Annotated in this window: 98 protein-coding genes, 3 tRNA genes and 1 pseudogene; 42 read left to right on the top strand and 60 right to left on the bottom strand. The window is 59.1% G+C overall.

The window, feature by feature from the left end; translation table 11 throughout:
• The first annotated feature begins 90 nt into the window (after window positions 1-90).
• The 4 genes from G5315_RS08915 to G5315_RS08900 all read left to right on the top strand — a co-directional run bounded on the left by G5315_RS08915 (window position 91) and on the right by G5315_RS08900 (window position 6157).
• Window positions 91-948, top strand: a complete 858-nt coding sequence (locus G5315_RS08915; protein WP_005347620.1) for a MurR/RpiR family transcriptional regulator — start codon at window positions 91-93, stop codon at window positions 946-948.
• Window positions 949-1122: 174 nt separating this feature from the next.
• Window positions 1123-2562, top strand: coding sequence for a pyruvate kinase (gene pyk, locus G5315_RS08910; protein ID WP_337072373.1), 1440 nt, complete (start codon window positions 1123-1125; stop codon window positions 2560-2562).
• 203 nt (window positions 2563-2765) lie between these two features.
• Entirely contained in the window at window positions 2766-3542 is a 777-nt protein-coding gene (gene befA, locus G5315_RS08905) for a beta cell expansion factor BefA (protein ID WP_323912847.1), read from the top strand.
• Between the two features lie 224 nt (window positions 3543-3766).
• Window positions 3767-6157, top strand: coding sequence for a YgiQ family radical SAM protein (locus G5315_RS08900; RefSeq protein ID WP_421332913.1), 2391 nt, complete (start codon window positions 3767-3769; stop codon window positions 6155-6157).
• Between the two features lie 83 nt (window positions 6158-6240).
• Here the strand turns inward: G5315_RS08900 and G5315_RS08895 are convergent, their stop codons facing one another.
• The 4 genes from G5315_RS08895 to G5315_RS08880 form a co-directional block, all read right to left on the bottom strand.
• The gene (locus tag G5315_RS08895) at window positions 6241-7893 is read right to left on the bottom strand and encodes an AAA family ATPase (protein ID WP_100646511.1); all 1653 of its coding nucleotides are present in this window, start codon (window positions 7891-7893) and stop codon (window positions 6241-6243) included.
• A complete protein-coding gene (locus tag G5315_RS08890) occupies window positions 7890-8978 on the bottom strand; it encodes a DUF4297 domain-containing protein (RefSeq protein WP_100646510.1) in 1089 nt (362 codons plus the stop codon). Before G5315_RS08890 ends, G5315_RS08895 begins: the two co-directional genes overlap by 4 nt.
• A gap of 398 nt (window positions 8979-9376) precedes the next feature.
• Window positions 9377-10876 carry a histidine-type phosphatase gene (locus G5315_RS08885; protein ID WP_421332912.1) on the bottom strand — a complete coding sequence of 500 codons (1500 nt, stop codon included), beginning with the start codon at window positions 10874-10876 and terminating at the stop codon, window positions 9377-9379.
• 242 nt (window positions 10877-11118) lie between these two features.
• Entirely contained in the window at window positions 11119-11727 is a 609-nt protein-coding gene (locus G5315_RS08880; protein WP_421332911.1) for a short chain dehydrogenase, read from the bottom strand.
• A 105-nt stretch (window positions 11728-11832) separates the two neighbouring features.
• On the opposite strand from G5315_RS08880, the gene G5315_RS08875 reads away from it, so the two are divergent.
• Together G5315_RS08875 and G5315_RS08870 are read left to right on the top strand one after the other, a co-directional pair.
• Complete coding sequence (locus G5315_RS08875) at window positions 11833-12714, top strand: LysR family transcriptional regulator (protein ID WP_421332910.1); 882 nt, start codon at window positions 11833-11835, stop codon at window positions 12712-12714.
• A 128-nt stretch (window positions 12715-12842) separates the two neighbouring features.
• Entirely contained in the window at window positions 12843-13757 is a 915-nt protein-coding gene (locus G5315_RS08870) for a Gfo/Idh/MocA family protein (RefSeq protein WP_421332909.1), read from the top strand.
• Between the two features lie 111 nt (window positions 13758-13868).
• On the opposite strand, the gene G5315_RS08865 is transcribed toward G5315_RS08870, so the two are convergent.
• The 3 genes from G5315_RS08865 to G5315_RS08855 all read right to left on the bottom strand — a co-directional run bounded on the left by G5315_RS08865 (window position 13869) and on the right by G5315_RS08855 (window position 17218).
• The gene (locus G5315_RS08865; protein WP_019446869.1) at window positions 13869-14219 is read right to left on the bottom strand and encodes a TusE/DsrC/DsvC family sulfur relay protein; all 351 of its coding nucleotides are present in this window, start codon (window positions 14217-14219) and stop codon (window positions 13869-13871) included.
• A 24-nt stretch (window positions 14220-14243) separates the two neighbouring features.
• Window positions 14244-16397 (bottom strand): YccS family putative transporter, encoded by a 2154-nt coding sequence (gene yccS, locus G5315_RS08860; protein WP_421332908.1) that lies wholly within the window; start codon window positions 16395-16397, stop codon window positions 14244-14246.
• Window positions 16398-16561: 164 nt separating this feature from the next.
• Window positions 16562-17218: a Bax inhibitor-1/YccA family protein gene (locus tag G5315_RS08855; RefSeq protein WP_227342215.1), complete on the bottom strand. Its 657-nt coding sequence runs from the start codon at window positions 17216-17218 to the stop codon at window positions 16562-16564.
• Window positions 17219-17426: 208 nt separating this feature from the next.
• Here G5315_RS08855 and G5315_RS08850 point away from each other — a divergent pair.
• Window positions 17427-17514, top strand: a tRNA-Ser gene (locus G5315_RS08850).
• 138 nt (window positions 17515-17652) lie between these two features.
• On the opposite strand, the gene exeN is transcribed toward G5315_RS08850, so the two are convergent.
• The 17 genes and pseudogenes from exeN to G5315_RS08765 all read right to left on the bottom strand — a co-directional run bounded on the left by exeN (window position 17653) and on the right by G5315_RS08765 (window position 35150).
• Window positions 17653-18420 (bottom strand): GspN family type II secretion system protein ExeN, encoded by a 768-nt coding sequence (gene exeN / locus G5315_RS08845; protein WP_421332907.1) that lies wholly within the window; start codon window positions 18418-18420, stop codon window positions 17653-17655.
• Window positions 18417-18908, bottom strand: a complete 492-nt coding sequence (exeM, locus tag G5315_RS08840) for a GspM family type II secretion system protein ExeM (RefSeq protein ID WP_421332906.1) — start codon at window positions 18906-18908, stop codon at window positions 18417-18419. Before exeM ends, exeN begins: the two co-directional genes overlap by 4 nt.
• Window positions 18905-20089 carry a GspL family type II secretion system protein ExeL gene (gene exeL / locus G5315_RS08835; protein ID WP_236768760.1) on the bottom strand — a complete coding sequence of 395 codons (1185 nt, stop codon included), beginning with the start codon at window positions 20087-20089 and terminating at the stop codon, window positions 18905-18907. Before exeL ends, exeM begins: the two co-directional genes overlap by 4 nt.
• Before the next feature lie 122 nt (window positions 20090-20211).
• A complete protein-coding gene (gene exeK / locus G5315_RS08830) occupies window positions 20212-21213 on the bottom strand; it encodes a GspK family T2SS minor pseudopilin variant ExeK (protein ID WP_236768759.1) in 1002 nt (333 codons plus the stop codon).
• A 127-nt stretch (window positions 21214-21340) separates the two neighbouring features.
• Window positions 21341-21988 (bottom strand): annotated as a pseudogene (gene gspJ / locus G5315_RS08825) (type II secretion system minor pseudopilin GspJ); the annotation flags it as partial.
• A complete protein-coding gene (exeI, locus tag G5315_RS08820) occupies window positions 21985-22344 on the bottom strand; it encodes a GspI family T2SS minor pseudopilin variant ExeI (protein ID WP_005338301.1) in 360 nt (119 codons plus the stop codon). The gene exeI and the pseudogene gspJ, both read right to left, overlap by 4 nt.
• The gene (exeH, locus tag G5315_RS08815; protein ID WP_335837746.1) at window positions 22341-22913 is read right to left on the bottom strand and encodes a GspH family T2SS minor pseudopilin variant ExeH; all 573 of its coding nucleotides are present in this window, start codon (window positions 22911-22913) and stop codon (window positions 22341-22343) included. Before exeH ends, exeI begins: the two co-directional genes overlap by 4 nt.
• Before the next feature lie 38 nt (window positions 22914-22951).
• Entirely contained in the window at window positions 22952-23383 is a 432-nt protein-coding gene (exeG, locus tag G5315_RS08810) for a GspG family T2SS major pseudopilin variant ExeG (RefSeq protein ID WP_005338297.1), read from the bottom strand.
• Between the two features lie 97 nt (window positions 23384-23480).
• A complete protein-coding gene (gene exeF / locus G5315_RS08805; RefSeq protein WP_421332905.1) occupies window positions 23481-24701 on the bottom strand; it encodes a GspF family T2SS innner membrane protein variant ExeF in 1221 nt (406 codons plus the stop codon).
• A 1-nt stretch (window position 24702) separates the two neighbouring features.
• Window positions 24703-26208, bottom strand: a complete 1506-nt coding sequence (gspE, locus tag G5315_RS08800) for a type II secretion system ATPase GspE (protein WP_421332904.1) — start codon at window positions 26206-26208, stop codon at window positions 24703-24705.
• Window positions 26208-28247, bottom strand: coding sequence for a GspD family T2SS secretin variant ExeD (gene exeD / locus G5315_RS08795; RefSeq protein WP_421332903.1), 2040 nt, complete (start codon window positions 28245-28247; stop codon window positions 26208-26210). The genes gspE and exeD overlap by 1 nt, the downstream gene beginning before the upstream one ends.
• Before the next feature lie 21 nt (window positions 28248-28268).
• On the bottom strand, window positions 28269-29111 hold the full coding sequence (gene exeC, locus G5315_RS08790; protein ID WP_321537286.1) for a GspC family type II secretion system variant ExeC: 843 nt from the start codon (window positions 29109-29111) through the stop codon (window positions 28269-28271).
• A gap of 221 nt (window positions 29112-29332) precedes the next feature.
• A complete protein-coding gene (exeB, locus tag G5315_RS08785; protein ID WP_421332902.1) occupies window positions 29333-30019 on the bottom strand; it encodes a GspB family T2SS assembly factor variant ExeB in 687 nt (228 codons plus the stop codon).
• The gene (locus tag G5315_RS08780) at window positions 30019-31587 is read right to left on the bottom strand and encodes an ExeA family protein (protein ID WP_216953162.1); all 1569 of its coding nucleotides are present in this window, start codon (window positions 31585-31587) and stop codon (window positions 30019-30021) included. The genes exeB and G5315_RS08780 overlap by 1 nt, the downstream gene beginning before the upstream one ends.
• A 377-nt stretch (window positions 31588-31964) precedes the next feature.
• Window positions 31965-33086 carry a beta-ketoacyl-ACP synthase III gene (locus G5315_RS08775; RefSeq protein WP_421257883.1) on the bottom strand — a complete coding sequence of 374 codons (1122 nt, stop codon included), beginning with the start codon at window positions 33084-33086 and terminating at the stop codon, window positions 31965-31967.
• Window positions 33087-33140: 54 nt separating this feature from the next.
• Window positions 33141-34304 carry a vWA domain-containing protein gene (locus tag G5315_RS08770; protein WP_421257884.1) on the bottom strand — a complete coding sequence of 388 codons (1164 nt, stop codon included), beginning with the start codon at window positions 34302-34304 and terminating at the stop codon, window positions 33141-33143.
• A 3-nt stretch (window positions 34305-34307) separates the two neighbouring features.
• Window positions 34308-35150 (bottom strand): AAA family ATPase, encoded by an 843-nt coding sequence (locus G5315_RS08765; protein WP_216978327.1) that lies wholly within the window; start codon window positions 35148-35150, stop codon window positions 34308-34310.
• A gap of 159 nt (window positions 35151-35309) precedes the next feature.
• Between G5315_RS08765 and cysK the strand changes: the two genes are divergently transcribed.
• The 4 genes from cysK (at window position 35310) to crr (ending at window position 39304) form a co-directional block, all read left to right on the top strand.
• Entirely contained in the window at window positions 35310-36278 is a 969-nt protein-coding gene (cysK, locus tag G5315_RS08760) for a cysteine synthase A (RefSeq protein ID WP_421332901.1), read from the top strand.
• A 440-nt stretch (window positions 36279-36718) separates the two neighbouring features.
• Window positions 36719-36976 carry an HPr family phosphocarrier protein gene (locus G5315_RS08755; protein ID WP_005338266.1) on the top strand — a complete coding sequence of 86 codons (258 nt, stop codon included), beginning with the start codon at window positions 36719-36721 and terminating at the stop codon, window positions 36974-36976.
• 46 nt (window positions 36977-37022) lie between these two features.
• On the top strand, window positions 37023-38750 hold the full coding sequence (gene ptsI, locus G5315_RS08750) for a phosphoenolpyruvate-protein phosphotransferase PtsI (RefSeq protein WP_216953166.1): 1728 nt from the start codon (window positions 37023-37025) through the stop codon (window positions 38748-38750).
• Window positions 38751-38794: 44 nt separating this feature from the next.
• Window positions 38795-39304, top strand: coding sequence for a PTS glucose transporter subunit IIA (crr, locus tag G5315_RS08745; RefSeq protein ID WP_216953167.1), 510 nt, complete (start codon window positions 38795-38797; stop codon window positions 39302-39304).
• A 99-nt stretch (window positions 39305-39403) separates the two neighbouring features.
• On the opposite strand, the gene G5315_RS08740 is transcribed toward crr, so the two are convergent.
• The 3 genes from G5315_RS08740 to pykF all read right to left on the bottom strand — a co-directional run bounded on the left by G5315_RS08740 (window position 39404) and on the right by pykF (window position 45411).
• Entirely contained in the window at window positions 39404-40336 is a 933-nt protein-coding gene (locus G5315_RS08740; protein ID WP_421332900.1) for a GGDEF domain-containing protein, read from the bottom strand.
• Window positions 40337-40518: 182 nt separating this feature from the next.
• Complete coding sequence (gene mscK, locus G5315_RS08735) at window positions 40519-43848, bottom strand: mechanosensitive channel MscK (RefSeq protein ID WP_270904641.1); 3330 nt, start codon at window positions 43846-43848, stop codon at window positions 40519-40521.
• Window positions 43849-43998: 150 nt separating this feature from the next.
• Complete coding sequence (pykF, locus tag G5315_RS08730; RefSeq protein WP_031227651.1) at window positions 43999-45411, bottom strand: pyruvate kinase PykF; 1413 nt, start codon at window positions 45409-45411, stop codon at window positions 43999-44001.
• Between the two features lie 308 nt (window positions 45412-45719).
• Here pykF and G5315_RS08725 point away from each other — a divergent pair, with 308 nt between their 5' ends.
• Complete coding sequence (locus tag G5315_RS08725; RefSeq protein WP_420938763.1) at window positions 45720-45962, top strand: hypothetical protein; 243 nt, start codon at window positions 45720-45722, stop codon at window positions 45960-45962.
• A gap of 167 nt (window positions 45963-46129) precedes the next feature.
• Window positions 46130-46894, top strand: a complete 765-nt coding sequence (locus tag G5315_RS08720; protein WP_421332899.1) for a DODA-type extradiol aromatic ring-opening family dioxygenase — start codon at window positions 46130-46132, stop codon at window positions 46892-46894.
• Between the two features lie 93 nt (window positions 46895-46987).
• Here the strand turns inward: G5315_RS08720 and G5315_RS08715 are convergent, their stop codons facing one another.
• From G5315_RS08715 to G5315_RS08705, 3 genes are all read right to left on the bottom strand, one after another.
• A complete protein-coding gene (locus tag G5315_RS08715) occupies window positions 46988-50740 on the bottom strand; it encodes an AAA family ATPase (RefSeq protein WP_421332898.1) in 3753 nt (1250 codons plus the stop codon).
• Window positions 50737-51963, bottom strand: coding sequence for an exonuclease SbcCD subunit D C-terminal domain-containing protein (locus tag G5315_RS08710; protein WP_421171735.1), 1227 nt, complete (start codon window positions 51961-51963; stop codon window positions 50737-50739). The genes G5315_RS08715 and G5315_RS08710 overlap by 4 nt, the downstream gene beginning before the upstream one ends.
• A 103-nt stretch (window positions 51964-52066) precedes the next feature.
• The gene (locus G5315_RS08705) at window positions 52067-52495 is read right to left on the bottom strand and encodes a GNAT family N-acetyltransferase (RefSeq protein ID WP_216978334.1); all 429 of its coding nucleotides are present in this window, start codon (window positions 52493-52495) and stop codon (window positions 52067-52069) included.
• Between the two features lie 179 nt (window positions 52496-52674).
• Here G5315_RS08705 and rdgC point away from each other — a divergent pair, with 179 nt between their 5' ends.
• Both rdgC and ggt read left to right on the top strand, forming a co-directional pair.
• A complete protein-coding gene (gene rdgC / locus G5315_RS08700) occupies window positions 52675-53586 on the top strand; it encodes a recombination-associated protein RdgC (RefSeq protein ID WP_005350107.1) in 912 nt (303 codons plus the stop codon).
• Window positions 53587-53777: 191 nt separating this feature from the next.
• Window positions 53778-55559, top strand: a complete 1782-nt coding sequence (gene ggt, locus G5315_RS08695) for a gamma-glutamyltransferase (RefSeq protein WP_421332897.1) — start codon at window positions 53778-53780, stop codon at window positions 55557-55559.
• 134 nt (window positions 55560-55693) lie between these two features.
• Here ggt and G5315_RS08690 read toward each other — a convergent pair whose 3' ends face one another.
• Together G5315_RS08690 and G5315_RS08685 are read right to left on the bottom strand one after the other, a co-directional pair.
• Window positions 55694-56164 carry an FKBP-type peptidyl-prolyl cis-trans isomerase gene (locus G5315_RS08690; protein WP_421231083.1) on the bottom strand — a complete coding sequence of 157 codons (471 nt, stop codon included), beginning with the start codon at window positions 56162-56164 and terminating at the stop codon, window positions 55694-55696.
• Between the two features lie 174 nt (window positions 56165-56338).
• Window positions 56339-57487 (bottom strand): sodium:phosphate symporter, encoded by a 1149-nt coding sequence (locus tag G5315_RS08685; protein WP_005359054.1) that lies wholly within the window; start codon window positions 57485-57487, stop codon window positions 56339-56341.
• A 248-nt stretch (window positions 57488-57735) separates the two neighbouring features.
• On the opposite strand from G5315_RS08685, the gene G5315_RS08680 reads away from it, so the two are divergent.
• Complete coding sequence (locus G5315_RS08680) at window positions 57736-58110, top strand: hypothetical protein (protein ID WP_362772323.1); 375 nt, start codon at window positions 57736-57738, stop codon at window positions 58108-58110.
• 94 nt (window positions 58111-58204) lie between these two features.
• Here the strand turns inward: G5315_RS08680 and G5315_RS08675 are convergent, their stop codons facing one another.
• From G5315_RS08675 to G5315_RS08655, 5 genes are all read right to left on the bottom strand, one after another.
• On the bottom strand, window positions 58205-59551 hold the full coding sequence (locus G5315_RS08675) for an APC family permease (protein WP_216953175.1): 1347 nt from the start codon (window positions 59549-59551) through the stop codon (window positions 58205-58207).
• The gene (locus G5315_RS08670; protein ID WP_021230505.1) at window positions 59551-59817 is read right to left on the bottom strand and encodes a hypothetical protein; all 267 of its coding nucleotides are present in this window, start codon (window positions 59815-59817) and stop codon (window positions 59551-59553) included. Before G5315_RS08670 ends, G5315_RS08675 begins: the two co-directional genes overlap by 1 nt.
• Window positions 59818-60339: 522 nt before the next feature.
• A complete protein-coding gene (locus tag G5315_RS08665) occupies window positions 60340-61689 on the bottom strand; it encodes an APC family permease (RefSeq protein ID WP_421332936.1) in 1350 nt (449 codons plus the stop codon).
• A 367-nt stretch (window positions 61690-62056) separates the two neighbouring features.
• A complete protein-coding gene (gene gabT / locus G5315_RS08660) occupies window positions 62057-63346 on the bottom strand; it encodes a 4-aminobutyrate--2-oxoglutarate transaminase (RefSeq protein WP_421332896.1) in 1290 nt (429 codons plus the stop codon).
• A gap of 124 nt (window positions 63347-63470) precedes the next feature.
• The gene (locus G5315_RS08655) at window positions 63471-64934 is read right to left on the bottom strand and encodes an NAD-dependent succinate-semialdehyde dehydrogenase (RefSeq protein WP_421332895.1); all 1464 of its coding nucleotides are present in this window, start codon (window positions 64932-64934) and stop codon (window positions 63471-63473) included.
• Window positions 64935-65352: 418 nt separating this feature from the next.
• Between G5315_RS08655 and puuR the strand changes: the two genes are divergently transcribed.
• Together puuR and G5315_RS08645 are read left to right on the top strand one after the other, a co-directional pair.
• On the top strand, window positions 65353-65889 hold the full coding sequence (gene puuR / locus G5315_RS08650; RefSeq protein WP_421332935.1) for an HTH-type transcriptional regulator PuuR: 537 nt from the start codon (window positions 65353-65355) through the stop codon (window positions 65887-65889).
• 45 nt (window positions 65890-65934) lie between these two features.
• Complete coding sequence (locus tag G5315_RS08645; RefSeq protein WP_270656204.1) at window positions 65935-67212, top strand: NAD(P)/FAD-dependent oxidoreductase; 1278 nt, start codon at window positions 65935-65937, stop codon at window positions 67210-67212.
• Between the two features lie 116 nt (window positions 67213-67328).
• On the opposite strand, the gene G5315_RS08640 is transcribed toward G5315_RS08645, so the two are convergent.
• The 6 genes from G5315_RS08640 to tsaA form a co-directional block, all read right to left on the bottom strand.
• Window positions 67329-67577 carry a DUF3297 family protein gene (locus tag G5315_RS08640; protein WP_005347440.1) on the bottom strand — a complete coding sequence of 83 codons (249 nt, stop codon included), beginning with the start codon at window positions 67575-67577 and terminating at the stop codon, window positions 67329-67331.
• Between the two features lie 206 nt (window positions 67578-67783).
• Window positions 67784-68272, bottom strand: a complete 489-nt coding sequence (locus G5315_RS08635; RefSeq protein ID WP_040065876.1) for a TIGR00645 family protein — start codon at window positions 68270-68272, stop codon at window positions 67784-67786.
• Between the two features lie 181 nt (window positions 68273-68453).
• Window positions 68454-69836, bottom strand: coding sequence for an ATP-binding protein (locus tag G5315_RS08630; protein ID WP_216953180.1), 1383 nt, complete (start codon window positions 69834-69836; stop codon window positions 68454-68456).
• Entirely contained in the window at window positions 69836-70510 is a 675-nt protein-coding gene (locus tag G5315_RS08625) for a response regulator (protein ID WP_216953181.1), read from the bottom strand. The genes G5315_RS08630 and G5315_RS08625 overlap by 1 nt, the downstream gene beginning before the upstream one ends.
• A 230-nt stretch (window positions 70511-70740) precedes the next feature.
• On the bottom strand, window positions 70741-71289 hold the full coding sequence (locus G5315_RS08620) for a cytochrome b (RefSeq protein WP_005350133.1): 549 nt from the start codon (window positions 71287-71289) through the stop codon (window positions 70741-70743).
• Between the two features lie 288 nt (window positions 71290-71577).
• Window positions 71578-72282, bottom strand: coding sequence for a tRNA (N6-threonylcarbamoyladenosine(37)-N6)-methyltransferase TrmO (gene tsaA / locus G5315_RS08615; RefSeq protein ID WP_042081000.1), 705 nt, complete (start codon window positions 72280-72282; stop codon window positions 71578-71580).
• A gap of 213 nt (window positions 72283-72495) precedes the next feature.
• On the opposite strand from tsaA, the gene G5315_RS08610 reads away from it, so the two are divergent.
• Window positions 72496-73494 (top strand): NAD-dependent epimerase/dehydratase family protein, encoded by a 999-nt coding sequence (locus G5315_RS08610; protein WP_421332894.1) that lies wholly within the window; start codon window positions 72496-72498, stop codon window positions 73492-73494.
• Window positions 73495-73653: 159 nt separating this feature from the next.
• Here G5315_RS08610 and G5315_RS08605 read toward each other — a convergent pair whose 3' ends face one another.
• The 4 genes from G5315_RS08605 to cydD form a co-directional block, all read right to left on the bottom strand.
• On the bottom strand, window positions 73654-74040 hold the full coding sequence (locus G5315_RS08605) for a DUF488 domain-containing protein (protein ID WP_005338205.1): 387 nt from the start codon (window positions 74038-74040) through the stop codon (window positions 73654-73656).
• A gap of 9 nt (window positions 74041-74049) precedes the next feature.
• Entirely contained in the window at window positions 74050-74421 is a 372-nt protein-coding gene (gene rcsF, locus G5315_RS08600; RefSeq protein ID WP_041235016.1) for an Rcs stress response system protein RcsF, read from the bottom strand.
• A gap of 163 nt (window positions 74422-74584) precedes the next feature.
• Window positions 74585-76315: a heme ABC transporter ATP-binding protein/permease CydC gene (cydC, locus tag G5315_RS08595; RefSeq protein ID WP_216953186.1), complete on the bottom strand. Its 1731-nt coding sequence runs from the start codon at window positions 76313-76315 to the stop codon at window positions 74585-74587.
• Entirely contained in the window at window positions 76308-78077 is a 1770-nt protein-coding gene (gene cydD, locus G5315_RS08590; protein ID WP_266134215.1) for a heme ABC transporter permease/ATP-binding protein CydD, read from the bottom strand. Before cydD ends, cydC begins: the two co-directional genes overlap by 8 nt.
• 201 nt (window positions 78078-78278) lie before the next feature.
• Between cydD and G5315_RS08585 the strand changes: the two genes are divergently transcribed.
• Both G5315_RS08585 and G5315_RS08580 read left to right on the top strand, forming a co-directional pair.
• Window positions 78279-78352: transfer RNA gene (locus G5315_RS08585), tRNA-Gly, on the top strand.
• Window positions 78353-78367: 15 nt separating this feature from the next.
• Window positions 78368-78442: transfer RNA gene (locus G5315_RS08580), tRNA-Gly, on the top strand.
• Between the two features lie 162 nt (window positions 78443-78604).
• Here the strand turns inward: G5315_RS08580 and arcA are convergent.
• Window positions 78605-79324, bottom strand: a complete 720-nt coding sequence (gene arcA, locus G5315_RS08575) for a two-component system response regulator ArcA (RefSeq protein WP_005338193.1) — start codon at window positions 79322-79324, stop codon at window positions 78605-78607.
• Window positions 79325-79720: 396 nt separating this feature from the next.
• Between arcA and G5315_RS08570 the strand changes: the two genes are divergently transcribed.
• On the top strand, window positions 79721-80128 hold the full coding sequence (locus G5315_RS08570) for a DUF3293 domain-containing protein (RefSeq protein WP_337072856.1): 408 nt from the start codon (window positions 79721-79723) through the stop codon (window positions 80126-80128).
• A 42-nt stretch (window positions 80129-80170) separates the two neighbouring features.
• Window positions 80171-80650, top strand: a complete 480-nt coding sequence (locus G5315_RS08565; RefSeq protein WP_337072855.1) for a putative 4-hydroxy-4-methyl-2-oxoglutarate aldolase — start codon at window positions 80171-80173, stop codon at window positions 80648-80650.
• A 3-nt stretch (window positions 80651-80653) separates the two neighbouring features.
• Here G5315_RS08565 and G5315_RS08560 read toward each other — a convergent pair whose 3' ends face one another.
• Window positions 80654-81133 (bottom strand): hypothetical protein, encoded by a 480-nt coding sequence (locus tag G5315_RS08560; protein ID WP_005350173.1) that lies wholly within the window; start codon window positions 81131-81133, stop codon window positions 80654-80656.
• A 157-nt stretch (window positions 81134-81290) separates the two neighbouring features.
• On the opposite strand from G5315_RS08560, the gene G5315_RS08555 reads away from it, so the two are divergent.
• The 8 genes from G5315_RS08555 to G5315_RS08520 all read left to right on the top strand — a co-directional run bounded on the left by G5315_RS08555 (window position 81291) and on the right by G5315_RS08520 (window position 88296).
• Window positions 81291-81689, top strand: coding sequence for an META domain-containing protein (locus G5315_RS08555; protein ID WP_216958634.1), 399 nt, complete (start codon window positions 81291-81293; stop codon window positions 81687-81689).
• 242 nt (window positions 81690-81931) lie between these two features.
• Window positions 81932-82300: an ArsR/SmtB family transcription factor gene (locus G5315_RS08550; protein WP_005338181.1), complete on the top strand. Its 369-nt coding sequence runs from the start codon at window positions 81932-81934 to the stop codon at window positions 82298-82300.
• 4 nt (window positions 82301-82304) lie between these two features.
• Window positions 82305-82673: an arsenite efflux transporter metallochaperone ArsD gene (arsD, locus tag G5315_RS08545; protein ID WP_005347398.1), complete on the top strand. Its 369-nt coding sequence runs from the start codon at window positions 82305-82307 to the stop codon at window positions 82671-82673.
• A 27-nt stretch (window positions 82674-82700) separates the two neighbouring features.
• The gene (arsA, locus tag G5315_RS08540; protein ID WP_421205392.1) at window positions 82701-84464 is read left to right on the top strand and encodes an arsenical pump-driving ATPase; all 1764 of its coding nucleotides are present in this window, start codon (window positions 82701-82703) and stop codon (window positions 84462-84464) included.
• Window positions 84465-84572: 108 nt separating this feature from the next.
• Window positions 84573-85637: an ACR3 family arsenite efflux transporter gene (gene arsB, locus G5315_RS08535; protein ID WP_323912798.1), complete on the top strand. Its 1065-nt coding sequence runs from the start codon at window positions 84573-84575 to the stop codon at window positions 85635-85637.
• A 47-nt stretch (window positions 85638-85684) separates the two neighbouring features.
• On the top strand, window positions 85685-86110 hold the full coding sequence (gene arsC, locus G5315_RS08530) for a glutaredoxin-dependent arsenate reductase (RefSeq protein WP_042054966.1): 426 nt from the start codon (window positions 85685-85687) through the stop codon (window positions 86108-86110).
• Between the two features lie 358 nt (window positions 86111-86468).
• The gene (locus tag G5315_RS08525; protein WP_421332893.1) at window positions 86469-87680 is read left to right on the top strand and encodes a NupC/NupG family nucleoside CNT transporter; all 1212 of its coding nucleotides are present in this window, start codon (window positions 86469-86471) and stop codon (window positions 87678-87680) included.
• Window positions 87681-88146: 466 nt separating this feature from the next.
• Window positions 88147-88296: a hypothetical protein gene (locus G5315_RS08520; RefSeq protein WP_005347375.1), complete on the top strand. Its 150-nt coding sequence runs from the start codon at window positions 88147-88149 to the stop codon at window positions 88294-88296.
• A gap of 182 nt (window positions 88297-88478) precedes the next feature.
• On the opposite strand, the gene G5315_RS08515 is transcribed toward G5315_RS08520, so the two are convergent.
• On the bottom strand, window positions 88479-89255 hold the full coding sequence (locus tag G5315_RS08515; RefSeq protein ID WP_323912796.1) for a BPL-N domain-containing protein: 777 nt from the start codon (window positions 89253-89255) through the stop codon (window positions 88479-88481).
• A 344-nt stretch (window positions 89256-89599) separates the two neighbouring features.
• Here G5315_RS08515 and G5315_RS08510 point away from each other — a divergent pair, with 344 nt between their 5' ends.
• Entirely contained in the window at window positions 89600-90142 is a 543-nt protein-coding gene (locus G5315_RS08510; protein WP_421332892.1) for a metal-dependent hydrolase, read from the top strand.
• Between the two features lie 382 nt (window positions 90143-90524).
• Here G5315_RS08510 and G5315_RS08505 read toward each other — a convergent pair whose 3' ends face one another.
• From G5315_RS08505 to G5315_RS08470, 8 genes are all read right to left on the bottom strand, one after another.
• Window positions 90525-91394 carry a hypothetical protein gene (locus tag G5315_RS08505; protein ID WP_421332891.1) on the bottom strand — a complete coding sequence of 290 codons (870 nt, stop codon included), beginning with the start codon at window positions 91392-91394 and terminating at the stop codon, window positions 90525-90527.
• Window positions 91391-92167, bottom strand: coding sequence for a HipA family kinase (locus G5315_RS08500; protein WP_421318038.1), 777 nt, complete (start codon window positions 92165-92167; stop codon window positions 91391-91393). Before G5315_RS08500 ends, G5315_RS08505 begins: the two co-directional genes overlap by 4 nt.
• Window positions 92168-93259: 1092 nt before the next feature.
• Window positions 93260-94066: a tryptophan synthase subunit alpha gene (gene trpA / locus G5315_RS08495; protein ID WP_421332890.1), complete on the bottom strand. Its 807-nt coding sequence runs from the start codon at window positions 94064-94066 to the stop codon at window positions 93260-93262.
• A complete protein-coding gene (trpB, locus tag G5315_RS08490) occupies window positions 94063-95256 on the bottom strand; it encodes a tryptophan synthase subunit beta (protein WP_005338139.1) in 1194 nt (397 codons plus the stop codon). The genes trpA and trpB overlap by 4 nt, the downstream gene beginning before the upstream one ends.
• Window positions 95257-95303: 47 nt before the next feature.
• Window positions 95304-96800 carry a bifunctional indole-3-glycerol-phosphate synthase TrpC/phosphoribosylanthranilate isomerase TrpF gene (gene trpCF / locus G5315_RS08485; protein WP_421332889.1) on the bottom strand — a complete coding sequence of 499 codons (1497 nt, stop codon included), beginning with the start codon at window positions 96798-96800 and terminating at the stop codon, window positions 95304-95306.
• Window positions 96800-97828 (bottom strand): anthranilate phosphoribosyltransferase, encoded by a 1029-nt coding sequence (gene trpD / locus G5315_RS08480; protein WP_421332888.1) that lies wholly within the window; start codon window positions 97826-97828, stop codon window positions 96800-96802. The genes trpCF and trpD overlap by 1 nt, the downstream gene beginning before the upstream one ends.
• A gap of 15 nt (window positions 97829-97843) precedes the next feature.
• Complete coding sequence (locus G5315_RS08475) at window positions 97844-98443, bottom strand: aminodeoxychorismate/anthranilate synthase component II (protein ID WP_421291800.1); 600 nt, start codon at window positions 98441-98443, stop codon at window positions 97844-97846.
• Window positions 98436-100070: an anthranilate synthase component 1 gene (locus tag G5315_RS08470; RefSeq protein WP_421332887.1), complete on the bottom strand. Its 1635-nt coding sequence runs from the start codon at window positions 100068-100070 to the stop codon at window positions 98436-98438. The genes G5315_RS08475 and G5315_RS08470 overlap by 8 nt, the downstream gene beginning before the upstream one ends.
• Before the next feature lie 436 nt (window positions 100071-100506).
• On the opposite strand from G5315_RS08470, the gene rnm reads away from it, so the two are divergent.
• The 6 genes from rnm to tesB all read left to right on the top strand — a co-directional run bounded on the left by rnm (window position 100507) and on the right by tesB (window position 105687).
• A complete protein-coding gene (rnm, locus tag G5315_RS08465; protein ID WP_019445650.1) occupies window positions 100507-101388 on the top strand; it encodes an RNase RNM in 882 nt (293 codons plus the stop codon).
• 106 nt (window positions 101389-101494) lie between these two features.
• Window positions 101495-102115, top strand: a complete 621-nt coding sequence (locus G5315_RS08460) for an L-threonylcarbamoyladenylate synthase (protein ID WP_069527493.1) — start codon at window positions 101495-101497, stop codon at window positions 102113-102115.
• Window positions 102108-102977, top strand: coding sequence for a segregation and condensation protein A (locus G5315_RS08455; RefSeq protein ID WP_160880718.1), 870 nt, complete (start codon window positions 102108-102110; stop codon window positions 102975-102977). The genes G5315_RS08460 and G5315_RS08455 overlap by 8 nt, the downstream gene beginning before the upstream one ends.
• Window positions 102961-103533 (top strand): SMC-Scp complex subunit ScpB, encoded by a 573-nt coding sequence (scpB, locus tag G5315_RS08450; protein ID WP_005350230.1) that lies wholly within the window; start codon window positions 102961-102963, stop codon window positions 103531-103533. Before G5315_RS08455 ends, scpB begins: the two co-directional genes overlap by 17 nt.
• A gap of 134 nt (window positions 103534-103667) precedes the next feature.
• The gene (gene rluB, locus G5315_RS08445; protein ID WP_005347347.1) at window positions 103668-104591 is read left to right on the top strand and encodes a 23S rRNA pseudouridine(2605) synthase RluB; all 924 of its coding nucleotides are present in this window, start codon (window positions 103668-103670) and stop codon (window positions 104589-104591) included.
• 229 nt (window positions 104592-104820) lie between these two features.
• Window positions 104821-105687, top strand: coding sequence for an acyl-CoA thioesterase II (tesB, locus tag G5315_RS08440; protein WP_005338122.1), 867 nt, complete (start codon window positions 104821-104823; stop codon window positions 105685-105687).
• Window positions 105688-105765: 78 nt separating this feature from the next.
• Here tesB and aceK read toward each other — a convergent pair whose 3' ends face one another.
• A complete protein-coding gene (gene aceK, locus G5315_RS08435) occupies window positions 105766-107493 on the bottom strand; it encodes a bifunctional isocitrate dehydrogenase kinase/phosphatase (protein WP_100646423.1) in 1728 nt (575 codons plus the stop codon).
• A gap of 206 nt (window positions 107494-107699) precedes the next feature.
• Here aceK and G5315_RS08430 point away from each other — a divergent pair, with 206 nt between their 5' ends.
• The 4 genes from G5315_RS08430 (at window position 107700) to thrC (ending at window position 113356) form a co-directional block, all read left to right on the top strand.
• Entirely contained in the window at window positions 107700-108392 is a 693-nt protein-coding gene (locus G5315_RS08430) for a tRNA/rRNA methyltransferase (RefSeq protein ID WP_421332886.1), read from the top strand.
• Between the two features lie 250 nt (window positions 108393-108642).
• Window positions 108643-111102: a bifunctional aspartate kinase/homoserine dehydrogenase I gene (gene thrA / locus G5315_RS08425; RefSeq protein WP_421332885.1), complete on the top strand. Its 2460-nt coding sequence runs from the start codon at window positions 108643-108645 to the stop codon at window positions 111100-111102.
• Window positions 111103-111104: 2 nt separating this feature from the next.
• Window positions 111105-112085, top strand: coding sequence for a homoserine kinase (gene thrB / locus G5315_RS08420; protein WP_421332884.1), 981 nt, complete (start codon window positions 111105-111107; stop codon window positions 112083-112085).
• Window positions 112082-113356 carry a threonine synthase gene (gene thrC, locus G5315_RS08415; RefSeq protein WP_421332883.1) on the top strand — a complete coding sequence of 425 codons (1275 nt, stop codon included), beginning with the start codon at window positions 112082-112084 and terminating at the stop codon, window positions 113354-113356. Before thrB ends, thrC begins: the two co-directional genes overlap by 4 nt.
• 93 nt (window positions 113357-113449) lie before the next feature.
• Here the strand turns inward: thrC and G5315_RS08410 are convergent.
• Window positions 113450-115343: hypothetical protein (locus G5315_RS08410; protein WP_421332882.1), on the bottom strand; the 1894-nt coding region annotated here is incomplete at its 5' end.

Genomic DNA, 115343 nt, shown 5'->3' with positions numbered 1-115343 from the left:
TTGTATAGTCATCAGCTTGATTGGAAACCTGCTTAGCCGTAGATTTAGTGCAAAGACACTGAAGCTAAATTACAAAAACGTCTGGTGGTGATGATGAATACCCTTGATAAAATTACGAACAACCTGGAAAGTTTCAGTAAATCAGAACGCAAGGTTGCCGAGGTGATCCTGGCGTCTCCCCAGACCGCCATCCACTCCAGCATCGCCGCCCTGGCCAAAATGGCCGACGTCAGTGAACCGACCGTCAACCGTTTTTGCCGTCGCCTCGATACCAAAGGCTTCCCCGATTTCAAACTCCATCTGGCCCAGAGCCTGGCCAATGGCACTCCTTACGTCAATCGTCATGTGGAAGCAGAAGACGGCCCCGATACCTACACGGCCAAAATCTTCGAATCCACCATGGCTTGTCTGGATGCCGCCAAAAACAGCCTGGATATCTCGGCCATCAACCGCTGTGTCGATATCCTGACCCAGTCCAAGAAGATCAGCTTCTTTGGTCTTGGCGCCTCCTCAGCCGTTGCCCGCGATGCCCAGAACAAGTTCTTCCGCTTCAATATCCCGGTGGTGAGCTTTGACGATATCGTCATGATGCGCATGAGCTGCATCAACAGCAGCGAAGGGGATGTGGTGGTGCTGATCTCCCATACCGGCCGCACCAAGGCGCTGGTCGAGATCGCCGCGCTGGCGCGCGAGAACGACGCCACAGTGATCGGCATGACCGCCAAGGATTCCCCGCTTGCGCGCGAGTGCAACCTGGTGCTCTCCATGGATGTGCCGGAAGATACCGATGTCTACATGCCGATGGCTTCCCGCATCGCGCAACTGGCGCTGGTGGATGTGCTGGCAACCGGATTTACCCTGCGCCGGGGGATGAAATTTCGTGAAAACCTGAAGAAGGTAAAAGAGGGATTGCGTGAATCCCGCTTTGAAACACCACACTCTTCCTGAATCGTCGGGGGCTTTGGCCCCCGACTGTCTATGCCACCCTCCTTGGTGTAGTCTTGATGTGGTATTGTAACTTAATAACAAAAACCACCCGGATGGTTTGCTAGCGGGTGCATCGAGCCATCGGCTTGATGGGGCAGAATCTCAAGTTATCTCAACTTCATATTGGAGTCTTTCATGCCTAGACGTACAAAGATTGTAACCACACTTGGTCCGGCCACCGACCGCGAAGGGATCCTCGAAGGGATTATCCGCGCCGGCGCCGACATGGTGCGGATGAACTTCTCTCACGGCACTCCTGAAGATCATATCCAGCGCGCCAATCAGGTGCGTGACATTGCTGCCAAGCTCGGCCGCCACGTTGCCATCATGGGTGACCTGCAAGGCCCGAAAATCCGTGTATCCACCTTCAAGGATGGCAAGATCTATCTCGCCATCGGTGACAAGTTCGTGCTGGATGCAGCCCTGGGCAAGGGTGAAGGCTGTCAGGAGCAGGTTGGTATCGACTACAAGAGCCTGCCAAATGATGTGGTGCCGGGTGACATCCTGCTGCTGGACGATGGCCGTGTACAACTGAAAGTCGAGAGCGTGGAAGGCACCCGCATCCATACCACTGTGACCGTGGCGGGCCCTCTCTCCAACAACAAGGGCATCAACAAGAAAGGGGGCGGTCTCTCCGCGCCAGCCCTGACCGAGAAAGACAAGGAAGATATCAAGACAGCCGCGCTGATGAACGTGGATTATCTGGCCGTCTCCTTCCCGCGCTGCGGTGATGATCTGCGTTACGCCCGCGAACTGGCTCGCGAAGCTGGCTCCAATGCCAAGATCGTGGCCAAGGTCGAGCGCGCCGAGACCGTCGCCACTGACGAAGCGATGGAAGATATCATCCTCGGCTCTGATGCCGTTATGGTTGCCCGTGGCGATCTGGGCGTCGAGATCGGTGACCCCGAGCTGGTTGGCGTGCAGAAGAAGCTGATCCGTCACTCCCGTCGTCTCAACCGTGTGGTGATCACCGCTACCCAGATGATGGAATCGATGATCAACGCGCCGCTGCCGACTCGTGCAGAGGTCATGGACGTCGCCAACGCCGTGCTGGATGGTACCGATGCGGTGATGCTCTCTGCCGAAACCGCCGCCGGTCAGTTCCCCATCGAGACTGTGACCTCCATGGCGAGCGTCTGTGTCGGTGCCGAAAAGCACCCGAGCCTGAACGTTTCCAATCACCGCATGAGCTACACCTTCACCTCGGTGGAAGAGGCGGTTGCCATGTCCACCATGTACGCAGCCAACCACCTGGAAGGGGTCAAGGCGATCGTGGCGCTGACCGAATCGGGCACCACTCCGCTGCTGATGTCCCGTATCAGCTCCGGTCTGCCGATCTTCGCCATGTCTCCCCACAACAAGACCCTGGCCTGGACCAACCTCTACCGTGGCGTGACCCCGGTGCTGTTCGACGGTGACGAGACCAAGCCGGTCTACGAAGTGTGTCGCGACGCGCTGGCCGTGCTCAAGGAGAAGGGGCTGCTGCAAAGCGGTGACATGGTACTGCTGACCCACGGTGACAAGATGGAAACCGTCGGCAGTACCAACACCTGCAAGGTGATGATGGTCGAATAAGCCCGTCCGGTTTTACAGTGTTCAACAAGGCTGCTCCTCTCTGATGAGCAGCCTTTTTATTTCGGGCTGTGGCGGGATAAACAGGACTCAATGATTGCTTAACCCGATTCCCCTTCCGATAATGCGGGAGTGGTTTTCACCGGGTAGCCTGTTGTAGGGGATCGCAGGATAACCCAGACACTCGACAATACGGGAGTGAAAAAATGAACAAGCGTAACTGGTTGCTGGCCCTGTCACTGACGTTGGTGGTGTCACCCAGCCATGCCGACTGGGAGAAACTGAAGGCTGCCGCCGCCGATCTCGGCACCGCCGTGAGTGAGACTAGCAAGGAGGTATGGCAGGATGTCAGCGACTTCTCCAAAAAGAGCTGGGCCTCCATCTCTGCCTGGGGTGAAGAGGCGTTCAATACCGCCGGGGTCTGGACCGACAAGAGCATCGCCACTGGCAAGGAGTGGCTGAAGGTAGCCGACAAGAAGCTCGACGAGATGCTGGAGCCCAAAACCCCGCAGGAGGCGCGGGTGGCGCTCAACACCATGGCCGACACGGCACTGGTGCGCCTGTTCAATGAACAGCCTTCAGCCAAGTTGCTGTTTGACAAGGCGTATGGCTACGCAGTATTCGATTCGCGCAAGTTCTCCCTGATGCTGCATACCAATCAGGGCGCCGGGGTGGCCATCAATCGCAAGAGTGGCAAACACACCTATATGAAGATGTTTGGCGCGGGGCTGGCGGCCGGTATCGGTGGCAAGTTCTATCAGCAGGTGATCCTGTTTGAAGACAAAGCCAGATTCGATGCCTTCGTGACCCAGGGTTGGGAGGCCACTTCCGAAGTGGGCGTGGTAGCTGGCAAGGAGAGCGCCGAGCTTACCGCCAAATACAACGGCGGCATGGCCATCTACCAGATCGGCGAGAAGGGATTGCTGTTCGATGCCAACATCTCCGGCTCCAAATACTGGATCGACAAGGATTTGAGTCAGTAACCATTAAGGCGGTGAGCCCTCGGCATTTGCCCTGCTCACCGTGCGGCAGTTGCAGTCAAAGATCGCCCGCACTCATCCTGCGGGCGTGCTTGTTTGTGGTGGCGTGACGGTGGTGTTGGATGGCAAAGCGCCTTTTCCCGTGCGAATGCTGGGGACAAAAAGCCATCGCCCCCCTTGGCTGCAACCGGTATAATGCGCGACCCGAATTTTTCCAGGTGTTCAAAATGCAGCCGGTACCCAACCTTTTCTCCTATCCCCGCTATTGGGCCGAGTGCTACGGCACGGCGCCCTTCCTGCCCATGTCCCGCAAAGAGATGGACAAGCTCGGTTGGGACAGCTGCGACGTCATTCTGGTGACGGGGGATGCCTACGTGGATCACCCGAGTTTCGGCATGGCGGTCATCGGCCGGATGCTGGAGGCGCAGGGCTTTCGGGTCGGCATCATCGCCCAGCCGGACTGGTCATCGAAGGATGACTTTATGCGTCTGGGCAAACCGAACCTCTTCTTCGGGGTGACCGCGGGCAACATGGACTCCATGATCAACCGCTACACCTCCGACAAGAAGCTGCGCCACGATGACGCCTACACCCCGGGGGATGTGGGCGGCAAACGGCCGGATCGCGCCACTCTGGTCTATACCCAGCGCTGCAAAGAGGCCTTCAAGGAGGTGCCGGTCGTTATCGGCGGCATCGAGGCTTCCTTACGCCGCATCGCCCACTACGACTACTGGTCCGAGACCATCCGCCGCTCCATCCTGCTCGATGCCAAGGCCGATATCCTCATCTACGGCAACGCCGAGCGGCCGCTGGTGGAGGTGGCTCACCGCATCGCAGCGGGGGAGACCATCGACACCATGCAGGATATTCGCGGCACCGCCGTTATCCGCAAGGAGCCGCTGCCGGGCTGGAAAGGGGTGGATTCGAGCAAGCTCGACCAGATTGGCCGCATCGACCCCATCATGAACCCCTATATGGAAGGGGCCCCATGCTCGGATGATGCCACCGACGCGGCCCCTGCCGCGCAGGAAGCCCAGCCTGTGCTGGTGCAGCCACCCAAACCCAAGCCGTGGGAAAAAACCTATGTGAAGCTGCCGGCGTTCGAGAGGGTGAAAGAGGACAAGGTGCTCTACGCCCACGCCTCGCGCATTCTGCACCACGAAACCAACCCCGGCTGCGCCCGCGCCCTGTCACAGGCTCACGGCGATCGCATCGTCTGGGTCAACCCGCCCGCCTTCCCGCTTGAAACCGAGGAGATGGACGGCGTATTCGGCCTGCCCTACCAGCGGGTGCCGCACCCGGCCTATGGCAACGAGAAGATCCCCGCCTTCGAGATGATCAAGACCTCGGTCAACATCATGCGCGGCTGCTTTGGCGGCTGCTCCTTCTGCTCCATCACCGAGCACGAAGGGCGCATCATCCAGAGCCGCTCGGAGGAGTCGATCTTGAAAGAAATCGAAGATATCCGCGACAAGGTGCCGGGCTTTACCGGCGTCATCTCGGATCTCGGTGGCCCCACCGCCAACATGTACAAGCTGCGCTGCAAGAGCCCCAAAGCCGAGCAGACCTGCCGTCGCGCCTCCTGTGTCTGGCCCACCATCTGCCCGCACATGGACACCGACCACAGCCCGACCATCAACCTCTATCGCAAGGCGCGCGACCTCAAGGGGATCAAGAAGATCCTCATCGCCTCCGGCGTGCGTTACGACATCGCGGTCGAAGATCCCCGCTATATCAAGGAGCTGGCCAAGTACCACGTTGGCGGCTACCTCAAGATCGCGCCGGAACACACCGAGGAGGGGCCACTCTCCAAGATGATGAAGCCGGGCATGGGCAGCTACTACCAGTTCAAGGAGCTGTTCGACAAATACTCCAAAGAGGCGGGCAAGCAGCAGTACCTGATCCCCTACTTTATCTCTGCCCACCCGGGCACCACGGATGAAGACATGATCAATCTGGCGCTCTGGGTCAAAGAGAACCGCTTCAAGCTCGATCAGGTGCAGAACTTCTACCCGTCGCCGCTCGCCAACGCCACCACCATGTATTACACGGAGAAAAACCCGTTAAACAAGGTGAGCCGTACCGGTGGCGATGTGTTTGTCGCCAAGGGCGAGCGCCGTCGCCGCCTGCACAAGGCGCTGCTGCGCTACCACGATCCCGCTGGCTGGCCGATGATCCGCGAAGCCCTGCTTGCCATGGGCAAGGGTCACCTGATTGGCAACGGCCCGGGTTGTCTGGTGCCTGCGGAAGGGCGCAACGAGCGCGCCGCCACTGGCAAGGGGCTGAAACCGGCCCTGACTCGCCATAGCAACATTGCCCATCAGCGCGGCAACGGCGCAGGCAACAAGGCTGTGGGCCAGAGCAATGGTCAGCACGCTAGCGGCAGCACCAACAAGAGCGGCAAGGGCAATGGCAAGCCGCTGGGCTCCGAGCTCAAGCTGGGGAACGGCAAGCCCGCCGGACAAGGCGCAGGCCAGAATGCTGGTAAGGGCAAACCAACTGGCAAACCCGCCCATAAGGGCAAGGCGCCTACCCGTGCCGGCTCCTCCAAACCTGCCACTCAGCAGGGCGGCAAGCCTGCGGCCAAAGGCAATAGTGCCAAGCGACCGGTACGGTAATATTTCTGATAGGAAAGCGATAGAAAATAAAAAGGCGACCGGATGGTCGCCTTTTTACAGGCTGTGCTGTCTAAGCAATCTGATTAAGACAAAGATGCTTTTTGGTATAACGGCATGATTTGCTGATAAACATCGCTGTATAAATGTGCTTTTAATAAGCTGTATTTTTCAGTCATTGTAAGTGTTTTAAATGCATTAGTTTCTCTTTCGAAAGAAACAGAACCGATAATAAGCTGATTGTTAGTAGATAGGCCATTAATACATAAATCAAATAATTTTTTTGTAGTATGCGGATCAGGATCCTGTTGTTTAGGTGAGTCAATTATAACTGGGAGCATCGGGTTTGTTGATTTAGCTTCTATCGTTTTAAGAAGAGCATAATGATAAGCTAATATTGCTCTTGGCGCACGGCTACCAGTTTCGCTTTTTGATATAGGACCGTATTGGAGAATAGTTCCAACTTTTGGGTCTTTTATACCTAGTTCGGTTTGTGCAAAAATCAATGACTCTTTAAATATTTCATTAATTTCACGGGTGCGTTTTTTATCATCGAACTCTGCTAAACGCTCTGATAATTTAGTTCTGGATTGATCTAGTTCTCCAATTTTTCTTAGTAGTTCATCGATCTGTTCATCGAATGTTGACTCAACCTGTTTACTTGCTTGAGATTTTATAACATCTTGAAGTGTCAGTTGCTCTTTAACTTCTTGAAGCATACATTTAAGTTCTGAGCTTAATTTTTGAGCGTTTCTCAAGTCTTCTTTTATTTTAGAAATTTGATCATCATATAATGATTTTTGATCATACAACTCAGGGATGATTTGCAACAGATTTTCTCTGTTTGCAAGGATGGCATACTTGGCTTCTAAGCTTGCAGACGGGGATAAAAAATCTATATTACTGTCATCAAGCTGTCTTTTGGATGAGTCTATCTCTGCTACTAATTCATCTCGTTGAGATAGAGCTTTTATGAGTTTAATTCTGTACTCTGTTTCTTCCTGATGTAAATGCTGGCACTTACTCAGAAATCGTTCCAATAACATTTCATAATATTCAATATCAATATCAAATAGTACTCTTCCGAATGAATCTTCGAAGCGCTTCTTAGCAGTTTCTAGAGCTTTTAATGTTGCTCGTGTTTCTTTAAGGTCAATATCTATTAAACTAATTTTACCTTGAAGCCTATAATATTCCTTTGGCTTAATCCCAGTATGAAAATTAAGGATGTTTTTCTGCCAGTCTTTGTACATCTTCAAGCTACTAAATGAATCTAATACTGTCGCCCATCCGTCATCCTGATCAATATAGAACGGAAGATAAAGGCTTGCTGGGTGTGCTTGCCCTTGAACCAAGGCATCCTTTAAAACCAGCTCTAAATTAAAGTCAAATATATCTCGTACGGTCAAAGCGATCTCTGTACGAGAATTAGAAGTCACTAGGAGATGTTCATTGTCATCAGTAATATCAAATATGGAAATACGTTTTCCGTGACGAATAAATGCATAGTCTCGATTTTTTACGCAAATGACAACCTTTGAAACAAAGCTATCTTTCTTCCACTTCTGATCTAAGCGAATATCGGCTCCTAATGTATAATATAGATTCTTTATAAAACTGGACTTCCCTGTGTCATTCTCTCCAGTAATAATATTTATATCGGGTGAGAATTCATAAGAGAAGCCTTTTTTATCTCGAAGGGATAATATATGGGCACTTTTAAAGTAGATGTGTCTCATGTCTTATTCCCTTCTAGCAACTTCTGAATTATGGAATAAACAACGATGCATTCTTTTTTTCCTGATGTTAAAGCCAATTTGTAGTCAGGGCAACGTGCATCAATATTGTTTATGGTTGTAAGTATATATTCTTCTAGATTTAAATTGATTTTTGATTCGTCGTAAAATGCAATGGCATACTTTTGATAAGTGCGTGTCGGATTATTCACATCTTGGTTTATTTCTATGCAAATCTGTGAGAAGTTTGCTTGTAATAGAATGAGCTGTATTGAAGTTTTATGAAGGTCATGAAATACCTGCCTTGCCATTTCCCAAGTAGGTATAGTTTTATTAATAGCATTCAACTCTTCTAGAACAGAGTTGAAATCTTGAGATGAAAATCCTTTTCTTGCGATTAAATCTGAAAAGTCAATTATATCTGCTGACTTAACCTTAGATTTTTTTCGACATTCCTGATCCAGTAATGATGCTAGCGCATTAATATTAAGAATAGAGCTATCACCATACTTCCTACTAATGAAGTCACATAGTTTACCTTTGAGATGGATAATGTGATCATCTAGGCTCAATGATGACTGAATAAACTTCATTACTGAAAGGTCAATACATGAATCATCGAGCTTAACCTGGTTCTTTATTGCTTTTTTAAATTTTATCTGGTATTCATTCTTTATTTCATTAGCCCTAAAAGAAGATTTTCCACCATTACTACCACATAAATTTAATGATGCGTTTGTAACAAACAAAAGTTTCGGTGAATACTCAATAAAATTTTTGTAATGAACAAATAGTTTTCCAATAATAGATATAGGTTTTTTGCTGGTGCTATTGCTCAGTGACGATGCTGTCCAGTGATTTTCATTTGTTTTTACTTGTGCAAATGTCAAATTTTGGGGGGTTGAGTGATCATCAAGAATAAGGACATCATCGTGATACTCAAAAATAAAAACATAATTTTTACCATTTAGCTCATATTCCAGCATCTCAGATAAAGCCCAGCAAGCTTGATAATCAAAACCGCGCTGAGCAATTTCTCCGCCTCTTTCAGATTGTGGAATATCAACTAAGGCTTCAGCTAAACCCATAGACTTCCTTATTTATTGTTAATTTGACTTGCTCATCTTGGATTAAAGGCATAAGGAAGAATCAGGGACACTTATGTTTCTTAACAAGGTGTAGTGCAGCCAAATCCCACGCTACCGCCCGTGGATTACAGCTTCCAATATGCTCCCTTGACCCGCGCTGGCAGCAACCCATCGCAGTTCAACAGGTTCTGAATGGCCATGGTAAGCCAAATGAAACTGTCGAGGCGAGTCTTAAAGTAACTTAACTATCAGAAATTAATCGTTTTTTGAGCTTGATCAGCAAATGGAGCCGGAAGGCGGCTTTGTAGCCATATCCCGCTTTGGCAAACAGGGAAGGGGAGTGAATAGGGGCGACCTGCTGGTCGCCCTTGTTATTGCCATATCCGGCGCGCTAGGGGTTAGCCGTTATAGCCGTAGCAGCGTTTGAGCTCCTCGAAGTCGTAGTAGTGGCTGCCGCTTTGGTAGGGCTGGCAGCCGGTCTTAAAGGCGATCTCCTTTTCGTTGTAGAACATCTTGACCAGCACCTGCCGCTGCCCGTTCTGGTAGATATCCCACTGAATATTGGCGGTATAGGGGGAGACCCAGCCGCCGCGCCACTCGTTGTTCTGCTGGCTGAACAGCTGATCCGGGCTGGCCCCCTGACGGCTCCCTTCCAGCTTCATCAGGGCGGCGAGGGGGATAATGGCTTCAGCGTGGGCAAAGCGCAGGGTGGCCTGTCGGCTCTGCTCGCCCTCCACCACCTGACGCTGCACCTCGCCAAACATGCCGTCGAGCAGCGGCTGGGCAATGGCGTAGGGGGCGTTCTGGTTGGCAAAGCTCGGCCCCTTCTCGTAGAAATCTTCCGCATCGGAGAGGTAGGAGAACCAGGCAGACTCCTCCGGGGTCAGGAACTGTTCCAGCGCCCAGGGTTCGCTGCCCTGTGCCTGCGCTTCGCGGATCATGCCGGGGCCGATGATAAAGAGGTTGTAGAGCATCAGGGCGGCATCCACTTCGTCGCGCACATAGGTCATGCCGCCATCCTCCGGGTTGACGGCGACAAACTCGACGCCGCCCGCCAGATAGTCGACAAACCCCTTGCTGTAGATACGCTCCAGCATGCTGCGAGCCATCTCTTTGGTCTTGCTCAGGTTTTTAAGCTGATCCAGCGCCCTGGCCAGCTCGGGGGCCGGGGCGATTCCGGCATCTTCGTCGCCGATAAAGCGCTGGTAGCTCTCATAGGCGGGCAGGTAGCGGGCGTAATCCCCCTCGGGCGTGGTCTTGTGGAAGTAGAGCTCGAACTTGTTGACCAGCTTTTTGTTGATCTTCGAGGGGTCATCCTGCGTGAGGTAGCACTGCGCCGAGTCGCTGACATAGCTCACGTCGCGCTTGAGGCTCTCCATAAAGTAGAAGGCGCTTTCGTTGGCCCTGTCCTTGCCCGAGGTGACCACCTTGATGCAGTGGGGCTCGCTGCTGTTGAGCAGGGTCGGCAGCCGCGCCGCCAGCCGGGTGGCGAGATTGGCGTGTTCCTCCTTGCCCAGCGCCGAGAGCAGGCCGTAGCCCAGTTTCTGGTTGGCGGCCGTCACCAGATCGACCTTGCCTCCCAGCCCCTGTCCGAGAGTGGTGAGCGCCCCCTGACGCTGCGCCTCTTCCCAGACCAGCTTGGTCAGCACGTCATATTTCGGGCTGGAGAGTGAGCGCGAGCCGTGGCGCGCCACCATCTCGGTAAAGACCGGGCTGAACCCCTGAGGCGCTGGCTCGTAGCTCTCCGCCTGCTGCTGCGGGCTGTAGACCGCTTTGGTGCTGTATTGATAGGCGGTTTTGCCCTGGCTGTCGGCAGACGATTCGTTCTCTGACTGGCAGCCGCCAAGCAAGACCAGCGAGACGGCCAAAGCCACATAAGAAGAGCGCGGGAAAGTCATGATGTTCCTTATCTATCCATATGAAAAATAAGTGAAAAACTCTATGGCTTGAAAATGACCGCGGGATGTCAGCCAGATGACAGGCTGATGACTTCTGATAAAGCAGTAAGCAAGGGGAGAGAATCTCTTTTTCGGAACCCCCACCTTGTTGATGCAAAAAGCCCCGAGAGCTGGCGCTTTCGGGGAAGAGGAAAAACATCGACAAGGAATTACAAAGGCGGTGGGGTCAGACCTGAGCAAGATCAGGCATCGACATAGAGCACCTGACCGCTAATAAAGCCATCGACGGAGCGCTCAAACGCCTTGCCGACCAAAGCGCCCGGCACCGGCTGGAAGCCCGGCATCATCTCGCCATATACGTCCCACGCCTCTTCTAATACGGTCGGGTTGACCACATTGATGCGAATGCCGCGGGGCAGCTCGTGGGCCACGCACTGGACAAAGGTATCGATGGCGCCGCTGGTGGTGGCATCGGCAATGGCCAGCGGGATTGGCTTGATATTGAGGATGCCGGAGATCAGGGTGAAGGAGCCCCCCTGATTGATGTAGTTGACGCCGACATTGACCAGATTGATCTGCCCCATCAGCTTGCTCTGGATGGTGGTTTGCCACTGCTCGTCGCTCATCTCGCCAAAGGGGGCGTATTCGCAATAGCCGGCGGTATTGACCACTGCATCGAAGGAACCCACGTTTTGGTAGAGCCGCTTGATGGACTCTCGGCTGGTGATATCCACCTGAAAATCACACCCCTCGCCGGAGCGGCTGGCGGTGATCACCTTGTGCTTGCCCAGACCACTGAGAGCGGCTTGCCCCATTTTCCCCTGAGCACCAATCAGAATGACTGTTTTCATCGTTAACCTCGCTTTGCTGGAAGAGCTGCAAGGTTAGAGAGCCACTGATACAATGTAAATCATTGGTGGTTTGTATGTGATACAACTGAAATTGGTGAGGTGAGGGTGGAGAAGATCGATATCAGACAGATGCGGGTACTGGTGCTGCTGGTCAGATACAAGAGCGTGTCGCGGGTGGCCGAGCTGCTGGAGATCTCCCAGCAGGGGGTGAGCAGCCATCTGAAAAAGCTGCGCGACCTCTTTCCCGCCGAGCTCTTTATCCGCCAAAGCGCCGGGTTGCAGCCGACCGATTACGCCTGCGAGCTGGCTGACAAGTTCGAGCAGATCCTGGCCGATATCGACGGGATCTTTGTGGCAGCCCCCTTCGATCCCGCCAGCAGCCAGCGCACCTTCAGGGTGATGGCGAACGAATATGCCCAGCTCGCCATTATCCCAAGGTTGGCGAGCGCCCTGCGCACTCAGGCGCCCTCCATCCGGCTCGATGTGGTGGACTTTCAGGCCGATCAGCATCTGGACGTGCTGGCCAGCGGCGAGGTCGATCTGGTGATTGGCTTTGATGCCTATCTCGACCTGGGGTTGCTGCGCGCTACTCTGCGCCGGGATCACTACTGCTGCGTGCTGCGCCGCGACTCCCGATATCTTTCGGACCACGCCCCGCAGGATCTGGCGGCCATCCCCTTTGTGCAGTTCGCCAACAGCGTCGGCAATTTCGAAGGGCAGATGAACCCGCAGCAGGTTGCCAGCGCGGCGGTGGCGACGCTCCCCTGTTACACCTCGCTGCAAGCCTTTATGTCGGTCAATGACGTGGCGGCCTGCATTCCGTCGGCCATCGCCACCCTCGGCGATTTTCGCATGCTGGAGCTGGCCGGGGCGCCGCAGCAGTTCGAGGTGGTGGTTGGCAGACACCGCAAAAGTCAGGGTAATTTCGCCATCGAGTGGCTGGCCGAGGTGATCAAGTTGGTCTGCGATCTTGCCATGCCTAAATAACGTCGCCGTTTGCACAGAGCTGCGCACGCCAGTCAGCGCGCTAACGGCAGGCTGGATCTGCGGGACAAATCCTGCGATGGTGCGGGCAGTTATCCGCTTGTCCCGTTATCGAGTGAAAAGGAGTTGAGATGCGCATTGCCATGATTGGTCTGGGGGATATCGCCCAAAAAGCCTATCTGCCGCTGCTGGCGAGCGACGAGCGGGTCACCCCGCTGCTCTGTACCCGCAATCCGGCGGTGCTGGAGAAGCTCGCCCGCCAGTATCGGGTCGCAGAGTGCTTTACCGATGTGGCGGCCATGCTGGCCAGCCGCCCCGATGCCGTGATGATCCACGCCGCCACCGCCGTTCATCGCGAGCTGGCCGAGCAGTGCCTGCGGGCAGGGATCCCCACCTTTGTCGACAAGCCCCTGTGCGACAATCTGGCCGAGGCCGAGGGACTGGCCAACCTCGCCATCGCGCAAGACTGCGCCCTCTTTACCGGTTTCAACCGCCGCTATCTGCCTGCCATGGATGCCGCTCGTGCCCAGCCGCTCACCGAGCTCAACTGGCAGAAACACCGCTTCGCCCTGCCCGGCAAGGCGCGGGATTTTATGTTCGACGACTTTATCCATGTGCTTGACAGCCTCTGTTTCTATGGCGGCGTGCCGGGCGGCGACTTTCATGCGGTATTGCGACCTTATACGAAGGACAACAGCCTGTTGGCCGGGGTAAGCGTTAGCTGGCAGAGCGGTGATCGTGCCATCAGCGGCAGCATGAACCGCAGCGCCGGGATCACCGAGGAGCGCATCGATGCCTACGGCGACAACCTCTCCCTGCACCTTGAGAACTGCACTCGCGGCATTATCGCCCGCGATAAGCAGGCCGAGATGCTTAGCCCCAACGACTGGCAGCCGGTGCTGGCCCAGCGCGGCTTTGCCGCCATGCTGGAGCACTGGTATCAGCAGATTGAAATCGGCAAGGCCGACAGCGAGCTGATCGCCTCCTACCTGCACGGTCATCGGCTGGCGGAGCAGCTGGTGGCGCTGGCTGACAAGCGGGAATAAGGCTGGCTGGAAGCCTGAGGGATGTGAATACGAGGTGCGCGAAGATAGCGCACCAAACACAACGGGGGCCGCAGTTGCGGCCCCCGTTGTTATGGGATGAGATGCATGGGATCAGATGCACTTCACCGGTTTGGGCAGGCCGCCAATCTTGGTCGCCTGCTTGGCTGGGCCTTCCGGGAACAGCTTGTAGAGGTAGCGGCTGTTGCCCTTTTCGGGGCCGTACTGCTTCTCCATCGCCTTGACCAGCGCACGGATGGCGGGGGAGGTGTTGAACTCCAGATAGAAGGCGCGCACAAAGCGCACCACTTCCCAGTGCGGCTCCTCAAGCGTGATCCCCTCCTGCGCGGCCAGCACCAGCGCCAGCTCCTCGCTCCAGTCGTTGCTGTTGAGCAGGTAGCCCTTGGCATCGGTCTCGATGAGTTGGCCGTTGAATTCCAGCTGATGTTTTTCGGACGCAGACATGAGGGCTCCTCGCTAATGGGGCTATCAGGATTGGGCGGGCATGGTAGCGCCTTGATCCCCGGTGAGCAACCGGCTCTCGTTGGCCAGATGCAGCAGCTGATCCGCCAGCTCGCTGATCAGGTTGAGCTGCTGGGTCAGCATCAGCTGTTCCTCGCTGCTATCCGGACTTATCACCGGACACTGACCACCGATGGAGCTGGAGGGGTTGCCCGCCAGATGACCGGCGGCCTGTTCCAGGGTGTGGCAGATGTGGTGGCGCACCTCATCCAGCCCGCTGATGGCCTCCAGCTTGTCGCGATGGGCCCCCAGCGCCGAGATGTAGGAGAGCAGGGCGTGGTTGCGCCAGGTGAGGGTAAAGCAGAGATCGAGGAAGCGGCGGCGCTTTTGCGGCTCCACCAGCATGCTCTGCCAGGCGGTGGCCAGCTCGCTGTCCGCCAGATGGGCGCTTTTGCGTGCCACCCGATAGTCGATGGATTCGTCCCGCTGCTGCTTGAGGCTTGCCAGCACTGCCGAGAGGTAGCGGGCGTTGGCCGAGAGCGAGTTGGCGATAAGCGTCGGCAGCCGTTTGTACTGCCAGTCAGGCCAGAGCCAGGCCACCAGCCCGTAGGAGATCAGGCAGCCGAGCAGGGTATCGAGCAGCCGCGGCCCGAGGATCGCAAAGCCGATGCCATCGAGCAGGTTGAACGCCATCAGCACGTAGAGCGTGATAAAGCAGACCGCGGCGCTGTAGTTGTTGCGCACTTGGGTGAAGAAGAGGAAGGCGGCCAGTCCCATCACCACCAACTGAACGTGCAGCTCGGGGAAGAGCCAGAGCACCGGAATACCCACCAGAATACCTGCGAAGGTGCCGAGCATCCGCTGCACCAGTCGGCGGCGGGTGGCGCTGTAACTGGGCTGGCAGACAAACAGCACGGTCAGCAAAATCCAGTAGCCCTTCTCCAGATCAAAGGCTTGCAGTATGCCGTAGCCGATCACCAGCCCGAGTGACAAACGCAGCGCATGGCGAAACACCATGGAGTGCAAGGTGAGGTGCTGCTTGAGCTGGGCCAGCAGCGGCAGGCGGGGCGGGCGCGCCAGCGCGGGCAGCTCCTGCTCTGGCTGCTCGGGGTTTTGCAGCACTTCGGCGCTGCTCAGCAGCTGGTTGATGCTGGCCAGATTGCGGCGCAGGAACTTCATCGGCGTCAGCAGGGTTTTCGGGTAGTGCTGCTTGAGATTGGTGAACTCCAGCTGATCGCCGAGGGCCTCCAGCGTCCAGTGGATGCGCTTGTTATGGGCGTAGGGCTTGTGCACCAGAATGGCGTAACCGAGCCGCTGACATGCCTCGGAGAGTTGCAGGAACACCTCCTGAAATCCTTCCAGCACTATGCCCTGCTTGAGCTCCGCTTCCAGTCGGCTGTAGGGGTAGTGGCTGGAGGTGGCGCGTTCGTGAATTTCCAGCGCCAGCAGATAGAGGCGCAGCAGGCTGGCAAGCTCGGGGCTCGCCGGATGGCGGCGGCTCAGGCGGGCGTTGAGGGCCGACTTGGTGAGGGTCAGCGCGCTCACCAGATTGATGTTGAGCTGGGCCAGATTGTGGCGAATGGCCTGGGCGCCGTGCTCGTCCGCCGGGAAGAAGCGGGACTTTTCCAGCAGGTAGCGGCCAAGGGCGAAGTAGCTCTGGGCCAGTTGCTCGTGCAGGGTCTTGTAGGGCAGCAGCCAGAGCCAGATGAACGAGACCAGCCCGTACCAGAGGGCGCCGGCGCCGAGTGCCAGCGGCTGGTAGAAGAGATCCGGCGCCTTGGCGGCCCCCAGCATGGTGTAGATGGCGATCAGCAGCGAGCCGAAGCTGATGGTGGCGTAGCGAGCGCCGAGCGCCCCCACCATCACGAAGATAAAGGTGGAGCTGGCCAGCCCGATGGCAAACAGCCAGGGGGTGGGGTAGAGATACTGCACACACAGGGACGCAAACATGAAGCAAATCAGCGTCATGGCGAGGTTCTTGAGCCGTCCCCACAGGCTGTCGTCGGTTTCGGCGATGGCGCCCGCCACTACCCCGAGGGAGAGCAGCACGGTGAGCTGGATATTGCCGGTGGCCAGGGTGAAGGCGAGCAGACCGAGAATGGCCAGCAGCACTTTGAGAGCGAAGTAGATGTGACTATCGGTCAGTAGTCGGCGCAGCAGGCCAGAGAGATCCATCGGCATGAGACAGGTGAAACCCTTGATCGAAACGAGAGCGAGATAGTAACCCGCCAAGCGCGAAGTGGCCCTGATCCAAATCAGGGCCACTTCGCTTCATATCCTTGATTTACAACTTATCCTGACAAAAATCGGCGCCAATAAAAACCCCGCCGAAGCGGGGTTTCTGATTAGTTGCGGTTGCCGCCAAGCAGGCTCAGCAAGCTCAGGAAGATGTTGTAGATGGAGACATACAGAGTGACGGTGGCAGAGATGTAGTTGGTCTCGCCGCCGCGCACGATCTGCTGGGTAGTCAGCAGGATGGCGCCGGAGGAGAAGAGCATGAACATGGCGGACAGTGCCAGGCTCAGGGCGCTCATCTGCAGGAAGATGTTGGCAATCATGGCCACCAGCAGTACCCAGAAACCGACGAACAGCATGCCGCCAATGAAAGAGAGGTCACGCTTGGTGGTCAGGGCATAGGCCGACAGACCGAAGAAGGTGAGCGCGGTGCCGCCAAGGGCGGTCATCACGATCTCGCCACCACCATTGTTCATGTACATGTTGATGATGGGGCCCAGGCTATAGCCCAGCAGACCGGTCAGGGCGAAGGTGAAGACCAGCCCCATGCCGTTGTTGCGATTCTTCTCGGTCAGGAACATCAGACCGTATACGCCGATGAGGAAGATGGCCCAGTGCAGCGGCGGCATGTTCATTACGGTCGCGATGCCCGCCACCACGGCAGAGAAGCCCAGAGTGAGGGAGAGCAGCATATAGGTGTTACGCAGCACCTTGTTGGTATCGCGTACGGCACTTTGGGTGCCAGTGTAGATAGAACGGGTATCCATCTTGGGTGTCCTCTTGATGTCCGGGTGAGACGGCGAGCAGCCGCCTCGTGATCGCTGTTTGTTACTGCATGTTTACGCATTGTATGTAGAACAAATAGGGATGACGAGGAACAATTTCAAGCCACCTGCCATTTTGCTCCCGCACACTATCCCACAGGAAATATGTATTGCATATGAACAAGGGCTTAGCGTAGTATGCACGCCGTTCGGAGGGGTGGCAGAGCGGCTGAATGCACCGGTCTTGAAAACCGGCGATGGGCGACCATCCGTGGGTTCAAATCCCACCTCCTCCGCCATATTCAAAGAGAAAGCCCAAGCGGTCACCCGCTTGGGCTTTTTTGTATCTGTCGTATCTGGTATTTCAACTGACATGTCACATGGACGATAAAAATGGCTCGGGTTGTCCCTGAGCCATTTTCACCTTGAATGAGGGCTTAGATCCGCCCCTGATAGCGCAGGGGGAAGCGGCCCTGACTGTCGGGCTGGCCGAGGAAGGGGAGCCCCTGCTGCATCTGTGGCGGCAGTGCCGGGCCCGGCTTCAGGGTGCCCTGGAACAGGTATTGGCCGTTGGGTTGCAGCTCGAGGCGACCCATGGTCTGTACCGCATCGGAGCCCTGCTTGAGTTCGGCCACCAGTTTGGAGTCGAGGCAGGTGAGTTTCACCTCGGGGTCGGCCAGATCCAGCTTGCCCGCCGGGGTATCGGCGCTGGCGTTGTACCAGTCGAGGTTGCCGTAGAGGTTGTCGCACCAGGGGTTGCCCTGGGCAAACTGCTCCACTTTGAGCTGCAGCTGGCCGCTGACGGTGATCGGGATCGGCAGGCGCATCGGCACCCGGCTCAGCAACCAGGGGGCGGGGGCGTTGAAGGTTAGATCCCGGCCGAAGGCGGCGCCATTCCAGCCGACAACGCCCTGACCATTGAGGCCGTTGCGATCGCCAAAGCGAATGGCCACTTCGGGGGCGAAGCGCAGCAGCGACCAGCCGTTGAGATCCCAGCGCAGCTGGCTCACCGATTCGCTGGCATATTGCAGCCGGGCGATCTGGCCGTTCCAGAGGGTGCCGCTTACCCCTTCCAGTTTCAGCAGGTTGGCAATGTTGGCAGGCAGCGGCAGATAGCGCGCCACCAGCGCCGCAGGCAGGGTGGCCAGCAGGAATACCAGATAGGCTGCCAGAAACAGGCTGGCAATCAGGATGCGTTTTTTCATTGTGGACGACTCAACTGCAAACGTCTGACCTTGACCAGACCCGGGGCCAGATCCTCGCGGGCGATCTCGATGATTTGCACCTGAATGCCGTGCTGCTCCACCAGGGTGGAGAGCCAGAGCAGCAAGTCATCAAACTGGACCGTATCGATCCACACTTGCAGCTCCTGCGCCTGGGGTTGCAGCCGGGCAATCTTGATCTTGTGGTTGAAGGCGGTGCGGTTGACCACCCCTTCCAGGGTGCCGCTGGTATCGATCTGGCGACCCGAGCCACCCTGCATGGCCAGCACCTCTTCCCCCTTCTCCTTGAGCCAGGCTAGGGTCTGCTGCTGGTTCTGCACCTGCCGCTCCCGCTCAGCGATGCGGTTGGTGATGGGCTGCCAGACGCTCCAATAGAAGAGACCGACCAGCAGCAGAATGCCACCTGCGGCCACCAGCCGCTGTTCCCGTGCTGTGATGCCGTGCCACCAGCTCTGCAATTTTTCCATCATGATGATTTACCCTTGAGCACCAGTGCGCCCTCTACCTTGCCCTCAGTGCTGCGCACCTCGCCTTGCTGTACCTCGAATTGCTTGCCAGCCAGCTCGCGGAACCGCTCGATCTCGGCAAAGCCGGGAGCGGTCACCTGCAGCCGCAGCTCGCGGCGACTGGCATCAAAGCGCATCACCTGCGGCTTGAGGCCGGGTACTTCGGCAAAGGTGGGGGCCAGCTCGGTGAGCATCAGCAGTACGCCGTTTTGCGGGGCTTGTCCCATCTGTTGCAGATGCTGGTTGATCTGGCTGCGCACGTTCACGATGCGGCTCTCACCCGGGAAGATGCGGGTATAGACGGCACGGATCTCCGCTTTCAGCGCCTTGTCCTGCTCGGTGAGCTGATAGAGTTGCACGCCGCGCTGGCCGAGGGCCACCAGCAGTAACAGACCGGCGGTGATGGCTACCTTGCGCCACTGCAACCAGTAGCGGGCATATTCGGTCTGCGGCCGGTAGGGGCCGGTCAGCAGGTTGGCGCGGCAGACGAGTGCCCCTTTGGCCAGCAGCAGCATAGGGAGTTCAGGCTCCGCCGCCTGCCAGTTGGCGGCGGCAATGGCGGGCACAGGTGTGTGGCTGTGGATGGTGATCGGCTCCGCTTCGGTTGCCAGCAAGATGGCCAGCAGCGGCTCGTCGGCGACGATCCCCTGACAGGGGCCTTGGCGTACCAGCCACTCGCTGCCGAGTTGCAGGGCTGACCAGCCATCAGCGGCCTGTGGCAGCGCCAGCACATCGGGCAGCAGTTGCAGGCTCTTGAGGCCAGCGGCATCGAGCCAGCCGAGCCACTCGCCCATCTTCTGCCGATCCACCGCCATCAGATCTACCTGCGGGCCGTCGTGGGCCAGTACCACCAGATGGAGCTCGTCCACGTCGGAGGCGATCTGCTCCTCCAGCAGGTAGGGGAGGGCCGCTGCCGACTGGCGGTTGTAGCGACCCGGCAGGGTGACGCGCCGGAAGATCAGATCGCTGCCCGGCACCAGCGTGACCACGGGGCGGCCACCGGCTCGCTCCTGCAGCTCGCCCAGGGCATCGGCCGAGGGCAGGGTGCCGGAGGCGATGATCTCCTGCTCCTGACCGGACCAGACCAGCCAGGCCACGGGTTGTTGTTTATTGGTCCCCAGTCGGATGACCAGACTTTCGCTCACGCATCTCTCTCCTGCGATACCGGTTTGCAAAGGGCGTTGTGCGCCCTGGCAACCGGTGCGCAGCCCGCAGGCTGCATCCAACATCTCTCGTACCCGCGGGCGAAGGCCCGCCGGTGCGCTGTTTATTCGGCGCCGCTACTGAGGCGGCGCAGCATCACCAGTTTATTGTCCTTGCCCCGCTGGAACAGGGTTTCGAGCCAGGCCCGGTTACCGCCGACCTCGGCCACGACTCGGGCTTCGAAGAAGTCGCTCTTGACCACCAGCGCATCTTTCAGTCCTTTCACCGAATCGACCGGAGCGAGCATGTCTGTCATCAGCTTGCTCTCTTTCCACCCCTTCTGTGGCCGCTCGTTCAGCACCCGCTTGGCGTCATCCAGCCCGATAGTACCCAGATAGAGGGCAACCAGCAGCTCGGGGCGCTGGGGGGCAAGGGTATTGATATTGATCTTCAACTTGTCGTTGGGCAGGGTGCAGACATAGGGAGCCAGTTTGGCATAGACCCTGGCCGTCACCCCGCGCACCGCCCTCAGCTCGTCCTTGCCCAGCATCCACTGGTTGGCGGTCAGATAGGGTGGCTTGAGCCCCTCGTAATAGGCGTCCTCTGCGCCAAGGCTGGATACCAGCACCGTATCCTTGTCAGTCCAGTCACGGATGGCATCGGTGAGCTGGGCCGCCTCGTAATCATCCATCGCCAGCTGCTTGAGCAGTTCGCGAAACACCTGCACCGGATAGGGCTGCTGCGCCAGCTCCTCGCCGCTCCCCGCCTTGGAGGCCACGCTCAGGCTGTTGAGGTTGAAGCAGGATTGCAGGTCGGTCACCTCGCCCTTGAGCTGGCCATCGTCCACCGGAAACACAGTGTTCTTGCGGGCCCAGTTCTGGCTGAGGTTGACCACCTCGGGGTTGTCCTTGAAATCCTGCGTTAGCACCTTGCTCACCAGCGCTTCTGCCGAGAGGGCATACCACCACGCCTGTTTGCCTGTGGTGATGTTGGCGGTGCGGCGCAGCTCAAGCTGCAGGCGGCCGCTCATATTGCTGGCGATGATCACCATCACCGAGAGGATCAGCAGCACCACCAGCAGCGCCATGCCGCGCTGGCGACCGGGGGCGGCGAGATTAGCCCGCATTGGCGCCCCCTCCGTTCTGGCTGTCACCATTACCGCCATTGGTATTGCCGTTGCCGCCGTTGTTCCCGTTGTTGTTGTTGTTGTTGTTGTTGTTGTTGTTGCCACCTTGGTCGGGGTTACTGCTCTGGCTGTTCTCTTCGGCGCGCTGGCCACCGGCACCAATCAGGAACTGGCGACGAATGGTGCCGTAATCTTCCAGATCCAGCTCCACTGCCAGCCCGTGGGGCAGCACGCTGCGCTGGGTCCACTCCTCTTTCCAGTTGCCCTTGTCGAAGAAGTAGAGGCGAAACGCCGTGACCCCTGTCAGCACCGGCTGGATGCGCGGCTCGGTGCCGATCACCGGATCCGGATAGAGGTAGCTCAGGCGCTCCAGCTTCTGATCCTTGAGACGCCAGCCGACCCGCTGCAGATGGGAGCGGGGCAGCATGCCGTCCGGGTTGAGCCAGCCGCTGCGCATAAAGGCCATGCCCCAGTCATCGCTCTGCTGGCCGAAGCGGGAAGCCGCTAGCAGCACCTTGTTGTTTTCCCCCTCGATGCGACCGCTGCGCGGCACCATCTGGGTGACGTCTCGCTCCAGCAGGGTGAAGGCGAGCTGCAATTCGTTGAGGCGGGCCTCCTTGCGCTTGGCTACCTCGTCGCTGGTGAGCACCCCCTGCAGCACCTGATAGGCGCCCATGCTGAGAGTGGCGAAGATGGCGATCGCCACCAGCATTTCGAGCAGGGTAAAACCGGCGTGACGGACGGGGCGAGGCGTGCGGGCGGATAGCTGGGTCATCGGCTGATATAGGTCCGCATCATGGCGACCGGGTTCTCGGCCTTGGCCTCGGTACGCACTTCCATATCGAGCGCCCGGAAGTTGTTGTCGGCGGTAGCGACGCCGCGATAGCGCCAGTACCAGGTGCTGCCCGCCATCTGCTCATCCCCTTCCACCCAGCTGTCACCGGGCCACTTGTTCTCGAGCTTCTGTTGCACCAGCTGGTTCTCCACCACCCAAGTGGCCAGGGTCTTCTGCTCCAGATAGTTGAGGGCCGAGAGGTGTTCGCTGGCGGTTTTCATTACCGCTAGACCCGCGATGGCAAAGACGGCCAGTGCGACCATGACTTCGAGTAGTGTCATGCCGCGGGCGTTCATTCGCTCACCTCTTCATCTTCATCGCCCGTGAGCAGGGTGAGGCGGCCGAACTCGTCCCCCTTGACGATACGGGTGTAGCGGGCATCCTCATCCTGCTGGGTGAAGGTGAGCACGAACGGGCTCAGCTCGCCGCCCGGGAAGATCAGTAGCTGCGGCGTGCGCTCCTTCTCGTCGCGCTTCTGTTCGGTTTTCTCGTCGTGGTCGGGCTGCCAGCCAAAGCCTTCCAGCTCCAGCGCCAGCGTCATGTTCTCGGCCAGTTGCACCGGCCCCAGCTGCTTGTCGCCAGTCAGGGCCAGCCACTTGCGATCCTTGGCTTGGCGCTGCATAAACTGCCAGCCGTTATCCTCGATGCGAATGCCTACCAGCCGACCATCCATCACCGCATACTCCTGCGCCAGCTGCAGGGTCGCCATCAGGCGACGCGCCTGCTTGTCCAGCTCCCGATCTCCTCTGGCGCCTCCCATGCTGAGAGTGACGGCAGTGGCCACTAGTCCCATCAGCATGGCGACCAGCAACACTTCCAGCAGAGTAAAGCCGGATTGGCGATGAAAGGAGAGAGATCGCTTCATGCAGTCAGCTCACAAGGAGTGCGGTGGCGGCACATCACTTATTGGAAATCCTTCAGGTTCCAGTTGCCGATGTCGTCATCGGTACCGGCTTCACCATCCAGACCCATGGAGAAGATGTCGATCTTGCCGAACTGGCCTGGGCTCAGCAGCTGGTACGGGTTGCCCCAGGGATCTTGCGGCAGGCGCTTGATGTAGCCGCCATCGCGGTAGCTGCGCGGCGCCGGATCGATGGAGGGCTTGGTCACCAGCGCGTCCAGACCCTGTTCAGTGGTCGGGTAGCGGTTGTTGTCCAGCTTGTACATGTCGAGGGCGTTTTCCAGCGCCACGATATCGGAGACCGCTTTCTGCTGGTCAGCCTTTTCCTTGTTGCCCATCAGGTTGGGCACCACCAGACTGGCCAGAATGCCGAGGATCACGATGACCACCATGACTTCCAGCAGGGTAAAACCGGATTGACGACGTTTGTTCATGAGTTGCTCCGTAACGAATGAGATGGGATGGCCCATCAGAGAGTGATCACTGGGTGGGTTCGACGGGCCGCCAGCGGCGCCACCGAACACCGGAAACTTACATATTCACCATATTGTTGAGCTCGAGGATCGGCTGCAGGATCGACATCACGATAAACAGCACCACCCCGGCCATGGAGACCACCAGCATGGGTTCGAACACCCCGAGGGCGATATTGACCTGGGATTCAAACTCCCGATCCTGGTTGTCTGCCGCCCGCTCCAGCATGCTGTCGAGCTCGCCGCTCTGCTCGCCGGAGGCGATCATGTGCAGCATCATGGGCGGGAAAATCTTGGTCTCGGTCAGCGACTTGCGCAGACTGGTCCCCTCGCGCACCCGTTCGGCGGCCTCGAGAATGCGCATTCTGGCAAAGTCGTTGGAGAGCACTTCGCCGGAGATCTTCATCCCCTCCAGCAGCGGCACCGCGCTGGCGTTGAGGATGCTTAACGTGCGAGCGAAGCGGGCGGTGTTGAGACCGCGACTGACCCGGCCAATCACCGGCAGGCCGAGCAGCACCTGATGCCAGCGCCGGCGACGTTTTTCATCGGTGAGCCACCAGCGCCAGACAAAGCTGCCAAGGAAGATCAGCAGCAGGAACCAGAGGCCGTAGGCCTGCATCAGTTCGCTGGTACCGATGAGAAAGCGGGTGGTGCCCGGCAGCTGTTGACCCATGTGTTCAAACTGGGCCACCACCTTGGGCACCACGGCGGTAAGCAGGATCGAGATAACCCCGATAGCCACGCAGGTAAGCACGATGGGGTAGATCATCGCCTGCAACAGCTTGGTGCGCATATGCTGGCGCTGTTCGGTGTAGTCGGCGAGGCGGTTGAGCACCTTCTCCAGATGGCCCGATTTTTCACCGGCCGCCACCATGGAGCGAAACAGCTGGTCGAACACATGGGGAAAAGCCCCCAGCGAGTCGGCCAGCGAATAACCTTCCACCACCTTGCTGCGCACGGTCGCCACCAGAGAGCGCAAGTGGGCCTTTTCGCACTGCTCGGCCACCGCTTTGAGCGCCTCTTCGATGGTGAGACCAGCCCCCACCAGGGTGGCCAGCTGGCGAGTGATCAGGGCCAGCTCGGCAGTGCTGGCACCGCGCCGAAACAGGGCGAAGCGGGTTGCCTCCCGTTTCGCCTTCTCGGTGGTCTCGTTCACCTCGAGGGGAATGAGCCCCTGCTCGCGCAGCAGCTGGCGCACCTGACGGGCCGAGTCACCCTCCATCACGCCGCTCTTGCTACGCCCCTTGTTGTCGAGGGCCTTGTATTCGAATGCCGCCATCTCAATCTTCCCGGGTCACGCGCAGTACCTCTTCGAGGCTGGTCTGCCCTTTGAGCACCTTGTCGATACCGTCGCGGCGGATGCTGGGGGTATGGCCGCGGATCAGCCGTTCAATGGCCATCTCGCCGCTGGCGCCGTGAATGGCTTCACGCACCGCCTCGTCCACCACCACCAGTTCGTGGATGCCGGTCCGGCCACGATAGCCGGTGTGGTTGCACTGTTCGCAGCCCACCGGATGCCAGATAGGCTGATCAGGTTCCAGTGTGATACCCATTGCAAGTCGCTCCTGCTCGGTGGCCGGACGCGAGGCGCGGCAATCGGGGCAGAGGGTACGCACCAGCCGCTGGGCCAGCACCGCCAAGAGCGACGAGGAGAGCAGGAAGGGCTCGATCCCCATGTCCCGCATCCGGGTGATGGCGCCGATGGCGGTGTTGGTGTGCAGGGTCGACATTACCAGGTGACCGGTGAGGGAGGCCTGTACCGCGATCTGGGCGGTCTCGAGGTCACGAATTTCCCCCACCATCACTACGTCCGGATCCTGGCGCAGAATGGCGCGCAGACCGCGGGCGAAGGTCATGTCCACCTTGCTGTTGACCTGGGTCTGGCCCACCCCTTCGAGGTCATATTCGATGGGGTCTTCCACCGTCAGGATGTTGCGATCCCGCGAGTTGATTTCTGACAGCGCCGCATAGAGGGTGGTGGATTTACCGGAACCGGTCGGGCCGGTGACCAGAATGATGCCATGGGGCTTGCGAATAAGTTCGCTGATGATGCTGCGGTTGCGCGCCGTCATGCCGAGCTGCTTGAGCTCGAGGCGAATGGTGTTCTTGTCGAGCAGACGCAATACCACCCGCTCGCCGTAGCTGGACGGCATGGTGGAGACCCGCACGTCGACGGCGCGGCCGCCGATACGCAATGAGATACGGCCATCCTGCGGCACCCGCTTCTCGGCGATGTCCATCCGCGACATGACCTTGATCCGCGAAACCAGGAGTGATGCCAGCTTGCGATGGGGACGCAGGATCTCCCGCAGCACCCCATCGATGCGAAAACGAATGACCAGTGCCCGCTCGAAGGTCTCGATATGGATATCGGAGGCCTCCTCCTTGATCGCCTCGCTCAACATGGCGTTGATGAGACGAATGATGGGGGCATCGTCATCGGCATCCAGCAGGTCTTCGCTCTGGGGCAGCTCTTCGGCCAGGGCAAAGAAGTCCATCTCGTTGCCGAGATCTTCCATCAGCTGGCGTGCCTCGGAGGAGTCGCGCTGATAGTGGGCCATCAGCAGCTCTTCGAAGGTTTCGTTGTCGAGCTGCTCCACCGCGAAGCTGCAACCCGCTACCCGCCGCACTTCCAGCAGGGCTTGCGGGGTGACGCCGGGGCGGCACTGCAATACTGGTGCCCCCTCCCGCTCAATCAGGATCACCCCGAAGTTGCGGGCAAAGGCGAAGGGCAGCTCCGGCAGCGGGGGCGGCAACTCGCCGCCGTCAAGATGGTAGGCACTCATCAGGGACGGCTCTGCACAAAGGGGGTGGTACTTTCTACAGTGCTCTGCTGGCGAACCTTCATCTGTTCAACCTGCTTCTGCACTTCCTTTTGCAGCTCGGGCGACACCATCACATCCTGGCCATAGGCAGGCAGCACCTGACGTTTGGGCGAGGTGAGATAGCCCTCTTGCACTGCATTATCCAACTGCTGAGCGCGGAACAGGGAGTATTTGTTGCTGGAGATACCAGAGTAGACATCGGCATCGCGCAAGATTGTGGGCCGGATAAAGACCATCAGGTTGCGCTTGCTCACCGTATTGGAGGTGGAGCGAAACAGGTAGCCCAGCACCGGAATATCGCCGAGTAGCGGGACTTTGGATACCTGTTCCAGAGTCTGATCATCCATCAGGCCACCCAAAACTACGGTCTCGCCACTTTTAACCAATACTGCGTTTTTCACTGTACGGGTGTCAAAGGTTGGACCGAGATTGGCCGAGCCTGGAGCCTGCTTCTGTGCCACGCTGGAGACCTCTTGCTCGATGGTGAGTAGCACCGAATCCCCTTCGTTGATTTGCGGAGTAACGGTTAGCTTGGTTCCGACTGTCTTGCGCTCGATGGTGTTGAAGATGTTGTCACCGGAGGTAGAACTTTGGGAACCGGTCTGGACAGGTACTTCCTGACCCACGTTGAACGACGCCTCTTTGTTGTCCATGGTGACGATGCTCGGGGTAGAGAGAATATCGTTCTTGGTATTGGAGGCCAGCGCCGTGGCCAGCATGGCCCAATCACCGTGATAAAAACCGGCGGCCATGCCGTTGAATTCTTTCAGCAGAGCTGCTGCGGTATCAGTGTTACCGTTCTGGTAATCTTTACCCGCGGCGATGGCGCCGCCAAGTGGCAAACCAGTGTTGTTAAACTGGGTACCACCACCATTGGCATTGCCCCACTGGACGCCGAGGTTAAGGCCGTCGTTATCCTGCATCTCGACGATGATCGCCTCCACCAGTACTTGGGCACGGCGGATATCGAGCTTGGCGATGACCTGTTCAAGTTCTGCCATCACATCCGGCTGGGCGGTGATGACCAGGGCATTGGTGGTCTCGTCGGCAGAGATGGCCAGCTTGCCACCGCCGATGCTGGCGCCACCTGTGGTTGCGCCGCCGCCCTTCTTGTCGGCCTCGATGCTGGAGCTGACGCCCTTGAGCACCTCGACCATGTCTTTGGCCTTGCCATATTTGAGGTAGAAGACCCGGGTGTTGCCCTGGCTCTGCAGGTCGCGGTCGAGCTGGCGCACCATCTGGATGATGCGGGCGCGCGCTTTCGGCTCACCACTCACCACCACAGAGTTGGTGCGTTCGTCGGCCACCACCTTGGGGGAGAGCAACAGGGAAGCGGTGCCGCCCTGTGGGTTACCATCCTTGTTGAGGTTGGTCACCAGCCGCACCATTTCCCCCGCCGAGGCAAACTTGAGCTTGATGATGTCTACATCCTGATCGCCTGCGCGGTCGACCCGGTTCACCACTTCCACCAGACGGTTGACCACGGCGGCGCGGCCGGTGATGAGCAGCACGTTTGATGGCTCGTAGTGCACCACGTTGCCCCCACCGGCGTTGTCGTTGAGCTGGCGCAGCAGGGGAGCCAGTTCACGCACCGAGACGTTGCGTACCGGCACGACTCTGGTCACCATCTCGTCGCCCACTCCCGGGTTATTGCCATCCACCACCGGAATGGCGGAGGTTTTGGCATCCCGCGAGCGCAGCACCTTGAGCACGCCGTTATTCATCGGCACCACGGCAAAGCCGTAGACATCGAGCACACTCAGGAAGAACTGGTAGTACTGCTCCTCGTTGAGCAGGTCGTAGCTGCGCACGTTGATCTTGCCGCGCACCGAGGGCTCTATGATGATGGTCTTGTTGAGGTTTTTGCCCACCGTATTGATAAATTCTTCGATGTCGGCGTTCTTGAAGCTGGCAGAGTACTCGGTGGCCCAGGCTGAGCCCGCCATCATCAGTGCCGCTGCGATAGTGGCCAGACGCCAGCCTTTCCCTTTAGTGGTCATTATTGGTACGACTCCAAATCATTATTCTGACAAGCGCACATAGACATCGAACTGTTCGCCCTGCCGCTCGACGGTCACTGTCATTTCCGTTGCGCTAGCCAGCTGCTGCATCGCCTGCATGGCTTGCATGTTGTCACGCAGATCCAGTCCGTTGATGCTGATGGCCAGATCATTGGCCTGCAGCCCGCTCTGGTTGAAAAATTCCGGATTGTTGCCCGGGTTGAGGCGATAACCGGCCATGCGGCCATCCATCTGAACCGGTGAAATATTGAGGTAATCAGTGATCTTGCCCGGATCAGCCATCAGCTCGCTGCGCAGAGAGCCAAGGAGAGTGGTATTTGTTGTTTGCGGTAGCGGCTTGCCATACTCCTCGCCATCCAGCATCAGGGTCTCGTCGCGGCCATCCCGCTCTATGATGACTCGATCCGGATAGACCTGCCGGATCCGCGCTTGGGTGCCGTCAATCATGTCGCCAACCCCGTAGGAGTTCTGGATGCCGGACATGGCGATGATGGCGATGGATTTGGCCGGATCCGAGCTTGCCAACACCCCGTTGAGCTGGGCATTAAGCTGGGTGCGCGGCGCATTGGCGGCCACGGCGGTTTTTGCCTGCGCCTTGGGGATCGCCTTGCCAAACAGCGCCAGTCGGCTCACCTCGCCCAGTTCAAGGCGCGGGCTGCTTTGGCCGCTGACCGCCACGGTGGAGGGTTGCCACGGCTGGTTGGATTGCGGGTTTGCCAGAGTGAGCAAGCGCCAGGTGAGGGCTGCGCTCTGCTGGGCCAGCATCAGCAGCAGCACCAGAAAGAACACTCCGGTGACGCGAGTCAAAGGAAGCTGTCGGCACCGGGCCAGCAGCAGGGTCAAGATGTCATCCCTGAATCGTAGCGTCATATTAATCAACAAATTCCAGGCTCTGGGGCGGCTGCGTATTGTGTACGGCTGCGTGCTGTGACACAACGGGTCGGGGCGCACCAAACCGTAAAAATGGATATTTCATCACACCGTAAACCTTTGAATGCTCATAAAAGTGGCACTCAGGCGAGGTGCATCCTGCTTGCCAGCGATTATCAGGGGAAGGTGTGTACTCACCCTTGCCAATCCTGCAACGCCTTGAGGGTTACGCTCTGGCCTCCGATATCCAGCACAATGTACTGCTGGTCGATGGTGGCGAGCACGACCCCGGGGGCTATCTCGCTCCCTTCCCGGTATTCGCGGCCATTGAGCACCACGGCCCGCTTGGCCGGATTGGATGAGAACACATGGGAGCCATAGCTGAATGCGGGCACTTGCTGGCGAACCGAAAGCGGAGCGGCATTCAGCGACATCAACTGGGCCGGCTGCACGCTTTGGGAAACTGTACCCGATTCTTGTTGCAGCGGTGTTTCGTTGAGGGCGCGCATCAGCTGTTCGGCCAAGGTTGGTCGACTGGCTGCCGGATTGCTGGCAGCCGCTGCGACCCTGGGCTGCTGCACTACAGGTTCCGGCAGGGGCGGGGGCAGCGGACGGGTCACCATCGCCTTGGGCTCAACCCGCACGAAGGGGGAGGCAATCACCTCTTTTACCTCCACCTTCTCCTCGATGGGACGCAGGTGGATTAGATGCCAGCCATAGTTGGCACCCGCCCCCAGCAGCAGGGCAAGGGGCGCCAGCAACCAGCCGACGCGACGCGCGGGTTGCGCCTCCTCGCGGGCTATCGCCAACCCCATGGCGGGAATATGGCTCTGTTGCGAAGGCTGCTGGGCACGGCGCAGGGCATTGAGCAGGGTAGACATCAGGAGGTCTCCTCCAGTCTTGGCATGGGTTCGCCGGAGAGTGCGTTGAGCCGCAGCAGGGTGTTGCTGCCAGCGATGCCGTCAGGGGTGAGCCCCTGATCCCGCTGGAACTGCTGCAGTTTGTTCTTGAGCTCGCCATCGAAACGGCGCACCTTGCGTTCGGGTTGTTGCAATGCTCGGCTCAGAGCGTTGTCGAGCCACTGGATCTGGGTCTGTCCGGCATTGCTGGCGATCAGGCTGACGCCCCCTTTCGGCATGCGCCAGAGCAGGGTATAGCTGCCACCCCAGTTGTCGCTGAGCCACTGGCGATCCACTTGCCAGCTTTGGTTGCCGATCATCAGGCTGGCCTTGCTTGGCCCCAGATTGACCAGAGTCGCGTAGTAGAGGCCGCCAGTCTGGTCAGTGAGCGTGATCATGGCGGGATGCTGCAGGGCGCGCAGCTCCTCGAGGCTTGCCTCTCCCTCCTGGCAGCGCAGACCGGCGCGAGGGGCGTTGTCACAGGTGGCATCGAACGGTTCCGGTTCATAGCCCCAGACCCGATAGAGATTCTGCATGGCGCTCTCGGGGTCGAGGGCCTGATTGATCGCCTCGGTCAACTGTTCCTGTTGTTCGGCGGTCTCGTCAACGGTGACAGGCACCTCGACCTTGACCACAGGCCGTTCGGGGAATACGCCGAAAAATTGCCAACCCCACCAGCCTGCAGCTACCAGCAAGGCGCCAGCCAGTGTCACCATCAGACCGGAAAGCCAGCTCCCCTCATCACGGACGCCGCTCACCTCGAACGCTGCCTGGCTGATGTCGCCATGAACAATCTTGTAGCTGCCACGGGCGAAGGCGGCGAGCAGGGCGCGATCGCAGATGAGGTTGATCAGGCGCGGAATGCCGCCGGAGAGCCGATGCAGCGTCTGGATCGCTCTGGGGGTAAAAATGGGCTGCACACAACCGGCTACTTGCAGCCGGAAGCGGACGTAGGCATCCACATCGGTGGCGGAGAGGGGCAGCAGGTGGTAGCGGGCGGTGATGCGCTGGGCCAGTTGGCGCAACAGGGGCTGGCGCAGCATCTGTTGCAGTTCGGGTTGGCCGATCAGCACGATTTGCAGCAGTTTTTTCTCGTCGGTTTCCAGGTTGGTGAGCAGACGCAACTGCTCCAACACCCCGGGCAACAGATGTTGGGCCTCATCCACCAGTACCACGCTGCGCTTGCCTGCGGTCAGGTTGGCCAGCAGGTGGTCGCGGATCAGGTCGAACAGTTGCTTGATCCCGGCCTCGGCGGGGTAGGGGAGTTGAAACTCGTCGCAGATGGCTGCCAGCAGATCCCGTTCGGTCAGGGAGGGGTTGAGGATGTAGGCGATCTCGGTATCTGCTGGCAACTGCTGCAGCAGGCAACGGGAGACGGTGGTTTTGCCGGTGCCCACTTCGCCGGTCAGCAGCACAAAGCCGCCACCATCCTGCAATCCGTAGTTGAGGTGAGCAAGGGCTTCGCCGTGGCGCTCACTCATATAGAGGTACTTGGGATTGGGCGAGATGGAGAAAGGCGGTTCCGATAGGCCGAAGAACTGTGTGTACATGAGGGGATTCTTTTGTAGCCGGCGACAGATAAGAAATGTCTCCGGATGATAGCAAACCTCGAATTCATTGGAAGCCATCATTGGCAAAGGATGACAAATTGCAGCCTTTTCCTGTCATCTTGTGATCCAGATATCGCCCCGTTGCACCATGGTACTCAAAAATTGCAACCAATCTGAAAAATAAGTTTTTCATCAATGGCTTGTCGGTATGCGTTGTCACAGTAGTCCGGTGTTTTCGGATCAATAGTCATGGTCTGGCCACTATTTATGCCCGTTTTCTCCTCTCGCAAGGGTGAACCGAGAGAGGGGCTAGCGGCGAAACAGCGCCAAACCCCAATCAGAGTACAGGGCGCGGGCCACTCTCCCCGCGCACTCTGTTACTGTCGTTGTAGCAGCAGGCTACCGATGGAGTAGCCTGCGCCAAAGGAGCACAGTACGCCGCGAGCCCCCGCAGGAAGGTCGCGATTGTACAGATGAAACGCGATGATGGAACCCGCCGAGCTGGTATTACCATAGCTATCAAGAATGACCGGCGCCTCCTGCTGGCTGGCATCGTGGCCCAGCAGCTTGCGACCGATGAACTGGTTCATGGTGAGGTTGGCCTGATGGAGCCAGAGCCGGCTCAGGCTCTCGGCGGGCCAGCCCTGCTCATCGAGCTGGTTGGCAATCTGGTCGCACACCAGTGGCAACACCTCCTTGAACACCTTGCGCCCCTGCTGGCGAAACAGCTTGTCGTCGCCGTAGCGGGTGCGCGGGCTCAGCCGGTTCAGAAAGCCGAAGTTGTTGCGGATGTTGTTGGAGTACTGGGTCACCAGCTTGCTGGCTACCAGTTGCCACGGGTTGGCCACCTTGCAATCTTCCGCTCGCTCCAGCAGCACCGCGGTGCAGGCATCGCCGAAGATAAAGTGGCTATCACGATCGCGAAAATTGAGGTGCCCCGAGCAGATCTCCGGATTGACTACCAGCGCCACGTTGGCGGTGCCTGCCGCCAGCATGTCGGCGGCTGTCTTGATGCCGAAGGTGGCAGACGAGCAGGCCACGTTCATGTCAAAGGCCATGCCGCTTGCTCCCAGATAGTGCTGCAGCTCGATGGCCAGCGCCGGATAGGGGCGTGGCATGTTGGAGGCAGCGACGATGACCAGATCGATCTCACCCGGCTCGCGGCCGGCGGCGATCAGCGCCTGCTCGGCGGCAGCCACCGCCATCTCCACCATGATGGAGGGCATCTCATCGGGCCGCTCCGCCAGCAGCGGTTGCATGATGTCGGGGTTGAGTACCCCTTCGCGGCTCACCAGATAACGGCTTTTGATGCCGGACGCCTTCTCGATGAACTCGCAACTGGAGTGCTGCTTGGCGGGGAGCTGGCCGGCGTCGATGGCGGAGGCGTTCTCCTCGTTGTAGAGATCCACATACTGGTTGAAGGCGGCCACCAGCTCTTCATTGCTGACGGCAAAGGGTGGGGTATAGAGGCCTGAGCCACTGATCACGATAGAGGTCATCTTTGCTCCTCGCCGGGTGCGTTCCCGGCTTGTCGGTTTATAGGGTAGAGAGGGTTACAGCTGGTCGATCGCCGCAGCGAGACCCGCCAGAGTCAGCGGATGCATCCGTCCGCCAACCACGTCATTCATCAGTTTGATGGAGGGATGCCAGAGCCACTCCCGCCGCGGGGTGGGATTGATCCAAACCAGTTTGGGAAAGTGCTGCTGCAAGCGGGTGAGCCACACCTGACCCGACTCCTCGTTCCACTGCTCGACGCTGCCGCCGGGCCAGGTGATCTCGTAGGGGCCCATGGTGGCATCCCCCACCAGGATCACCCGGTAGTCGCTGCCATAGGTGCGCAGCAGCCGCAGGGTATCGAACCGCTCCTCAAAGCGGCGGGCGTTATCCTTCCAGACGAAGTCGTAGAGACAGTTGTGAAAATAGAAGTACTCCAGATGCTTGAACTCGTGGCGCAGGGCGGAGAAGAGGCGCTGCACCTCGGCCACGTGAGCATCCATGGAGCCCCCCACATCGAAAAAAACCAGCAGCTTGACCCCGTTGTGGCGCTCGGGCCGCAGCTTCACATCGAGCCAGCCCTGGCGGGCCGAACTTTTTATGGTGTCGTCGAGATCCAGCTCGTCGGGATTGCCTTTGCGCACCCAGCGTCGGAGCTTGCGCAGCGCCAGCTGAATGGCGCGCTGGCCGAGCGGCGAGTCGTCGCTGAAGTTGCGATAGTGACGGGCCTCCCACACCTTGGCCGCCTTGCCGTGCTGCCTCTCTCCACCCATGCGCACCCCCTCGGGGTGAAAACCGCCATGGCCAAACGGGCTGCTGCCACCGGTCCCTACCCACTTGTTGCCGCCGGCGTGGCGCTCTTTCTGCTCGCTTAACCGTTGGTTGAGGGTCTCCAGCAGCTTGTCGAGTCCGCCAAGGGATTTGAGCAGCGCCTTCTCCTCTGGGCTCAACAGTCGCTCGAACTCCTTGCGCAGCCACTCCTCGGGCAGGCTTTCCGGCAGCAGGGGGATGGCGTCCAGCCCCTCATAGTATTCGGCGAAGGCGCGATCGAAGCGATCGTAGTGGGCCTCGTCTTTTACCAGCAGGCAGCGGGAGAGTTGGTAGAACTCCTCCATATCGACAGCGACCAGCCGGGCAGCCAGTGCGGCGTGCAAGTCCAGCAGCTCACGCAGGCTGCAGGGGAGCTTGTGGCGGCGCAGGTGGGTAAAAAAGTCGATCAGCATGGTTCAGCTGCCGCGCCGGGCCAGAAAGGCGAGCTTCTCGAAGAGATGCAAATCCTGCTCGGTCTTGAGCAGGGCGCCATATAGCGTGGGCACCAGCTTGCCGGGCTCGCGGGCGCGCATCGCCTCGGGGGCGATATCGTCGGCCAAGAGCAGGCGGATCCAGTCCAGCAGCTCCGAGGTGGAGGGTTTCTTGCGCAGCCCCTCTACCTCGCGCAGCTCGAAGAAGAGATCCATTGCCTCGCCAAGCAGGCTCTCCTTGAGGTCGGGGTAGTGGAGTTTGACGATGGCCTGCATCTCGACCTTGTCGGGGAAGCGGATGTAGTGGAAGAAACAGCGGCGCAGGAAGGCGTCCGGCAGCTCTTTCTCATTGTTGGAGGTGATGATGACCACAGGCCGCTGGCGTGCCTTGACTCGCTCGCCTGTCTCGTAGACGTCGAACTCCATCCGATCCAGCTCCAGCAGCAGATCGTTGGGGAATTCGATGTCGGCCTTGTCGATCTCGTCGATCAGCAGCACAGGTCGCTGCTCGGCGCTGAAGGCCTGCCACAGTTTGCCTTTACGAATGTAGTGGCTGATATCGGCCACTCTGGGGTCGCCGAGCTGGGAGTCCCGCAGCCGGGCCACCGCATCATATTCGTAGAGTCCCTGTTGGGCCTTGGTGGTGGACTTGATATGCCAGGCAATGAGGTCGGTGCCGAGATGGTCGGCGACCGCTTCCGCCAGCACCGTCTTGCCGGTGCCCGGCTCCCCTTTGATCAGCAGCGGTTTTTCGAGGGTGATGGCGGCATTGACCGCCATCTTCAATGCATCGGAGGCGAGATACTGGCTGCTTCCTGAAAATCCCATAACGTCGGTTCCTTTGACGATTGGCGCCCGGAGTCAGGGGCCAGAGAGAATAAGCTCTATATGTTGTAATACCATATGGTTATAACGAATAGTCACTTCTCATTCAGAAACCACAGGGTAATCTTGTTTCATCGTCGTAACAAACACAGGGATAGCGCCATGAGCAAAATTTTTGAGGACAACAGCCAGACTATCGGTCACACCCCGCTGGTTCGTCTCAACCGTGTTACCAAAGGTCACGTGCTGGCCAAGATCGAGAGCCGCAACCCCAGCTTCAGCGTCAAGTGCCGGATCGGTGCCAACCTGATCTGGGATGCCGAGAAGCGCGGTATCCTGACCAAGGGTAAGGAGATCATCGAGCCCACCAGCGGCAACACGGGCATTGCTCTGGCCTTTGTCGCGGCAGCTCGCGGCTATCCCATCACCCTGACCATGCCGGCCACCATGAGCCTGGAGCGCCGCAAGCTGCTCAAGGCGCTCGGTGCCAATCTGGTGCTGACCGAAGGGCCGCTCGGCATGAAGGGGGCCATTGCCAAGGCCAACGAGATCCTCGAATCCGAGCCGGGCAAGTATGTGTTGCTGCAACAGTTTGAAAACCCGGCCAACCCGGAGATCCACGAAAAGACCACCGGCCCCGAGATTTGGGATGCCACTGACGGTGAGGTGGATGTGTTCGTGGCCGGGGTCGGTACCGGCGGCACCATTACCGGTGTCTCCCGCTATCTGAAGAAGACCCAGGGCAAGGCGGTGGTCTCTGTCGCGGTCGAACCGGCCGAGTCGCCGGTCATCAGTCAGAAGTTGGCCGGGGAAGAGATCAAACCGGGCCCCCACAAGATCCAGGGGATCGGCGCAGGCTTTATCCCGGGCAACCTGGACCTCTCCCTCATCGACCGGGTGGAGAAGGTGACCAGCGATGAAGCCATCGAGATGGCCCGCCGCCTGATGGAGGAGGAGGGGATCCTGGCCGGTATCAGCTCCGGTGCTGCGGTGGTGGCTGCCAGACGTCTGGCCGAGCTGCCGGAATTTGCGGGCAAAACCATAGTGGTCATTCTGCCGAGTGCGGCGGAGCGTTACCTCTCCAGCGCCCTGTTTGCCGGGGTGTTCAGCGAGCAGGAACTGCAGCAGTAACTGATCGGAATCTTTCAAAACAGCGGCGCTCCCAGGAGCGCCGCTTCTTTATGGGCTAGACTCAACCCCTGTTAGTGTCACTTGATCCTTATTTTTTGGGGTAAAATAACAAGTTCCGGAGTGAGAAAAAAAGCAGACATTCCGCTCTAAATCTCATATCCTGTGCGGCGTCACGCGGTGTTTGCTGGCTGGGTATCACAAAGTAACAAAGTGTTATTTTTCGTTATAAAATAATTTCAGGCCAGTCCTGATGCGGCTTGTAGCCCAATAACTGAAAATTGCCAACCAGCGCGCCGATTACTGCACAGAAACTTGACCTGGATTAAACCATTGCGGGTCTGCTTTCGTTACTTTACAACATATCCATACTGACACGGTGGGTCAGGTTGCTTCAAAAACGACCAATCCACCAAAAAATATCAATAATATGGGGTGAAACCATGTACGAGAAGTCTGTTGTTATTACTGCTGAAAACGGCCTGCACACCCGTCCGGCAGCTCAGTTCGTGAAAGAAGCCAAAGAATTCCAAAGCGAGATCACTGTGGTCTCCGGTGGCAAGTCCGCCAGCGCCAAGAGCCTGTTCAAGCTGCAGACCCTGGGCCTGACCAAGGGCACCAACGTAACCATCCAGGCTGACGGCCCGGATGCCCAGCAAGCTGTTGAGAAGCTGGTTGCCCTGATGGACGAGCTGGAGTAATCCAGCTTTAGATTCCTCCCCCACAGTCGTTTTAATAGGAAGGATTATGATATCTGGCATTCTTGCGTCCCCCGGTATCGCATTCGGTAAGGCGCTTCTTCTTAAAGAAGATGAAATCGTTATCAATCAGGGCAAAATCTCTGCTGATCAGATTGATGGCGAGATCAACCGTTTCCTCGAAGCTCGTACCAAGTCAGCTGCCCAGCTGGAAGCCATCAAAGAGATGGCCGGTCGCACCTTCGGTGAGGAAAAAGAGGCCATCTTCGAAGGCCACATCATGTTGCTCGAAGATGAGGAGCTGGAAGGGGATATCAAATCCTTCATCAAAGAGAACAAGGCATCCGCCGACAAAGCCATCTATGAGGTGATCGAGCAGTACGCCAAGATGATGGCCGAGCTGGATGACCCCTATCTGCGCGAGCGCGCTACCGACTTCCGTGACATCGGTACCCGTCTGGTGAAGAACGTGCTGGGCATCGCCGTTGTCAACCTGAGCACCATCGACGAAGAGGTGATCCTGGTCGCCAAAGACCTGACCCCGTCTGAAACCGCTCAGATCAACCTGAAATATGTGCTGGGTTTCGTCACCGATATCGGTGGCCGTACCTCTCACACCTCCATCATGGCCCGCTCCCTGGAGCTGCCGGCCGTGGTAGGCACCAACGACATCACCGAGCGCGTCAAGAACGGTGACATGCTGGTGCTGGATGCGATCAATAACCAGATCATCATCAATCCGACCGCTGAACAGCTGAACGAAGCCAAGAAGTTCCAGGCTCAGTTCCAGGCCGAGAAAGATGAGCTGGCCAAGCTGAAAGATCTGCCTGCCATCACGCTGGATGGTCACCAGGTCGAAGTGTGCGCCAACATCGGTACCGTCAAGGATACCGAAGGTGCCATCCGCAATGGCGCCGAAGGCGTGGGTCTGTACCGTACCGAGTTCCTGTTCATGGACCGTGACGCGCTGCCGACCGAAGACGAGCAGTTCAAAGCCTACAAAGAAGTGGCCGAAGCGATGCCGGATCAGCCGATCATCGTGCGTACCATGGACATTGGCGGCGACAAAGAGCTGCCGTACATGAATTTCCCGAAAGAGATGAACCCCTTCCTGGGCTGGCGTGCCGTGCGTATTTTCTTCGACCGCGAAGACATCATGCACGCTCAGCTGCGGGCCATTCTGCGTGCGTCTGCCTTCGGCAAACTGCGCATCATGTTCCCGATGATCATCTCTGTCGAAGAGTTCCGTAGCCTGAAAGCTACCGTGGAGACGCTGAAAGCCGAACTGCGTGCTGAAGGCAAAGCCTTTGATGAATCCATCGAAGTGGGTATCATGATCGAGACCCCGGCCGCTGCCGTGATGGCTCATCATCTGGCCAAGGAAGTGGATTTCTTCAGTATCGGTACCAACGACCTGACCCAGTACACCCTGGCTGTCGATCGCGGTAACGAGATGATCTCCGCTATGTACAACCCGCTGTCACCCTCCGTCCTGACCCTGATCAAGATGGTTATCGATGCGTCCCACGCCGAAGGCAAGTGGACCGGTATGTGTGGTGAACTGGCTGGTGACGAGCGCGCCACCCTGCTGCTGCTGGGTATGGGTCTGGATGAGTTCTCCATGAGCGCCATCTCTGTACCGCGTATCAAGAAGCTTATCCGCAACACCAGCTTCGAAGATGTGAAGGCAATGGCTGACCAGGCATTGAGCTTTGCCACCGCTGCTGAAATCGAAGCGTGCGTAGATAACTTTATCAAGCAGAAGGCAGTCTGCTAAGATCGGCTGCAAACAGCGACAAATCATCTCTAGGAGCTTTTACTATGGGTCTGTTCGACAAACTGAAGAAACTGGTGTCCGACGATAGCGCTGATACCGGCGGCATCGAAATCTTCGCTCCGCTGTCTGGCGAAATCGTGCCGATCGAAGATGTGCCTGACGTTGTCTTCGCCGAGAAGATCGTGGGTGACGGTATCGCCATCAAGCCGGCTGGCAACAAGATGGTTGCTCCGTGCGATGGCACCATCGGAAAAATCTTCGAGACCAACCATGCGTTCTCTCTGGAGTCCGACTCTGGTATCGAGCTGTTCGTTCACTTCGGTATCGACACCGTTGAACTGAAAGGCGAAGGCTTCAAGCGTATCGCTCAGGAAGGCCAGCAGGTCAAGCGCGGTGATACCATCATCGAATTCGATCTGGCCGTACTGGAAGCAAAAGCCAAATCTACCCTGACTCCGGTGGTCATCTCCAACATGGACGAGATCAAAGAGCTGGTGAAGATGACTGGTGCCGTGACTGTGGGCGAGACTCCGGTTATCCGCATCAAGAAGTAATGGTCGGCTGGCCTATGCCAGTTGCCGCAGTAAAAAACCGAAGCCTGGTGCTTCGGTTTTTTTATGGTTGCGTGCGAGCTTCCCTTTCTGGCTATCAGGCTATTGTGCCGAGATGACCACCCGGTTACGTCCCTGCTCCTTCGCCTGATAAAGGGCCCGGTCTGCCATCATCAGCAGATAGTCGATGCTCTCCTGACCCTTCATGCTGGCACACCCCAGACTGATGGTTAGCGCGATCTGTTTTCCTTGCCATGGCAAGCGGGTGGTACTGACATGCTGGCGCAGTTGTTCGGCGCGCCGTGCTGCCTGTTCAATATCGCAACCAGGCAGGATCAGCAGGAACTCCTCCCCGCCCCAACGGGCCAGACTCTCCCCCGGCAACAGCTGGCCCGCCATGGCGTGGGCGACGGCGCAGAGCGCGGCATCGCCCGCAGGGTGGCCGTAGCGGTCATTGACCTGCTTGAAATGGTCGATATCTCCCAGTACTACCGAGAGGGGCTGGCCCTGCAACCAGAGAGCCTGCAGCTGTTGCTGTGCGCCACGCCGGTTGGTCAGTTCGGTGAGGGGAGCGGTGCAGGAGAGGCGGCTCACCTCTTCTACCATGCATTGCAGGTCGTGGATATCGCGAAAGGTGACGATATGGCTATCCGGGATGGCATCTGCCCCCAGCTGGGCGGTGACGATAAACCAGCGAGAGTGGCCATTCTTGCATCGGATCAGCGCCGGCATCTCGGCGACTTCCAGTCCATGGTGCAGGCTCTGCTCTATCTGGTTATGCCAGGCCTGAATTACCGAGTTGCGATAGCTCTCATCGGGATAGGCGAGGTGAAACCAGCTCTCCATGTCCGGCAGATCCTGCAGCTCATAGCCCAGCTGTTCGCGAAAGGCCCTGTTGAGGAAGAGATGGCGACGCAGGGGGATCCGTTCGGGTGACATATGACCCTGGCTGGCTGTCGACTCGGACACCAGGATTGGGAGCGGGATCACATCAAAGGAGCGAAACAGAATGTGCTCTAGTTGTTGGTCATCCATGGGCGAAAACGCGGCTCCCTGCTCTCCCGTTCGTTAGCCTACATTAGGTGAGAGACCGCAGCGGGTAAACTCATTTATCACTCTCCGGCGGTTGCCTGAGTGGACGGTCGTAGCAACGGGAACATAAAAAAGCCGCTCACCTGGGTGAGCGGCTGTTGCCATCAGATCAGTGCAGTTCGCTATCAGGCTGGCTGCTTGCCATCTTCTGCGGGCGGTGGCAGAGCGGCGGAGTTGGACTCCACCTTCTGCTCTTCGCCCTGCATATTCTTGATGTAGACATCCATCTGGTTGAAGGCGATCTCGATGCCGTTCTCGCGGAACAGCTGGTCGATCTTGCGGTTCAACTCGTCCACCGCCGGGTTGCGATCCCCCAGTTCGCTCACGAAGAAGCGCAGCTCGTGATCCAGAGTGCTGGCGCCAAAGGTGAGGAAGTAGACGATGGGGGCCGGGTCTTTCAGCACCCGACTGTTTTCGTCGGCCGCCTGTTTGAGCAGGGTGCGGGTCAGCTCCAGATCCGAGCCATACGCCACACCCACCCGTACGATCACCCGGGTGACGGTGTCACTCAGCGACCAGTTGATGAGCCGTTCTGTCATCAGTTGCTGGTTGGGGATGATCACCTCTTTGCGGTCGAAGTCGGTCAGGGTGGTGGCGCGAATGCGGATCCGCGAGACGGTACCGGAGAAGGAGCCGATGGTGACGGTGTCACCGATCCGCACCGGACGCTCGAACAGGATGATGATGCCGGAGACGAAGTTGGAGAGGATCTCCTTCATGCCGAAACCGATACCGACTGACAGACCACCCGCTACCCACTGCAGCTTGTCCCACTGCACGCCCATCATGGAGAGAGCGGTCAGGGAGCCAAAGCCGATCAGCACGTAGTTGAGCATGGTGGTGATGGCGTAGGCGGTCCCCTGAGCCAGGTTGAGCTTGGAGAGCACCAGCACCTCCAGCAAGCCCGGCAGGTTGCGCGCCAATGACCAGGCACCGCCGAGCAGCAGGAAGCCGATCAGCACGTCACTCAGGCTGATGGGGAACAGCACGGCGTTGGCGCCGGTGCCTTCACTGCGGTGCCACAGCACCATACTGTCGAGGTAGGAGAAGACTGCGACCAGATCGGACCAGAGCCAGTAGAAGGCGACGCCGAAGATCAGCATCAGCACGGTACGGGTCAGACGCAGGGACTGCTGGCTGACATCCTCCAGATCCATGGGCTGCTCTTCGATGGACTCGCCACCTTCCGCATCTTCCGAAGATTTGTGCTCACGCTTGGCCACCGCACGGCGGTAGGCCAGACGACGTGCTGCCAGCTCCAGACCACGCAGGGCGGTGCGGTAGACCAGGCTCCAGATGATGATGAGGTAGAAGGATTCGATCAGGCGACCGGTCAGCTTCAGCGCGGTGTAGTAGTAACCGAGCATCGCCAGCACGATCAGCGCCACCGGTGCCAGCGCCAGGGCAATGGCGATCAGCGACTTCTGCATGCTCGCCTCGCCCTTGATGCGGGCGCGGGAGATGGGGAACACCAGATAGGCGGCCAGCCCCAGCAGGGTCAGGGTCATGGCCTGGCCGATCACATCGTTGCCCAGGGTGGAGGGTTCAACCACCGCCTTGGTTGCGAGCATGATGAGCGGCAGCAGTGGCAACCAGATGTAGCGCATGCTGTTGCGCTTGGCTTGCAGCTCCGCTTTCGGGATCCGGAAGTGGGTCTCGGCGATGCCGCCCGGGCGCATCACGGCCAGATAGACGCTGAACACCAGATAACCGAGGGCGAGGTTCAGGGTGATCTGGAACATCAGTTTGGGACTGAGCAGACCGCAGTAGGTGAGCAGCAGACCGCCAGCCAGAATGAACATGCTGCCCGGCAGGCGTTGCAGCACGGTATAGAGCAGGGCGCGCGGGGTGTGCCACTGGCTGTCCTGACGGAAACGGCCAAGGTCCTTGGTGATCTTCTTCTCGCGCTCAACCAGCGCCGGACGTTTCCAGACCAGCAGGCCGCCGATCAGCAGCAGCGGGAAGGCGAGCAGGGAGATCCCCAGCAGCTCTTCGCGCCAGCGTTTCCAGTCCGGTTTCAATACCCAGTCGGAGGCCTGTTTGTAGGCCTGGGCGGGCCAGCTGATAAACCACTTGCTGTCGATGGGCTTGTTGCTGCTTACCCAGAAGATATGTTGCTGCAGGGTAAATTCGATAGAGGCATAGACCCGCGCCAGTTGCTGCTGGGTCAGCTGCAGGCTGATGGCGTTGGTGAGCTGGCTGTCGAGTTGGCGGTTGAGCTGATCGAGCAGATTGATGCGGGTGTCGAGCAGCTTGGCAAGGCTCTCCTTGTCCTCCTCGCTGACCGGATCCTTGCTGCCGGCGATCAGATTGTCCAGATAGAGGTTCTTCTGGAACAGCTGGTCACGCTGCTGGCTCAGTTCAAACTGGGCCAGATGCAGATCGGCGATCTGCTCTTCCAGATTTTTGACGGCGATGGTGGGCGCCGCTTCCAGTTGCTGATAGAGCTGATAGAGGATACGCGACAGCAGCAGATTGCCCTTGAGCATCTGCACCTGTTCATTGAGGTTGCGCTCGGTCTGGATGCCGCGCTCCAGCCAGCTCTTGGCTTGCAGGTTTTTCTGTACCAGCGAGTTGAGGCTGGTGGTGGCACCGATCAGCTGCTGGCTGAGCTGGTGGTTGAGCTCCTGCTCTTTTTGCACCAGCGGGCTGTCTTCGGTCGCCACCAGTTCACCGGTCTGCTCGGCGGTTTTTTCGGTGTCGCCGAGGCGCTTGGCGCTGCTCTGATCCTGCAACAGCTGCAGTTTCTGCTCTTCGCTGGCGAGACGGGCACTCTGGTAGTCGCGCTGCTTGATCGCCAGATCCTGCATGCTGGTACGGTTATCCAGCTCCTTTTGCAGGTGGGCCAGTTGCAGGTCGAGCAGGGCCAGCTCGGCACCGAGCTTCATCTTCTCGGCGCTGGAGACGCTTTCACCGGCGTTGAGGCGGGTACGGATCTCCTGACTGCGCTGGTAGGCGCGGCTCATGCTGGCCTGGGCCCGCTCCGGCAGGGTCTGCAAGCTGGTGAGCTGGCTGCCGATGGCGCCGAGGGCCTCCTGGGCCGCCTGCATGTTGGCCAGCACTTCCGGCTGACGGCTGTCGAGCTCTGCCAGACTCATGCTGGCGTATTCGCTCTTGATCTGCTCGGCACTCTTGCCCTTGGTCAGGGCATCGAGCTTGGCGCTGATCTCTCTGAGTTCGGTGGGCAGGTTGCGGATCCGCTGGGCCTGGGTCTTGGCCTTTGCCTCTTCCTTGTCGATGCTGTCGAGCAGGCCGAGGGTTTCGGTCAGCAACTTCTGATCCGCTTGCTGACTGACGGTCAGGGTCTCTGATTTACCCAGACCATCCAGCGCTCGCTGAACTGCGTTGCGAGAGGGGACATCTTGCGCCATGGCTTGCGGGACGCAGAGGCTGGCGAGGAGACAGAGCAGCGGCAACAGGGTGGCCGAGACTCTTTTAAAACGTATTGAGGGCATATAACTTCCGGGTTATTACGCGATATTCGGGAGATTTCCCGCATAGATTAAATTCGCGTGGATTCTAACACCGGGCTTGTCAGGTAAGCAGGGGGGAGGGACAAAAAAAACGGCGCCCGCAGGCGCCGTTTTCAACTCGTTCAGCTCTGATTAAAGAACGTGAACAGAAGCGGTGTTGGTGGTGCCGCTCGGTACCAGGGCACCGGAGACCATCACAACCACGTCACCTTTCAGACCCATGCCGATTTCCAGCGCGGCTTCTTTACCGATGCGATAGAAATCGTCGGTAGAGGCGATGCTGTCAACCACGTGAGCAACCACACCCTTGGTCAGAACCAGCTGGGCAGCAGTCTTCTTGTTGGTGGTGATAGCCAGGATCCAGGCTTTCGGGAAGTACTTGCGAATGGCCTTGGCAGATTTGCCGCCTTCGGTAGCGACCACGATCAGCGGGGCGTCCAGCTTCTCGGAGGTCTCTACGGCGCCTTTACATACGGCTTCGGTGATGCGCAGCTTGTTGCTGTCGTTGGCAGCAGACAGGTTGGACGGCATCACGGCATCGGTACGCTCGCAGATGGTGGCCATGATGGTCACGGCTTCCAGCGGGTACTTACCCTTGGCGGATTCACCGGACAGCATCACTGCGTCGGTACCGTCCAGGATGGCGTTGGCCACGTCACCAGCTTCGGCGCGGGTCGGACGCGGGTTCTTGATCATGGAGTCCAGCATCTGGGTGGCAGTGATAACCACTTTGCGGGCTTTGTTGCACTTGGCGATGATCATCTTCTGGGCGAAGATAACCTCTTCAACCGGGATCTCTACACCCATGTCGCCACGAGCAACCATGATGCCGTCGGAAACAGCCAGGATCTCGTCGAAGTTGTCCAGACCTTCCTGGTTTTCGATCTTGGAGATGATCTGGATGTTCTCGCCGCCGTGGGCTTTCAGGTGCTCACGGATTTCCAGAACGTCTTCTTTCTTACGGATGAAAGAAGCAGCAACGAAATCAACGCCTTGTTCGCAACCGAAGATCAGGTCGCGCTTGTCTTTCTCGGCCAGGGCCGGCAGCTTGATGGAGACGCCCGGCAGGTTAACGCCTTTGTTCTCGCCCAGGTCACCGTTGTTCAGCACTTTACAGATAACTTCGCGCTCGGTGATTTCGATAACGTCCAGACCGATCAGGCCGTCATCAACCAGAATGCGGTTGCCGACGCGCAGATCGTTGGCGAAACCTGCATAGGTCACAGCCACTTTGTCTTTGTTGCCAACCACGGTCTGGTCGGTGGTGAAGGTGAAAGTCTGGCCAGCGACCAGCGCGACGTCGTTGCCGCCTTCCAGCTTCATGGTACGGATTTCCGGACCCTTGGTGTCCAGCAGGATAGCTGCGTGCTTGCCGGTCTCGGCCATCACAGCGCGCAGGTTGCTGATGCGGCTGCCGTGCTCGGCGTAGTCACCGTGGGAGAAGTTCAGGCGCATGACGTTCATGCCGGCGTCCAGCATTTTGGCCAGCATTTCTTTGGATTCGGTCTTCGGACCGATGGTGCAGACAATTTTGGTCTTTTTCATGTCAATCTTCATGGTTAAGGAATTTCCGCCGAGCAATATACACCAGTTTTTGGAATCTTTTTATGATCCAGAAACAACGTTTTGACCAGATAACGTTTTCTTTTCAGGGATAACGTTTTCCTGTGAGTCACATTTTAGAGCATACGGCCACAGGTTCGGGCTGAAGGGATACAAATGTTGCCATCTGTGGTTGTTTGGCCGGGTTGAGGTTCAGATGTTGTAAAATGACCACCTGTCCGCTGTCACCGTCTTGTCACCGGCTTGCGCAAAAATGTTAGTTCATTGGCGCACGGGTGAAGGAGGCCGGGATGAAAAACAGCCATGAAACCGGATGGGCTCTGCTCTTGCTGGGCGCCGCCCTGCTGCTGGTTCAGACACTGCCAGCCCGCTACTGGCCTGATAATGCGCGACTGCTGGCGATTTTCTCCCTCCCAGTGAAAGGGGAGGCGGCGGCCGAGGGATTGGCGTGGCGAGAGTGGCAGGATCACAGTGCAGCGACCCGGATGGCGCTTCGCGCAGTCCGACTGCAGCCGGAAGCGTCGCAGCCTTGATATCTATTGCTGCTTACCGGTCGTGAAAGCGTGAAATTATCAACCATTGGTTGATAGTTCTTATCTATCTTGCTGGATTGTCCACCTTTCATGGCGGGAGGATAATCGATTCCAACAGCGATATCCCCTCCGGTATCGCCCCCTGATACTTTGTTGGAGTCTGCTTTATGTCCCTCGCCCCTGTCTGGTTTATCTCCCACGGCGCACCGGATCTGGTGCTGCGTGAGCAACCCGCCACCCGCTTTCTGCGAACCCTGCGTCTGGGTGAGCTCAAGGGGCTGGTGGTCATCTCCGCCCACTGGTTCAGCCGCGAGTTGCAGATCAACGTCGAGCCCAAACCGGCCTTGATGTACGACTTTTACGGCTTTCCCGAGCCCCTCTACCGGATGCGCTGGCCTGCCAGCAGCCCCGAGTGGCTGCAACAAGGGGTGAGCGACCAGCTGGCACTGGCCGGACTGACCGCCACCCCGGTGCGGCGCGAGCTGGATCACGGGGTCTGGTCGCCGCTCTCCCTGATCGACCCAAACAGCGAGCTCCCGCTGGTGCAGATCTCCATTCCCGCGAGCTTCACCCCGGCCCAGTTGTGGCAACTGGGAGAGGTATTGGGGACGTTGCGTAGTCAGGGGATTGGCATCCTCGCCTCCGGCGCCATCACCCACAACCTGCGGGCGCTGGCACCAGAAGGCTCGCCGGTGCCTGAGTGGGCCAGCCAGTTTGTCGACTGGCTGGAGCAGAAGATGGCCGACGAGGATCGGCTGGCGCTGCTCGACTATCGCCAGCAGGCCCCCGGAGCGGTGGAGTCTCATCCCCACGACGACCACCTGCGCCCGCTCTTTGTGGCGTTGGGGGCGGCCGATGGTGTGGCGCCGACCCGGCTGCACGAGAGCTGGGATGGTGGCAGCCTCTATATGGGCGCCTACCGCTTCGGTTGATTGCCTCTCAGCAAGACCCCGCCAATTGGCGGGGTCTTGTTATTTATCGCGTGGGTGTTGAGCCGATGGTACTGGTGATTGAGCCGAAGGCTCTCAGGGGACCAGCACCCGGCTCTCGCCGCCGCCGAGGGCTTCGACCCTGATCTGCACGCCGATCCGCTCCACCAGCGTCTGGACGTGGGAGATGACCCCGATCTGGCGACCGGCGGCCTGCAGGGAGTCGAGGCTGGCGAGCGCCAGATCCAGGCTGTCCGGATCCAGGGTGCCAAACCCCTCGTCGATAAAGAGCGACTCGACCTGGGTCTGCCGTGACGAGAGGCTGGAGAGGGCCAGCGCCAGCGCCAGCGACACCAGAAAACTCTCGCCACCGGAGAGGGAGTCCACCGAACGCACCTCGTCCCCCATGTCGAGATCCACCACTTGTAGCGCCAGATCGGTGCCGGGTACCCGCTCCAGCCGGTAGCGCGGTGATAGCTCGGCGAGCTGGGCGTTGGCCTCCAGCAGCAGACGCTCGAGGGTGAGGCTCTGGGCGAAGGTGCGGAACTTGGCGCCGTTGGCCTGCCCTATCAGATCGCACAGCTGCTGCCAGTGGTCGGCCACTGCCTGCTGGGCGGCCAGCTCCTGTTGCAGGCTACCCGCCTTGAGAGCGGCGGCTTCGGCCTGTGCCAGCTTGCTCTTGCACTCGAACAGCTGCTCTTCAAGGGCGCGACAACGGGCATCGAGTGCCGCCAGTTGATCGCTCAGCGCTGCATCCGGCAGGGCGGCCAGCTCGGGGTGATGTTCCCGATAGCGATCCCGCTTGCTCTCCTCCAGTGCCAGCGCCCGTTGCCGCTCGGCAAGGCGGGTGCGCGCCTCGCCAAGGGCATCTTCCAACCCTTGCAGGGCAGAGCGGCGAGCCTTGAGTTCATCGGGGCTGATGGCGAGCAGGCGGCGCAGGTCGTACTCGGCAATGCCAAGGGTGCTGGCGTGGGCGGCCCAGCGGCCCAGCACCTCCCGCTTGCGGCGGCTGCTGGTCTGCTTTTCCTGCTCCACATGGGTGAGGCGGGTTTTGAGCTCGGTCTGCCGCTCCCGCAGAGCGCGGGCGCCACTTTGCATCAGCTCCAGTTCGCTGGCGAGTTGTTGCAGACGCTGTTGCCAGCGGCTCTCGACCAGCGGGATCTCCTCGCCACCGAGACAACCGCTGCGGCTGGTGAGCAGCCCCTGCCGTTGCTGTTCGTGCTCCTTGTAGTCCCGCTCAAGTTTGTGCAGCAGCTCGCGCTGAGTCTGCAGGCGTGCCTCCTGCGCGCTCAGGGCGGGGGTGAGGCTGGCGATCTCGCTGGCCAGACGCTCCCACTCGCTCTGGCCGTGCAGCCAGGCCTCGCAGGCTCGCTGCCACTCGTGCCACTGCTGGCTGCCGAGCCACTGGCGCCACGGTTGGCCGCCCATCTGCTCGTCGAGGCGGTGGGCGCCTTGCTCAAGGCGCTGGCGCAGGGTCGCCTCCTGCTCGCCCATCCCCTTTACTTCCCCTTCCAGCGCGATGCGCTGGCGATCGGCCTCCTGCCACTGCTGGTCAAACTGCTGGTGCTGGGCAGCCAGTTGGCTCAGTTGTTGACGCACCCCTTGCAGCTGTTGTTGGCCAAGCTGGGCCTGACGCAGCAGCTGCTGGCTCTGGGCCAACCCCTGCTCCAGCGCCTGGCCACGGCCAAGCAGGGTGCTCATCAGCTCGTTCCACTCAATGGGGCTTTGGCGCAGCGGCAGCGAATGGCCGAGCAGGGTATCGCCCCCCAGCTGTTGCCAGCGCTGGGTCAGCTGCTCGGCGCGGGTTTCCAGCTCCGGCAGATGTTGCTGGCGCACCGCCAGCTGGCGGGCCAGCTCCTGACGCTCGCTCTCGCACTGGATGTATTGATGATTGAGCCGCTCCCATTCGAGTTCGAGGCTTCTGACCCGCTCCGCCAGCTGACCTAGGATCCCCGCCACCTGGGGCTGGCTCTGGCTGTAGGGGTGCTCCACGGAACCGCACAGCGGGCAAGGTTCGCCATCGCTCAGGATATGGCGATACTGCTCGAAGCTGGCGATGGCGCGGGACTGCTCCAGCGCGTGGCGCGCTTCATCCCGCTGCAGGGCGAGCCGCTCGCGGGCGGGGGCCAGCTCTTCGCCAAGGGTGGCGAGCTTGCCCAGCGCTTGCTCCAGCTGGGCAATCTCCTGCTGCAAGCGGCCATGCTGTTCGCCGTGGTTGCGGCCATAATCGGCCAGCTCCAGCAGCTGGCGCAGCTGACCCAGCTGTTCGGTTTGCTGCTGCCACTGCTCCTGCGCCTTGGCGAGGCGGCTCTCCCACTGCTGCTCCTGCAGCTCGTTCTGTTGCTGTTGCAGCCGAGCTTGTTCATGTTGCCAGTAGTCGCGCTCTTGCTGGCCTTGCTCCAGCTGGCGCTGCAACTGTTGCAGGGCGCGCAGCTTGTGATCCCGCAGGGTGAGCAGCTGTTGTAACTTGTCGGCATCCTCGGCCCAATCTTGCATGGCGGTGAGCAGGGGTTGCCACTGACGGGCCACCGGTGCCAGCTCCTTATGCTCTTCGAGCCAAAGGCCCCACTGCTGGTGCTGCTGCTTGAGCAGTTCTACCTGTCGGCTCTGCTCGCGCCAGCCCTGCTCCAGCGTGAGTTGCACTTCTCGCTCCTGTGCCCCCTCCTGCTGGATCTTCTGCAACTGCTGCACTTTTTCCCGGATGCGGGTATCGAGCTCCTGCGCCCGCTTGAGTTCGGGTTGCAGGGCACCCCATTCCCGCTCGGCGGCGATCTTCTCCGCCAGCAACTGCTGTTCGGTCAGCGCGCTCTGCTGGGTCTGCTCCTCGAGTTTGGCCAGCTCAGGCCCCAGCTCGGCGATCACCTTCTCCTGCTGCTGTACCTCAAGGGTGAGGCGGGCCAGCTCGTCGTGATCGGCGCGGGCCACCTGGGCCTGTTCGGCACGGGCAAACTCCTCGCGCTCGGGGGCCGCGGCGCCGTGGGCCTGCAGGGCGGCATCGAGCGCCGCCTGTCCCTCGGCGCAGCCCTGCAGCTGGGCTGCAATGCGACTGTTGAGGTCGCGCAAGTCCTGCATCAGCTGCTGCTGTTGCTGCTCGTGCTTGAGGGTGGTGGAGAGGCTCACCTGCTGGCTTACCCACTGTTCGCGGGTCGTTTCATCCATCAGCGCCACGTCGCCGAGGCGCTGGGCGATGGTGGCCAGCTTCTGCTGCTCTTCCCGCGCCCGTTCATAGGTCTGGATGGAGATGGCAGAGTAGAGTTCGGTGCCGGTCATCCGTTCGAGCAGGGCGGAGCGCTCGTTGGCATCCGATTTGAGAAAGGCGGCAAATTCCCCCTGCGGCAGGATCACCGCGCGGCGGAACTGCTCCCAGGAGAGACCCACCAGCTCGTCGATGCGATCCTGCAGCTCCCGCTTGCTGCCGGAGAAAACCTGCCCCGACGCCACATCGGTCAGGGTGCGCTCCTGCGCCTGAAAGCGCCCTTCCGAGCGGTTGCGTGCCCGGCGCACCGCCCACCGGGCCAGCCAGATGCGGCCATCGCAGCCACGAAACTGCACCTCGGCAAAACCGCTGGCGTGGCCGCGGCTGAGGATGCCGCGCACGTCGTTGGCCTTGAGTTTCTCCTCATCATCCATGCGGCCCACTTCGGCCACGTTCTTGCGATTGGCGATAAAGCGCGGCATCTCGTCGTAGAGGGCCAGACAAATGGCGTCGAGCAATGTGCTCTTGCCCGCGCCGGTATTGCCGGTGATGGCAAACAGACCGGCGGCGCCGAGCGCCCCCCTGGTAAAGTCGATGCTGAAGGGGCCGGTCAGACTGGCCAGATTCTCACCTGACAGAGACAAGATTTTCATTGGTTTGACTCCTTCACCTGCTCCAGGATCTCTTCAAACGAGGCGACCAGTTGTGCTTCGGGTTCCCCCTCGAACTGGCGCTGATAGCAGAGGCGAAACACCTCGGTGGGGGAGAGCTCATCGAGCCTGCGCCGCTCGCGACCATCGGCCAGCCCTTCGCCCGAGCCCTGATACTGGGTGCTGATGCGGGCCAGACGCACCGGTTTGTCTGCGATTGCGGCGAGAATGCGCTCGCGGATGCGCGCTTCTGGCTTGGGCAGCAGCAGCCGCACTTCGAGGAAGGGTTGTGCCTCTTGTGGACAAGCAGGCAGCTCGAGCGATGCGATGGCGTTCAGCGCGTTGTCGAGGGTGCTCTGGGGCAGGCGGATCATCTCCACCGCGCGGGGCACCGGGATCCGCTCCAATCCGGTCAGTTTCCCCTCTGCAAAGGTCACTTCCAGCACCTGATGGTTGTAGTTGGCTTCGGCCAGCGAAAGCGGCAGCGGCGAGCCGCTGTAGTGCACCCCCTCGGCCGGGCTCTGGGCCAGATGGAGGTGGCCGAGCGCCGTGTAGTCGGCACCGGCAAAGAGTTCGGCAGGCAGTGCGTGTTGGTTGCCGCCGAGCACCCGCCGCTCCGACAGCTCCGAGAGCTGGCCTGCCGCCAGATAGGCATGGCCCATGGCGATGAGCGGCAGACCCTCCCCGCAGCGGGCGCGCCCTTCGGCCAATACCTCGGCGTAGATTTGGCGTACCCCTTCGATCAGCCGGTCCTGCCCTTCTTCCAACGGCTCCACCCGCAAGTCGCTGCTGCGCAGGAACGGCACGGCGGCGCACCAGGCGGCAATGTTGCCCTCCTTGTCTTGCAGCGGTACCAGCAGGCGGTCGGTCTCGAGCTTGCCCTCACTGTCGCGACTGATGCTGCCCACCAGATGCAGATCAAAGGCGCGCAGCAGCTCGTGGGGGGCATCGAGCTTGGAGGGAGAGTCGTGGTTGCCGCCGATCAGCACCATGTTGAGGTGGGGCATCTCGGCGCGCAGCCGCGCCAGAAAACGGTAGAGTTGTTGCCAGGCGCTGGCGGGCGGATTGGCGGTATCAAACAGATCGCCCGCTACCAACAGGGCGTCGATCTCGCGCGCCTTGAGGGTGTCGCTTAGCCAGTCGAGGAAGGCATCGTGTTCAAAACGGCGGTCATGACCATGGAGTTGATGGCCAAGATGCCAGTCGGCGGTATGGAGGATTTTCATTGGAAAGCAGCCCGGTTGCAGGGACGGTGCCTATGGCACCCGATGGAGACAAGATGAGGATGCCCCGTGCTTTTTTCAAGTAAAACAGCGGTCTGTCATCAGTTCATGCGGGTTCACAGCACATCTTGTACTGGGGGTGACCGGTGAGAGGATCGGACTCTTCACCCTTGATGACGAAACCGTGGCGACGATAGAAACGTACCGCCTGATCGTTCTCGACGAAGACCCGGGCGTAGAGCGACGCCCCCTGACGCTTGGCCTCCTGCAGCAGGGCGTGGCCGACACCGCGACCCTGACGGTCGGGACGCACAAAGAGGGCGGCGAGATAGTTGTCCACCAGCGCCATAAAGCCGAGCAGATCGCCGCGCTCCTCGAACACCCAGATGGCGGCACGATCGAGATAGCGGGTACGCAGATCCTCCTGGGCCTGCCACCAGCAGGAGGCATCGACGAAATCGTGGGCCTGCAGGGAGGCCAGCAGCCAGATTTCGACGATCTCTTCCATATCTTCCGGGCGACTGGGCCGCAACATAAATCCATCCTTGGTAACAACTTGTACACTCGCAGTCTAGGGGAACTTGACGGCCGTTCAGGTGATATAAATGAGACCCTGTGAGGTTGATCGCCCTTTATTTAGCGAGAATGATTGGCTGATCACAAAGCGCCTCTCTAGTACAATGCCCGCCGGACAATCTAGAGACCGAGGACGCCATGTGGTTTAAAAACCTGCAGATTTATCGCTTTACCCGCCCCTTTGACCTGACCGTGGATCAGCTGGAAACCCAGCTGGAAGCCTGTGCCTTCACCCCTTGCGGCAGTCAGGACATCTCCCGTTTCGGGTGGGTCAAGCCCCTTGGCAAATTCGGCTCAACCCTGACCCACTCTGCCTCCGGCCACATCCTCATCTGCGCCCGCAAAGAGGAGAAGATGCTCCCCGGCACCGTGGTCAAGGAGATGCTGGCCGAGAAGGTAGAAGCGATCGAGTTCGAACAGGGACGCGCCCTCAAGAAGAAAGAGAAGGAAGCGCTGAAAGAGGAGATCCTCCACACCCTGCTGCCCCGTGCCTTCAGTCGTACCAGCCAGACCTTCGCCTGGATCAATCCGGCCGACAATTTGATGGTGGTGGATGCAGGTTCTGCCAAGAAGGCGGACGATCTGCTGGCGCTGCTGCGCAAATCCATCGGCTCCCTGCCGGTGGTGCCGGTGGCCCTCAAGAACCCGCCCGAGATCACCATGACCGAGTGGCTGAACGAGGGCAATCTGCCAGCCTCCTTCACTCTGGAAGACGAAGCCGAGCTGCGCAGTGCCATGGAGCACGGCGGCATCATCCGCTGCAAGCAGCAGGATCTGATGACGGATGAAATCAAGAACCACCTGGCCAACGACAAGCTGGTGACCAAGCTGGCCCTCAACTGGGGCGAGACCGTCAGCTTCGTGCTGGGGGATGATCTCTCCATCAAACGCCTGAAATTCAGCGAAGAGCTGCGCGAGCAGAACGACGATGTCACCAGCGAAGATCCGGCCGCCCGTCTGGATGCGGACTTCGCGCTGGTGACCTCCGAGCTGTCCCAGTTTATCCCGGCGCTGTTTGCTGCCCTGGGTGGCGAAGAGCAGTCCATCTAACCGGACTTGCGCCTGTTTGGCCTCTGCCATCCCATCGTAAAAACCGCCTTCGGGCGGTTTTTTTATATCTATTGCGGATTGCCATTATTGATAGATGAGTAAGATATTGATCTGGTTCAATAACTTGAGCTATCAGCGCCAATCGTGACATAGTCCCTCTTCATGGTCATAAAACAGACAAGGAGAGTGTCATGTTGCGCAAACCTCTGGGGCTGGCTGTCGCCCTTGCCCTGCTGGCCGGTTGTGCCAGTGACAACGGCTTTCACTACACCCCGCCAGCCCAGACCCTGATCGCACCCGAAGCCGCCAGTGGCTGGACCGACAAACAGGGCTGGCAGGGCCATGATTTCATGGTGGCGGCCGCCAACCCGCTGGCGGTGGATGCGGGCTACCAGATCATCAAGGCCGGTGGCAGTGCTGTCGATGCCGCCATTGCGGTGCAGTTGGTGCTGACGCTGGTGGAGCCGCAATCTTCCGGGATCGGTGGCGGGACGCTGCTGCTGGTGTGGGATGGCCGCAAGGTGAGTGCGGTGGATGGCCGCGAGATGGCGCCGGCTGCCGCCACCGACCAGCTGTTTATGCAAGATGGCAAGTCGCTGGCGTTTTATGACGGGGTGGTGGGGGGCCGCTCGGTCGGCGTTCCCGGCACCCTGCGCGCTCTGGCACTGGCCCATCAGCGTTATGGCAAGTTGCCCTGGGCTGCGCTGTTCGAGCCCGCCATCACGCTGGCAGAACAAGGATTTGTAATAAGTCCACGGCTGGCCACATTGCTGGCCAAGGATCCCTATCTGGCACGGGATCCGCAGGCGCGAGCCTATTTCTATCAGACGGATGGCAGCCCCAAAACGGCGGGCACCCGGCTGACCAACCCGGCGTTGGCCAGGGTGTTGCGCACTCTGGCCACAGAGGGGGTGGATGCCTTCTATCAGGGGCCGCTGGCGGATGCCATGGTGGCCAAGGTTCGCCAGCATCCCACCAATCCCGGGGTACTGGCGGCCACCGATCTGGCCAGCTATCAGGCCAAACTGCGGGATGGCCTCTGCTTTGACTATCGCCAGAGCAAGATCTGCGGTTTCCCCACTCCCTCGTCCGGCACCCTGGCGCTCGGCCAGATTTTCGGCATGCTGGAGAGCCGTGATATGGCGGCCCTCAAGCCGATCACCACGAAGGAGGGGGGACTGGCTGCCTCCAGCGAGGCTATCCACCTCTACAGCGAAGCGGCGCGTCTGGCCTTCGCCGATCGCAACCAGTACGTCGCCGACAGCGATTTTGTCAGGGTGCCGGTGCAGGGGTTGCTGGACAAGGGCTATCTGGCCGAGCGCGGCAAGCTTGTCGGTCAGCACTCCATGGGGATTGCCAAGCCCGGTACGCCGCCACTGGCGCTGGCGCGCGGCAAGGATGCGACCCCGGAACTCCCCTCTACCAGCCATGTCTCGATCGTCGACAAGGCGGGGATGGCCATCTCCATGACCAGCTCCATCGAGGATGGTTTCGGATCGCGTCAGATGGTCAACGGCTACCTGCTCAACAACCAGCTCACCGATTTCTCCTTCACCTCGGTGGATGCCGCCGGTCTGCCGGTGGCAAACCGGGTGGAGCCGGGCAAGCGGCCCCGCTCCTCCATGTCACCGCTGCTGGTGTTTGACAAGCCAAGCGGCGAGCTGACCATGACGCTGGGCTCGCCGGGGGGCTCCGCCATCATCAACTATGTGGGCAAGACCCTGCTCGGTACTCAGGATTGGGGCCTGAACCTGCAACAGGCCATCAACCTGCCCAACTTTGGCAGCCGCAACGGCCCCACCGAGCTGGAAGCGGGACGCACCCCCATGTCGGTGGTCGAGGGATTGAAGGAGAGGGGACACGAGGTGGTGCTAAATGAACAAACTTCCGGCCTGCAGGGGGTTGAGCGAAACGCTGGCGGCTGGTTTGGCGCAGCGGATCCGCGCCGGGAAGGGATCGCCAAGGGGGAGTGAGGTTCCCATAGCAACAAGGCCAGCATAATGCTGGCCTTGTTGCTGATGGTGCGCTTACTGGATACCCAACAGCTTCACATCAAAGATCAGTACGGGCGCTCAGTGGGATATTGCCACTGGAGCATCCTGCGCGGTTACTGGATACCCAGCAGCTCCACGTCAAAGATCAGGACTGATCCCGGCGGGATTTTGCCAGCGGTGCGGTCGCCGTAGGCGAGGTTGGCAGGGATGTAGAAACGGGTCTTCTCACCTTCCACCATCAGCTGCACCCCTTCGGTCCAGCCAGCGATCACCTGATTGAGGCCAAACTCGATGGGCTCGCCACGGGCGACCGAGCTGTCAAAGACGGTGCCGTCCAGCAGCTTGCCCTCGTAATGCACCTTCACCTTGCTGGTGGCGGTGGGGTGAACGGTGCCGGTGCCCGGGGTCAGCACTTCGTACTGCAGGCCGGAGGCGGTGGTGGTTACCAGCGGCTTCTCCTTGTTGCTGGCGAGGAACTCGGCGCCAATCCGCACGTTGTCAGCCGCCAGCTTCTTGTTGTTGCTGCTGGAGTAGAAGTAGTAGGCCACACCGGCGATGAGCAGCGCGATCAGTATGAATTTCATCGGTTTTTCCTGTTCCATGAAATGTAAAAAGTGCAATGAGGACGCCATCTTATCGCGCACCGCCCCTGATGGCGAGCCACAGGGCGGGAGGATGTGAGCGGGCAGGCAAAGCCCGGCGAGCTGGACGCAAAAAGGGGCGAGTCGCTGACTCGCCCCTTTTCATGGCAGCTGCGCTTACTTGGCGGCCACCATCATCAGGGCGGGCAGGGCGAAGAAGAGACCCGTTACATAACCCAGAGCCAGCAGCTTGTTCTCGCTGCCTACCCGGGCCAGCCCCTCGGCGGCGCGCACCGGCAGGTCGCGCAGGAAGGGGATGCCATAGATGATGACCACGGCAAAGAGGTTGAACAGCACGTGGACCAGCGCGATGGTCAGGGCCAGCTGGGCACCGGCTCCGCTGATGGCGGTGGCAGCCAGCAGGGCGGTGATGGTGGTGCCGATATTGGCCCCCAGGGTGAAGGGGTAGAGCTGACGGGTGCTAAACACGCCGCCGCCGGCCAGCGGGATCATCAGGCTGGTGGTGGTGGAGGAGGACTGCACCATGATGGTCACCAGCGCACCGGAGGTGATGCCGGTCAGCGGGCCACGGCCCAGCGCCTTGTGCAGCACCTCTTTGGCACGGCCAACCAGTACCTGTTGCAGCACTTTGCCCAGATAAGTGACGCAGGCGAGGATCAGCAGGATACCGATGACGATAGTGGCGATGGCGGCACCCTTGCCCGGCAGGAAGGCAACGGCGCTGTCAATCAGCTGCTGGGCCGGTGCGGTCAGCGGCTTCATGAAATCCATGCCCTTCATCGACATGTTGGCGGAACCTACCAGCAGGTTGGCCAGCCACTCGGCGCTGTGTTGCAGCAGACCGAACATCAGCTCCAGTGGCAGGAAGATGAACACCGCCAGCAGGTTGAAGAAGTCGTGCACGGTGGCGGCGGCGAAGGCGCGGCGGAACTCGGCGCGATCCCGCACATGGCCCATGGAGACGATGGTGTTGGTGATGGTGGTGCCGAGGTTGGCACCCATCACCATGGGGATGGCCATGCTGATGGGCAGGCCGCCAGCCACCAGACCGACGATCACCGAGGTGACGGTGCTGGAGGATTGCACCAGCGCGGTAGCGAGAATACCCAGCAGCAGGGCGACAAAGGGGTTGTTGGCAAAGGCGAAGATCTGGGCTGCGCCCTCGGCGCCGCCGGAGAAATCTTTGAAGCCGTGGGAGATGGCGCCCACGGCAACCAGGATCAGGTAGACCAGTACGATGACACTCATCCAGTTGAACAGGGCGCGGGTCGCGGGCGGCTGTGACAAGGAGTGATGGTGTTGCATAAAGCCTCTTGAGACGGTCGTTCCGTCTTGGGTTGTTGATGACCCGCGCATTTAATCAATGGTTAATGACAGAAATATGACAACGTGACATTTCGATGATGTTTTTATGACGACGAACTGCGGCGACAGGCGCTGACCGAGCCGGTTGGCTCTGGGGTGATAAAAGGGGGGCGAAGGCACTGCCGCCTTGCCAGTCGGGACGTGATCGCTACACTGCGCCCCTTTATTGGCAAGCAGGAGTAAACAAGATGATGCGTGCATGGATCCTCTCTCTGTCGCTGGGGCTGCTCTCGTCAGGGGCACAGGCCAGCCTGTTGAAAACCGACTGCAACCTCGACAAGGCCCTCAAAAACGAAGCGGTGAATGCCACTCTGGGGGTCAAGGGCAACTGTGATACCAGCAAGCTGGTGAAGCAGGAGAAAGAGAAGGTGAAAGCCGAGGTGCAAAAAGGCCGCACCGACCTGCTGGGCGAGAAGCGCGCCGACCTCAAGGAGAGCGACAACGGTATGCAGCAGAAGATGGACAAGGCAAACCAGCAGCTGCACAAGGCGGAGCAGGATGCCAAGACCATCGCTCGCGATCCGCTCAAGGCTGCGGCGACCGCTGTGCTGGACAAGCAGTAAGCCGAGCGGGCCCAAGCCCGTGTGACCGGCAAGAGACCGGCAGCAAGAAGGGGAGCCATGGCTCCCCTTCTGTCTATCCGTTATCCGCAAAGGATCAGGCGTCAGCCGCTTCCTCGTACTGACGGAACGGGATGCGGAACACCGCCAGACGCAGGAACAGATAGGTCACGCCGAGGCCAGCCCAGATCAGGCCCAGCTCCAGCGAGCTCTGCTCCAGGTTGATCCACAGAGCACCTATGGTGGCGGCGCCGAGCAGCGGCATCAACAGGTAGACGATGTGGTCCTTGAGGGTCTTGTTGCGCTTCTCGCGTACCCAGAACTGACCGATCACCGACAGGTTGACGAAGCTGAACGCCACCAGTGCGCCAAAGTTGACCAGCGCCAGTGCGGTATCCAGATCAAACGACACGGCGGAGAGGGCCAGACCGCCCACCATCAGCACGTTGATGGCCGGAGTACGGTATTTCGGGTGGATGTAGCCAAACACCCGCTCCGGGATCATGCGATCACGACCCATCACGTAGAGGATGCGCGACACACCGGCGTGAGCCGCCATGCCGGAGGCCAGTACCGCCACCGTGGTGCAGACCAGCACTACGGACTGGAAGAAGGTGCCGCCAACGTAGAGGGCGATCTCCGGCAGTACTGCATCCGGATGCTGGAAGCGGGCGAGGCTCGGGAAGTAGAGCTGCAGGCAGTAGGAGACCACCACGAAGATGATGCCGCCGATAAGGGCAGTCAGCACGATCGCTTTGGGGATCACCTTGCCAGCGTTCGGGGTCTCTTCGGAGAGGGAGCTCAGACCGTCAAAGCCAAGGAACGAGAAGCAGAGGATGGTGGCACCGGTAAAGAGCGGCACCAGCTGTGCTGACTCGAAGTGGAACGGACGGCTGCTCATCAGGGTGCCAGCCCCTTCACCGTGGTAGATGCCCCACGCCATCAGGCCGATAAAGAGGGTGATGATGGCCAGCTGGATCACCACGATCAGACCGTTGAAGTTGGCCACCAGATTGATGCCGCGCAGGTTCAGGAAGGTCATCACGGTCACCAGACCGAAGATGAACACCCAGGGCTCGACGCCCGGGAACATGGCGGTCAGGTAGATCTTGGCCAGCAGAATGTTGATCATCGGCATGAACATGTAGTCGAGCAGGGATGACCAGCCGACCATGAAACCGACGTAGGGGTTGAACACCTTCTGGGCATAGGTATAGGCAGAGCCCGCAGAGGGGAACTTGCGTACCAGATGACCGTAGCTGAAAGCGGTGAGCAGGATGCCACCCAGAGCCAGCAGATAGGCGGTGGCGACCCGGCCATCGGTGATGTCACCGACGATGGCGAAGGTGTCGAAGACAGCCATGGGGGTCAGATAGGCCAGACCCATCACAATCACTTGTGTCAGGGTAAGGGTCTTGAGCAGCTTGGCGTTTTGCGATGCCATTACGCTTTCTCCTCAATCAGTGCCGCAGCACGTGCTTGCAACGAGCGCAGGGATACGATGGATTCGCAAGCCTGTACATCAAGGGCGCCGGGGAGGCGCATACCGGGCTGTACCGGCAGGAAAGCATTAAAACGCCCCATTGTTATCCTCTCAACGTCGGGAGATTGTTTGGCAATCTCGAATATCACTTCCGGAAACGTTCCGGCCTCTTGTGGTGGGTTTGTACTGCACTTCAAAAATACAAAAACCGATGTCGCAGTGAACATCGGTCCTTTATTGGCGGCGTATTGTGCATTCGGTCAGCCCCCTTGACAAGCAAAAAAGGGCGGATTAACGCATTTTTTTGCATACGCAGGGGGCGGGTAAGTGGTCACTCGCCCCCGGCAGCCGTCCCCGAGCCGCTCCCCCCTTTTCGGGGGGGAAGAGAACCCTGTCGTAACGTATGAAAAGTCGGCAAATCGGGGCTGCAGGGTGCATAGCGCCTCAACATTGATCCTGATCATATTTGCCGGCGTTCCCCCGGGCTCGAGTCCAGCGATCTTATCGGCTGGCGGGGGATGGGAGGGGGTGAAATGGAAAAAGAGTGATTGCATATCCATTCACATTAGTGACTAATGATAGGAGGCGACGCGGCTCGGGCCATGGCACGGCGAGCGGTCCGGCTGGGTAGTTATTTGAAATCAGTCACACTTCCTGCAGAAACCGCGTTTCTGGCAACCAGCTCGCCGCAAAAACAACAAGGAGCCCGCAGGCTCCTTGTTTTGTATGGCGGTATGGTTGAGCCGCGATTACTGGGCGATCTCCACCTTGTCAGCAGGTTGTAGCGGGATGCGGAACACGGTGAGGCGCAGGAACAGGTAGATGGCACCCAGCGCCGCCCAGATCAGCCCCAGCTCGAAGGAGGCGGGTTCCAGATTGAGCCACAACACCCCGATGCAGGCGGCGCCACAGAGCGGCAGCAGCAGGTACATCAGGTGATCCTTGAGACACTTGTTGCGGCCTAGCTTCACATAGAAGTGGGCAATCACCGCCAGATTGACGAAGGTGAAGGCCACCAGGGCGCCAAAGTTGATCAGTGCCAGTGCCATCTCGAGATCGAACGATACCGCGGAGAGGGCCAGCAGACCGACCAGCAGCACATTGCATGCCGGGGTCTGCCACTTCGGATGCACATAGGAGAAGAAGCGACTCGGCAGAGCGCGATCACGACCCATCACGTAGAGCAGGCGCGATACACCGGCGTGGGAGGCGAGTCCCGAGGCCAGCACCGCCACCGTAGTGCAGACCAGCACCACCGCCTGGAACAGCTTGCCGCCGACATAGAGGGCGATCTCCGGCAGGACTGCATCCGGTTGCTTGAAGCGGGAGATGTCCGGGAAGTAGAGCTGCAGGAAGTAGGAGGTAGTGACGAACAGCACTCCGCCGATCAGCGCCGTCAGCACGATGGCGCGGGGGATCACCCGATCCGCGTCCGGGGTCTCTTCCGACAGGGTACTGATGGCGTCAAAGCCGAGGAACGACAGACAGAGGATGGAGGCCCCCATCAGCAGCGGCGACACCTGGATCTGCTCGGAGAAGAAGGGACGGCTGCTGGCCACGGTCCCCAACCCTTCACCGTTGTGAACGCCCCAGGCGATCAGGCCGATGAAGATGGCGATGATGCTGAACTGCATCACCACGATCAGGCTATTGAAGTTGGCCACCAGCTTGATGCCGCGCAGGTTGAGGGCGGTCATCACCGCCGCCAGACCGAAGATATAGGTCCAGGGCTCCACGTTCGGGAAGAGGGCTTCCAGATAGATCTTGGCCAGCAGCATGTTGATCATCGGCATGAACATGTAGTCGAGCAGGGAGGTCCAGCCCACCATAAAGCCGACATAGGGGTGAAACACCTTCTGGGCATAGGTATAGGCAGAGCCGGCTGACGGGAACTTGCGCACCAGATGGCCGTAGCTCAGGGCAGTGAACAGCATGCCGATGAGGGCAAAGAGGTAGGCGGTCGGCACATGGCCTTCGGTGATTTCGGTAACGATGCCGAAGGTGTCGAATACCGCCATGGGAGTGAGGTAGGCAAGACCCATGACCACGACCTGCCACAGTTTCAGGGTCTTTTTCAGACCAACCGGTTGGGCGTTCATCATGCCTGTTCCTCACGCGGTGCCAGGGCGGCACACTCCATCAACGAAACCGGGAGAGAGGCCCGGAAATCAAGGGCGCCGGGGTGGCGCGCGCCGGTCAGAGCCGGCAGGAAAGCATAGAGATGCCCCATGTTGTTCCTCACAGAATGTGGTGTCGGGAGATTGCTGCCAATCTCGCTATCTTTTCCGGGGGTGATCCGGCCTCGTTTATGGGTTTGTTCGCTGCACAAAAAAGGACCGGTGAGATGTGGTGATACCGGTCCTTGCAGTGGCGGCGCATTGTGCATTTGCAGGGCCCCCTTGACAAGTAAAAAAGGGGGGCGAAACTGCATTTTTTTGCACAGGTTAGCGATTGCTTTCCTGCTGGTCAGTCCAGCACGGCCTCCAGCGATTTTTCAAGGAGTCGCAACCCTTCGTCAATCACTGCCGCAGGGGCGGTCAGGGGGGCTAGAAAACGGATGACATTTGCGCGCACCCCGCATGAGAGCAGGATCAGACCGCGTTTGCCCGCCTCGGCCACCAGGCGCTTGGTGAGATCGGGATCCGGCTGGTCGGCATTGCGCTGTTTCACCAGCTCCATGGCCACCATGGCACCAGGTCCGCGAATTTGACCTATGCAGTCAAAACGCTCGGCTATGCGTTGCAGCCCCGCCTTGATCTGCTCACCTTGCGCCTGGGCCTTCTGGTTGAGCTGCTCCTCTTCGATCACCTGCAACACCGCCAGCGCGGCGGCGCAGGCAATGGGGGAACCGGCATAGGTGCCACCCAGGCCCCCCGGCTTGGCGGCGTTCATGATCTCTGCCTTGCCGACTACTGCAGAGAGCGGGAAGCCCCCCGCCAGACTCTTGGCCAGGGTCATGATGTCCGGCTCGATGCCGGCATACTCGGTGGTGAAGGTCTTGCCGGTGCGGCAGAAGCCGCTCTGGATCTCGTCACAGATGAGCAGAATGCCGTGCTGATCGCAGATGCTGCGCAGCTTTTGCATAAAGCTCGCGGAGGCAGGATAGAAGCCACCTTCTCCCTGTACCGGCTCGATGATGATGGCGGCAACGCGGGAGGGTTCGATGTCGGCGCTGAAGCAGAGATCGAGGGCGTGCAGGGCATCCTCTTCACTTACCCCCAGATAGTCGGCGGGGAAGGGGATGTGGTAGACCTCACCCGGGAAGGGGCCAAAGCCGGTCTTGTAGGGGACCACCTTGCCGGTGAGCGCCATCCCCATCATGGTGCGGCCGTGAAAGCCCCCCTTGAAAGCGATGGTGCCGCTGCGACCGGTATGGGCGCGGGCGATCTTGATGGCGTTCTCGACTGCCTCGGCACCGGTGGAGAGAAACAGGGTGCGTTTCGGAGTCGGGCCGGGCACCAGGGCGTTGAGCTTTTCGGCAAGCTCGATATAGCCCGGGTAAGGGGTGACCTGAAAGCAGGTGTGGCTGAATTTTTCCAACTGCTCGCGCACCGCCGCCACCACCTTCGGGTGGTTGTGGCCGGTGTTGAGCACGGCGATGCCGGAGGCAAAGTCGATGTAGCGGTTGCCCTCCACATCCCACAGCTCGGCATTTTGCGCACGGTCGATAAAGACCGGCAGCAGGGTGCCGACGCCGTTGACCACGGCCGCTTCACGGCGTGCTTGCCACGCCTTGTTTGATTCTGACTGACTCATCTTTCCTCCCTGAGGGGCCGCAGCCCCGGATATTCCCTGAAAATGTGGTGGGCGATCTGGCGCCCATTACCGCCGAACAGCCCATCGGGCCAGATCGGCGGCCTGTCGTCTCTGTTTTACTGCCCTAGCGAATGGCGCCAAAGCAGAGATATTTGGTCTCCAGATACTCCTCCAGCCCCTCGGCGGCCCCTTCCCGGCCCAGACCTGACTCCTTGATGCCGCCGAAGGGAGCCAGCTCAGTTGAAATGATCCCCTCGTTGATGCCGACCATGCCGTATTCAAGCTGCTCGGCGACGCGCCAGACACGGGCGATATCGCGGCCATAGAAGTAGGCGGCGAGCCCATAAGGGGTATCGTTAGCCAGCGCGATGGCTTCAGCTTCCGTCTCGAAGCGCACCAGCGGGGCGACCGGGCCGAAGATCTCCTCCTGCAGGATGGGGTTGGTTTTATCCACCTTGCCCAAAATGGTGGGTTGGTAGAAGAGGGGGCCGGCGGGGTGGGCTTCGCCCCCCAGCAGCACTTCGGCACCGGCGGCGACTGATTGCTGCACCAACTCGGCCACCTTGCTGGCGGCAGCCGGGTTGATAAGCGGGCCGATCTGGGTGCTCTCCGCCATACCATCTCCCACCTTGAAGGCTCTGACGGCAGCGGTCAGCTTCTCGGCGAAGGCGTCATAGACACTGGCCTGCACCAGAATGCGGTTGGCACAGACGCAGGTTTGCCCGGCGTTGCGGTATTTGGAGGCGAGTGCCCCGGCCACGGCGGCGTCGAGGTCGGCGTCGTCAAAGACGATAAAGGGGGCGTTACCGCCCAGCTCCAGCGACAGCTTTTTCATGGTGTCGGCGCATTGGCGCATCAGCAGCTTGCCGATGCGGGTGGAGCCGGTGAAGGAGAGCTTGCGCACTACCGGATTACTGCACAGCTCGTTGCCCACCGCGCTCGCCTGATGGCTGGTGACGATATTGATGACACCGGCGGGGATGCCCGCCTGCTCGGCCAACACCGCCAGCGCCAGCGCGCAGAGCGGCGTTTCTGCGGCGGGTTTGATGACGATGGTGCAACCCGCTGCCAGCGCAGGGCCCGCCTTGCGGGTGATCATGGCAATGGGGAAGTTCCACGGAGTGATGGCGGCGACTACCCCGACCGGCTGCTTGATGGTGGCCAGCCGGCGATCGCCGCTAAAACCCGGGATGGTGCGGCCGTAGGCGCGCTTGCCCTCCTCGGCGAACCACTGGATAAAGCTGGCGCCATAGGCCACCTCGCCCTTGGCTTCTGCCAGCGGCTTGCCCTGCTCGCAGGTCATGATGCGCGCCAGCTCGTCGCTATGGGCTGTGATGGCGGCAAACCAGGCGTAGAGCTTGTTGCTGCGCTCCTTGGCGGTCAGCGCAGCCCAGGCGGGTTGCGCCGCGTGGGCGGCCGCGATGGCGCGGCGGGTATCCTCGGCATCCATGTCGGGCACCTGGGTAATGACGGCCCCGCTGGCAGGATTGGTCACCTCGAAGGTGCGGCCGCTGGCGGCCTCGCACCAGTGACCAGCTATATAGGCACGGGATTTGATCAAGCTTTGATTGGAACTGGTAGCGGACATGGCAAGCCTCGATGATGAAACCTGGCAGCAAGGTGGCGATGATGCGGCTCATCCTGTATTGCTGCCGTATAAAATAATAAGCACAGAGAGACCATAAATTGAGCGCAAATGTTTTTCAAGTGTTAAATATATTTGAATTGTTGGTGTGTTGCATGCTAGAAATTGGGCTGTGTAGCGCAGTTTAACCAGATGAACAGGGTATCGCATGATAAGTGGTGTGCAAAATAATGAACGCCAGGCTGTGTAAGATAGCAAACAGTGATGCCATGGCTGGTCCGCTATTTTAACCAGTGGCAACAGGGAGGTGGCCAATGTACCAACGTGACAAGGGAATCGATGGCGGAGGCCTGCCATGAGCGGGGCGCCAACCCAGAGCAGCAGTACCCGCTCCGGTCAGGGGGCTGCACGGCAGGCGAGCATGGGGGAGCGGCTGGCGGCGGTGCGCCATCAGCTGGGGCTCTCCCAGCGGCGGGCGGCCGAGCTGAGCGGCCTGACCCACGGTGCTATCTGCATGATCGAGCAGGATAAGGTGAGCCCCTCGGTCGCCTCGCTGCAAAAGCTGCTCACCGTATATGGCTTGCCACTGTCACGCTTTTTTGCCGAAGAGGAGCTGAGTCGCCCGCCGCAGGTGGTGATCAAGGCTGATCAGTTGATCGAGCTGGGCAGTCAGGGGGTCTCGATGAAGCTGGTGCACAACGGCAACAACCGCCGCCAGCTCGGCTTTATGCTGGAGACCTACCCCCCGGGCACCGACACCGGTGGTCAGGTGACCCACCAGGGAGAAGAGGTGGGCACTGTGCTGGAGGGTTCGGTGATCCTGACCGTGGCAGGAGAGAGTTATCAGCTGGAGGCGGGTGACAGCTATGTGATCGACACTGGCGAACCCCACAGCTTCAGCAATCCGTCGGGGGAGACCTGTCGCATCGTCAGTGCCCATACCCCGGCCAGTTTTTAATCTTGGAATAGGGTTTGCCAACCAAACCGGTAAGGAAACAGGATCATGACCGAACATGTAAACAGTTACTACGCAGCCAGCGCCAATAAACACGCGCCCTATCCGACATTGACCGAGCAGCTGGAGTGCGATGTCTGCGTCATCGGTGCGGGTTATACCGGCCTCTCCAGCGCGCTGCATCTGGTAGAGAAGGGCTACAAGGTGGTGGTGCTGGAAGCCGCCCGGGTCGGCTTTGGCGCCAGCGGCCGCAACGGCGGCCAGATCGTCAACTCCTACAGCCGCGACATCGACACCATAGAAGCGAACTGCCCGCCGGATCAGGCCAGGCTGCTCGGTTCCATGTTGTTTGAGGGGGGACAGATCATCCGCGAGCGGATCAAGCGCTACAACATCCAGTGCGATCTGCAGGAGGGGGGCGTCTTTGCCGCCGAGACCGAGAAGCAGCTGCACGAGCTCAAATCCCAATACGCCCGCTGGCAGAAGTGGGGCAACGAGCAGCTGGAGCTGCTCGATGCCAAGGGGGTGCGCGAGGTGGTCGCGAGCGATCGCTACGTCGGCGCCCTGCTCGACAAGAGCGGCGGCCATATTCACCCCCTCAATCTGGCGTTGGGGGAGGCGGAGGCGATCCGCATCCAGGGCGGGCAGATCTTCGAACAATCCGCCGTCACCAGCATCACCCCGGGGCAGCCAGCCTTGGTCAAGACCGCCAAGGGGGCGGTGAAGGCGCGCTTTGTGGTGGTGGCGGGCAATGCCTACCTCGGCAATCTGGTGCCGGAACTGGCCAGCAAGAGCATGCCCTGCGGTACCCAGGTGATCGCCACCGAGGTGCTGGGAGAGGAGCGGGCCCGTTCACTGCTGCCGCAGAACTACTGTCTGGAGGATTGCAACTACCTCCTCGACTACTACCGCACCTCCGGCGATCACCGGCTGCTCTATGGCGGCGGCGTGGTCTATGGCGCGCGGGATCCGGCGGATATCGAGCGGCTGATCATCCCCAAAATGCTCAAGACTTTTCCGCAGCTGGCCGACGTCAAAGTGGAGTACACCTGGACTGGTAACTTCTTGCTCACTCTGTCGCGCCTGCCGCAGTTTGGTCGCATCGGCCCCAACATTTACTACATGCAGGGCTACAGCGGCCACGGCGTCACCTGCACCCATCTGGCGGGCAAGCTGCTCTCCGAAGTGCTGAGCGGTCAGGCGGAGCGCTTCGATGCCTTTGCCAAACTGCCGCACTACCCCTTCCCGGGCGGTCGCCTGTTCCGCATTCCCTTCACCGCCGCGGGCGCCGCCTGGTACACCTTACGCGATCGGTTGGGGGTATAAGGGCTGCCCGGCGAGAAATATGGTCTGGTGCTGGCGACGATGCCAGCACAAATGCCGAAAAACAGAAGGCCACCGCGAGGGTGGCCTTCTGTTTTACCCGAAGCGGGTTGCCGCGATTAGCTGTAATAGGCTTCGACGGTGCCCTTGAGTTTGATCAGGATGGGTTGACCACGGCGATCCAGCGCCTTGGGGGAGGGGATCTTCACCCAGCCTTCACTGATGCAGTACTCCTCGACATCGGTGCGCTCTTTGCCGTTCAGGCGAATACCGATCGGGTGCTCGAAGCAGGCTGCCACATAGTGAGGGCTGCGGGGATTGCAGGAGAGGTGATCCGGCAGAGCCGGTTTGGTGCTGGTATCGCTCATCGATATAACCCGAAATGAATAAAAAGTGGGTCATTGTAGAGAATGCCGCCATGGCATTCAAGGCGGCCACAATACCGGCCAAGGCGGGCGGCCATCTATGTTGGTGACTTGCTTATCCCCGTTGCCAATCCATCCCCAGCTCGGGGCGACCGCTATGCCCGATCCGGATTGCGTTATCGGGCATAGCGTCTATCGCAGGCTGACTTCTATTTGCGGGTCAGCTTGTCGAGGTAGCCCATGGCGAAGGCCGAGAGGACAAAGGTGATGTGGATCAGCAGGTACCACTTGATCTTGTCGTTGGGGAGGTTTTCGGCATTCATAAACACCTTGAGCAGGTGAATGGAGGAGATGGCGACAATGGAGGCGGCGACCTTGTTTTTCAGGGAGCCGGCATCGAGCTTGCCGAGCCACACCAGTTTGTCGCTCTCATCCCCTACATCGAGGCGCGAGACGAAGTTCTCATAGCCGGAAAACATCACCATCACGATAAGTCCCCCTACCAGGGTGATATCGATCAGCGACAGTGTGACCAGCACCAGATCCACCTCTTTCATCTCCAGTATGTTGGGCAGGATATGGAGGATCTCCTGAAAGAATTTCACCCCCAGTGCCAGCAGTATGAGGCTGAGCCCAAGATAGATGGGGGCCATGATCCAGCGGGATGCGTACATCAATCTTTCAAACATGTTTTCCATAGTGCGATTAAAGATCCATCAAATGGTTAACAAACGAGTCGGCCATAGCTTAACCGAGATGCATCACATCTCAAGTATCTCGATAGCATATTGCTGAATTGGGTGGTGCCAGGCGGGATTTTTTAACCCCGGGGAGGGCGATGGAGCGGTTGGCAGGGCTCGTGGCCTTGCCCATCCGGTGTCAGGGAAGATCCAGGGTAAAGCGGGCACCGCCGAGGGGAGATTCATCGACCCGGATCTGGCCGCCGTAGCTGTGAACGATCTCGGTCACGACAGCCAGACCGATGCCCTGGCCGGGCGAGCTGTCAGCGCGCACGCCACGCTGAAAGATCTGCTCCGATTTGGCCGGATCGATGCCCGGGCCATCATCTTCTACCTCGATGCGTAACCGATCGAGATGGCGGCGTACCGTCACCTTCACTTCGCTGATGGCAAATTTGCAGGCGTTGTCGAGCAGGTTGCCCATCAGTTCCATCAGATCGCCCTGTTCGCCGTGGAAGAGGGCATCATCATCGAACTGGAAGTGGGTCTGCAGCTTCTTGTGGCGATAGACCTTGGCCAGACTGGCCAGCAGCTTCTCGATGAGCGGTACCGGCTCGGTGCCCTTGCTGGCGAGGCGCTGGCGACCGGTGACGGCTCGTCTGAGTTGGTACTGGATCATCTGATCCATGGTGAGGATCTGTTCATTGATGTTGTCGTGGATCTCCCTCCCCAGCTTCATTTCGCGGGTGGTGATCTGGATCAGCGCCAGCCGTGTTTTCAGGCTGTGAGCGAGATCGTTGAGGGCATGCTGGTAGCGCTGGGTCTGCTGGCGTTCGTTCTCCAGCAACTGGTTGATGGAGTCGGTCAGCGGGGCCAACTCCCGTTCAAAATCATGGGCGATAGCATCCCGCTTGCCTGCCCGGATATCGTCGAGCTGATTAGCGATAGTGCGCAGGGAGCGGAGGCTCCAGAAGGTGGTGAGCAGCAGCAGCCCGGCAAGCAGCAGATAGGCGAGCAACGCCTGTTTGGCCGTCTGGTAGAGGTAGGCGCGGGACTCTTCGTGATAGCGTTTGGCCGAGTCAATCATCACCACGTAGTAGGCTGTGGTGCCGCTGCCGGGATTGCGGGTAAAACGCAGGCTGTAGACGAAGTAGCTCTCGCCGTTCTTGATGGTGTGCTTCTTGAAGAAGTAGTCGAGATCCATTCCCCCCAGATACTTCATCAGGTCCCGACAGATGGTCTGTTTGGCCTTGATCACCTCCGGCATATGGAGGCTCGACCAAATCAGCTCGCCATCGGCACGACAGATCAGCGTATCGAGATTGCTGTTACTGACCTGGCGGGAAATGCGCCCGATCTCGGTGGCTTCGCTGTTGACTGGCTTGGTAGAGGAGAACATCTTGGCCAGGTTCTCCTGCATGCCGGCGCTCGCCTTCTGGCTCTGCTCCTCCATATGGCCGAGGTAGAGGGCATAGACGGCGAACCCCATGCTCAGTGCGATGACCAGCAGCGAACTGAGCAGCAGTTTGATGTGCAGAGAGCTGCGGAGCATCCTGATGGGACGTGGCAGATGAAACTGCATCAGCTACAGGAGAGGTTGAAGATGTAGCCCTGACGACGGATGGTCGAGATGGGTTGAATCGTCCCTTCCGGATCCAGCTTTTTGCGCAGGCGGCTCACCATCACCTCTATGGTGTTGGGATCCCCCTCTCCATCGCCGTAGAGCTGGTCGAGTAACTGCTGCTTGGAGACCACCTGACGGGCGTTGCGCATCAGGTACTCCAGAATCAGGTATTCAAAGCTGGTGAGCACTGCCACTTCACCGTCGATGGTCAGCTCCTTGCGGGAGAGATCCAGCTCGTAATCACCGGCCTTCACTCTGGGGGAGATAAAGCCGGCGCTGCGGCGCATCAAGGCATTGAGGCGGGCCAGCAACTCATCTTTCTGGAACGGTTTGACCAGATAGTCATCAGCCCCCGCCTCCAGTCCTTCGACCTTGTCCTGCCAGTTGCCACGGGCGGTCAGCACAATGATGGGGAAGGGGATCTGCCGTTCGCGCAGTTGGCGGATCAACTGCAAGCCATCCATATCGGGCAGACCGAGATCGATGATCGCCACATCAATGGGGTAGTCGGCGGCATAGTGCAACGCAATTCCGGCCTGATCGGTGCTGTATACCTGATTGTTGGCTTCGGTCAGCAGAGAGGAGAGGTGGTGATTGAGCAGCTTGTCGTCTTCGACCAACAGAATTTTCATGATGTGAACGGTCATAGGGGTCCAGACTGTCAATTAGAAAGTGTATGTCGCTTTGAGTCAATTCGAATCCTATCGTGCAGCTCCTGTATCGGGACTGAATCATAAGGCGTTCTGCTTGTAGAGACCTGTCAGAGGCCTGAGCAGTGGGCCGCTTCAGAGACACCGGTCTTGTCGCGTTCAAAAAACAGAAGGGGCAATGTGTGCCCCTTCTGTTTTTGTTCTGCTGCTTGTTAGCTGCGGCGCGGCGGCAGCATATTGGTGAGGGTGTTGTCTTTGAGAATATGGTGGTGATAGAGGGCCGCCACCGTGTGCAGGCCGATCAGGGCGTAACCGATATTGCCCAGGGTCTCGTGCACCTCCTTGATCAGCCCCTTGAGATCCGGACTGGGGGAAAGCAGGGCAGGCAGCTCAAGCCCGAAGAAGGGGATGGGCTTGCCCGCGGCGCTCAGCAGCAGCCAGCCAAACAGCGGGGTCAGAATAAGAAAACCGTAGAGGGCGAGGTGGGCCAGTTTTGCCAGCTTGTGCATGATCGGGGAGAGCTCGGGCACGATACGGGGCGTCGGGCTCATCCAGCGCAGGGCCAGTCTGACAAACACCAGGGCGAAGATGAGCAGCCCCAGCATAAAGTGCCACTCCTTCATCAGATCCCGGCCAGGGTCCCCTTTGGGGAAGATATCGCGAAATTCGATCAGGGCGTAGACGGCGATCATGGCCCACAGGGTCAGCCAGTGCAGCCCGATATTCAGGGTGCCATAACGTTGTTCACTGTTCATCAGCATAAGTTTATTCCTTCGAAGTGCTGTCACATCCGTGTGGCATCCCCGCACTCAAATGTGTCGAGGCGAGGCCAGATCCTTTGGCGGCAACAGCAGAGCTACCACGCTTGCCATACATCGATAGCCTGCTGCTGGCATCAGTCAGAGAGGAGATGCCCTCTGCTGTCTGCATGGTATCACTGGCAACCGGGTGGATAGTCTGATCAATGCCACACAATTTACAGGCTCATTAAGCCCCTTGTGACGTGAAGAAGGCGTGAAATAGCATCAGCGATGTCGGCCCGCCCAGGTTCAGGCGGGCTCGATGGCCAGCACCACGCAATCCGGCTCGCTGATGCGAAAACGGACGTTGCAATCAAACAGTCGCACCCCGTACTCCTTTTCATCGGGCTTGCCCTTCTTGTAGGCGGGGCGTGGATCTTGCGCCAGCACTTCACTCACCAGCTGGCGCAGCTCGGGATGGGCCTTGAGCCAGGGTTGCAACTGCTGCTCGGCCTCGGCACTGAAGCTCACCGCCAGCGGCGGGGTGGGCGCGTCGGGGGCAAAACCACCACGGGCATCCGGCAGGCTGTCGGCATAGGGAATGTAGGGCTTGATATCGACGATGGGGGTGCCATCGAGCAGATCCACCGCCCCCAGCTCCAGCCACAGCTTGCCCCGCTCGCGACCGACCCCGTGCAGCTCGACCACCGAGAGCCCTAGCGGATTGGGGCGGAAGGTGGAGCGAGTGGCAAAGACGCCGACCCGTTCGTTGCCGCCAAGGCGCGGCGGGCGCACCGTCGGGTGCCACCCCTGCGCCATGGTCTGGTGAAAGACGAAGCTGAGCCACAGATGGGAGAACTGCTCGATGCCGCGCAGCACATCCGGCTGATCGTAAGGGGGGAGCAGCTCGAGGCGGGCACGGGCCGATTTGACCAGTCCGGGCTGGCGGGGGATGGCGAACTTCTCCTTGTAGGGAGAGCGGATGATCCCGAGGGTGTCGATTTCGAACTTCATGGCGGATCCTGACTGAAAACCCCGGCAATTTAGCACAGGCGGCCCCAAAACGCAGGTTCGGCCTTATTACGCCCATTTCTGCGGCGCTGCCGTGATCCCTGTCCCATCCCGGCCAGTCGGGGGCTGTGCCCGCGCACCAAGTTGCGTAGGGTGGAGGCAACTGGCGTGTCAGGATGATATGTGCGCACTCGCGCCGAAGGGGGAGGGAGAGGGATGAAACTGCTGATTATCGGTGGCACCGGCTTTTTGGGGCGCCACCTCACCGCGCTGGCACTGGATTGGGGCCATGAAGTGACGCTGTTCAACCGTGGCCTGCACCAGCATCCGGACTGGCGCGATCTGGTGCAGCTCACCGGCGACAGGGACAAGAGCCTGAGCTCCCTGCAAGGGGCCGGGTTGCAGTGGGATCTCGTCATCGATACCTGCTGCTATCGCCCCGAGCAGGCGGCGAGCCTCTCGGCGGCCTTGCTCGGGTGCTGCGCACGGCTGATCTTTATCTCCACCATCAGCGTCTATCGCGATTTCTCACTGCCCGGGATGGACGAGTCGGCGCCGCTGCATGCTATCCCCGAAGGGGAAATGCCCACTGACTATGGCCCCCTCAAGGTGTTGTGCGAGCAGGAGTATCGCGCCCGCTGGGGTGAGCGGCTCTGCATCCTGCGCCCGGGCGTGTTGTGCGGCCCCCATGATCCTACCGGGCGCATGGCCTGGTGGATTAAGCGGGTGCAGCAGGGCGGGCCCTGGTTGCTGCCGGGCAGTGGCGAGGATCGCTTGCAGTATCTCGATGTGCGTGACTGCGCCGAGTTTGTGTTGCGCGCGGCCGAGCAGCAGTTGGGGGGCATCTTCAACCTGCTCAAGCCTGGCATTACCCTGAGCGACTGGCTGGAGCGGCTGAGCGCCCGGTTGCAGCCCGACCGCCCCATCCAGCCCGAGTGGCTGCCCTGGTCGACCCTGATGGCAGCCGGAATCGAGCCCTGGCAGAGCTATCCCACCCTCTTGCCCTGCGCGCAGGCGGAGTTTGCCGGTTACGGCTCTATAAGCGCCGAGGCGGCCATCGTCCACGGGTTGAACTTCCGGCCGCTGGAGGAGACCGCCGCCGACCTTGCCCACTGGCTGGCCATCGAGCCTGCCGCCGGGGTAGCGGCGAATGTCATGACTGAGGCACAGGAGACCTCGCTACGGCAGCAGTTGCTGGAGCCCAGTCTGCAATAGGAGAGGGAGCATCGTGCCGCTGCTACCGAGCGTGGCGCGGCAGGTGTGAATACAACGAGAGAGGGCATCCCGCGGGATGCCCTCTCTGTCTATCCATGCCTGATGGTTGCCGAATACAGGCTGACGCGATTCCCCATCACATCGCTGTCGCTCACCGAGTTAGCGGATGGCGGCCCCCGCGGCTACCAGCAGCTCTTTCAAAATTGTGCGATGGCAGCGGGACTCCTGCTCGCAGTAGCAACCCACCGAGAGGTTGGTGGTATGAGAGAGGGCGGCCAGTAGCGCCAGATCATGCCTGGCGGCAGGTTGCGCCATCTCGGCCTTGTACTGTTTGCCAAACGCTGCCCACTGGGCGGGCGTTTCGGCTGCCTGCCCCAGCTTCATGGTCTCACTGCTGGGGGCGAGGTTGGGAAACCAGACATCGTACCAATGCTGGCTGGCAAATTCGCTCTTGGGTACGCCGCGGGGAGGACGGCGCACCGTGCCGATCCGCAGCCCCTCATCGGGCAGGCGTGGGCTGCCAAGGCGAACGATAGCGAGGGCCATGACCGTGGGTTACTTCTCTTCGGCCACTTTCAGCGCCTGCCCGTAGCAGATCACCTGTCTCAGGCAGCCCGGGGTGTCGCTGAACTCGGCGCACTTGTCGATGGTGACGCCGTTGCCACCCATGTCGGCTGCGCGGCGGCGGGCCAGGGTGCGCGCTTCACCGGCGTTGGGCACCGGCTGGTTGGCATCGGCCTGGCAGGATTCACCCTCGATGGTGCCGAGGTAGAGGTAGTTGAGGTCAGCCAGCTCATCCTGTTCATAGATGCGCACGCTACCGGGTTTGAAGTATTCGTCGAAGTTCTCTTTATCCAGATTGCTGTTGAAGGCGTAGTTGGCACAGCCGGAGGCAATCAGGGGCATCATCAGGATCAGGCGTTTCATCGTCTCGTATCTTGTGTCGGTGATGAGGACAGTAGAAATGCGCAGGCGCTCCATGTCGGCATCTTGTTGAATAATGAGTGGGACATTATAGGGGCCAGCCGCCTGCGGCGACCAGCCCCGTTTTGCGCCCGGTTGTCAGGGTGTGACCCCCATCAGCCTGATATCAAACCGGAGCCAGCCGCTGATAGAGGCTGCGGTAGTAATCATCCGCCAGCAGCTCGTTGTGAGGGGCGCAGAGGCGGATCTGCCCCTCTTCCATCAGGGCAATCCGGTCCATCTGCTCCATCCCCAGCAAGCGGTGGGAGATGAGCAGCAAGGTGCGATCTGCCCCAAGCTTGAACAGCAGATCCATGATCTCCCGCTCGGTCTGGCTATCGAGCCCTTCGGTCGGTTCGTCCAGCAGCCAGAGCGGCGCATCGTGCAGCAGGGCGCGGGCGATGCCGATACGGCGACGCTCGCCACCGGAGAGGGGGCGGCCGCCGTCACCGAGCCAGGCGTCGAGGCCCGCCTCATCTTCCAGCAGATTGGCCAGTCCGACCTGAGTCAGTACCGCAATCAGCTGCTCGTCAGTGGCGGTCGGGGCGGCCAGTTTGAGGTTGCCCCGCAAGGTATCGGCAAACAGATGCACCCGCTGGCTCACCACTGAGATGGAGGCGCGCAGCGCCCCTTCGCTGTAATCGGTGAGCGGCTTGCCACCCAGCAGGATCTTGCCAGCCTGCGGGCTCCACTCACGGGTCAGCAGCCCCATCAGGGTCGATTTGCCGCAGCCGGTCTGGCCCAGCAGCGCCAGCTTCTCACCGGCGTGCAGTTGCAGGGTGCAGCCGCGCAGCACCGGCTGAGGGTTGCCGGGGTAGCCAAAATAGAGGTCATTGATCTGCAGGGCGCCAGCGGTGGCATGGGTCTGTTCGTCGCCCCACACAGGGGCTTTTGCTTCTTGCAGGATCTCGTTCAAACGGCGTGCCGAGGTGAGGCTGGTGGAGAGGTGCTGGAAAGCCCCCGCCAGCGGCATCAGTGCCTCGAAGCTTGCCAGGGTGGCAAAGACCATCAGTGCTGTGATGGGGTCGGGCGCAGCGCCCGCCACCCCATGACCGGCCAGCCAGAGCATCAAGGTCAGGGTCCAGCCGCTCAGCAGTTGTACCGAGAAGTTGGCCAGCCCGCTCACCTTGGCCATCCGGGCCTGGGCGTTGAGCAGCGCCTGTTCGGCCTGTTGCAGCTCAACCAGCGCCTTGGGGGCGGCGGCAAACATCTGCAGCTCGGCCTGACCATCCAGATAGTCCACCATCCGGGTGCGCAGGGTCGATTTTTCGGCAATCAGCGCCTGACCGGGGCGACGGCCGAGGAAGTAGAACACCAGCGGCAGGGCAATCATGCCAAACAGCAGAATGGCCCCCAGGGTGAGGGCGAGGCGGCTGTCGAAAAACGACAGGAAGAAGACCAGTCCGGCGGTGCTGAGCAGGGCCGCGCCTATGGGGGTGATCAGCCGCAGATAGACGTGGTCCATCGCATCGATGTCGGCCACCAGCCGGTTGAGCAGATCCGCCTGACGAAAACCGGCCAGGGTACCGGTGGAGAGCGGCGAGAGTTTTTGCCAGAACCAGACCCGCAGTCGGGTCAGTACCCTGAAGGTGGCGTCGTGGCTCACTACCCGCTCACCCCAGCGACCGGCTGTGCGGACGATGGAGAAGAAGCGCACCCCGCCGGCGGGTGTCATGTAGTTAAAGGCATGGGTCGTCGCAACTGTCATCCCCGCCACGGCGGCGGCGGAGAGGAACCAGCCGGAGAGGGAGAGCAGCCCCATGCCGGCGGCCAGGGTCACCAGCGCCAGCAGCAAACCAATGGTGAGGCTGAGCCAGTGTTGGCGATAGAGGCGCAGAAACGGCAACAGATCACTCATCGAGAGAACCTCCGGAACGTTGGGAGAGCAGGCGGGCAAAAAGCCCCTGCCCAGAACTAAGTTGCTGGAAGCTGCCTTGCTCCACCAGCTGGCCGCGGGCCAGCACCATTATCTTGTCCATCTTGGTGAGCTGGTCGAGGCGGTGGGTGATCATCAGCAGGGTCTGGCCAGCCATCGCCTGCTCGAGGGTGGTCATGATGGCGCGTTCGGAGTGGCGATCCAGACTGGCGGTCGGCTCATCGAGCACCATCAGCTGGGTCGATTTGAGCAGGGTGCGCGCCAGGGCGAGACGCTGGGCCTGACCGACCGAGAGGCCGCCGGCCTGATCGCCGACCGGATAGTCGAGCCCCTTCTCCATGGCAAATTCCCACGCCTGCGCCCGTTTCAGGGCATCTTCCAGCTCGGCATCGCTGGCCGTTGGTTTGGCCAGCAGCAGGTTGTCGCGCAAGGAGGCGTGGAACAGCTGCGGGTTTTGCGAGAGCCAGCCCAGTTGCAGGCGCCACTGGCTCATGTCGAGGGTGGCAAGCTCCTGCCCGTTGACCTTGAGCTCACCACGATAGGGGGCAAAGCCGAGCAGGGCATTGACCAGCGAGCTCTTGCCTGCGCCGCTGACGCCGATGAGGGCGGTGCGCGAACCGGCTTCCAGGGTGAAATCGATAGGGCCGACCAGCACCTTGCCTTCGGCGCTCAGCACTTCAAGGGCTTTGGCTTCTACCTTGACCGGGCTGTCGGCATGGAACGGCGCCGTGCCTGCGGCCGGTTCGCTCACCTCGGCTTCGAGGAATTCAAGCAGCTGCTCGGCAGCGCCGATGGCCTGCGCCTTGGCGTGGTAGTGGGCACCCAGTTCCCGCAGCGGGGCGTAGAACTCGGGGGCGAGAAACAGCACGAACAGGCCGGTAAAGAGGGTGACTTTGACCCCATAGCTACCAAAGTTCAGATGGTCGATATAAGAGAAGCCGAAGTAGACGGCGACCAGCGCCACTGAAATAGCGGCGAAGAACTCCAGCACGGCGGTGCTCAAAAACGCCAGGCGCAGCACTTCCATGGTGCGCTCGCGAAAATCTTCCGAGGCGTCGCGAATGGCTTCACCTTCCGCCTGGGTACGCATAAAGAGTTGCAGCGTGCGCAGCCCCTTCAGCCGATCGAGGAAGTGACCGGAGAGACGAGCCAGCGCCTGAAAATTGCGGCGGTTGGCATCGGCGGCGCCCACACCTACCAGGATCATAAAGATGGGGATGAGGGGCGCAGTGCCCAGCAGGATCAGACCCGCCGCCCAGTTGACCGGGAACACGGCCACCAGAATGACAACCGGAATAAAGACGGCGATGGCCATCTGCGGCAGATAGCGGGAGAAGAAATCCTGCATGTTTTCAATCTGTTCCAGCAACAGGCTGGCCCAGCTACCGGCCGGGCGGCGCTGGATATAGGCAGGGCCGAGACGACTCAAGCGTGTGAGCACCAGTTGGCGGATGGTCTGGCGCACCGCGCTGCCCGCCTTGAAACTGGCCACTTCGCGGCCATAGGCCAGCGCCGCTTTGCCAAGCGTCACCAGCAGCAGGGTAATAAAGAGCGTGATGGATTGCTCAGGCGTTGAGTCTTCGATGATAAAGCCGTGCAACAGGGTCGCCAGCAGCCAGGCTTGCGCCACCATCAGAATGCCCTGGCCAAGGCCAAAAGCGATGGATATCGTGATCCAGCGGCGACCGTGACTCGATTGCTTGCGCAACCAGCCATAGAGACGTTTTTGCGTTTTTTTATCCATTACCACCATCCTCGCGTCGAGTGGCGCAAGACTATCCTTGCCGTTTGGCCTTGGCAACCTTGTAAATTATCTGTGTTGAAAATGTTTGATTGAAAAAGCAACCGTCTGTTCAATCCTTGTCCGAACAGATTGATTTATTGAAAAAAGTGGCAAAGGCGCCATTGCGCTCGGCGGCAAAATGCATATAGTAGGAGCCCTGACGCGGGTGTAGTTCAATGGTAGAACGGTAGCTTCCCAAGCTGCATACGTGGGTTCGATTCCCATCACCCGCTCCAAATTTCAGATGCCAGGCGGGCATCGTATAATGGCTATTACCTCAGCCTTCCAAGCTGATGATGCGGGTTCGATTCCCGCTGCCCGCTCCAGCTTCAAAGCGAAAAGCCCACTCCTGCGAGTGGGCTTTTCGTTTTTCATCTATCCTGTGCGCCGTTCGACGTCACGCTCACCGTTTCTCAGCTTTTAAGGCAAACCGCAGAGACAGAAAAGGCGCCCAAGGCGCCTTTTCAGATCAACAGCGTCGCGGGAGCTTATTCCTGCTCCAGCTCACCACAGAAACGGTAGCCTTCACCGTGGATGGTGGCGATGATCTCCGGAGTATCGTTGACGCTTTCGAAGTGTTTGCGAATGCGACGGATGGTCACATCGACGGTACGGTCGTGGGGCTTGAGCTCGCGGCCTGTCATCTTCTTCAGCAGCTCGGCACGGGTCTGGATCTGGCCCGGGTTTTCGCAGAAGTGCAGCATGGCGCGGAACTCGGAGCGCGGCAGCTTGAACATGTCGCCAGTCGGGCTGACCAGTGCGCGGCTGTTGATATCCAGCGCCCAGCCGTTGAACAGGTAGCGCTCAACCAGCTTCTTCTCTTCGCCACCGGCAGCCACGTTCATGGTGCGGCTCAGCAGGTTGCGGGCTCGGATGGTCAGCTCGCGCGGGTTGAACGGCTTGGTGATGTAATCATCGGCGCCGATCTCCAGACCCAGGATCTTGTCCACTTCGTTGTCACGGCCGGTCAGGAACATCAGGGCGATGTTGTCGTTCTCACGCAGCTCACGGGCCAGCAGCAGGCCGTTCTTGCCCGGCAGGTTGATGTCCATGATCACCAGATTGATGGTGTGGGAAGTGAGGGCCTGATGCATTTCGTCGCCGTTGTTGGCTTCGAGCACGATGTAGCCTTCGGCTTCAAAAATGCTTTTCAGGGTATTGCGTGTGACCAGCTCGTCTTCGACGATCAGAATGTGTGGTGTTTGCATGAGTATTCCCAGATTCTTATCAGTTAATTATCTTAAATTTAACACTCTTTGGCGTTTCAAACCGATTTCCTGACTGATCCTGAAAATTTATTACGTCATCCTGGGTATGAGAGTCAGGTCGGAATATCGCGAATTAGGCATCAGTACCGGCAAGTATCCCTGTGCCACTTATAGGTTCCCGACAAGTCTGGTCGAGCAGAGCCTGGAAAGGTCGTCCATTACGAAAGTGGCCGCATTTTATCAGTTAACAGGAGCATAACAACACTCTTTGCCGTCAGATAGCAACTTTTTAACTCTGATTTGATATAGGTCAAACCCTGGTACAGCAGCATCATACTTGGCCTGAACCGGGTTTTCGCCCCTACAAAATGTAATGGAATGTAACATGTGATTGACATGAATTTGTGGGAAAACTACAAGAAAATCTGCTTTATCGCGCCATTTGAGCCACCAGACTGGTCTGCCTTTGCCATCATCACAGCCTGGAATCCGGCCAGCCAGTGGGTCACACAACGACGCAATATGCGGCGGGAACGGGCGCTGTGGCGCCATCTGACCGTGGATTTGCAGGTGCCCGTGGTGGGGCCGTTTTGGGGATCTGACCCGGACGAACGCTGGCAGGAGTCATCGCTGGCGGTGGCGCTATCCCTGCCACAAGCCTGTCAGCTGGCTGCCCGTTTTGGCCAGAACGCTATCTACTGGGTGGAGGATGGCCAGCTCTGGCTGACACCAGTATTGACGGATAAATCAGCAGCTTGTCTGGGCAATATTGAATCCTTCTGGATTGCCAGAAACCTTGCCTGATGAAAGAATGAACACCTTCATGCATCTGAAAGGAATCAAATCATGCTGGATCTCCTGCCCGACCTCTGCGATCAACATGGCGACTTGCTGCAAGTGGCCGACCCGGTGTTTCAGGATTTTGGCGGCAAGGCCCTCTTTTATGGTCGCGCCGTAACGCTCTCCTGTTATGAAGACAACAGTCTGGTGCGGGATCTGGTGAGCCGCCCCGGTCACGGCAAGGTGATGGTGATCGACGGCGGCGGCTCGCTGCGCCGTGCGCTGCTCGGCGATCAACTGGCGGTCAAGGCGGTGGAGCAGGGGTGGGAGGGGATCCTGATCCACGGCGCGGCGCGGGATGTGGGCACCCTGGCGACATTGGCGCTCGGGGTCAAGGCGCTGGCGGCCTGTCCGGTCAAGACCGAGAAGCGAGGATTGGGAGAGCTTGGGGCTGTGGTCAGCTTTGCCGGTGTGACCATCCACGAAGGGGATTATGTCTATGCGGATCGCAACGGCGTGGTGGTGAGCGCCACGCCGCTGTTGTGATCATCAGAAATTGAAGCCGACCCCCAGACTCAGCGCCTGATCGGCAGTGATGGCGCTGACGCCGTAGTTGGCTGTGAGGGAGAGTCTGGGGGTCAGCAGCAGGCTGGAGTTGAGCTCCAGCAGGGTGCTGGCCTTGTTGAGATCGAGATGCTTGATCTGGCTGCCGATATTGAATGCCGGAGAGAGCTGGTAGCGTACCCCCGAACTCATATTGAAACCGGATGTGCGATTCTGATCCGCCACCGCCGGGCCCGCTTCCATAAAGAGGGTCACATCATCCACCACCGGATATTGATAGCCGCTATTGACCAGCCAGAGATCAAAACTGTCGCTGTGATGGCTATGGCCATTGAGCAACACACCCGAGTAACTTTTGACATAGAGAGACGGGTTGGATTGCGGCTGAACCACTGCCCAGTCGGCGGCCTGAACAGCCATGCTGGCGCAGGTTGCAAGCAGTGTGATGATGAGTGATTTGACCATTCGTTTCCCCTCCCTGGGTCCGGAACTGAGCCTAAGCATGGCACATGCCAGCTGGTAGTAAAGTGAAGGGAGATCACAATAAAATCCTTTGGCATGGGCGCCAGCCATGTTAAACAGGCTGCCGTATTGATGGCTCTAATCATTAAGAGGTGAATCCATGAACAAGAAACTGACTCTGCTGGCCGCGCTGGCACTGGGAGGCTGCGCAATGGCAACAGGTTCCAGCATGGCTCAACTGCAAGCATCCAGCTGGCAGCTGCAAGGCGCCACCGGCGATACCTTCACCCTGCAAGTGGTTGACGGCAAGGTGGCGGGCAAGGGCGGCTGCAACCGCTTTTTTGGCGGTATCACCAAGCAGGGTGACGGTGTCTTGACGCTGGGTGCCATGGGCTCCACTCGCATGATGTGCATCGGCGACGCCATGAACAAAGAGACCGAGTTCCTGCAAAAGCTGGAGAAGGTGGCAACTTACTCCATCAACGGCAACCAGCTGACTCTGAGCGATGCCAACAAGGCGGCCCTGCTCACCTTCAACGCTGTGCCAGCTGCCAAGTAAGGCACGCGTTCGTCTGATTGCCCCGACAGCTCTGACTGTCTGATACACGCCCTCCCTCTGGAGGGCGTCTGTTTATCTGCGATGAACCCTGTGTGGTCATCCGCGATTGTTGTTCACTCGTCGATTCTCCAGTCGGCCCGCTTTGATGCCAGAACCTCGTATCTTCGCTTCGGTACGTATCTTGATCATTTCAATAATTCTTGTATAGTTGAAATGAAAAGGTCGCACCAAGGGGAGTGAAGATGAACAAAGAGATGGCCACCAAGGTCTTTGAATCGCTGGCATCCGGCATCCGGCTCGATGTATGGCGGCTGCTGGTGAAGGCCGGGCTGGAGGGGCGGGTCGCGGGTGAACTGGCCAGCGAGCTCGATATTGCCCCCAATACCCTCTCGTTTCACCTCAAGGCGATGCTCAATACCGGTCTGCTGTCGGTGGAACAGGAGGGGCGTTTTCTGCGCTACCGCGCCAATATTCCCCTGATGCTGGATGTGATCGCCTACCTTACCGAGGAGTGCTGCGCCGGTCATCCCGAGGCGTGCGGCGTGATGCGTGCCGAGTCAGCCTGCTCCCCCCATGTTCTGCCTGCGCAGCCCTGCTGCAACAAGGAGTAATGCCATGTCCTCCATTCAGATTTTTGATCCCGCTCTCTGCTGCTCCAGCGGTGTCTGCGGTACCGAGGTTGATCAGGCTCTGGTCACCTTCGCAGCCGACCTTGCCTGGGCCAAAGAGCAGGGAGTGGCCATCGAGCGTTTCAATCTGGCCCAGCAGCCGATGCAATTTGCCGAGACACCTGCCGTCAGCGCTTTTCTGACCCACGCCGGGGAGGAGGGGTTGCCGCTGGTGCTGGTGGAGGGACAGGTGGTGTTGACCGGCCGTTACCCGAGCCGCAGCGAGCTGGCCCGTTATGCCGGGCTGCCTGCGCCACAAGCTGCCATCAAGGGGATCGTCAAGGGCGGCTGCTGCTCCGGCAGCGGTTGCTGCTGAGTCGTGACGCACCATTCGGGAGAGGCTATGTACCATTTTCTGACCAATCCACCGCCGTTTCTCTTCTTCACCGGCAAGGGCGGAGTAGGCAAGACCTCGCTAGCCTGCGCCAGTGCGGTGGCGCTGTGTGATATTGGCAAGCGGGTGCTGCTGGTCAGCACAGATCCTGCCTCCAACGTGGGGCAGGTGTTTGCCACCGAGATCGGTAATCGCGTCACCACCATCGCCGCTGTGCCCGGTTTGTCGGCGCTGGAGATAGATCCCCCGGCGGCGGCCAAAGCCTATCGGGAGCGGATCGTCGGGCCGGTGCGCGGCAAGTTGCCCGAGAGCGTGGTACGCAGCATCGAGGAGCAGCTCTCTGGCGCCTGTACCACCGAGATCGCCGCCTTTGACGAATTCACCGCCCTGCTGACCGACCAAACACTGCTGGCCGAGTATGACCATATCGTCTTTGATACGGCCCCAACCGGCCACACCATTCGGCTGCTGCAACTGCCGGGCGCCTGGAGCGAATTTCTGGAGCAGGGCAAGGGGGATGCCTCCTGCCTTGGCCCGCTGGCGGGGCTGGAGAAGCAGCGCAGCCAGTATAGCGACGCGGTCGCCGCCCTGGCTGATGCTGCCCGCACCCGGCTGGTACTGGTGGCGCGCGCCCAGCAATCCACTCTGCGGGAAGTGGCTCGCACCCACGAGGAGCTGGCTGCCATCGGCTTGCTGAACCAGCAACTGGTGATCAATGGCCTCTTCCCCGAAGGCGCCATTGCAGGAGATCCGCTGGCAATGGCGCTCTGGCAGCGCGAGCAACAGGCTCTCGCTCAGATGCCGCAAGGGATAAAGGGGCTGGCGCAGGATCATATCCCGCTGCTGGCCACCAATCTGGTAGGGATCGATAGTTTGCGGCTGTTGCTGCAATCAGAGGGAGCAGCCGCTCAATCCCCGACAGTACCGTCCACTGTCAAACAAGCCCAGCCCGAGTTGAGTTCGCTGCTGGACGAGCTGGCCGCCGATGGTCACGGCCTTATCATGCTGATGGGCAAGGGCGGGGTAGGCAAAACCACCCTGGCTGCCGCCGTGGCGGTGGAGCTGGCGAGCCGCGGTTTGCCGGTGCACCTCACCACCTCGGATCCCGCCGCGCACCTGAGCGAGACGCTGGCAGCTAGTCTGCCCCATCTGGAGGTGAGCCGCATCGACCCCCATGCCGAGACCGAACGTTACCGTGCCCAGGTGCTGGCCACCAAGGGAGCAGCCCTGGACGAGCAGGGGCGGGCACTGCTGGAGGAGGACTTGCGCTCCCCCTGTACCGAGGAGATCGCCGTGTTTCAGGCCTTCTCGCGCATTATTCGCGAGGCGGGCAAGCGCTTCGTGGTGATGGATACTGCCCCCACTGGCCACACCCTGCTGCTGCTTGACGCCACCGGCGCCTACCACAGGGAGATCGCTCGCCAGATGGGAAACAAGGGGCTGCACTTCACCACCCCCATGATGCAGTTGCAGGATCCCAAACAGACCAAGGTGTTGATTGTGACGTTGCCCGAGCCGACGCCAGTGCAGGAGGCGACCAATCTGCAGGCCGATCTGCGCCGGGCTGGCATCGAGCCCTGGGGCTGGCTCATCAACCACAGCTTGCAGCAAGCCGCGGTCAGCTCACCGCTGCTGCAACTGCGGGCCGAGCGCCAGTTACCCCATATCGAGGCAGTCGAGCAGCAACACGCCAGCCGCTACGCCGTGGTGCCACTGCTCGCCGAGGAGCCGGTGGGGCCCGATGCCCTGCGCCGCCTCTGCCAGTACCATTGAGTCGCCGCCCCGGTCTGCTGCCGGGCGGCTTGAATATGCCGTTACTTGTTATAAACCCGTGTTTTGAACCAATAGAAGATGCGAAATTGCGCCGCATCGGGAGCTGTGATGTCTGCAACATGTGATGCCAAGGCCGTGCCTGCCATCGGCTTTTTTGAACGTTATCTGACCGCCTGGGTCGCCCTCTGCATTCTGGTGGGGATTGGCCTCGGGCAAGGTTTGCCGGATCTCTTCAAAGCGATCGGTGCCATGGAGGTGGCCAAGGTCAACCTGCCGGTGGGGCTGCTGATCTGGGTGATGATCATCCCCATGCTGCTCAAGATCGATTTTGGCGCCCTGCATCAGGTGAAGGGGCATCTCAAGGGGATTGGAGTCACCCTCTTTATCAACTGGCTGGTCAAACCCTTCTCTATGGCCTTTCTCGGCTGGCTCTTTATCCGCGTGCTGTTTGCCGACTGGCTGCCAGCGGATCAGCTCGACAGTTACGTAGCGGGGCTGATCCTGCTGGCGGCGGCCCCCTGCACCGCCATGGTGTTTGTCTGGAGTCGCCTCACCAACGGCGATCCCTACTTCACTCTGTCGCAGGTGGCGGTGAACGACCTCATCATGGTGTTTGCCTTCGCGCCGCTGGTGGCGTTGCTGCTCGGGGTCTCCAGCATCGTGGTACCGTGGGATACCCTGCTCACCTCTGTGGTGCTCTATATCGTTATCCCGGTCATCATCGCCCAGCTGCTGCGCAAGGCTTTGCTGAAAAAGGGAGAGGACCATTTTGACGGCGTCATGACCCGCATCCAGCCCTGGTCGGTGGCCGCCCTGCTGCTCACTCTGGTGCTGCTGTTCGCCTTTCAGGGCAACGCCATCATTGAGCAGCCGCTGGTTATCGCCCTGTTGGCGGTGCCGATCTTGATCCAGGTGCTGTTCAACTCTGGCTTGGCTTACTGGCTCAACCGCAAGGTGGGGGAGAAGCACTCGGTCGCCTGTCCTTCCGCTCTGATCGGTGCCTCCAACTTCTTCGAGCTGGCGGTGGCCGCCGCCATCAGCCTGTTCGGCTTTCACTCCGGCGCGGCGCTCGCAACCGTGGTCGGGGTACTGATCGAGGTGCCGGTCATGCTGCTGGTGGTGCGCATCGTCAACGCCAGCAAACCCTGGTACGAAGCGGGGCTGAGCCGCTAACTGATGCAATCCATTTTCTATTCACTTGATTCATGAGAGACACGCAAATGAGTGCAATCACCATCTATCACAACCCGGAATGTGGTACCTCCCGCAACACCCTGGAGCTGATCCGTAACAGCGGTGTGGAGCCCACAGTCATCCACTATCTGGAGACGCCCCCCTCCCGTGACCAGCTGGTGGCGCTGATCGCCGCCATGGGCATGCCAGTGCGCGACCTGCTGCGCAAGAACGTGCCTCCTTACGAGGCGCTCGGACTGGCGGAAGATCGTTTCAGCGATGATGAACTGATCGATGCCATGCTGGCCCACCCTATCCTCATCAACCGGCCTATCGTGGTCACGCCCCTCGGCACCAAACTGTGCCGCCCATCCGAGGTGGTGCTCGATATTCTGCCCGATCAGCAAAAAGGGGCCTTCGCCAAGGAGGATGGCGAGCAGGTGGTGGATGCGAGCGGCAAGCGCCTCAAGTAATCATCTGAACGCTCAGGTACGGATTGAAACAGGGCCAGCTTCACGCTGGCCCTGTTTCGTTGTGTGAACAAGTTGAAAAAGTTACTGCGGCCAATCGTTTTACCGCTTTTTATGTGACGATGATCACTGTACCATCGCCGCCCGACCTGCCACCCGGCCGCATCTCCCCCTGCGACGGCGCTGGCGTCACCCGATACATGCTGTCACCCGGAACGTGAATGACCCCAGGATGGGACCCGCCACTAACCTGTAGGTTTGTGGTCTGCGTGTCGCGTGGGTCGGCACCTCTCCCGCCGGATCTCCCGCGACGCCTGTCTGCAGACTTGCCATATGAAACTCCTCTCTTCATAGGTGCAAGATGACACTGTTATTGAGTCTGGTCGGTATGCTGGCCCTGATGTTTATCGCCTGGCTGGCGAGTGAAAACCGCCGAGCCATCCGCTGGCGAACCGTGCTGGGTGCGCTCGCCCTGCAAACCGGTTTTGCTGCCCTGGTGCTCTATTTCCCCCCCGGACAAATCATGCTCGGTGCCATGAGCAATGGCGTCTCCGCCCTGCTCGGCTTTGCCGACAGCGGCATTCGCTTTGTGTTTGGCGATCTCGCCAGCAACGGCTTTATCTTCGCCGTGCGGGTGCTGCCGCTGGTGATCTTTATCAGCGCGCTGATTGCTGTGCTCTACCACTTCGGCATCATGCAGTGGGTGATCCGGGTATTGGGCGGCGCCATCCATCGCCTGCTCGGCACCAGCCGCGCCGAGTCACTGGTGGCCACCGGCAATATCTTCCTGTCGCAAGGGGAGTCGCCGCTGCTTATTCGCCCCTTCCTTGCCGGCATGACCCGCTCTGAACTCTTTGCGGTGATGACCTGCGGCATGGCCTCGGTGGCGGGCTCGGTGCTGGGCGGTTACGCCGGTCTGGGGGTGGATCTTAAATACCTCATCGCCGCCTCCTTTATGGCGGCGCCCGGTGGCCTGCTGATGGCCAAACTGCTGGTGCCGGAGCAACAGCAGGTGAGCGATCAGACCGAGATCACCCTCGACAAGAGCGACTACAGCAACGCCATCGACGCGCTGGCGGGCGGCGCCATGGGCGGCATGAAGATCGCCGTGGCCATCGGTACCATCCTGCTCGCCTTTGTCAGCGTCATCACCATGATCAACGCTGGCCTCACCGCCGTAGGCGAGTGGTTCGGCTGGGCCGATCTCTCCCTGCAGCAGCTGCTGGGCTATCTGTTTGCTCCGGTGGCCTGGCTGATTGGCGTGCCCACCAGCGAGATGATGGCGGCAGGCTCCCTGATTGGTCAGAAGGTGATCATGAACGAGTTCGTTGCCTATCTGGACTTTGCCAATATCAAGGCAGATCTGAGCGCCCACACCCAGATCATCATCACTTTCGCCCTCTGTGGTTTCGCCAATCTGGGCTCTATTGCAGTGCAGCTCGGCTCCATCGGCACCATGGCACCGGAGCGCCGCCACGATGTGGCCAATATGGGCTTCAAGGCGGTACTGGCGGCGACCCTCGCCAACCTGATGAGTGCCACCCTGGCCGGGATCTTTGTCTCGCTGGCCTGATAGCGTGAGGTAATAGCCGGCTAGCCGGCGGCTCAAACAAAAGACCCCCTCTTACCGCTGGGCAATAGGGGGTCTTTTTATTGGTTTCGCCGGTTGGGCAACTGCGCTGCCTGCCTTTGAAAATGGTAGTAGCACTGCTTAACGCCATTTCGGCGCAGTGCCAGATAATCCGGTTCGGCGATGAGATCTGCTCCAGCATGGGACTACGCCAAACCGGGTTACTGCGTATGCCTTTATCACCTTTTTGGCGGGGGACGTGGGCCTCGTTGCGTTTCGCGTAACGGGGCGGCAGCCGCTGCTACAGCGTGTCACCGTGCAGAATGAATAGTTTTTTAGATTGAATGTTGCATATTCAATCGATTATTTAGTTGGGCGTTTGGGGGATGAGTGGTGTCTGAATAGGGGAGCAGGTTGGCCAATGCGCCGTCAGCCAGTCTTTAAGCGGTCATACAAAGGAGACACTCTGATGGAAACACTTGACCTTAACATCGACACCATGCGCGAAGAGTTCCAGCTTCAGGAGCGCAAAAAAGCCCAAGAGAAGTGGCAAGCCCGAGTCGATGAGCTGCAACAGTTGCGGGGTGGGGAGAGACAACCGGAGGAGCAGGAAGAGTAGTGCTCGTTCCCGGGCGAAAGTTGAGGTAGCGAACGCTTTGTATCGGCTACCCGTGATCTGCCACCGATAAAAAAACCACCGACCTTTTGCAGGTAGGTGGTTTTTTTATGGATTGCGGTCGATTGGATGGCCTGACTTCCGGGCCGATCAATGGGAGCAAATCCAGGGGCGTAGGGATGCGACTAATTCGAATGGGTGACGGGCTCTTCGGAGAGCAACTCGTTGACGAGTCCAACGGCTAGATGAATATTCGACTCCATCTTGTCGCCGTCCACTGCGTTCGCTTTCCATGATTCGGGGGCTTCGGGGTGTGGCCCGGAAACCGCCACCTTGCCTTTGCCATATGAGCTGATCAACGCGGCAATATGATGGTTTTGAAAATGGGCGATAACCTTGACCTGCTCGGGGCTTGGCACCGGCGTAAATTGCGGGCCGGCCTGGTAATACATCTGGCGCTCTTCACCAAACCAGGTGATCGGGAAGATCCTGGCGCTAAAGTCGCCGTCATAATCATCGGATGTCGCAGGAACAAGGCCCAGCGCCGGCACAAAGCCTTCGTCCTCAGACCAGCCGGTGGATGCCACAAAGGCACCCCCACAGATCCCGAGGTAGTGGCCACCGCTTAGCAAATAGGTTTTTAACGCCGAACGCGCTTGCGGGGTAAACGCCTTGAGGAGCGGCTCCACATCGTCCTCAGTGCCGCCAACGATAAACACCCTGGCATTATCTAGCTCTGCGGGCAGCTCCCCGATATTGGAGAGATACCTCACTGGCAAGCCCACCTGCTTGACCACATCTGCAATCGCTCTGGTGCTATCCCCATCAGAAACCGGCCCGTTATAGATCAGCGCGTACGGCTCTTGCTGCAGCTGCGCAGAGGCGGCCTCTGCCATGCATCCTGTCATTAACCAAAGGCTGATAACGCTCGCAATCCGCACGACGCTTTTTGGTACATTCATCGTTGCCACTATCCCTGTGATGTGAACCGAAGAGACTACTTATCACGATCCCGTTCTGTATGTCAGCCGCTGTTAAATGAACATTTCAAGTTAACGTGCCAAGGCTGATTGGGCCTGCGTTCGACACACAGCGAACGAGCCAATACAGAGGGACAAACCACAGGATTTCGGCCCCTGCTTCGGAGCGCGTGCAACCGCCGTCTCACATCTTCCTGTGTGACGCCTCTTCTGGCTGATGGATAAGGATTCGAGGGGGAAACCAGCAACATAAGAGGGCGCACTTCACCTTCACTTCACCGAGCGGGGGTAGGGTAGGCTCACGTTTTCAGTTGGAGCTTCACTCTATGCCCACCATCGTCACCCACGCTGCCGTACCTCTCTGCCTTGGACTGGGGCTTGGCAGCCGGATTATCCCGCCGCGCCTGCTGCTGGCAGGGATTGCCATCGCCATGCTGCCCGATGCCGATGTGCTCGCCTTCAAACTGGGGGTCGCCTACGGCCATGTCTTTGGCCACCGTGGCTTTACCCACTCACTGCTGTTCGCCTTTGCCCTGCCCACGCTGGCCATGCTGTGTCACCGTCAACTTAGGGCAAGCGCCACCACTGTCTGGTCGTTTCTGCTGATCTCGCTACTCTCCCACAGCTTGCTCGATTCCCTCACTACCGGCGGCAAGGGGGTTGGCTGGCTCTGGCCGTGGCGTGACGAACGTTTCTTCGCCCCCTGGCAGGTGATCCGGGTCGCCCTCTTTAAGCTGGAGGCCTATCTCACCGCCCGAGGCGAGGCGGCGATCCTCTCCGAGCTCTACTGGGTCTGGCTGCCGGGGGTTGTAGTGATGCTGGTATTGATGGGATGGCGGGTGTGGGGCAGGGGCCCTAGGGGATGCTGAGACTGGTGGCCAAGTGATGAAGATAGTCATAACTGTGCCACTGTATGGCACAGAGAGCGAGTAGGGCTGATGCTCCCAAGGCACCCTGATCCCGGTGTCGGAGCAATACACGCAATGCATGTATTATGCAGAGACCCAAGATCGTCAGGTAAATGATGGCTAATGCCACTTCAATTAAATCCGATATACCGTATGTATCATTCGGATTGTGATAAAGCTGGTCATAGCCAAAGGCGCGAAATCCGGGTCTGATCAGAAACAAGGAAAAGCAGAGGGTGGCCAAAATTCTTGTTTTTTGTTTTGTTTTTTCCATGTAGTAGTCAGTGCCGAGACGGAGATGGGGGGAAATAGGAGCCCCTATCGTTTCGGTGGTTGAACTTCTTCATGCGGCTGACTTGTGAATGTGCTCAGCGGCTTTCACTGCACTATCAGTGCTAAAAACTGAAATGTTCTCTTGCTCAGCGACTTCTTGTACTAACTCCAAGTTGCTCTTTATATTCTCGATTGATTTTTTGGGAATCGTTGGATCTGTAAAAGAGGGGCGCCCAATAATTATCTCGAATTTTTGTGGCTTTATAAGGATCTGAGATTTTTTAAATGTCTCTAGATCAAGAAGTTTTGCTTTCACAAAATTGAGTGATGAAGATATGTTTGTTGGAACTAGTAGTGCAAAATTGGATGCGTATATGTCATTAGAGAATCCGAAAGTAGTATATATTCCACTGTCACCAATCTTAATTTTCCTTTTAAGAAAGGCGGTTAGGTCAGGATTGATAACTCTAAGCTCTTCAGCTATATCGGTAGCCCACCGAGATGAATATTTTCTCGCTTGGCCATCCTCATTATCTCTATCTGCCTCTAGTGATAAAGTGCTTAAACTTGCTGAGAGTCTTATTGCCTGCCTGAGAATTCCGTTCAAATCATCATCTGATGCACTGACCGCATTTCCACATATAACACCTTCGAATGGTGCATTCCAACCAATTAAATTGCCGTTATCAATAATATGTTTTTTGGCTGAGGATATAAGCCAATCAATCATATTCTTGATGTTTTTTGACTGTGCACCATATAGGCAATCAAGCAGTTCGCTACGGATCGCTTGTATTACGTTGAATTCAGACGAAGCACCAATAGCTACAACGGCGACAGTTACGCGCTCGCCAGAGCCTACAATCGGTTCCAAGTAGATAGCATGCCATACGCCTTTATAGGTGGGGAGTTCAGGAAATATACTATTAAGAACACTCATAGTGCCAGTTCCTGTTGTTGTAAACATAACCTTTGTTCTAAAAGAGTATTGAGCATACAAGATCTTTCTTCAAGGAAATCTATCACAGCGACAACGTCCTCATCACTTAAATATGATGTGCCATACGTTTTTTCAGAGATTAGAGTGAATGGTATATTTGAGTATTGTGGTGTTATATTAGACTGCGCATCTCGGTTAATTTTATATTTTTCAAACTCACTTTTGGGTTTGTAAAAACTATCTATTATTATGTTTTTTTCAGAGATGTGGTTTGATTTACATCCCTTTGGAATAGATAGTCCATGGTCTATAAAAACGAAATCACTAGAGCCGTCAAATAATATATTTCCACCATGTCTATCTGGATTCGCTATCCACTCGTCAAAAACACCAATGTTAAGTGTTTTTTTGAACTCTGAAAGTTTATCTATTAGCTCATCGTTGAGCCCTCTCCTTTTTAAACTAGGATAAGCGGAGTCTTCAGAACCAAAGGCTAATTTATACTCTCCTAGTGGAATGCTATTCAATGCATCATGGTCTACTTTGACGATTAATGGTAAAGGAATTGGTAATCCAAGTGCTCGGCCAATAATCGCACAGACACACTCAATGTAAATTTCTCTTTCTGGAATTAATTTGACATATGCAACTATCACTTCTTTATGCGTTTTTACATGAGCTTTAAATGTTGCGTTTATATTGCCATTGTCGTTGATGGGCTTGCCTCCAGGAAGCATAGTCCCTACTTTAACTTGTTCAATATCAACTTTCATATACTTTATCCGAAGAAGTGTGGCATATATTTATATTTTATTAGTGATCATAAAGTTAATCATAACTTTTATTTAATATGATATCTCGTATGTTGGACTAAAAATATTAGAGTAGTGCTGACGAAGTGAAGCCCAACGTTTACCGAGAAATATATCGGTAAATCAATTTTTGTGGATCAATCACATCCTTATTTATCTCGCTCTGTTTGGCGCAATAATGCTCGTCTGTTGGACTTCGCTATAGGCTGCGCCAACCTGTAAAAACTACGCTACCGCCCCTGAGTGACAGCCCCCAGTTTGCTGCTGTTAACCTGCGAGATAGCAACAATCGCTGTAATGGCGTTCTTCCGAGAGGTTGATTGTCATTCGGGTATCTTAAGGGGGCTGGTGGCGCGTTGAGAAGCGTGTTTTGGCGGGAATCAGTGCTGGATCAATAAATTAGTCATCAGTAGTATTCAATTTGAGCAAATTCGGTTGCCGTAGCTTCCCCTCACCCCAGCCCTCTCCCAAGGGGAGCGGGGGCTTGTTCACTGTTGCACGGTCGCCTCAGGCGGGCACGGTTTTGATCCCCCTCTTATTCGCTGAGGCGAGTCCTCTTGTCCAGGCCGCGAGGCAGGACGCCGAGCGAGCTGCGTTGGGCTATGGGCAAAATCGGGAAAGGGCGAGCACCGCTCGACCCGATTTGGCGCGAGAACACGGATGTTCGAAGCGGGCTTTGGGCGAAGCCATGGATGGCGGAGGCCAAAGGCCCATCGGCGCGTGCCGTTTGACAAGAGGGTGAGCCGAAGGTACCCGACGTCAGTCGGGCGAATAAGCGGAGGAGAAGACTTTTGGTGTGATTTGCTAAAGAGAGCGGGTCTTTCCAAAGTCACTCGCCCCAGCCCGAAGGGCGGGCGAAACTCTGTCGAGGGCGGCGCCCTCGTGTCCTGCGTGGCGAAGCCGCGCCATAGCATCAGCATCAATTCCGCGAACGTCTGATTACGCTTCGCTAATCAGACCTACAAGGGTGGCACCAACCAGGGATGGTGGATAACAAAGGGAGCCCGCTTGGGCTCCCTTGCTTGTCATGGGGGTGGGCGTTTGACTGAACGCTTAGCGCAGGGTCGCCGCCTTCATCCCTTCCACAAACTCTTTCAGACGGGTGAGCATATGTTCCGGGTTTTGGTGGTGGGTCTCGATGATCTTCACCACGGCGGAGCCGGAGATGGCACCGGCGGCGCCAGCGGTAATCGCTTCACGCACCTGAGCCGGCTCGCTGATGCCAAAGCCGAGCAGGGCGGGGGGGGCGTTGAACTCGCGCAGGGTGTTGATCAGCCCCTCCACCGGCATGCCGGCCTTGGTCTCGGCACCGGTGACGCCGGCGCGGCTCACCAGATAGGTGTACCCATTGCCGAGCTCCGCCACCTGTTTCAGGGTCTCGGCGTCGCCATTGGGCGGGGCGATAAAGATGCTGTCGATGCCGAACTTGTCGGCGGCCGCCTTGTAGGGGGCGCACATCTGCACCGGCACGTCGGCGACCAGCACCGAGTCCACGCCCGCCTGCTGGCACTTCTCGTAGAAGCCGTCAATTTTGCGCACATAGACCAGGTTGGCGTAGACCAAGAGGCCAATGGGCAGCTGCGGGTACTTGGCGCGGATGCGGCCAAGCAGCTCGAAGCAGTCGTCCGGGGTGGTGTGGCTGGCAAACGCGCGCAGGGCGGCGCCCTGAATGGTGGGGCCGTCCGCTACCGGATCGGAGAAGGGAATGCCGAGTTCGAGGGCATCGGCGCCCCCTTCGACCAGCGCATCGACGATGGCTAGCGACAATTCGGGGGTGGGGTCACCCAGCATCACGAACGGCACAAAGGCGCCCTGATTGGCCGCGTCCAGACGGGAGAAGAGTTGTGCGTAACGGTTCATGACAATGTTCCTTCTTTCTCGAAAATGTCAGCGACGGTGAAGATATCTTTGTCGCCACGGCCGGAGAGGTTGACGATGAGCACCTGCTCTTTTTCCGGTTCACTGCGGGCCATCTTGAGGGCGTGGGCCAGCGCGTGGGAGGACTCCAGCGCCGGTATGATGCCTTCGGATTTGGCCAGCTCCTGGAAGGCGTCCAGCGCCTCTTTGTCGGTCACCGAGGGGTACTCGGCGCGGCCGATGGCGGCCAGGTGGGCGTGCTGCGGGCCGACGGAGGGGAAATCCAGCCCCGCCGAGACAGAGTAGGACTCCTGGATCTGGCCCTGATTGTCCTGCATCAGGTAGGAGTGCATGCCAAAGAAGACCCCCTTGCTGCCGTGACCGAGCGGCGCACCGTGCTCGCCACTCTCGATACCGTGACCACCCGGCTCGACGCCGATGAGGCGCACCGACGGCTCATCGATAAAGTCGGCAAACATGCCGATGGCGTTCGACCCGCCGCCGACGCAGGCGATCACCGCATCGGGCAGCCGCTCTTCCTTCTCGAAGCACTGGGCCTTGGCCTCTTCGCCGATCATCTTCTGGAACTCCCGCACGATAGTGGGGAAGGGGTGTGGGCCGGCGGCGGTGCCGAGCAGGTAGTGGGCCGACTCGTAGTTGGCTGCCCAGTCGCGCAGCGCCTCGTTGCAGGCATCTTTGAGGGTGCTGGAGCCTGAGTGCACCGGAATGACGGTGGCGCCCATCAGCTTCATGCGAAAGACGTTGGGCTTTTGGCGCTCGCAATCCTTGGCACCCATATAGACCCGGCACTTGAGGCCGAGCAGGGCGCAAGCCAGCGCAGTGGCCACGCCATGCTGACCAGCGCCGGTCTCGGCGATGATCTCGTTCTTGCCCATCCGCTTGGCCAGCAGCGCCTGACCCAGCACCTGGTTGGTCTTGTGGGCGCCGCCGTGCAGCAGATCTTCACGCTTCAGATAGAGTCGGGTCTTGGTGCCCTTGGTCAGATTGCGGGTCAGGGTGAGCGGAGTCGGGCGACCGGCATACTCGGTCAGCAGGGACTGAAACTCGGCGATAAAGGCCGGATCATCCTTGGCGTCGACAAAGGCTTTCTCCAGCTGGAGCAGGGCCGGGATAAGGATTTGGGGTACATACATACCGCCAAATTCACCGAAAAACGGGTTGAGCAGGGTCATGGCTTCTTCCTTGTATTAGCTAAATCGAAATATCAAAAAGGGTTGCGTTACAGGTTGCGCAGTGCGCCGAAGGCGGCTGCAATCTTGTGCGCATCCTTCTGGCCCGGGGCACTCTCCACCCCGGAGTTGAAATCAAGTCCGAGGCAGCCCACTTGCGCCGCCTGCAGGGCGTTGTCGGGATTAAGGCCGCCCGCCAGCATCAGCTTGGCTTTATCGAGCGTGACCAGCAGGGCCCAGTCGAACGCCTGACCTGTGCCGCCGCTCTGGCTGCCGACTTTGGTATCCAGCAGCAGCCGATCCGCCGGGTAGTCGAGGGCGGGCAGCGGCTCGCCGCTTGTGACTCCGATTGCTTTCCAGATCTGGCAGCCAGCGGGCAGCAGCGGCCGCAGTTCCTCGATATAGGCAGCATCCTCATCCCCATGCAGTTGCACCGCGGCGAGCCCCAGCGCATCCACCGTCTTGGCAATGGTGGCGGGCTGGGCGTTGCGAAATACCCCGACGTAGGAGAGCGGTGCGCCCGCCATCACGGCGCGGGCGGCGGGGATGTCCACATAACGCGGGCTTTTCGCCACAAAGATAAGACCGCCAAACACCGCGCCCGCCTGATGGGCAGCGGCGGCATCCTCGGCGCGGGTGAGGCCGCACACCTTGTTTTGGCCCAGTACCAGCTTGCGCACTGCGGCTTCCAGATCCGGCTCGGCCATCAATGACGAGCCCACCAGAAAGCCCTTGGCGTAGTGGCGCAGATCCGCTACCTGGGCGCGGTGATTGATGCCGGACTCGCTGATCACCACCCGATCGCTCGGAATATCTTTGGCCAGCTGTTTGGTGCGGTTGAGATCGACGCTCAAGTCGCGCAGATCCCGGTTGTTGATGCCAATCACCGGCGCCCCCAGCGCGATGGCGCGGGTCAGCTCCTCCTCATTGCTTACCTCGGTGAGTACGCCAAGGCCCAGCTCTTTGGCCACCGCGAACAGGGCACGATAGCCCTCGTCGGTGAGCACCGAGAGCATCAGCAGGATGGCGTCCGCCTGATAGTGGCGGGCCAGATAGACCTGATAGGGGTCAATCATGAAATCCTTGCAGAGCACCGGCTGCGATACGCGGCTGCGCACCCGCGGCAAAAAGGCGAAATCCCCCTGAAAGAACTTCTCGTCGGTCAGCACCGAGATGGCGGTGGCGTATTTGCCATAGATGTCGGCGATGGCCTCCGGGCTGAAGTCATCGCGGATCAAGCCCTTGGAGGGTGAGGCCTTCTTGCACTCCAGAATAAAGCGGGTGGAGCCCGCCTTGAGCGCCCCGACGAAATCCCGATCGCTCGGGGTCAGCGCGCTCTGGAAGCTATCCAGCGGTTGGGCCAGCTTGCGGGCGGCAACCCACTCCTGTTTGGCCGCCACGATCTTGCCGAGGATGGTCTGGCTGATGGAGGCCATGTTCAGAAAAGCATGGGGGGCAATAAGGTCTGACATCTCGTTATCCTTGCGAAACTGGCTCTTGCCCTGCGGGCGTTCTGAATGACTGTTGTGCAACGTGGTGGCTGACATCATGCCTCCTGATTGCCCGCTTCCTGATGGCTCAAAGTAGCCAGCTGAGCGGCCAGATCCGCAGCCTTGCCGCTCGCCAGCACTGCCAGCACCTCGACCGCTGCGCTCTTGAGATCGGTCGCCTTGCCCGCCATCAGCAGCAGCGGTGCCACGTTGGCGGCGATGGCGGCGTTGTGGGCCGGGGTGCCACGCCCTTCCAGAATGGCGGCGGTGATGGCGCGGTTCTCTTCAGGCTCACCACCCTGAATGGCGCTGACCGGATAGGTCTCGAGGCCAAAGTCAGCCGGGGTGAGCAGAAACTCGCGGATTTCGCCGTCACGGATCTGGGCCACCTGGGTCGGGCCGTGGATGGCAATTTCATCCAGCCCGGCGCCGTGAACCACCATACCGGTTTTCAGCCCCAGTGCCAGCAGGGTTTCTGCGATGGGGCGCACCAGCTCGGGGGCATAGACCCCCATCAGCTGATAGGTGGGGCGAGCGGGGTTGATGAGCGGCCCCAGCACGTTGAACAGGGTGCGGGTCTTGAGGGCCTGACGCACCGGCATGGCGTGGCGCACGCCGGCGTGGTACTGGGGGGCGAACAGGAAGCAGATGCCGAGCTCATCCAGGCAGCGGCGCGCCTGCGCCGGGCTCATGTCGAGCTTGATGCCCATCTTGTCGAGCAGATCGCTCGAACCCGACTTGCTCGAGACCGAGCGGTTGCCGTGCTTGGCCACTTTCAGGCCGCAGGCGGCGGCGACCAGCGCCGAGGTGGTGGAGACGTTGATGGTGTTGAGGCCATCGCCACCGGTGCCGACGATGTCGCAGAACTCGTAATCCGGACGCGGGAAGTCGCGCGCTTCTGCCAAGAGGGCCTCGGCGGCGCCGGCGATCTCCTCCGGGGTCTCCCCCTTGATCTTGAGGGCAGTCAGCAGGCTTGCGAGCACGATGGGGTCCACTTCGCCACGTACCACCTGACCGAAGGCGTCGCGGGTACTTTCACGGCTCAGAGACTGACCCTGATAGAGGGTGTTGAGATGTTGATGCATGTTGGTCTCCTTACCTTAACGCACGCTGCTTTCTGGGCGGGTGATATGGGCGAGCGCCTGAGTCAGCAGACGGGCCCCTTCCGAGGTCATGATGGATTCCGGGTGGAACTGGAAGCCCAGTACCCGCTCATCCTGCTGCTCGATGGCCATGGGCATGCCTTGATAGTGGGCAATCACCGTCAGCTCTTCCGGTACATAGGTAGCGACCAGCGAGTGGTAGCGGGCCACTGGCAAGGGGCTTTGCAGCCCCGCGAAGGCGCCGTGGCCGTTGTGCTCAATCAGGGAGCGCTTGCCGTGGACGATCTCGCCCGCCGCGCCGACGGTGCCGCCGTAGGCTTCGCACAGGGCCTGATGGCCGAGACAGATGCCGAGGATGGGTACCTGACCGCGGGCCAGCTTGATGAGGTCGATGAGGCAACCCGCCTCATGGGGGGCACCCGGGCCCGGTGAGAGCACCAGCACGGCGTCCCCTTTGCAGGCGGCAATTTCGCTCATGATGCGGCTGGCCGGCAGGCTGTTGCGGTAGATCCGCACCGGATAACCGAGGGAGCGGAACTGATCGACGAGGTTGTAGGTAAATGAATCGAAGTTGTCGAGCAGGAAGATATTAGTCATGGCTCACGTCCTTATGTTGCTCCTGCTGGGCGCTCAGGGCTTGCAGGGAGGTGCCATGGCTGGCAGCGATGGCGGCCAGCACGGCGGCCGCCTTGGCGCGGGTTTCGTCCGCTTCGGCTTGCGGCTTGGAGTCATAGACCACACCGGCACCGGCCTGCACGTGGGCCACGCCCTCTTTGACAAAGGCGGAGCGGATGACGATGCAGGTATCCATCTCGCCAGCACCGTTGATGTAGCCGACCGCGCCGCCGTAGCTGCCGCGGCGCTTGCCTTCCACCATGCGAATAAGCTCGCTGGCGCGGATCTTGGGGGCGCCGGTGAGGGTGCCCATGTTCATGCAGGCCTGATAGGCGTGCAGGGCGTCAAGGTCGGAACGCAAGGTGCCGACCACCTTGGAGACCAGATGCATCACGTGGCTGTAGCGATCCACTTTCAGCAGCTCCTTGACGTAGCGGGTGCCGGGCTCGGAGATGCGGGCGATGTCGTTGCGGCCCAGATCTACCAGCATCAGGTGCTCGGCCACCTCTTTCTCGTCCTGACGCAGTTCCAGCTCGATGCGGCCATCGAGATCCCGGTTGATGCTGCCATCCGGGTTGAAGCCGCGGCGGCGGGTACCGGCGATGGGGTACATCTCCACATCGCGGCTGGCGGCGCAGAATTTCACCGCGCTCTCCGGCGAGGCGCCAAACAGGGTGAAGCCCTCATCCTGTACGTAGAACATGTAGGGGCTGGGATTGGTCTGCTTGAGGCGGCGATAGGCGGCCAGGGGGCTTGGGCAGGGCAGGGAGAAGCAGCGGGACGGCACCACCTGAAAGATGTCGCCACGGCGGATAAAGCCCTTGAGCTTCTCCACCTCGGCGCAGAACTGCTTGTCGCTCTTGTCCACGCTCATGCCACCGGTCAGGGGCTGGGTGGTCAGCTCGGCGCAGAGGGGTTGCTGGCAAATCTGTTTGAAGTCGGTGAGTCGCTCGGTCAGGCGGGTGTATCTGTCTTCAACCTGGCTTTCGTCGCTGTCGCCGCCAAAGATGCATGCCAGCAGTTGAGTGGTGCGCTCGATATGGTCGATGGTGATCAGGGTTTCGGCCACATAGAAGCAGTAGTCGGGGCAGTCGTTGCTCCCCTCCGGCACTTCGGGCAGATCTTCAAAGGAGGCGATCAGGTCGTAGGCAAAGCTGCCCGCCATAAAGAGCGCTTCTTTGCCGAGCTGGCAATCAAGCTCCCGCTGCAGGGTGCGCAGCACGTCCAGCACGCTGCTCCCCTTGAGGCGGGAATCTTCGTCCAGCTCCCGATCGGAGGCCGGGAAGTCGAGCTGCAGCTCGCCATCTACCAGCGAGCGGGCCACCACCGCAGGCAGCCGCTCGGCCAGCAGGCTCTGCAACTGGGCGCCGTTGTCGTTCAGGCTGCGTACCCGCACGGTGCGACCACGGCACTCGATGCGCAGGCAAGCATCGACCAGCAGCAGGCTCTGTTTGCCTGCCTTGGAGTCGATCTCCACCGATTCCAGCAGCAGGTTGTTGGGGCGGCCCTGACAGAGGCGGGTATAGAGCGCCAGCGGATCGGTCACATAGGGGGCGTTGAGTTTGAGGGTATCGAATTCACCCAGAGGAAGGCGATGTGTGGCTGTCATAGTGCGTTCCCTTGCGTGTGATGCGTTTTACCGATGTTCATGACTTTGAATTCCTTAGAAATTTTATTGGTCCGGGGTGGCTGGTTCAGGGGCGCCATCGCCAGGTCAGCTTGCTTGTCTGAATTCTCGGTTTCATCACAGGTCCATTTGCCGGATAATAAAAAAGCCCGCTGGGGTCAGCGGGCTTTTTCTTTGGGTTCTTAATTTGCTGTCAGATTACAGGTACAGCAACGACCACACGCCCGCATGTCAGGGAGTGTGCCACCACCAGATGGTCAGGATGGAAGTCGTTTGCATGATAAAGTCCTGTAAAAAGATGTTTGCAATGAAGTGCCTACAGAAAACGATAAAGCCGCGGCCAAGTCAAGTCGCTTTTTAGTCTTCTTTCACCGATTTGCCATGAATGGTGACCTGACCACGAGAGCGGAATAACCTGATGAGATTCGATCTTCACTGCCATACCACTGCCTCCGACGGGGTGCTGAGCCCAGCCGAACTGGTGCGCCGCGCCGCCGAAAAACAGGTCGAAGTGTTAGCAGTTACTGACCACGACACCCTCGCCGGGCTTGATGAGGTGCGTCGCACTATCGAAGCCGAGCAACTGCCGCTGCGACTGGTGAGCGGGGTCGAGATCTCCACCGGCTGGGAGCATCACGAAATTCATATCGTGGCGCTGGGGGTGGATGAAAAAAATCCGCAGCTGACCGACTTTCTGGCCGGTCAGCTGGCCCGTCGCGAGGCGCGCGCGCTGGAAATCGGGCGTCGTCTGGAGAAGTGCCTCATTCCCGGCACCTATGAAGAGGCCAAGGCGCTCGCCGGTGACGCCGCCGTGACCCGTGCCCACTTTGCCCGGGTGCTGGTGGCACGCGGGGTAGCCGACAACATGCAGAAGGTATTCAAAAAGTACCTGAGCCGTGGCAATAAAGGGTATGCCCCGGCCGAGTGGCCCGAGATGAGCGAAGCCATCGCTGCCATTCATGCCGCCGGTGGGCTGGCGGTGCTGGCCCACCCCAGCCGTTACGATCTCACCGCCAAGTGGATCAAGCGGCTGCTGGTGGCTTTCAAGGCCGCCGGTGGTGATGCCATGGAGGTCTCATTGCCCCAGCAGAGCCCGCAGGAGCGAGCCAATCTGGGCCAGTGGGCCAAGGATCACGACCTCTATATCTCGGTGGGATCGGATTTTCACTTCCCCTCCAACTGGACCGAGCTGGGCCGCCACCTCTGGCTGCCAAAGGAAGGCATGCCCGTCTGGCTTGCCTATCCCGGTCACTTTGGGCTCACCACCGAACAACATGCCGAGCTGCTGGCGAGTCGATAACGGCATCAGCGAAGCGGCCACAAACAGGTTAAGGTAGTGTCATGGGTCTTTGACCCGTGACCATACGAGCGGGCAGGTATTGCTGCCCCCATTGCGAGAACAAGCTATGAGTCAGCATTTCTACGTACATCCGGAAAACCCCCAGGCCCGACTGATCGGTCAGGCGGTACAGATCATCCAGAACGGCGGCGTGATCGTCTATCCGACCGACTCCGGTTATGCGCTGGGTTGCCAGATGGGTGACAAGGGCGCGCTGGAGCGCATCTGCCGCATCCGTCGCCTTGATGCCAACCACGACTTCACCCTGGTGTGCCGCGATCTCTCCGAGATCGCAACCTACGCCAAGGTCGACAACAGCGCATTTCGCCTGATCAAGAACAACACCCCGGGCGCTTACACTTTTATCTTCAAGGCGACCAAAGAGGTGCCGCGCCGCCTGATGAACGAGAAGAAAAAGACAATCGGTATCCGTATTCCGGACAACAAAATAGCCCAGGCGCTCTTGGAAGCACTCGGCGAGCCGCTGCTCTCCACCACATTGATCCTGCCAGACTCCGAGATGGCCGAGTTTGACCCGGAAGAGATCTTCGACAAGTTGGGCAAGCAGATCGATCTGGTGGTCAACGGCGGCTATCTGGGCGAGCAACCCACCACAGTAGTCGATTTCTCTGACGACGAGCCGGTATTGCGTCGTCGCGGCGCCGGGGATCCGACCCCGTTTGAGTGATGTCGCTGAACCGGTGACAGTCCCTTCCGCCGAGACGGGGACTGGCGCCGCGCTACCCATCGCGAAAGTCCTGGGGCAGCCCTATCACGAGCTGCCTCAGGACCTGTTCATCCCGCCCGATGCGCTGGAGGTGTTCCTCGATACCTTCGAGGGGCCGCTGGATCTGCTGCTCTATCTCATCAGGCGCCAGCAGCTAGATATCCTCAACCTGCCGATCCTGCAGATCACCGCCCAGTACATGGAGTACGTGGAGCTGATGCAGGGGCTCAACCTTGAGCTGGCGGCTGAGTATCTGCTGATGGCAGCCTGGCTCGCGGAGATCAAATCCCGCCTGCTGTTGCCCAAGGCGCCGGAGCTGGAGGATGAAGAGGAGGGAGAAGACCCGCGGGTGACCCTGATCCGCCGCCTGCAGGAGTACGAGCGCTACAAGGTAGGGGCGGAGAGGGTCAATGAGCTGCCACGGGTGGAGCGGGAAATTTATATCGCCGCTGCCTTGCCCCCCGATTTTGGCGCCCTCAAGCCACTGGCGCCCGATGTTTCGCTGGTTGAGCTCGCCCTTTACATGCAAAGTGTGGTAAAACGCGCGACTCATTTCGAACATCACCAGATCCGCCGCGAACAGATCCCGACCCGGGTGCGCATGGCGGAGATCCTCGCCATGCTGACTCTGGGGCAGACCCTGCGCCTTGAGCAGGTGCTGCGCGCCGAAGAGGGGCGCATGGGGGTGCTGGTGACGTTTCTGGCCCTGCTGGAGCTGTGCAAGGAGCAACTGATCTGGATCCTGCAGGCAGAACCACTCGGCCCAATCCATTTCGCATTGGCCGAGCAGAGCGAGGAGGGCAACCGTGGCGCTGCCCACTGAACGACTCAAGACCCTGATCGAAGCGGCATTGTTTGTGGCCGGTCGTCCGCTCAATGTCAGCGAACTGAAAAGCAGCGTGCTGGCCGATTATCCGGTGACCAGTCGCTATGTTCAGCTACTGTTGGCCGAGATCAGGCAAGATTACAGCTCGCGAGGCGTCGAACTCAAAGAGGTCGCCTCCGGCTGGCGCTTTCAGGCGCGTCAGGAGTATGCCGAGGAGCTCTCGCGGCTCTGGAGCGAGCGGGCGCCGCGTTATTCGCGCGCCGTGATGGAGACGCTGACCCTGATTGCCTATCGCCAACCCATCACCCGGGCCGAGATAGAAGCGATCCGCGGGGTGGCGGTGTCGAGCCAGATAGTGAATACCCTGAAAGAGCGTGGCTGGGTGCGCAGCATAGGCCACAAAGAGGTGGCAGGTCGCCCCGAGCTGCTCGCCACCACCAGAGAGTTTCTGGATTACTTTAATCTGCAGAGTCTGGAGCAGCTCCCCGAGCTGGATCCGGAGCTGCAACCCCTGTTGCCCTCTGCGGTGGACGGGGAGAGCGATGCCCGGTGAATGGCGCCCAAGCGTGCCGAGTTCACCGAGATATACATTTTTCAACTGTGGCGAGTGCTCCAACCGGCGTTTGTTACAGTTAACCCCGTTGCCCCTATTACCTGTGGGCAGCGATCAACAATCAGGTAACCCCGATGAGTGAAAAACTGCAAAAAGTGTTGGCCCGCGCGGGTCACGGCTCCCGTCGTGAGATGGAGGCCCTGATCACCGCAGGTCGGGTCAGTGTGGATGGCAAGGTCGCCACACTGGGGGATCGCGTCGAAGTGAACGCCGTGATCCGGGTGGATGGTCACCAGGTCAAGACCCGTGCCGCAGAGGAAGTGATCTGCCGCGTACTGGCTTACCACAAGCCGGAAGGGGAGATGTGTACCCGTCACGATCCGGAAGGTCGTCCCACCGTGTTTGATCGTCTGCCCAAGATGGAAGGTGCCCGCTGGATTGCGGTCGGCCGCCTCGACGTCAACACCTCAGGTCTGTTGCTGTTCACCACCGACGGTGAGCTGGCCAACCGTCTGATGCACCCGAGCCACGAAGTGGAGCGGGAATACGCGGTGCGGGTCTTTGGCGAGATCACCGAAGCCATGCTGCAGCGTCTGCGCAAGGGCGTGCAGCTGGAAGATGGCACCGCCAAGTTCAACAAGATCAAACCGGCTGGCGGTGAGGGTCTGAACCAGTGGTTCAACGTCACCCTGACCGAAGGACGCAACCGTGAAGTGCGCCGCCTGTGGGAATCCCAGGAAGTGCAGGTGAGCCGCCTGATGCGGATCCGCTACGGTGACGTCAAGCTGGACCGCGGCATCCCGCGCGGCGGCTGGCAAGAGCTGAAACTGCCGGAAGTGAACTACCTGCGCGGTCTGGTCAACCTGCCGCCGGAGACCGAATCCAAGGTCGATCTGCAGCAAGATGGCAAAACCAGCCGTCACAAGCAGGCCGCCCAGATCCGTCGCGCCGTGCAGCGTCACAAAGAGATGCAGGGCAAAGAGCCGCGCGCTCGCGCCACCACCGCCCGTCGCAAGCCGCAAGCCTCTACCCGTAACTCCGGTACCGGCAGCAAGTAAGCCGATAGCCCGTTGCGAACTGCGCGCCGTTCAAGTGCGCAGTCGGCCAAGCAAAGGCCCGCACCAACTGGTGCGGGCCTTTTTGTATCAACCCCCCTGGCTGGTAAAAGGGGGGTTGGTGAGAAATTGAGGGGAATTTCTGTCGTCTGTTTGCCCGCAGACTCGCCGCTGCGGTTGCTCTGCTCCGGTGAGCTTGTTAGCCTGTGCGGCTCTGACAGAGGAGTGAACGATGAGCAAGGTACTTGATGAGCTGCTGGCGTTGCTGGCGCTGGAAAAAATCGAGGAGGGCCTGTTTCGGGGCCAGAGCCAGGATCTCGGTCTGCGGGCCGTGTTTGGCGGACAGGTAATGGGGCAGGCCTTGTCAGCCGCCAAGCAGACGGTCGAGACCGGCCGTCAGGTTCACAGTTTTCACTCCTACTTCCTGCGTCCGGGGGATGTGACCCGTCCCATCGTCTATGACGTGGAGAATATCCGTGACGGCCAGACCGTCTCCACCCGCCGGGTCAAGGCGATTCAGGGCGGCAAGCCCATCTTCTATCTCAACGCCTCGTTTCAGGTGCCGGCAGATGGTTTCGAGCATCAGGCGCAGATGCCGACCGGCATCACCCCGCCGGAGGAGCTCAAGAGTGAGCTGGAGCTGGTGCGCCCCTACGAGAACCTGATCCCGGCTTCCCTGCGCGACAAGATCCTCTGCGAGCAGCCCATCGAGATGCGCCCGGTGACCCTGGTCGACCCTATTCGGCCGACGGTGCAGGATCCGGTGCGTCACGTCTGGTTCAAGGCCAATGGCCAGATGCCGGACGATCTGCGGGTGCACAAATACCTGCTGGCCTACGCCTCCGACTTCAACTTCCTGCTCACCTCGCTGCAGCCCCACGGGGTGTCCTACTGGGAGCCGGATATGCAGGTGGCCACCATCGACCACTCAATGTGGTTCCACCGGGATTTCCGCTTCGACGACTGGCTGCTCTACGTGGTAGACAGCCCGAGCGCCAGCAGCGGCCGCGGTCTGGTGCGCGGTCAGTTCTTCACCCGCGACGGGGTGCTGGTGGCGAGCACCATGCAGGAGGGGGTGATCCGCCGTCGCGGCAGTTAAGGCGCCAAGCGGATAGCAAAACGGGGTGGCACTGGCCACCCCGTTTTCGTTGCTGTGATGTGCGCGGACTCTGCGCGATCAGCCGCCGCGCTGGTACTTGAAGCGTTTCTTGCGACGGTAGGGATAGACATCGTCAAACAGCCCCACCTTGATGTTGCTCTGCAGCATCTTCCAGTAGTTGGCGTCGAACATCTCCTTGTGCAGCTGCAGCATGATCTCCCGCACCTGCGGCTTTTGCAGCAGGAAGGTGGCGAACTCTTCCGGGAAGATGTCGTTGGGGGCCACCGAATACCAGGGCTCGGCGCTCCACTCATCCTCGGGGTAGCGTGGCGGCGGGATCTGGCGGAAGTTGCACTCCGTCATGTAGCAGATTTCGTCGTAGTCGTAGAAAACCACCCGGCCGTGGCGGGTGACGCCGAAGTTCTTGAACAGCATGTCCCCTGGGAAGATGTTGGCCGCCGCCAGCTGCTTGATGGCGTTGCCGTACTCCTCCAGCGCGAGGCGGGTCTGCTGCTCGTCCGCCTTGTCCAGATAGAGGTTGAGGGGGATCATCTTGCGCTCGGTATAGAGGTGCTTGATCACCAGCTTGTCGTCGCTGATGGTGAGCGCCGAGGGTGCCACCGTCTTGAGTTCGGCAAGGAGCTCCGGCGAGATGCGATCCAGCGGAAACTCGAAGTTGGTGAACTCCTGGGTATCGGCCATCCGACCCACCCGATCGTGCTGTTTAACTAGCCGGTATTTTGCCTTCACCTGCTCGTGGCTCACATCCTTGGGCGGGGTGAACTCGTCTTTTATCACCTTGAACACCACATCGTAGGAGGGGAGGGTGAATACGCTCATCACCATCCCCTTGATGCCGGGGGCGATGATGAACTGATCCCGACTCTGGGCCAGATGGTGGCGGTAGTGGCGATAGAGCTCGGTCTTGCCGTGCTTCTGGCAGCCGATGGCGTTGTAGATCTCGTAATCGGGTTTGTGGGGCATGATTTGGCGCAGGAAGGCGACAAACAGTGCCGGTTCGCGGGCATAAACCATGAAATAGGCGCGGGCGAAGCCAAACACGATGGAGGCGAGATCCGGCTCAAAGATGACGGTGTCCACATAGATGCTGTGGCCTGTGCTGAGCAGGGGCAGGATAAAGGGGAAGACCTGATCCCGGGCCCGGATCAGCCCCACCAGATAGGCACCCTTGTTGCGGTAGAACACCTCTTTCAATAGCTCGATGGCAAACGGCTCATCATGGAGGATTTGCGGGCCGTTCTCCGCAAGATGGCGGTGGATGTCGACAATATCCCGCTGCTTGTCCTCGTAGGGGAGGGTGAAGCTGTAATCCCCCAAAAGCTGGCTCAAGGTCTGCGGCAAGTGGGCGAGATCGGTGCGATAGATGCGCAGCAATGCGCTGAGATCGGGTTTTTCGCCACGGCTGACAAAGGGGTGGATATAGAGGTTCTCGTCGCGGATATTGCGATGGCGAAAGATGCGGCGATAGACGGAGTTGAAGAAGGACTCCGCCACCTCAAAGTTGTCACAGCGGGGCAGCAGATCGCTGAAGGCGCTTTTGACCCGCTTGAGCAGCTCCTGAGTGGCGTGGTGCTCCCCCATCATCTGGCGGATGGAGCTGGCGGTGGCCCCCACATGGTGGTCATAGAGGCGAATGCGCTCGCGCCCGGCGAGCTGCACCCCCAGCCAGTCACTGTTCTCGAAGCGGCTCTTGCTGCCCTGGGTTATCTCGAGAAACCGGCTGTAAAACGACTCGAAGCGTTGCAAGATAGTCTCGGCGACGGCCTGTTCCAATGGCTGCTGCATCTCTCTCTTCCTTGTGATCTGTCGGGCCGATAGCGCGAAGGATTGGGTGTAATTTGTTCACACGTCAGGCCACTATCGCAACATTCAAACGTCTGTTCAAGTGGCAATTTTCGGGGATAAACGGTAGATTGCGCCCCTGTTTTGGTGATGGTTTAGCGACTGTTTGCTGTCTGTTTGAGAGGCCGTCCGGCCTGTGAGGAAACCCGATGAAGCTCTATTTTGTCCTGGTGGCACCTGCCCGACCTGCGAACGTGGGGGCGGCTGCCCGCGCCATGAAAACCATGGGATTTGATGCCATGCGACTGGTGGCGAGCCGGGTACACGAAGAGGAGGAGGCGAGCTGGGTGGCCCACGGCGCCCAGGAGATCCTGACCCAGGCCGAAGCGTTCGATACCCTGCCCGAGGCGCTGGCCGACATGGATCTGGTGATCGCCACCACCGCCCGTGAACGCGGTCGCTACCAGCACTACCTCACCCCGGGGGAGATCCGCGAGCAGATCCGCAGCAAGCCTTCACTCAACAAGGTCGCCATCGTCTTTGGCTGCGAGGAGTCGGGGCTCTCCAACGAGCAGCTGGCCGAGGTCGACCTCATCAGCTATCTGCCCCTCAAGGTGAGCTACCCGTCCCTCAATCTGGGGCAGGCGATCATGCTCTACGCCTACGAGCTGAGCCCGCTGCTCGATGAGGCAAGTGTCGCAGCAGAAAATATTGATAACAGCGGACAGGTTCGCGTGCTCAAAAGCAAAACAGCAGAAATTTTGGGTGAACTCGGAGTTTCGCAGGATGAAAAACTGCATCAGTGGGTGATGGACCGGGTACCCATGCTGCCGCAGCGGGATTTGAACATGCTCCACCTGCTCTGCAAGGACCTTGCCCGCAAACTTGGCAAAAAGGTTTAAGTTGACAGCCCTGCGCCCGGCGCGGTATTGCTAAAAGCCAGCTTCGTCAACGAGTGTTCGTCATGCAGTTATTCACCAACGTCATCACCACCACCATTATTACCGGTACCACCACAGGTGGCACTGGGGCCGGTTGATGCGCTGACGAACAAGCACAGAAATCAAAAAAGGCCCGTACCCACCCAGTACGGGCCTTTTTGTTGGACTGGTTTTTAGATTGAATTTCATAGATTTACAGGGAGAGAAAGCGATGAGAGTGTTGAAATTTGGCGGGTCTTCACTGGCCGATGCAGAGCGTTTTTTACGGGTGGCCGATATCGCGGTCAACACCCACGGCCAATCTCAGGTAGCCCTGGTGCTGTCTGCACCTGCCAAGGTGACCAATCATCTGGTGGCGCTGGTGGAACAGACCAGTCGCGGCATGGATGCCAGTTCCACCCTGTTTGAAGTCAACGGTATCTTCTCCCGCCTCTTGGCCGGGTTGAAGGCGGCCTATCCGGCGCTCGATGACAAGGCGCTACTGGCCCGTCTCACCGCCGAGCTGGATCAGGTGGAGCGTCTGATGCAGGGCATCCGTCTGCTGGGCCTCTGTCCGGACAACGTGCAGGCGCGCATTCTGAGCCGTGGCGAGAACCTCTCCATCGCCTTTATGCACGAACTGCTGCGGGTGCGCGGCCTGGATCTGGAGCTGATCGTGCCGGAAGAGCTGCTGGTGACCGATGGCGGTTATCTGGAAGCCCATGTCGATATCGAAGCCTCCCGCCTGCGCTTTGCCGCCAAGGGGCTGCGTAGCGATTGCCTCTACCTGATGCCGGGCTTTACCGGTGGCAGCGACAAGGGCGAGACCGTGCTGCTGGGCCGCAACGGCTCCGACTACTCCGCCGCCGTGCTGGCTGCCTGCGTCGATGCCGAGTGCTGCGAGATCTGGACTGACGTCGAGGGCTGCTACAGCTGCGACCCCCGTCTGGTGCCGGATGCCTACCTGCTGAAAACTCTCTCCTACAAGGAGGCGATGGAGCTCTCCTACTTCGGTGCCAAGGTGCTGCACCCGAAAACCATCGCGCCGGTGGCCCAGTTCCATATTCCCTGCCTCATCAAGAACAGCTTCAACCCGCAAGGGCCGGGCACCCTGATCGGCCCCGAGAGCGGCGACGATGACCTGAAAGTGAAGGCTATCTCCGACTTGTCCGGCATGTGCATGTTCAACGTCTCCGGTCCCGGCATGAAGGGGATGGTCGGCATGGCCGGTCGCATCTTCTCAGCCGTCTCCCGCGCCGGGGTCAGTATCGTGCTGATCACCCAGTCATCCTCCGAGTACAGCGTCAGCTTCTGTATCCATAGCTACGACAGCGAGAAGACCCGCAAGGTGCTGGAGCGCGAGTTCGAGCTCGAATTCAAAAACCAGCTGCTGGAGCCGCTGGATATCATCAGCGATCTGGCGATCATCTCCCTGATCGGTGACGGCATGCGCACCAGCAAGGGGATGGCGGCCCGCTTCTTCACTTCGCTGGCGCAAGCCTCCATCAATATCGTCGCCATCGCGCAGGGCTCCAGCGAGCGCTCCATTTCGGCGGTGGTGCGGGATCGCAAGGTGGCGGAAGCCATCAAGGCGTGCCACCAGAACTTCTTTGGCAGCCAGCAGTTTATCGATCTCTTTGTGGTCGGTGTCGGTGGCGTCGGTGCCGCGCTGGTGGATCAGATCGCCCGCCAGCAACCGGTTCTGGCCGAGCAGGGCACTGGCCTTCGCGTGGTCGGCATCGCCAACAGCCGCCAGATGGCGGTCAACAAGGATGGCCTGAACCTCGCCAACTGGCGTGAACAGCTGGTGGAAGCCCGCGACAGCTTCTCGCTGGAAGGGGTGAAAAAGCTGGTGGAAGATAGCCATATCATCAACCCGGTGATCGTCGACTGCACCTCCTCCGAGGCGGTGGCCGTCCAGTACGCCGACTTCCTCGCCGCCGGTTTCCATGTGGTGACTCCAAACAAGAAGGCCAACACCGGCTCGCTCGATTACTACAAGGCGCTGCGTCGCACTGCCCGCCAGACTCGCCGCAAGTTCCTGTACGAGACCAACGTCGGCGCCGGTCTGCCGGTTATCGAGAACCTGCAGAACCTCATCAAGGCCGGTGACAAGCTGCGTGCCTTCGATGGCATCCTCTCCGGTTCTCTCTCCTTTATCTTCGGCAAGCTGGACGAGGGGATGGCCTTCTCCGAGGCGACCCAAATCGCCCGTGGCAACGGCTTTACCGAGCCGGATCCCCGCGACGATCTCAACGGCATGGATGTGGCGCGCAAGCTGCTCATTCTGGCCCGCGAAGCCGGCATGGCGCTGGAGCTCTCCGATGTCGAAGTCGAGCAGGCACTGCCGCCGGGCTTTGACGCCAGCGGCGACGTGGAAGCCTTTATGGCCCGCCTGCCCGAAGCCGATGGCTGGTTCCGCGACCAGTTCGCCGCCGCCCAGCGTGAAGGCAAGGTGCTGCGCTATGTGGGTTCCATCGAGGGTGGCAAGTGCAAGGTCGCCATCAAGGCGGTCGGTGGCGACGAGCCGCTGTTCAAGGTCAAAGACGGGGAGAACGCGCTCGCCTTCTTCTCCACCTACTACCAGCCGATCCCGCTGGTGCTGCGTGGCTATGGCGCCGGTACCGAAGTGACTGCAGCGGGGGTCTTTGCCGACGTGCTGCGCACCCAGAACTGGAAGCAGGAGTTGTAAGCATGAGTTCAGACATGTACCAGAGCAGCAGCGTGGTGGCCTATGCCCCCGCCTCCAGCGCCAACCTGAGCGTGGGTTTCGATGTACTGGGGGCGGCGCTCGCCCCCGTGGATGGCTCTCTGCTCGGCGATCGGGTGCAGGTAAAAGCAGCTGACGTGCCGTTCGCCCTCTCCGCCGTGGGCCGCTACGCCCACAAGCTGCCGGACGATCCGAAAAAGAATATCCTCCATGACTGCTGGGTCGCCTATGGCGAGGCGCTGGAGAAGCGCGGCCTCGGTCTCAAGCCGCTCGAAATGGTCCTGGAGAAGAACCTGCCTGTCGGCTCGGGTCTGGGTTCCAGCGCCTGCAGCGTGGTCGCGGCGCTGGAAGGGCTCAACGCCTTTCACGGCGCGCCGCTCAATGAGCACGACATGCTGCTGCTGATGGGGGAGATGGAGGGCAAGATCTCCGGCTCCGTTCACTACGACAACGTGGCCCCCTGTTATCTCGGCGGCATGCAGCTGGTGCTGGAAGAGCATGGCGTTATCAGTCAGGGTATTCCGGTGTTCGATCAGTGGTACTGGGTGGTCTGCTACCCGGGTACCGTGGTTTCGACCGCTGCTGCCCGCGCCATTTTGCCAGCCCAATATCGCCGTCAGGATTGCCTCACCTATGGCCGCCGCCTGGCTGCCTTTGTCCACGCCAGCTACACCGGACAGGAGGGGCTGGCGGCGAGCGTCTTGAAAGACGTGATTGCCGAGCCCTACCGCGCGGCGCTGATCGAAGGCTTTGCCGAGGTGCGGGCGCAGGCGGCCCAGAACGGGGCGCTCGCTACCGGTATCTCGGGCTCCGGCCCCACCGTGTTTGTGGTGATGAAGGAGCTGGCGCAGGCCGAGCGGATGAAGGATTGGATGGAAGCACATTTCGTGCAGAACGAAGATGGATTTGCCCGGGTCTGCAAACTGGACATGGCCGGGGCACGGGTAACAGGAAGCGAGCTATGAATCTCTACAACATCAAGGACAACAGCGAACAGGTGAGCTTCGCGCAGGCGGTGCGTCAGGGCTTGGGTCGCGAACAGGGGCTCTTCTTCCCCGAACAACTCGAACCGCTCGCCGATGTGGATGCCCTGCTCGATCTGCCGCTGGCCGAACGCTCTGCCCGCATCCTGAGCCACCTGCTGGGGGACGAAGTGCCCGCCGCCAAAGTGAGCGAGCTTATCAACGCCGCCTTCACCTTCCCGGCGCCGCTGGTCAAATTGAAAGATGGCACCTATGCCCTTGAGCTGTTCCACGGCCCGACCCTGGCGTTCAAGGATTTCGGCGGCCGCTTTATGGCCCAGTGCCTCGCAGCGTTTCGCACTAACGACAAAATTACTATCCTCACCGCCACCTCCGGCGACACCGGCGCCGCCGTAGCCCACGCCTTCTACGGGCTGGAGGGGATCGAGGTGGTCATTCTCTACCCCAAAGGCAAGATCAGCCCCTTGCAGGAGAAACTCTTCTGCACCCTCGGCGGCAATATCCGCACCATCGCCATCGACGGCGACTTCGATGCCTGTCAGGCGCTGGTAAAACAGGCCTTTGACGACGAAGCGCTGAAAAAGGCCATTGGCCTCAACTCCGCCAACTCCATCAATATCAGCCGTCTGCTGGCGCAGGTTTGCTACTACTTCGAGGCGGTGGCCCAGCTGCCCAAAGCCTCCCGCGCCAAGGCGGTGATCTGCGTGCCGTCCGGCAACTTTGGCAACCTCACTGCGGGTCTTATCGCCAAGGCGCTGGGGCTGCCGGTGAAGCGCTTTATCGCCGCTACCAACGCCAACGACACCGTGCCGCGCTACCTGAAAACCGGTCAGTGGGAGCCACACCAGACAGTGGCCACCCTGTCGAACGCCATGGATGTCAGCCGCCCCAACAACTGGCCGCGGGTAGAAGAGCTGTGCCGTCGCAAGGGTTGGGCGCTGGAGACCCTGGGTTCTGGCATGCGTGACGACGCCCAGACCCGTGATGCCCTGAAACGGCTGCACCAGCAGGATTACCTGTGTGAACCCCATGGCGCCATTGCCTGGGATCTGCTGGGGGAACAGCTGGCCGAGGACGAAGTGGGGGTGTTCCTCTGCACCGCCCATCCCGCCAAGTTCAAGGAGTCGGTGGACGAGATCCTCAATCTCGATGTGCCGCTGCCCGGCCCGCTGGCCAAGCATGCCGAACTGCCGCTGCTCTCTGTTAATTTGCCTGCGGAGTTTGCCCGGTTAAGGGCGTTTTTGGTGGGCTAACTGCCGCTTAGAGATAATCGATAGAAATAAAAATCCCCCGGTGACGGGGGATAATTTAAGCTGTACAGACAATCTGTATTTACAGCAATGCTCTTAATTTTTTTGTTCTTCTAGTTGTTTTAATTTTTCTTTTAGTACTTTATTTTCATCTTCTAGCGCACGAATTCTTCGTTTATCTTCATATTCATGAGGTTTTATGTTGAGTAAAACCTCTAGCTCGTCTTTGAATGGCATAATAGGTTGGTACAGTCTGTGAAATGCTTTTCCAATGGCTCCCCTAAATAACTCTAATTTCGGTCTGCTATCACCACACTGAATTATATGCTCGGTTGCAATGCCTGGATATGGGTCAACATATATAATTTTTGATATTCCGAGCTGATAGGCTTTTTTTGCACAAAGTTCACAGGGACTTGCAGTTGTAAATAAGAAACCACCTAATATGGATTGACCTCCATATTTAGTTATTTGTAAAAATGCATTTTCTTCTGCGTGTAATGAACGTGTATGAACTTGATTTTTTTCCTCTTCAATCTGATTTTGTAAATCTTTAAAACAATATGAAATATTCCTTCCATTTAATAACGGTGATGTTAGAAGAGAGTTATATTTTTCTTTGATTATTTTCCTGAATTTTTTATCGTTACGTTCGTAAGTGCTGTAGGCTGGGGAGTCAATACCCAAAATTAGGTCTTCAGCATTCCTTAGTAAACATGGGACTTGTCCCTGTGGAGTATTATTCCAACCTATAGCCTTTACTGAAAAGGCTGTGTTTGTGATAGCGGCACCGACTTGTCGAGATATACATCCAGAATTCATTTTCGCACTATAAGCTATTTGCATACAGCTTTCTGTTGATGTCGGCATGACCAATCCTGGATGAAGCATCAAGGCTATATACCAAGCCAGTTGGCATCGAAGGTCATTATCCCCAAAGGCGTCATCCTTAGGGTTGTTAATGTGGATGTCTGATATTTCTATACATTTCTGTATGTTTTGAGAAATATACTTGTGATGACCTTTTAATTTTGCTGGATATTCCTTCTTATCAAGTTCATCGATCTGCTCTGTAGTGAAGTTTAAATTCCCCTCCAAATGCTTCAGTCTGTTTTTGTTGTCAGTGTTGATTGAAATTAAATAAAAATTTGAATATCTATTTTTAAAAAATATTGCTTCGTATGGGTTTCTTATTGCATCAATTACAATATAACAAGGCTTACTCTGTGATTTAAGATAATCACGAATCAATTTAATAACGTGATTGATCTTATTTGGGAATGACATTACATGCCTAGCCTCAAACTTATCAGAAGCAGCATTATCAGACGACCTTATGTTGTCACCAGCAATTTGATATGTTTTTATGTAACTTCCACTTTGGATTTTATTTATATTTAATTTTATTTCTTCACTTAGACAAGGTAATATTTCAGTATAGAAAACGTATGCTTCTTCTAGATCCTCAGGCTTTCCTGTTTCAATTTTAGATTTTATCTTTTTGGTTAAACAGGTGGCGCTATCAAAACTCCCTTTTATTTCACTTAGCGAATTTTTTATCGATTTTATTTCTATGTTTGTTATTTTGCTATAAAATGAGCAAAAACCATCAAATCCAAGATCAACAATATAATCAGTGATGATTGTTTTTACTTGAAGGTGGTGAAATTGTAAGTTTTCTTGTTTGTTAATGTATTTCTTTATTATCTTGTACTTTCTGCTTTCATTTTTTAAATATGGAGCATCAGATGACTCTGGGAGATTAAAAGAGCCTGATGAAAGAATTCTTGCGGATGTACTGCATCCAGAACCAGTTCTACCAGTTAGGCCTATTAATAGAAAGTCTTTATATTCATTATAAACATTAATTATGGCTGATGAGTGTTCAGATATATCCCCCCTATCTGGTATAGTATCTTCTGGTTTATCTTCTGGTTTATCTTCTGGTTTATCTTCTGGTTTATCTTCTGGTTTATCTTCTGGTTTATCT

It is taken from the genome of Aeromonas sp. 603607, assembly GCF_049171595.1.
In the GTDB taxonomy this organism is placed as follows: domain Bacteria; phylum Pseudomonadota; class Gammaproteobacteria; order Enterobacterales; family Aeromonadaceae; genus Aeromonas; species Aeromonas veronii.
This window is presented reverse-complemented; position numbering and strand designations above follow the sequence as displayed.

What these genes read in the sequence shown, in the direction of transcription:
- exeD (WP_421332903.1), bottom strand. Translation starts at nt 28,247, where the DNA reads ATGACCACTAAAGGGAAAGGCTGGCGTCTGGCCACTATCGCAGCGGCA.
- tesB (WP_005338122.1), top strand. Translation starts at nt 104,821, where the DNA reads ATGAGCAAGGTACTTGATGAGCTGCTGGCGTTGCTGGCGCTGGAAAAA.
- G5315_RS08915 (WP_005347620.1), top strand. Translation starts at nt 91, where the DNA reads ATGATGAATACCCTTGATAAAATTACGAACAACCTGGAAAGTTTCAGT.
- gabT (WP_421332896.1), bottom strand. Translation starts at nt 63,346, where the DNA reads ATGAGTCAGTCAGAATCAAACAAGGCGTGGCAAGCACGCCGTGAAGCG.
- G5315_RS08525 (WP_421332893.1), top strand. Translation starts at nt 86,469, where the DNA reads ATGACACTGTTATTGAGTCTGGTCGGTATGCTGGCCCTGATGTTTATC.
- G5315_RS08705 (WP_216978334.1), bottom strand. Translation starts at nt 52,495, where the DNA reads ATGTTGCGGCCCAGTCGCCCGGAAGATATGGAAGAGATCGTCGAAATC.
- G5315_RS08560 (WP_005350173.1), bottom strand. Translation starts at nt 81,133, where the DNA reads ATGGTCAAATCACTCATCATCACACTGCTTGCAACCTGCGCCAGCATG.
- arsB (WP_323912798.1), top strand. Translation starts at nt 84,573, where the DNA reads ATGTCTGCAACATGTGATGCCAAGGCCGTGCCTGCCATCGGCTTTTTT.
- rdgC (WP_005350107.1), top strand. Translation starts at nt 52,675, where the DNA reads ATGTGGTTTAAAAACCTGCAGATTTATCGCTTTACCCGCCCCTTTGAC.
- arcA (WP_005338193.1), bottom strand. Translation starts at nt 79,324, where the DNA reads ATGCAAACACCACACATTCTGATCGTCGAAGACGAGCTGGTCACACGC.
- G5315_RS08685 (WP_005359054.1), bottom strand. Translation starts at nt 57,487, where the DNA reads ATGCAACACCATCACTCCTTGTCACAGCCGCCCGCGACCCGCGCCCTG.
- G5315_RS08500 (WP_421318038.1), bottom strand. Translation starts at nt 92,167, where the DNA reads ATGAAAGTTGATATTGAACAAGTTAAAGTAGGGACTATGCTTCCTGGA.
- ptsI (WP_216953166.1), top strand. Translation starts at nt 37,023, where the DNA reads ATGATATCTGGCATTCTTGCGTCCCCCGGTATCGCATTCGGTAAGGCG.
- G5315_RS08630 (WP_216953180.1), bottom strand. Translation starts at nt 69,836, where the DNA reads ATGCAGTTTCATCTGCCACGTCCCATCAGGATGCTCCGCAGCTCTCTG.
- G5315_RS08880 (WP_421332911.1), bottom strand. Translation starts at nt 11,727, where the DNA reads ATGAAAACAGTCATTCTGATTGGTGCTCAGGGGAAAATGGGGCAAGCC.
- G5315_RS08725 (WP_420938763.1), top strand. Translation starts at nt 45,720, where the DNA reads ATGAAAAACAGCCATGAAACCGGATGGGCTCTGCTCTTGCTGGGCGCC.
- trpD (WP_421332888.1), bottom strand. Translation starts at nt 97,828, where the DNA reads ATGCATCAACATCTCAACACCCTCTATCAGGGTCAGTCTCTGAGCCGT.
- G5315_RS08610 (WP_421332894.1), top strand. Translation starts at nt 72,496, where the DNA reads ATGAAACTGCTGATTATCGGTGGCACCGGCTTTTTGGGGCGCCACCTC.
- exeI (WP_005338301.1), bottom strand. Translation starts at nt 22,344, where the DNA reads ATGAACGCCCGCGGCATGACACTACTCGAAGTCATGGTCGCACTGGCC.
- G5315_RS08505 (WP_421332891.1), bottom strand. Translation starts at nt 91,394, where the DNA reads ATGAGTGTTCTTAATAGTATATTTCCTGAACTCCCCACCTATAAAGGC.
- thrB (WP_421332884.1), top strand. Translation starts at nt 111,105, where the DNA reads ATGAGTTCAGACATGTACCAGAGCAGCAGCGTGGTGGCCTATGCCCCC.
- exeB (WP_421332902.1), bottom strand. Translation starts at nt 30,019, where the DNA reads ATGTCTACCCTGCTCAATGCCCTGCGCCGTGCCCAGCAGCCTTCGCAA.
- gspE (WP_421332904.1), bottom strand. Translation starts at nt 26,208, where the DNA reads ATGAGTGCCTACCATCTTGACGGCGGCGAGTTGCCGCCCCCGCTGCCG.
- G5315_RS08855 (WP_227342215.1), bottom strand. Translation starts at nt 17,218, where the DNA reads ATGGATACCCGTTCTATCTACACTGGCACCCAAAGTGCCGTACGCGAT.
- G5315_RS08635 (WP_040065876.1), bottom strand. Translation starts at nt 68,272, where the DNA reads ATGGAAAACATGTTTGAAAGATTGATGTACGCATCCCGCTGGATCATG.
- mscK (WP_270904641.1), bottom strand. Translation starts at nt 43,848, where the DNA reads ATGCCCTCAATACGTTTTAAAAGAGTCTCGGCCACCCTGTTGCCGCTG.
- G5315_RS08770 (WP_421257884.1), bottom strand. Translation starts at nt 34,304, where the DNA reads ATGCTGATCGACTTTTTTACCCACCTGCGCCGCCACAAGCTCCCCTGC.
- G5315_RS08620 (WP_005350133.1), bottom strand. Translation starts at nt 71,289, where the DNA reads ATGCTGATGAACAGTGAACAACGTTATGGCACCCTGAATATCGGGCTG.
- G5315_RS08895 (WP_100646511.1), bottom strand. Translation starts at nt 7,893, where the DNA reads ATGAGACACATCTACTTTAAAAGTGCCCATATATTATCCCTTCGAGAT.
- befA (WP_323912847.1), top strand. Translation starts at nt 2,766, where the DNA reads ATGAACAAGCGTAACTGGTTGCTGGCCCTGTCACTGACGTTGGTGGTG.
- G5315_RS08710 (WP_421171735.1), bottom strand. Translation starts at nt 51,963, where the DNA reads ATGAAAATCCTCCATACCGCCGACTGGCATCTTGGCCATCAACTCCAT.
- G5315_RS08765 (WP_216978327.1), bottom strand. Translation starts at nt 35,150, where the DNA reads ATGGGATTTTCAGGAAGCAGCCAGTATCTCGCCTCCGATGCATTGAAG.
- G5315_RS08555 (WP_216958634.1), top strand. Translation starts at nt 81,291, where the DNA reads ATGAACAAGAAACTGACTCTGCTGGCCGCGCTGGCACTGGGAGGCTGC.
- G5315_RS08680 (WP_362772323.1), top strand. Translation starts at nt 57,736, where the DNA reads ATGATGCGTGCATGGATCCTCTCTCTGTCGCTGGGGCTGCTCTCGTCA.
- G5315_RS08690 (WP_421231083.1), bottom strand. Translation starts at nt 56,164, where the DNA reads ATGAAATTCATACTGATCGCGCTGCTCATCGCCGGTGTGGCCTACTAC.
- G5315_RS08865 (WP_019446869.1), bottom strand. Translation starts at nt 14,219, where the DNA reads ATGTCTGCGTCCGAAAAACATCAGCTGGAATTCAACGGCCAACTCATC.
- rcsF (WP_041235016.1), bottom strand. Translation starts at nt 74,421, where the DNA reads ATGAAACGCCTGATCCTGATGATGCCCCTGATTGCCTCCGGCTGTGCC.
- thrC (WP_421332883.1), top strand. Translation starts at nt 112,082, where the DNA reads ATGAATCTCTACAACATCAAGGACAACAGCGAACAGGTGAGCTTCGCG.
- exeG (WP_005338297.1), bottom strand. Translation starts at nt 23,383, where the DNA reads ATGAACAAACGTCGTCAATCCGGTTTTACCCTGCTGGAAGTCATGGTG.
- crr (WP_216953167.1), top strand. Translation starts at nt 38,795, where the DNA reads ATGGGTCTGTTCGACAAACTGAAGAAACTGGTGTCCGACGATAGCGCT.
- exeM (WP_421332906.1), bottom strand. Translation starts at nt 18,908, where the DNA reads ATGATGGAAAAATTGCAGAGCTGGTGGCACGGCATCACAGCACGGGAA.
- ggt (WP_421332897.1), top strand. Translation starts at nt 53,778, where the DNA reads ATGTTGCGCAAACCTCTGGGGCTGGCTGTCGCCCTTGCCCTGCTGGCC.
- rluB (WP_005347347.1), top strand. Translation starts at nt 103,668, where the DNA reads ATGAGTGAAAAACTGCAAAAAGTGTTGGCCCGCGCGGGTCACGGCTCC.
- arsA (WP_421205392.1), top strand. Translation starts at nt 82,701, where the DNA reads ATGTACCATTTTCTGACCAATCCACCGCCGTTTCTCTTCTTCACCGGC.
- G5315_RS08740 (WP_421332900.1), bottom strand. Translation starts at nt 40,336, where the DNA reads ATGGATGACCAACAACTAGAGCACATTCTGTTTCGCTCCTTTGATGTG.
- pyk (WP_337072373.1), top strand. Translation starts at nt 1,123, where the DNA reads ATGCCTAGACGTACAAAGATTGTAACCACACTTGGTCCGGCCACCGAC.
- trpA (WP_421332890.1), bottom strand. Translation starts at nt 94,066, where the DNA reads ATGAACCGTTACGCACAACTCTTCTCCCGTCTGGACGCGGCCAATCAG.
- aceK (WP_100646423.1), bottom strand. Translation starts at nt 107,493, where the DNA reads ATGCAGCAGCCATTGGAACAGGCCGTCGCCGAGACTATCTTGCAACGC.
- arsC (WP_042054966.1), top strand. Translation starts at nt 85,685, where the DNA reads ATGAGTGCAATCACCATCTATCACAACCCGGAATGTGGTACCTCCCGC.
- G5315_RS08720 (WP_421332899.1), top strand. Translation starts at nt 46,130, where the DNA reads ATGTCCCTCGCCCCTGTCTGGTTTATCTCCCACGGCGCACCGGATCTG.
- G5315_RS08475 (WP_421291800.1), bottom strand. Translation starts at nt 98,443, where the DNA reads ATGACTAATATCTTCCTGCTCGACAACTTCGATTCATTTACCTACAAC.
- puuR (WP_421332935.1), top strand. Translation starts at nt 65,353, where the DNA reads ATGGGGGAGCGGCTGGCGGCGGTGCGCCATCAGCTGGGGCTCTCCCAG.
- G5315_RS08715 (WP_421332898.1), bottom strand. Translation starts at nt 50,740, where the DNA reads ATGAAAATCTTGTCTCTGTCAGGTGAGAATCTGGCCAGTCTGACCGGC.
- G5315_RS08885 (WP_421332912.1), bottom strand. Translation starts at nt 10,876, where the DNA reads ATGACTTTCCCGCGCTCTTCTTATGTGGCTTTGGCCGTCTCGCTGGTC.
- G5315_RS08550 (WP_005338181.1), top strand. Translation starts at nt 81,932, where the DNA reads ATGAACAAAGAGATGGCCACCAAGGTCTTTGAATCGCTGGCATCCGGC.
- G5315_RS08565 (WP_337072855.1), top strand. Translation starts at nt 80,171, where the DNA reads ATGCTGGATCTCCTGCCCGACCTCTGCGATCAACATGGCGACTTGCTG.
- G5315_RS08470 (WP_421332887.1), bottom strand. Translation starts at nt 100,070, where the DNA reads ATGACAGCCACACATCGCCTTCCTCTGGGTGAATTCGATACCCTCAAA.
- G5315_RS08665 (WP_421332936.1), bottom strand. Translation starts at nt 61,689, where the DNA reads ATGAACGCCCAACCGGTTGGTCTGAAAAAGACCCTGAAACTGTGGCAG.
- G5315_RS08670 (WP_021230505.1), bottom strand. Translation starts at nt 59,817, where the DNA reads ATGTTCACTGCGACATCGGTTTTTGTATTTTTGAAGTGCAGTACAAAC.
- yccS (WP_421332908.1), bottom strand. Translation starts at nt 16,397, where the DNA reads ATGCCGATGGATCTCTCTGGCCTGCTGCGCCGACTACTGACCGATAGT.
- G5315_RS08890 (WP_100646510.1), bottom strand. Translation starts at nt 8,978, where the DNA reads ATGGGTTTAGCTGAAGCCTTAGTTGATATTCCACAATCTGAAAGAGGC.
- tsaA (WP_042081000.1), bottom strand. Translation starts at nt 72,282, where the DNA reads ATGAAGTTCGAAATCGACACCCTCGGGATCATCCGCTCTCCCTACAAG.
- G5315_RS08460 (WP_069527493.1), top strand. Translation starts at nt 101,495, where the DNA reads ATGAGTCAGCATTTCTACGTACATCCGGAAAACCCCCAGGCCCGACTG.
- G5315_RS08510 (WP_421332892.1), top strand. Translation starts at nt 89,600, where the DNA reads ATGCCCACCATCGTCACCCACGCTGCCGTACCTCTCTGCCTTGGACTG.
- G5315_RS08520 (WP_005347375.1), top strand. Translation starts at nt 88,147, where the DNA reads ATGGAAACACTTGACCTTAACATCGACACCATGCGCGAAGAGTTCCAG.
- exeK (WP_236768759.1), bottom strand. Translation starts at nt 21,213, where the DNA reads ATGCGGGCTAATCTCGCCGCCCCCGGTCGCCAGCGCGGCATGGCGCTG.
- cydD (WP_266134215.1), bottom strand. Translation starts at nt 78,077, where the DNA reads ATGGATAAAAAAACGCAAAAACGTCTCTATGGCTGGTTGCGCAAGCAA.
- pykF (WP_031227651.1), bottom strand. Translation starts at nt 45,411, where the DNA reads ATGAAAAAGACCAAAATTGTCTGCACCATCGGTCCGAAGACCGAATCC.
- cydC (WP_216953186.1), bottom strand. Translation starts at nt 76,315, where the DNA reads ATGAGTGATCTGTTGCCGTTTCTGCGCCTCTATCGCCAACACTGGCTC.
- trpB (WP_005338139.1), bottom strand. Translation starts at nt 95,256, where the DNA reads ATGACCCTGCTCAACCCGTTTTTCGGTGAATTTGGCGGTATGTATGTA.
- trpCF (WP_421332889.1), bottom strand. Translation starts at nt 96,800, where the DNA reads ATGTCAGCCACCACGTTGCACAACAGTCATTCAGAACGCCCGCAGGGC.
- G5315_RS08515 (WP_323912796.1), bottom strand. Translation starts at nt 89,255, where the DNA reads ATGAATGTACCAAAAAGCGTCGTGCGGATTGCGAGCGTTATCAGCCTT.
- G5315_RS08625 (WP_216953181.1), bottom strand. Translation starts at nt 70,510, where the DNA reads ATGAAAATTCTGTTGGTCGAAGACGACAAGCTGCTCAATCACCACCTC.
- cysK (WP_421332901.1), top strand. Translation starts at nt 35,310, where the DNA reads ATGAGCAAAATTTTTGAGGACAACAGCCAGACTATCGGTCACACCCCG.
- exeF (WP_421332905.1), bottom strand. Translation starts at nt 24,701, where the DNA reads ATGGCGGCATTCGAATACAAGGCCCTCGACAACAAGGGGCGTAGCAAG.
- G5315_RS08655 (WP_421332895.1), bottom strand. Translation starts at nt 64,934, where the DNA reads ATGTCCGCTACCAGTTCCAATCAAAGCTTGATCAAATCCCGTGCCTAT.
- G5315_RS08870 (WP_421332909.1), top strand. Translation starts at nt 12,843, where the DNA reads ATGCGCATTGCCATGATTGGTCTGGGGGATATCGCCCAAAAAGCCTAT.
- G5315_RS08775 (WP_421257883.1), bottom strand. Translation starts at nt 33,086, where the DNA reads ATGACCTCTATCGTGATCAGTGGCTCAGGCCTCTATACCCCACCCTTT.
- exeN (WP_421332907.1), bottom strand. Translation starts at nt 18,420, where the DNA reads ATGAAAAAACGCATCCTGATTGCCAGCCTGTTTCTGGCAGCCTATCTG.
- G5315_RS08645 (WP_270656204.1), top strand. Translation starts at nt 65,935, where the DNA reads ATGACCGAACATGTAAACAGTTACTACGCAGCCAGCGCCAATAAACAC.
- G5315_RS08640 (WP_005347440.1), bottom strand. Translation starts at nt 67,577, where the DNA reads ATGAGCGATACCAGCACCAAACCGGCTCTGCCGGATCACCTCTCCTGC.
- G5315_RS08755 (WP_005338266.1), top strand. Translation starts at nt 36,719, where the DNA reads ATGTACGAGAAGTCTGTTGTTATTACTGCTGAAAACGGCCTGCACACC.
- G5315_RS08900 (WP_421332913.1), top strand. Translation starts at nt 3,767, where the DNA reads ATGCAGCCGGTACCCAACCTTTTCTCCTATCCCCGCTATTGGGCCGAG.
- G5315_RS08605 (WP_005338205.1), bottom strand. Translation starts at nt 74,040, where the DNA reads ATGGCCCTCGCTATCGTTCGCCTTGGCAGCCCACGCCTGCCCGATGAG.
- G5315_RS08570 (WP_337072856.1), top strand. Translation starts at nt 79,721, where the DNA reads ATGAATTTGTGGGAAAACTACAAGAAAATCTGCTTTATCGCGCCATTT.
- exeH (WP_335837746.1), bottom strand. Translation starts at nt 22,913, where the DNA reads ATGAAGCGATCTCTCTCCTTTCATCGCCAATCCGGCTTTACTCTGCTG.
- arsD (WP_005347398.1), top strand. Translation starts at nt 82,305, where the DNA reads ATGTCCTCCATTCAGATTTTTGATCCCGCTCTCTGCTGCTCCAGCGGT.
- rnm (WP_019445650.1), top strand. Translation starts at nt 100,507, where the DNA reads ATGAGATTCGATCTTCACTGCCATACCACTGCCTCCGACGGGGTGCTG.
- G5315_RS08675 (WP_216953175.1), bottom strand. Translation starts at nt 59,551, where the DNA reads ATGGCATCGCAAAACGCCAAGCTGCTCAAGACCCTTACCCTGACACAA.
- thrA (WP_421332885.1), top strand. Translation starts at nt 108,643, where the DNA reads ATGAGAGTGTTGAAATTTGGCGGGTCTTCACTGGCCGATGCAGAGCGT.
- G5315_RS08780 (WP_216953162.1), bottom strand. Translation starts at nt 31,587, where the DNA reads ATGTACACACAGTTCTTCGGCCTATCGGAACCGCCTTTCTCCATCTCG.
- G5315_RS08430 (WP_421332886.1), top strand. Translation starts at nt 107,700, where the DNA reads ATGAAGCTCTATTTTGTCCTGGTGGCACCTGCCCGACCTGCGAACGTG.